General features: G+C 41.8%; 104 protein-coding genes and 2 pseudogenes (2 of these 106 only partly in view). 88 read left to right on the top strand and 18 right to left on the bottom strand.

The features are described from left to right. Positions 1-2201, bottom strand: the 5' portion of a protein-coding gene (katG, locus tag ACXAF2_RS16670) for a catalase/peroxidase HPI (protein ID WP_475140259.1). It extends 16 nt beyond the left edge of the window; 2201 of the gene's 2217 nt are visible here — the first part of the coding sequence; its start codon is at positions 2199-2201; its stop codon lies beyond the left edge, outside the window. Positions 2202-2540: 339 nt separating this feature from the next. Between katG and ACXAF2_RS16665 the strand changes: the two genes are divergently transcribed. From ACXAF2_RS16665 to ACXAF2_RS16650, 4 genes are all read left to right on the top strand, one after another. After that, positions 2541-3227, top strand: a complete 687-nt coding sequence (locus ACXAF2_RS16665) for a response regulator transcription factor (RefSeq protein ID WP_475140258.1) — start codon at positions 2541-2543, stop codon at positions 3225-3227. Between the two features lies 1 nt (position 3228). After that, positions 3229-4224, top strand: coding sequence for a sensor histidine kinase (locus tag ACXAF2_RS16660; protein WP_475140257.1), 996 nt, complete (start codon positions 3229-3231; stop codon positions 4222-4224). A gap of 121 nt (positions 4225-4345) precedes the next feature. Beyond that, positions 4346-5029, top strand: a complete 684-nt coding sequence (locus tag ACXAF2_RS16655) for an ABC transporter ATP-binding protein (RefSeq protein ID WP_475140255.1) — start codon at positions 4346-4348, stop codon at positions 5027-5029. Further along, complete coding sequence (locus ACXAF2_RS16650; protein WP_475140253.1) at positions 5026-7608, top strand: ABC transporter permease; 2583 nt, start codon at positions 5026-5028, stop codon at positions 7606-7608. Before ACXAF2_RS16655 ends, ACXAF2_RS16650 begins: the two co-directional genes overlap by 4 nt. Positions 7609-7662: 54 nt before the next feature. Here the strand turns inward: ACXAF2_RS16650 and ACXAF2_RS16645 are convergent, their stop codons facing one another. Further along, positions 7663-7887 (bottom strand): YczF family membrane protein, encoded by a 225-nt coding sequence (locus ACXAF2_RS16645; protein ID WP_475140252.1) that lies wholly within the window; start codon positions 7885-7887, stop codon positions 7663-7665. A gap of 131 nt (positions 7888-8018) precedes the next feature. On the opposite strand from ACXAF2_RS16645, the gene ACXAF2_RS16640 reads away from it, so the two are divergent. From ACXAF2_RS16640 to ACXAF2_RS16545, 20 genes are all read left to right on the top strand, one after another. Further along, a complete protein-coding gene (locus ACXAF2_RS16640) occupies positions 8019-9641 on the top strand; it encodes a spore germination protein (RefSeq protein ID WP_475140251.1) in 1623 nt (540 codons plus the stop codon). Continuing rightward, a complete protein-coding gene (locus ACXAF2_RS16635; protein ID WP_475140249.1) occupies positions 9631-10857 on the top strand; it encodes a Ger(x)C family spore germination protein in 1227 nt (408 codons plus the stop codon). The genes ACXAF2_RS16640 and ACXAF2_RS16635 overlap by 11 nt, the downstream gene beginning before the upstream one ends. Before the next feature lie 24 nt (positions 10858-10881). Then, on the top strand, positions 10882-11982 hold the full coding sequence (locus ACXAF2_RS16630) for a GerAB/ArcD/ProY family transporter (protein WP_475140247.1): 1101 nt from the start codon (positions 10882-10884) through the stop codon (positions 11980-11982). Between the two features lie 143 nt (positions 11983-12125). Next, positions 12126-12596: an SRPBCC family protein gene (locus tag ACXAF2_RS16625; RefSeq protein ID WP_475140245.1), complete on the top strand. Its 471-nt coding sequence runs from the start codon at positions 12126-12128 to the stop codon at positions 12594-12596. 198 nt (positions 12597-12794) lie between these two features. Continuing rightward, on the top strand, positions 12795-13682 hold the full coding sequence (locus tag ACXAF2_RS16620) for an EamA family transporter (protein WP_475140244.1): 888 nt from the start codon (positions 12795-12797) through the stop codon (positions 13680-13682). Positions 13683-14065: 383 nt separating this feature from the next. Next, the gene (locus tag ACXAF2_RS16615; protein ID WP_475140243.1) at positions 14066-15307 is read left to right on the top strand and encodes an MFS transporter; all 1242 of its coding nucleotides are present in this window, start codon (positions 14066-14068) and stop codon (positions 15305-15307) included. A gap of 159 nt (positions 15308-15466) precedes the next feature. Continuing rightward, positions 15467-15679 carry a helix-hairpin-helix domain-containing protein gene (locus ACXAF2_RS16610; protein WP_475140241.1) on the top strand — a complete coding sequence of 71 codons (213 nt, stop codon included), beginning with the start codon at positions 15467-15469 and terminating at the stop codon, positions 15677-15679. A gap of 65 nt (positions 15680-15744) precedes the next feature. Beyond that, entirely contained in the window at positions 15745-16452 is a 708-nt protein-coding gene (locus tag ACXAF2_RS16605) for a DNA alkylation repair protein (protein ID WP_475140240.1), read from the top strand. 400 nt (positions 16453-16852) lie between these two features. Beyond that, a complete protein-coding gene (locus ACXAF2_RS16600) occupies positions 16853-17692 on the top strand; it encodes a hypothetical protein (RefSeq protein ID WP_475140239.1) in 840 nt (279 codons plus the stop codon). Positions 17693-17781: 89 nt separating this feature from the next. Further along, positions 17782-18672 (top strand): GNAT family N-acetyltransferase, encoded by an 891-nt coding sequence (locus tag ACXAF2_RS16595; RefSeq protein ID WP_475140237.1) that lies wholly within the window; start codon positions 17782-17784, stop codon positions 18670-18672. Between the two features lie 240 nt (positions 18673-18912). Beyond that, entirely contained in the window at positions 18913-19125 is a 213-nt protein-coding gene (locus ACXAF2_RS16590; RefSeq protein WP_430313753.1) for a helix-turn-helix transcriptional regulator, read from the top strand. Further along, positions 19119-19544 carry a hypothetical protein gene (locus ACXAF2_RS16585; RefSeq protein ID WP_475140236.1) on the top strand — a complete coding sequence of 142 codons (426 nt, stop codon included), beginning with the start codon at positions 19119-19121 and terminating at the stop codon, positions 19542-19544. Before ACXAF2_RS16590 ends, ACXAF2_RS16585 begins: the two co-directional genes overlap by 7 nt. Positions 19545-19556: 12 nt before the next feature. Further along, a complete protein-coding gene (locus ACXAF2_RS16580) occupies positions 19557-21101 on the top strand; it encodes a CPBP family intramembrane glutamic endopeptidase (protein WP_475140235.1) in 1545 nt (514 codons plus the stop codon). A 247-nt stretch (positions 21102-21348) separates the two neighbouring features. Further along, positions 21349-22530, top strand: coding sequence for a permease (locus tag ACXAF2_RS16575; protein ID WP_475140233.1), 1182 nt, complete (start codon positions 21349-21351; stop codon positions 22528-22530). Between the two features lie 218 nt (positions 22531-22748). Beyond that, the gene (locus tag ACXAF2_RS16570; RefSeq protein ID WP_475140232.1) at positions 22749-23270 is read left to right on the top strand and encodes a DinB family protein; all 522 of its coding nucleotides are present in this window, start codon (positions 22749-22751) and stop codon (positions 23268-23270) included. A 46-nt stretch (positions 23271-23316) separates the two neighbouring features. Next, positions 23317-23736, top strand: coding sequence for a RidA family protein (locus ACXAF2_RS16565; protein WP_475140231.1), 420 nt, complete (start codon positions 23317-23319; stop codon positions 23734-23736). 86 nt (positions 23737-23822) lie between these two features. Next, a complete protein-coding gene (locus ACXAF2_RS16560; RefSeq protein WP_475140229.1) occupies positions 23823-24449 on the top strand; it encodes an FMN-binding negative transcriptional regulator in 627 nt (208 codons plus the stop codon). A gap of 226 nt (positions 24450-24675) precedes the next feature. Next, entirely contained in the window at positions 24676-26187 is a 1512-nt protein-coding gene (locus tag ACXAF2_RS16555) for a spore germination protein (RefSeq protein ID WP_475140432.1), read from the top strand. Positions 26188-26222: 35 nt separating this feature from the next. Continuing rightward, positions 26223-27314 carry a GerAB/ArcD/ProY family transporter gene (locus ACXAF2_RS16550; protein ID WP_475140228.1) on the top strand — a complete coding sequence of 364 codons (1092 nt, stop codon included), beginning with the start codon at positions 26223-26225 and terminating at the stop codon, positions 27312-27314. Beyond that, entirely contained in the window at positions 27311-28465 is a 1155-nt protein-coding gene (locus ACXAF2_RS16545; RefSeq protein WP_475140227.1) for a Ger(x)C family spore germination protein, read from the top strand. The genes ACXAF2_RS16550 and ACXAF2_RS16545 overlap by 4 nt, the downstream gene beginning before the upstream one ends. 118 nt (positions 28466-28583) lie before the next feature. Here the strand turns inward: ACXAF2_RS16545 and ACXAF2_RS16540 are convergent, their stop codons facing one another. Then, positions 28584-29417, bottom strand: a complete 834-nt coding sequence (locus tag ACXAF2_RS16540; protein ID WP_475140225.1) for a YitT family protein — start codon at positions 29415-29417, stop codon at positions 28584-28586. A 143-nt stretch (positions 29418-29560) separates the two neighbouring features. Between ACXAF2_RS16540 and ACXAF2_RS16535 the strand changes: the two genes are divergently transcribed. The 11 genes and pseudogenes from ACXAF2_RS16535 to ACXAF2_RS16485 all read left to right on the top strand — a co-directional run bounded on the left by ACXAF2_RS16535 (position 29561) and on the right by ACXAF2_RS16485 (position 39416). Then, positions 29561-30229 carry a GntR family transcriptional regulator gene (locus tag ACXAF2_RS16535; protein ID WP_475140224.1) on the top strand — a complete coding sequence of 223 codons (669 nt, stop codon included), beginning with the start codon at positions 29561-29563 and terminating at the stop codon, positions 30227-30229. A gap of 240 nt (positions 30230-30469) precedes the next feature. Next, positions 30470-30868, top strand: a complete 399-nt coding sequence (locus ACXAF2_RS16530) for a bleomycin resistance protein (protein WP_475140222.1) — start codon at positions 30470-30472, stop codon at positions 30866-30868. A 70-nt stretch (positions 30869-30938) separates the two neighbouring features. Next, positions 30939-31082 (top strand): annotated as a pseudogene (locus tag ACXAF2_RS16525) (VOC family protein); the annotation flags it as partial. A 355-nt stretch (positions 31083-31437) separates the two neighbouring features. Next, the gene (locus ACXAF2_RS16520) at positions 31438-33132 is read left to right on the top strand and encodes a sigma-54 interaction domain-containing protein (protein ID WP_475140220.1); all 1695 of its coding nucleotides are present in this window, start codon (positions 31438-31440) and stop codon (positions 33130-33132) included. A gap of 326 nt (positions 33133-33458) precedes the next feature. After that, on the top strand, positions 33459-34607 hold the full coding sequence (locus ACXAF2_RS16515; protein WP_475140219.1) for a M24 family metallopeptidase: 1149 nt from the start codon (positions 33459-33461) through the stop codon (positions 34605-34607). Further along, the gene (locus tag ACXAF2_RS16510) at positions 34561-35625 is read left to right on the top strand and encodes a M24 family metallopeptidase (protein WP_475140430.1); all 1065 of its coding nucleotides are present in this window, start codon (positions 34561-34563) and stop codon (positions 35623-35625) included. Before ACXAF2_RS16515 ends, ACXAF2_RS16510 begins: the two co-directional genes overlap by 47 nt. Positions 35626-35690: 65 nt before the next feature. Beyond that, on the top strand, positions 35691-36758 hold the full coding sequence (eutH, locus tag ACXAF2_RS16505; protein WP_475140218.1) for an ethanolamine utilization protein EutH: 1068 nt from the start codon (positions 35691-35693) through the stop codon (positions 36756-36758). Positions 36759-36791: 33 nt separating this feature from the next. Beyond that, positions 36792-36962, top strand: a complete 171-nt coding sequence (locus tag ACXAF2_RS16500; RefSeq protein WP_475140217.1) for an FbpB family small basic protein — start codon at positions 36792-36794, stop codon at positions 36960-36962. Between the two features lie 213 nt (positions 36963-37175). After that, on the top strand, positions 37176-37694 hold the full coding sequence (locus ACXAF2_RS16495; RefSeq protein ID WP_475140215.1) for a DinB family protein: 519 nt from the start codon (positions 37176-37178) through the stop codon (positions 37692-37694). A gap of 33 nt (positions 37695-37727) precedes the next feature. Next, a complete protein-coding gene (locus ACXAF2_RS16490) occupies positions 37728-38432 on the top strand; it encodes a helix-turn-helix transcriptional regulator (protein WP_475140214.1) in 705 nt (234 codons plus the stop codon). 81 nt (positions 38433-38513) lie between these two features. Next, positions 38514-39416 (top strand): DMT family transporter, encoded by a 903-nt coding sequence (locus ACXAF2_RS16485; protein ID WP_475140213.1) that lies wholly within the window; start codon positions 38514-38516, stop codon positions 39414-39416. Between the two features lie 107 nt (positions 39417-39523). On the opposite strand, the gene ACXAF2_RS16480 is transcribed toward ACXAF2_RS16485, so the two are convergent. Further along, positions 39524-40021 carry a DinB family protein gene (locus ACXAF2_RS16480; protein WP_475140211.1) on the bottom strand — a complete coding sequence of 166 codons (498 nt, stop codon included), beginning with the start codon at positions 40019-40021 and terminating at the stop codon, positions 39524-39526. Positions 40022-40256: 235 nt separating this feature from the next. Next, positions 40257-41018 carry a DeoR/GlpR family DNA-binding transcription regulator gene (locus ACXAF2_RS16475; RefSeq protein WP_475140210.1) on the bottom strand — a complete coding sequence of 254 codons (762 nt, stop codon included), beginning with the start codon at positions 41016-41018 and terminating at the stop codon, positions 40257-40259. Positions 41019-41239: 221 nt separating this feature from the next. Here ACXAF2_RS16475 and ACXAF2_RS16470 point away from each other — a divergent pair, with 221 nt between their 5' ends. Genes ACXAF2_RS16470 through pbfA form a run of 6 tightly spaced genes read left to right on the top strand, consistent with a single transcriptional unit; the run spans position 41240 to position 47930 of the window. Beyond that, a complete protein-coding gene (locus tag ACXAF2_RS16470) occupies positions 41240-41992 on the top strand; it encodes an ABC transporter ATP-binding protein (protein WP_475140209.1) in 753 nt (250 codons plus the stop codon). Continuing rightward, on the top strand, positions 41985-43673 hold the full coding sequence (locus tag ACXAF2_RS16465) for an ABC transporter permease subunit (RefSeq protein ID WP_475140208.1): 1689 nt from the start codon (positions 41985-41987) through the stop codon (positions 43671-43673). The genes ACXAF2_RS16470 and ACXAF2_RS16465 overlap by 8 nt, the downstream gene beginning before the upstream one ends. Positions 43674-43675: 2 nt before the next feature. Further along, on the top strand, positions 43676-44668 hold the full coding sequence (locus tag ACXAF2_RS16460) for an extracellular solute-binding protein (RefSeq protein WP_475140206.1): 993 nt from the start codon (positions 43676-43678) through the stop codon (positions 44666-44668). A 13-nt stretch (positions 44669-44681) separates the two neighbouring features. Continuing rightward, positions 44682-45776 (top strand): 2-aminoethylphosphonate--pyruvate transaminase, encoded by a 1095-nt coding sequence (gene phnW / locus ACXAF2_RS16455; protein WP_475140205.1) that lies wholly within the window; start codon positions 44682-44684, stop codon positions 45774-45776. Then, positions 45773-46603 (top strand): phosphonoacetaldehyde hydrolase, encoded by an 831-nt coding sequence (phnX, locus tag ACXAF2_RS16450; RefSeq protein WP_475140204.1) that lies wholly within the window; start codon positions 45773-45775, stop codon positions 46601-46603. Before phnW ends, phnX begins: the two co-directional genes overlap by 4 nt. Continuing rightward, complete coding sequence (pbfA, locus tag ACXAF2_RS16445) at positions 46578-47930, top strand: (R)-1-hydroxy-2-aminoethylphosphonate ammonia-lyase (protein ID WP_475140202.1); 1353 nt, start codon at positions 46578-46580, stop codon at positions 47928-47930. The genes phnX and pbfA overlap by 26 nt, the downstream gene beginning before the upstream one ends. Positions 47931-48694: 764 nt before the next feature. Here the strand turns inward: pbfA and ACXAF2_RS16440 are convergent. Further along, positions 48695-49300, bottom strand: coding sequence for a hypothetical protein (locus tag ACXAF2_RS16440; protein WP_475140201.1), 606 nt, complete (start codon positions 49298-49300; stop codon positions 48695-48697). Between the two features lie 378 nt (positions 49301-49678). Between ACXAF2_RS16440 and ACXAF2_RS16435 the strand changes: the two genes are divergently transcribed. Genes ACXAF2_RS16435 through ACXAF2_RS16420 form a run of 4 tightly spaced genes read left to right on the top strand, consistent with a single transcriptional unit; the run spans position 49679 to position 52853 of the window. Beyond that, positions 49679-50107: a YwqH-like family protein gene (locus ACXAF2_RS16435; RefSeq protein ID WP_475140200.1), complete on the top strand. Its 429-nt coding sequence runs from the start codon at positions 49679-49681 to the stop codon at positions 50105-50107. Continuing rightward, positions 50108-50407: a DUF5344 family protein gene (locus tag ACXAF2_RS16430; RefSeq protein WP_475140198.1), complete on the top strand. Its 300-nt coding sequence runs from the start codon at positions 50108-50110 to the stop codon at positions 50405-50407. A gap of 20 nt (positions 50408-50427) precedes the next feature. Next, positions 50428-52428 (top strand): ribonuclease YeeF family protein, encoded by a 2001-nt coding sequence (locus ACXAF2_RS16425; RefSeq protein WP_475140197.1) that lies wholly within the window; start codon positions 50428-50430, stop codon positions 52426-52428. Between the two features lie 17 nt (positions 52429-52445). Then, entirely contained in the window at positions 52446-52853 is a 408-nt protein-coding gene (locus ACXAF2_RS16420) for a hypothetical protein (RefSeq protein ID WP_475140196.1), read from the top strand. Positions 52854-53410: 557 nt separating this feature from the next. Here ACXAF2_RS16420 and ACXAF2_RS16415 read toward each other — a convergent pair. Further along, on the bottom strand, positions 53411-53824 hold the full coding sequence (locus ACXAF2_RS16415; RefSeq protein WP_475140195.1) for a MerR family transcriptional regulator: 414 nt from the start codon (positions 53822-53824) through the stop codon (positions 53411-53413). Between the two features lie 225 nt (positions 53825-54049). Between ACXAF2_RS16415 and ACXAF2_RS16410 the strand changes: the two genes are divergently transcribed. The 7 genes from ACXAF2_RS16410 (at position 54050) to ACXAF2_RS16380 (ending at position 60725) form a co-directional block, all read left to right on the top strand. Beyond that, a complete protein-coding gene (locus ACXAF2_RS16410; RefSeq protein WP_475140193.1) occupies positions 54050-55090 on the top strand; it encodes an NAD(P)-dependent alcohol dehydrogenase in 1041 nt (346 codons plus the stop codon). A 26-nt stretch (positions 55091-55116) separates the two neighbouring features. Beyond that, positions 55117-55689, top strand: a complete 573-nt coding sequence (locus tag ACXAF2_RS16405) for a sugar O-acetyltransferase (RefSeq protein WP_475140429.1) — start codon at positions 55117-55119, stop codon at positions 55687-55689. A 200-nt stretch (positions 55690-55889) separates the two neighbouring features. Next, a complete protein-coding gene (gene dhaK, locus ACXAF2_RS16400; protein WP_475140192.1) occupies positions 55890-57647 on the top strand; it encodes a dihydroxyacetone kinase subunit DhaK in 1758 nt (585 codons plus the stop codon). A 228-nt stretch (positions 57648-57875) separates the two neighbouring features. After that, a complete protein-coding gene (locus ACXAF2_RS16395; RefSeq protein ID WP_475140190.1) occupies positions 57876-58079 on the top strand; it encodes a DUF3949 domain-containing protein in 204 nt (67 codons plus the stop codon). Between the two features lie 52 nt (positions 58080-58131). Further along, the gene (locus tag ACXAF2_RS16390; RefSeq protein WP_299741998.1) at positions 58132-58404 is read left to right on the top strand and encodes a hypothetical protein; all 273 of its coding nucleotides are present in this window, start codon (positions 58132-58134) and stop codon (positions 58402-58404) included. A 204-nt stretch (positions 58405-58608) separates the two neighbouring features. Next, positions 58609-59454, top strand: coding sequence for a tyrosine-type recombinase/integrase (locus ACXAF2_RS16385; RefSeq protein ID WP_475140188.1), 846 nt, complete (start codon positions 58609-58611; stop codon positions 59452-59454). Positions 59455-59894: 440 nt separating this feature from the next. Further along, positions 59895-60725, top strand: coding sequence for a hypothetical protein (locus ACXAF2_RS16380; RefSeq protein ID WP_475140187.1), 831 nt, complete (start codon positions 59895-59897; stop codon positions 60723-60725). Positions 60726-60866: 141 nt separating this feature from the next. Here ACXAF2_RS16380 and ACXAF2_RS16375 read toward each other — a convergent pair whose 3' ends face one another. After that, the gene (locus tag ACXAF2_RS16375; protein WP_475140440.1) at positions 60867-61163 is read right to left on the bottom strand and encodes a hypothetical protein; all 297 of its coding nucleotides are present in this window, start codon (positions 61161-61163) and stop codon (positions 60867-60869) included. Here ACXAF2_RS16375 and ACXAF2_RS16370 point away from each other — a divergent pair. After that, positions 61102-61823 (top strand): annotated as a pseudogene (locus ACXAF2_RS16370) (TerC family protein). The gene ACXAF2_RS16375 and the pseudogene ACXAF2_RS16370 sit on opposite strands and share 62 nt — an antisense overlap. A 280-nt stretch (positions 61824-62103) precedes the next feature. Here the strand turns inward: ACXAF2_RS16370 and ACXAF2_RS16365 are convergent. Further along, complete coding sequence (locus tag ACXAF2_RS16365) at positions 62104-62604, bottom strand: fasciclin domain-containing protein (protein WP_475140185.1); 501 nt, start codon at positions 62602-62604, stop codon at positions 62104-62106. Positions 62605-62780: 176 nt separating this feature from the next. On the opposite strand from ACXAF2_RS16365, the gene ACXAF2_RS16360 reads away from it, so the two are divergent. The 6 genes from ACXAF2_RS16360 (at position 62781) to ACXAF2_RS16335 (ending at position 68755) form a co-directional block, all read left to right on the top strand. Beyond that, the gene (locus tag ACXAF2_RS16360; RefSeq protein ID WP_475140184.1) at positions 62781-63239 is read left to right on the top strand and encodes a VOC family protein; all 459 of its coding nucleotides are present in this window, start codon (positions 62781-62783) and stop codon (positions 63237-63239) included. Between the two features lie 260 nt (positions 63240-63499). Next, the gene (locus ACXAF2_RS16355) at positions 63500-63991 is read left to right on the top strand and encodes an LURP-one-related/scramblase family protein (RefSeq protein ID WP_475140182.1); all 492 of its coding nucleotides are present in this window, start codon (positions 63500-63502) and stop codon (positions 63989-63991) included. Between the two features lie 750 nt (positions 63992-64741). Then, positions 64742-65374 carry a VanZ family protein gene (locus ACXAF2_RS16350; protein ID WP_475140181.1) on the top strand — a complete coding sequence of 211 codons (633 nt, stop codon included), beginning with the start codon at positions 64742-64744 and terminating at the stop codon, positions 65372-65374. A gap of 63 nt (positions 65375-65437) precedes the next feature. Continuing rightward, positions 65438-66061 carry a putative bacteriocin export ABC transporter gene (locus tag ACXAF2_RS16345; RefSeq protein WP_475140180.1) on the top strand — a complete coding sequence of 208 codons (624 nt, stop codon included), beginning with the start codon at positions 65438-65440 and terminating at the stop codon, positions 66059-66061. 12 nt (positions 66062-66073) lie between these two features. Next, on the top strand, positions 66074-68227 hold the full coding sequence (locus ACXAF2_RS16340) for a DUF1430 domain-containing protein (protein WP_475140179.1): 2154 nt from the start codon (positions 66074-66076) through the stop codon (positions 68225-68227). 21 nt (positions 68228-68248) lie between these two features. After that, positions 68249-68755: a hypothetical protein gene (locus ACXAF2_RS16335; RefSeq protein ID WP_475140177.1), complete on the top strand. Its 507-nt coding sequence runs from the start codon at positions 68249-68251 to the stop codon at positions 68753-68755. Between the two features lie 48 nt (positions 68756-68803). On the opposite strand, the gene ACXAF2_RS16330 is transcribed toward ACXAF2_RS16335, so the two are convergent. After that, positions 68804-69313 carry an NUDIX hydrolase gene (locus ACXAF2_RS16330; protein WP_475140175.1) on the bottom strand — a complete coding sequence of 170 codons (510 nt, stop codon included), beginning with the start codon at positions 69311-69313 and terminating at the stop codon, positions 68804-68806. Positions 69314-69393: 80 nt separating this feature from the next. Then, a complete protein-coding gene (locus ACXAF2_RS16325) occupies positions 69394-70008 on the bottom strand; it encodes a hypothetical protein (protein ID WP_475140174.1) in 615 nt (204 codons plus the stop codon). A gap of 281 nt (positions 70009-70289) precedes the next feature. Between ACXAF2_RS16325 and ACXAF2_RS16320 the strand changes: the two genes are divergently transcribed. Then, positions 70290-70769, top strand: coding sequence for an LURP-one-related/scramblase family protein (locus ACXAF2_RS16320; protein WP_475140173.1), 480 nt, complete (start codon positions 70290-70292; stop codon positions 70767-70769). A 384-nt stretch (positions 70770-71153) separates the two neighbouring features. Here ACXAF2_RS16320 and ACXAF2_RS16315 read toward each other — a convergent pair whose 3' ends face one another. Further along, positions 71154-71417 carry a helix-turn-helix domain-containing protein gene (locus ACXAF2_RS16315; RefSeq protein WP_475140171.1) on the bottom strand — a complete coding sequence of 88 codons (264 nt, stop codon included), beginning with the start codon at positions 71415-71417 and terminating at the stop codon, positions 71154-71156. 260 nt (positions 71418-71677) lie between these two features. Here ACXAF2_RS16315 and ACXAF2_RS16310 point away from each other — a divergent pair, with 260 nt between their 5' ends. The 10 genes from ACXAF2_RS16310 (at position 71678) to dcm (ending at position 87277) form a co-directional block, all read left to right on the top strand. Then, positions 71678-72001 (top strand): nucleoside triphosphate pyrophosphohydrolase, encoded by a 324-nt coding sequence (locus ACXAF2_RS16310; RefSeq protein ID WP_475140170.1) that lies wholly within the window; start codon positions 71678-71680, stop codon positions 71999-72001. Positions 72002-72274: 273 nt separating this feature from the next. After that, positions 72275-75949 (top strand): UvrD-helicase domain-containing protein, encoded by a 3675-nt coding sequence (locus tag ACXAF2_RS16305; protein WP_475140169.1) that lies wholly within the window; start codon positions 72275-72277, stop codon positions 75947-75949. Next, complete coding sequence (locus ACXAF2_RS16300; protein ID WP_475140168.1) at positions 75939-78587, top strand: hypothetical protein; 2649 nt, start codon at positions 75939-75941, stop codon at positions 78585-78587. The genes ACXAF2_RS16305 and ACXAF2_RS16300 overlap by 11 nt, the downstream gene beginning before the upstream one ends. 1 nt (position 78588) lies before the next feature. Then, positions 78589-78780 (top strand): hypothetical protein, encoded by a 192-nt coding sequence (locus ACXAF2_RS16295; RefSeq protein WP_475140166.1) that lies wholly within the window; start codon positions 78589-78591, stop codon positions 78778-78780. Positions 78781-78818: 38 nt separating this feature from the next. Next, the gene (locus ACXAF2_RS16290; RefSeq protein WP_475140165.1) at positions 78819-80207 is read left to right on the top strand and encodes a UvrD-helicase domain-containing protein; all 1389 of its coding nucleotides are present in this window, start codon (positions 78819-78821) and stop codon (positions 80205-80207) included. Between the two features lie 292 nt (positions 80208-80499). Continuing rightward, positions 80500-82446 carry a hypothetical protein gene (locus ACXAF2_RS16285; RefSeq protein WP_475140164.1) on the top strand — a complete coding sequence of 649 codons (1947 nt, stop codon included), beginning with the start codon at positions 80500-80502 and terminating at the stop codon, positions 82444-82446. Next, on the top strand, positions 82436-83281 hold the full coding sequence (locus ACXAF2_RS16280) for a hypothetical protein (protein ID WP_475140163.1): 846 nt from the start codon (positions 82436-82438) through the stop codon (positions 83279-83281). The genes ACXAF2_RS16285 and ACXAF2_RS16280 overlap by 11 nt, the downstream gene beginning before the upstream one ends. Before the next feature lie 3 nt (positions 83282-83284). Further along, complete coding sequence (locus ACXAF2_RS16275) at positions 83285-84070, top strand: DUF6339 family protein (RefSeq protein ID WP_475140161.1); 786 nt, start codon at positions 83285-83287, stop codon at positions 84068-84070. A 259-nt stretch (positions 84071-84329) separates the two neighbouring features. After that, positions 84330-85802 carry a MutH/Sau3AI family endonuclease gene (locus tag ACXAF2_RS16270; RefSeq protein WP_475140160.1) on the top strand — a complete coding sequence of 491 codons (1473 nt, stop codon included), beginning with the start codon at positions 84330-84332 and terminating at the stop codon, positions 85800-85802. A 212-nt stretch (positions 85803-86014) separates the two neighbouring features. Beyond that, positions 86015-87277 (top strand): DNA (cytosine-5-)-methyltransferase, encoded by a 1263-nt coding sequence (gene dcm, locus ACXAF2_RS16265; protein ID WP_475140159.1) that lies wholly within the window; start codon positions 86015-86017, stop codon positions 87275-87277. 36 nt (positions 87278-87313) lie between these two features. On the opposite strand, the gene ACXAF2_RS16260 is transcribed toward dcm, so the two are convergent. Further along, complete coding sequence (locus tag ACXAF2_RS16260; protein WP_475140157.1) at positions 87314-87736, bottom strand: very short patch repair endonuclease; 423 nt, start codon at positions 87734-87736, stop codon at positions 87314-87316. A 203-nt stretch (positions 87737-87939) separates the two neighbouring features. On the opposite strand from ACXAF2_RS16260, the gene ACXAF2_RS16255 reads away from it, so the two are divergent. From ACXAF2_RS16255 to ACXAF2_RS16190, 14 genes are all read left to right on the top strand, one after another. Then, positions 87940-90249 carry a HelD family protein gene (locus ACXAF2_RS16255; protein ID WP_475140156.1) on the top strand — a complete coding sequence of 770 codons (2310 nt, stop codon included), beginning with the start codon at positions 87940-87942 and terminating at the stop codon, positions 90247-90249. A gap of 359 nt (positions 90250-90608) precedes the next feature. Then, positions 90609-92714, top strand: coding sequence for an AAA family ATPase (locus ACXAF2_RS16250; protein ID WP_475140154.1), 2106 nt, complete (start codon positions 90609-90611; stop codon positions 92712-92714). Beyond that, the gene (locus ACXAF2_RS16245; protein ID WP_475140153.1) at positions 92701-93747 is read left to right on the top strand and encodes a 5-methylcytosine restriction system specificity protein McrC; all 1047 of its coding nucleotides are present in this window, start codon (positions 92701-92703) and stop codon (positions 93745-93747) included. Before ACXAF2_RS16250 ends, ACXAF2_RS16245 begins: the two co-directional genes overlap by 14 nt. 130 nt (positions 93748-93877) lie before the next feature. Next, positions 93878-94144, top strand: coding sequence for a hypothetical protein (locus ACXAF2_RS16240; protein WP_324747007.1), 267 nt, complete (start codon positions 93878-93880; stop codon positions 94142-94144). A gap of 394 nt (positions 94145-94538) precedes the next feature. Then, on the top strand, positions 94539-95381 hold the full coding sequence (locus tag ACXAF2_RS16235; protein ID WP_475140152.1) for a hypothetical protein: 843 nt from the start codon (positions 94539-94541) through the stop codon (positions 95379-95381). Beyond that, complete coding sequence (locus tag ACXAF2_RS16230) at positions 95378-95692, top strand: hypothetical protein (protein ID WP_475140150.1); 315 nt, start codon at positions 95378-95380, stop codon at positions 95690-95692. Before ACXAF2_RS16235 ends, ACXAF2_RS16230 begins: the two co-directional genes overlap by 4 nt. Continuing rightward, positions 95643-96995: a replicative DNA helicase gene (locus ACXAF2_RS16225; RefSeq protein WP_475140427.1), complete on the top strand. Its 1353-nt coding sequence runs from the start codon at positions 95643-95645 to the stop codon at positions 96993-96995. The genes ACXAF2_RS16230 and ACXAF2_RS16225 overlap by 50 nt, the downstream gene beginning before the upstream one ends. A 62-nt stretch (positions 96996-97057) precedes the next feature. Then, positions 97058-97345: a hypothetical protein gene (locus ACXAF2_RS16220; protein WP_475140149.1), complete on the top strand. Its 288-nt coding sequence runs from the start codon at positions 97058-97060 to the stop codon at positions 97343-97345. A gap of 155 nt (positions 97346-97500) precedes the next feature. Continuing rightward, positions 97501-97722: a hypothetical protein gene (locus ACXAF2_RS16215; RefSeq protein WP_475140147.1), complete on the top strand. Its 222-nt coding sequence runs from the start codon at positions 97501-97503 to the stop codon at positions 97720-97722. A gap of 280 nt (positions 97723-98002) precedes the next feature. Next, entirely contained in the window at positions 98003-98254 is a 252-nt protein-coding gene (locus ACXAF2_RS16210) for a hypothetical protein (protein ID WP_225003952.1), read from the top strand. A 406-nt stretch (positions 98255-98660) separates the two neighbouring features. After that, on the top strand, positions 98661-100148 hold the full coding sequence (locus ACXAF2_RS16205; RefSeq protein WP_475140145.1) for a phytoene desaturase family protein: 1488 nt from the start codon (positions 98661-98663) through the stop codon (positions 100146-100148). A gap of 15 nt (positions 100149-100163) precedes the next feature. Beyond that, complete coding sequence (locus tag ACXAF2_RS16200) at positions 100164-100649, top strand: glycosyl-4,4'-diaponeurosporenoate acyltransferase CrtO family protein (RefSeq protein WP_475140144.1); 486 nt, start codon at positions 100164-100166, stop codon at positions 100647-100649. Positions 100650-100732: 83 nt separating this feature from the next. Continuing rightward, the gene (locus ACXAF2_RS16195) at positions 100733-101839 is read left to right on the top strand and encodes a glycosyltransferase family 2 protein (RefSeq protein WP_475140143.1); all 1107 of its coding nucleotides are present in this window, start codon (positions 100733-100735) and stop codon (positions 101837-101839) included. Between the two features lie 370 nt (positions 101840-102209). Beyond that, positions 102210-102617, top strand: a complete 408-nt coding sequence (locus ACXAF2_RS16190; protein ID WP_475140141.1) for a hypothetical protein — start codon at positions 102210-102212, stop codon at positions 102615-102617. Positions 102618-102828: 211 nt separating this feature from the next. Here the strand turns inward: ACXAF2_RS16190 and ACXAF2_RS16185 are convergent, their stop codons facing one another. Beyond that, a complete protein-coding gene (locus ACXAF2_RS16185) occupies positions 102829-104481 on the bottom strand; it encodes a M14 family metallopeptidase (RefSeq protein WP_475140139.1) in 1653 nt (550 codons plus the stop codon). 687 nt (positions 104482-105168) lie between these two features. After that, positions 105169-105429, bottom strand: a complete 261-nt coding sequence (locus ACXAF2_RS16180) for a hypothetical protein (RefSeq protein WP_475140138.1) — start codon at positions 105427-105429, stop codon at positions 105169-105171. Between the two features lie 267 nt (positions 105430-105696). On the opposite strand from ACXAF2_RS16180, the gene ACXAF2_RS16175 reads away from it, so the two are divergent. Next, positions 105697-106944, top strand: a complete 1248-nt coding sequence (locus ACXAF2_RS16175) for an MFS transporter (protein WP_475140137.1) — start codon at positions 105697-105699, stop codon at positions 106942-106944. Between the two features lie 494 nt (positions 106945-107438). Here ACXAF2_RS16175 and menC read toward each other — a convergent pair whose 3' ends face one another. From menC to ACXAF2_RS16160, 3 genes are read right to left on the bottom strand one after another with little or no spacing between them, the layout of a single operon-like run. Next, the gene (gene menC, locus ACXAF2_RS16170; RefSeq protein ID WP_475140136.1) at positions 107439-108584 is read right to left on the bottom strand and encodes an o-succinylbenzoate synthase; all 1146 of its coding nucleotides are present in this window, start codon (positions 108582-108584) and stop codon (positions 107439-107441) included. A gap of 2 nt (positions 108585-108586) precedes the next feature. Beyond that, positions 108587-109717, bottom strand: coding sequence for a M20 peptidase aminoacylase family protein (locus ACXAF2_RS16165; RefSeq protein WP_475140134.1), 1131 nt, complete (start codon positions 109715-109717; stop codon positions 108587-108589). 14 nt (positions 109718-109731) lie between these two features. Next, positions 109732-110529, bottom strand: coding sequence for a MurR/RpiR family transcriptional regulator (locus ACXAF2_RS16160; protein ID WP_282137353.1), 798 nt, complete (start codon positions 110527-110529; stop codon positions 109732-109734). Positions 110530-110648: 119 nt separating this feature from the next. Here ACXAF2_RS16160 and ACXAF2_RS16155 point away from each other — a divergent pair, with 119 nt between their 5' ends. From ACXAF2_RS16155 to ACXAF2_RS16145, 3 genes are all read left to right on the top strand, one after another. Further along, positions 110649-112067, top strand: a complete 1419-nt coding sequence (locus ACXAF2_RS16155; RefSeq protein ID WP_475140133.1) for a YfcC family protein — start codon at positions 110649-110651, stop codon at positions 112065-112067. A gap of 317 nt (positions 112068-112384) precedes the next feature. After that, positions 112385-114172, top strand: a complete 1788-nt coding sequence (locus ACXAF2_RS16150) for a sensor histidine kinase (protein ID WP_475140131.1) — start codon at positions 112385-112387, stop codon at positions 114170-114172. Beyond that, positions 114147-115343: the 5' portion of a response regulator transcription factor gene (locus tag ACXAF2_RS16145; RefSeq protein WP_475140130.1), read on the top strand. Its footprint extends 396 nt past the window's final position; 1197 of the gene's 1593 nt are visible here — the first part of the coding sequence; its start codon is at positions 114147-114149; the stop codon falls past the right edge of the window. The genes ACXAF2_RS16150 and ACXAF2_RS16145 overlap by 26 nt, the downstream gene beginning before the upstream one ends.

The raw sequence follows: 115343 nt of genomic DNA, 5'->3' as shown, positions 1-115343 counted from the left end.
CGGTCCGCATCCATCACTTTCACCCAAGCGGCAACAAAGTCACGGACAAATTTCTCTTGATTGTCATCCTGCGCATACACTTCTGCCAGAGCACGAAGGACAGAGTTCGAACCGAACACCAGGTCAAAGCGTGATGCCTTACGAACCACTTCACCCGTCTTGCGGTCACGTCCCTCATACTGATTGAAGCCTGCCGGTTTCCACTCGATGCCCATATCGAGCAGGTTCACGAAGAAGTCATTGGTCAATGCACCGACGCGATCTGTGAATACGCCATGATCCGTCCCATCGTGGTTGGCGCCAAGAGCACGCATACCACCAAGAAGGACGGTCATTTCCGGAGCAGTCAGTCCTAACAACTGTGATTTATCCACTAGCATTTCTTCCGGGCTGACAGCGTATTCCTGCTTCTGATAGTTACGGAATCCGTCTGACACCGGTTCTAATACATAGAAGTTCTCAGCGTCGGTCTGCTCAGGCGTTGCATCCCCGCGACCAGGAGAGAACGGAACGGTTACCTCGAAGCCGGCGTCCCTAGCGGCTTTCTCGATGGCTGCATTTCCTCCTAACACAATCAAATCAGCGAGGCTGACTTTTTTATCAAGCTTGCTCTGTAGGTCTTCGTAGACTCCGAGGACTTTCTCAAGCTGCTGTGGTTCGTTCACTTCCCAGTCTTTCTGAGGAGCGAGACGGATCCGTGCACCGTTCGCACCTCCACGCATATCGGAACCGCGGTATGTGCTTGCGGATGCCCAAGCGGTTTTCACAAGCTCGCTCACGGTTAAGCCTGTGTCCAGGATTTTTTCCTTCAACGAGGCCACTTCACTATCAGATAGATCATAATCCACCGCGGGAACCGGATCCTGCCAGATCAGGTCTTCTTGTGGAACCTCAGGACCCCAGTATCTTGCTTTCGGACCCATGTCGCGGTGAAGGAGTTTGAACCAGGCACGGGAGAAGGCATCGGCAAACTCTTCCGGGTTCTCGTGGAAGCGACGGGAAATCTTTTCATAATCCGGATCCATACGCAACGCCATATCAGCGGTTGTCATCATCGTCTTCACTTTGATCGATGGATCTTCGGCATCTGGTGCCATATGTTCTTCCGTCATGCCGACCGGTGCCCATTGGGAAGCGCCTGCCGCACTCTTCGTTTTCTCCCACTCATACCCGAATAGAAGGTCGAAGTAGCCGTTGTCCCATTTGGTCGGATTCGTCGTCCAGGCACCATCGACACCACTTGAAATCGTGTCGCGTCCTTTTCCGCTTCCATGTGAGCTGAGCCATCCGAATCCTTGAGTCTCAAGATCCGCCGCTTCCGGATCATCACCTACAAGGTCGGCGTCACCGGCTCCGTGGGCCTTCCCGAAGGTGTGACCGCCTGCCACAAGGGCAACAGTTTCATAGTCATTCATCCCCATGCGTCCGAATGTATCGCGGATATCACGGGCACTTCCCAGTGGATCCGGTTCTCCGTTCGGTCCTTCCGGGTTAACATAAATCAGCCCCATCTGTACGGCAGCGAGTGGATTTTCAAGCTCACGGTCGCCGGAATAGCGGTTGTCAGCAAGCCATTCCTTCTCATTACCCCAATATACATCTTCCTCAGGATGCCAAATGTCTTCGCGTCCTGCACCAAATCCGAATGTCTTCAAGCCCATGGATTCAAGTGCAACGTTACCTGTTAACACAAGCAGGTCAGCCCATGAAATTTTGTTTCCATACTTTTGCTTGATCGGCCACAACAGGCGGCGGGCTTTATCAAGGTTGACATTATCCGGCCAGCTGTTCAATGGGGCAAAGCGTTGTGAACCTGATGAACCGCCTCCGCGTCCGTCCGTTTCACGGTATGTACCTGCTGCGTGCCATGACATCCGGATGAAGAATGGACCGTAGTGACCGTAGTCGGCAGGCCACCAGTCCTGGCTGTCTGTCATCAGATTGTGAAGATCCTGCTTCAGGGCATCGTAATCAAGCTTCGAGAATTCTTCTTTATAATTGAAGTTTTCCCCCATTGGGTTTGATTTCGTGTCATGCTGGCGAAGGATGTTCAGGTTCAACATGTTCGGCCACCAGTCTTTATTCGTCGTACCTCCTGGAGCCGTGGTCGTCGTGATGGCACTATCCTTGTGGTGAGTGACAGGGCACTGTCCTGCAGCTGCTGAGTGATCCTTTTGGTCTGGGCGATTGTTGTTTTCCATTTACAATTCTCCTTTCAGATATGGGACACTGGGTCGAATAAACCATTACCATTTGCTAGAGGTGAAGAGTTAGATTATTATGATAATTCTTACTTACATTATAGTGGACGATGAGTCTGATTCAAAGTGAGAAGTGTTCAATCGACGGATTTTTATGGAAAATGTATCAAGTAGAAGGCTTCTTATAGAATAAGAGTAAGTCGAGGGGGAATAACATGAATGAAACAGATTTCGAATATGTCTTCTTAGATGAAGGGACGGCTCGTCGGAACCTGTCCATTGATTCTGTTTCCATGATAAAATATGTTGATAAATGACTGACGGTTAGGGTGTATGTATATGAAAGTGTTGTTGGTAGAAGATGATCGGACGATTGCGGCCGGGTTGGAGTATTCGCTGCGTCAGGAGGAATATGAGACGATTCTTTGTTATGATGCGGAGTCTGCCAAAGCGATCATTCATGGTCGGTTAGAAGAAATCGATTTATGTTTGTTTGATTTGTCTCTTCCTGATGGGAGCGGCTATGATTTGTGTGAGATGGTGAAGAAGCGGGACGATAAGCCGGTGATCTTTTTGACAGCGCTGGATGACGAAGTGAACGTCGTGATGGGGCTGGATATGGGTGCAGATGACTATATTACGAAGCCGTTCCGGGTCCGTGAGCTGCTATCGCGTATCCGGTCGGTGCTCCGTCGGTATCATAAGCAACCGGCACAGGCAAATGTGTGGATGGATATTGAGGATATCCGGATTAACACGTTAGAGGGCAAAGTGTATAAAAATGGTGACGAGGTAGTATTGACCGCTTTGGAATACCGGCTCCTACTTATCTTTGCCAATCACGTCGGACAAGTTCTGACGAGGGCCCAGCTCCTCGATCGGATATGGGACGTGGCCGGTGATTTTGTCAACGATAACACGCTGACTGTTTATATCAAGAGGCTGCGCGAGAAGTTAGAGGACCATCCGCAGCGGCCAACGATCATCAAGACCGTTCGCGGTATGGGATATAAGGCGGGGGATTGATATGTGGCGGAATCGGGAAGTTCAATGGTTTTTCATCAGCTTTTGGGCTATCAGTCTTGTGGCATTTATATTGGCAGGTTTTCTGTTTTCGATTCGGGTTGCGTTGTTTGTGCTGGTCACATCCGGCTTGCTCGCAGGATGCAGCTTTTTCTTTACAAGGTGGCGATACCGGGAAATTGAAAAGCTCTCGGGTTATTTGAGGAAAATCAGCAGCGGGGATGACAGCCTCGATGTCCGGGATAACCAAGAAGGGGAGCTCAGCATATTAAAGAATGACATCTATAAGGTAACCTTGATGCTGTCTGAGCATCGCTCATTTTTAGAGAAGGACAAACTCACCTTGACCAATGCCCTTTCTGACATCTCGCATCAGTTGAAGACACCTTTGACTTCGATGATGGTGATGGCCGATCTCTTAAGTGATAGCACATTGGAGGAATCCAAGCGTGCCGAATTCACTCAACATATCCGGGTGCAGTTGGAGAGGATCGAATGGCTTGTCTCTTCTCTTTTGACATTATCCAAGATCGATGCAGGGACCATCGCCTTTAAGAAAGACACGGTGGCCGTCCGGGACCTGATTCAGAGGGCGGTGCAGCCTGTCTTGATCCCAATGGAAATTAAAGAGCAGACATTGAAAGTGAGCGGGGTCGAATCGGTCACGTTCATCGGTGATCTTCGCTGGACGGCCGAGGCCCTCATCAATATCCTGAAAAATGCTGTGGAGCACACGGGAGAAGGAGGGATCATCTCCATTTCGTTTTTGGAGAATCCGCTCTACACTGAAATCACCATTGCCGATAATGGAGACGGGATTCCAAAAGAAGATCTTCCATACATATTCAGGCGTTTTTACAAAGGCAAGAATGCAAGCGACGAAAGTGTTGGAATCGGTCTGGCGATGGCTTACAGCATCATCACCAGTCAGCAGGGGGATCTTGAGGTCCGAAGTGAAAAAGGAAATGGGACCGTGTTTTCGATAAAATTTTATAAATAGGAGGGTGATTATGCTTGCTCCTCTTACCCACTAAAGTGAATAAATTGTCACTTTCATAGTCACTTTAAAGTCATATTGGACAGATATACTGGGGTCTACATCAACATTATGGAGGTACCAAATGAACATTTTACAAATTGAAAATCTGTCTAAGATATATGGCAAAGGGGAGACGGCGGTCAAGGCACTGGATGATGTCTCATTCTCTGTGAAAAAAGGGGAATTCGTTGCAATCATCGGTCCTTCTGGATCGGGGAAATCCACCTTGCTTCACCTGCTTGGAGGCGTCGATCGTCCGACAAGTGGGAAAGTGCTGATCGATCAAACCGATATTTATCAATTGGATGAAACACAGCTGGCTGTTTTCAGAAGAAGGCAGATCGGGTTGATCTATCAGTTCTATAATTTGATCCCGATTTTGACGGTGGAAGAGAACATCACCCTTCCCATGTTATTGGATCAGCATAAAGTGGATCAAAAGCAGTTGACGGATCTAGTATCGACATTGGGCCTTCATGAAAGGCTGAACCATCTGCCGAATCAATTATCCGGTGGACAACAGCAACGTGTATCCATCGGGAGAGCGCTGATCAGTAATCCGGCCATCATTCTCGCGGATGAGCCGACAGGGAATCTCGACAGCAAGAACTCTACGGAAATCATTGAACTGTTAAAGATGTTCAACAAAACCTATAACCAGACATTGATCATCATCACCCACGATGAACGGATTGCGCTGCAGGCCGATCGTGTGATCGAAATCGCAGATGGAAAGGTCGCAAAGGATGAGGTGATCCGTCCATGAATATCATCAACAAACTGACATTACGGCATCTGAAAGAAAACAAAAGAAGGACTCTTGTGACCATCACCGGGGTCATCATCTCGGTGTCGATGATCATGGCCGTTGCGACACTCGGCGTCTCATTCCTGGACATTATGAAAAGACAATCGATAGCCGACAATGGCGAGTGGCATGTTAAATATCAAAACGTCAGCCCCGAGCAAATCGAAGCAATAGCGAATGACGAGGATACGGGAAATTTGCTCCTATCCAATGAGTTGGGGTATGCAAAGCTCGATGGGGCCAAAATGGAAGATAAGCCCTACTTATTTATAAAAGAATATAATGAAGAAGGCTTGAAGCAGTTTCCGATCGAGTTGAGTAAAGGCCGCCTGCCTTCCGATGAACAGGAAGTGGTCATCTCCGAGGAAATCGCGAATGATGCCGGGGTTCAGTACAAGATCGGGGACCAGATCAAACTGGCTATCGGGAGCCGGATGATGGAGGGGCAAAGCGAGCCATTGGGACAGAATGACCCGCTCCAAAGGGATGGAGAAGGCATGAAGGAAAAGCTCGAAGTGAACTCCATGGAGACCTTCACGGTTACGGGCATCATCGAAAGCCCATCATGGGAACCGGCATGGTCTCCGGGCTATACGGTGCTCGGCTATATCGATAAGAGTTCCTTGAATAAGTCAGATATGGTGGATGCGGTTGTGGTGTTGGACAAAGTGAAGTCCTCCGTATTTGAGCATGCCGAGAAACTGGCAAAAGAGAATGGAATCGAGAAAGTAGCTTTCAATGATGAATTACTGCGCTACTACGGTGTGACAGACAATGACAATCTCCGCTTCACTTTGTTCTCCTTACTTGCGATTATCATGGCCGTCATCATCATCGGCTCGGTATCCCTTATTTATAATGCATTTGCCATCAGCGTATCTGAACGATCCAGACACTTAGGGATGCTTTCGAGTGTAGGTGCGACGAAGAAACAGAAGAGAAATTCCGTCTTTTTCGAAGGGATGGTCATCGGAGTCATCAGCATCCCCCTTGGTTTATTGGCAGGTGCCTTGGGGATCGGAGCTACCTTTTGGTTTATCAATACCTACATTGACGGGGCTTTGGGCATTTCCGAGAGACTTCAGGTTGTCGTCACGCCGTCAACGGTCCTGGTTTCCTGTCTGATTTCAAGCGCGACAATTTTTATTTCCACGTATCTGCCTGCACGAAAAGCATCGAAGATTTCAGCGATCGATGCGATCAGGCAGACGCAGGATATCAAATTGACCGGTAAGGCGGTCAAAACGTCCAAGCTCGTCCGGAAGCTGTTCGGGCTGGAAGCGGAAATCGGATTAAAGAATCTGAAACGGAATAAACGACGTTACCATGCGACGATCTTTTCCCTGGTAATCAGTATCGTTCTCTTCTTATCGGTGTCATTCTTTACAGATAACCTGAAGAAATCGGCAGTCATGTCCCAGGAGGGCACGAATTTCGATATTTCCGTATCGGCCAATACGGGGGATACAAAGCCATTGGAAGACTTGGTTCAACTGGAGGGTATCACAACATACAGCGTCCAAAAAAGTCTGAGCCCGACTGTCCTTATTGAGAAAGACAAGTTTCCTCAGGAATTGAAAGACATGATCGAACGGGATAATATTCCCCTTGATGATGGACGTTATCAATACTATGTGAACTTACATGGATTGGATGAACAGAGCTTTAGAGACTATGCCAAAAAAGCAGGCGCAGAACCCGGGATGTTCGACGATCCCAAGAAGCCAGCAGCCATCGTCATTGATCAGATTTCCTATCATGATCCGACGACGAACAAGTTCATTGAGGCCAAATCGATCGTAGCCGAACCGGGAGACGTCCTCGATTTGATCTTCACGAACTATGATACAGAGAAATCGAACCCTTTGGGATCGTTTACGATCGGCGCCATGACAGACCAAGTGCCGATGGGGGTTCGTACCGCAATGATGGGCGGATTGGATGTCATCGTACCGATGGAAACGATGGATGCCTTGATGGAAGACGAGATGAAAAAGCAAGTCCGCAGCCAGTTATATATGAACAGTACCGACCCGATGGAAACCCAGAAAGCCCTTGAAGAAGTGGTGCCATCGAATCTGTATATATACAATGTCTATCAAGACAGGCAGCAAGAAGAGCAGCTCATCCTGTTCCTGTCAGTCTTCACATATGGGTTCATCGCACTGATTTCAATGATATCCATCGCGAACATCTTCAATACGATTTCAACGAGCATTTCCTTGAGAAAACGGGAATTCGCCATGCTGAAATCCGTTGGGATGACGCCAAAAGGATTTAATAAAATGATCAACTATGAAAGCATCTTTTACGGCGTCAAGGCCTTGCTGTACGGGCTGCCGATCAGTATCGTAGTCATGTATCTGATCCACAGATCTGTCGGTGAGACCTTCGATTACGGGTTCGTGATGCCGTGGATCGATATCCTATCTGTCATCGCTGCGATTTTCATCATCGTCAGCTCGGCCATGCTTTATTCAATTGGAAAGGTGAAGAAGCAGAATATCATTGAAGGTTTGAAGCAAGAGAATATATAAAAAGAGAGAAGAGATGGGCTAATGGAGGCTCATCTCTTTTTTGCTTAAGGATAGTTACTTGTTTTCGTTTCTCTTCTTTATTAACACGTAGGCAGTTTCAACCAAAAAAATCGAAAGAAGAAAAAAGAGGACAAATATTTCTGTTAATTCCATTACCCGAAAAGGACGTACGGCATTGTACAATGCTTCTGAAACATCAAACCCTTGGAGAATATCAAGACTTAGAGAAAAAGCCATTAAACATCCCATCATTAAAAGGGCAATGCCCATGATTTTCATGCCGATCACACTCCTCCTACTAGGTTCTTCTCTTTGGACTTGTATCATTCAGTCAAACCTTTGTTAATAATTACATAAAAACCCCTCATTTGGTTAAAGTAATAAAAAATAAGAGGAGGGTGCCTGAATCTATGCCTTCGTTCTTTAAAGGTCGAAAACCAAAAAAGAACCACCAGTCGAATGCTGAAAGTCAAGCTGCTGAACACTCGGGGGAACATATACAAGATTCGTTGTCAGTCAACCTTGACATCATCAGACAGAAAACAGGAAACAGTTCAGACCTCGTCGTTCGTCATCTGAAAATGGGGAGAGATTCCGATATTAAAACGGCCATTGTCTATATCGAAGGAATAGTAGACAATCGGACGATTCAAGAGTTCTTATTGCAGACCATGATGAAAGATGATGATAAAGAACAATTGAATGAGCATGATGCGTTTGAACGGGTTTCTGAGGACATGATGACGGTTGGGAACGTGTTATCTCTCCATACCTGGGAAGACCTGTTTTCATCTTTAATGGCAGGTGACACCCTGATCCTGATAGATGGCATTTCAAAGGGTTTGAGTGCATGTACGAAAGGTGGAGAGAAACGCTCCATTTCGGAGACGAACACTCAAATGGTGGTCCGTGGTCCAAAAGGGGCGTTTACAGAGTCGATTGATACCAATACAGCCATGGTAAGGCGCATCATTAAGACCCCTGATTTATGGATGGAGTCCTTGAAGGTTGGCCGTGTAACCAAAACCGATGTGACGCTTATGTACATACATGGCATTGCCAATGAAAAGGTGATTGAAGAAGTTCGTCAGCGAATAAACAAGATCGACATTGATAGTATTTTAGAATCAGGCTATATCGAGCAACTAATTGAAGATCAAACACTGTCTCCTTTTCCCACTATTTTCAATACTGAGAGACCTGATGTAGTGGCGGGGAATCTGATTGAAGGACGTATTGCCATTTTTGTCGATGGAACCCCTTTTGTACTGATTGCACCCGCCGTGTTTATACAATTTTTCCAGTCGGCTGAGGATTATTACGCCCGTTTCGATATTGCGACATCGATTCGGCTTTTACGCATTTTGATGTTTATGATTTCGCTGATTGCACCAGCATCCTTTGTCGCTGTCACAACTTTCCACCAGGAAATGGTTCCGACAACGCTCATTGTGGCCATTGCAGCACAGAGGGAAGCCGTTCCTTTCCCTGCATTCGTGGAAGCTCTTCTGATGGAGATAACATTTGAAATCTTACGGGAAGCAGGAATTCGACTGCCGAAAGCGATTGGTTCGGCTGTATCCATTGTCGGTGCACTTGTTATCGGACAAGCAGCCGTTCAGGCGAGTATTGTGTCACCGGCCATGGTCATCATTGTATCGATCACAGCGATTGCCAGTTTTGCGACACCTTCTTTTGATATGGCCATTTCAGCCCGTTTACTCCGGTTTTTGTTTATGGTTGGTGCGGCAACATTTGGCTTCTATGGAATTATTTTGATCCTCTTGATGATGGTCGTGCATCTATGCAGTTTACGATCGTTCGGTGTGCCCTATATGGCCCCATTTGCCCCCTTTATACCTGTGGATAATGGAGATACATTTGTAAGATTGCCATGGTGGTCACTAAGACAAAGACCTCGCTTAATCAGTGCCAATACAGGACGGCAAGAAAAGAATCTACGTCCCGAGCCGCCTTCATCACGCGCGATGGTCAATCGGGATTTTAAAGAGGGTGACAACGATGAAGCATAAGTTGGTCTTCCTTTTATTATGGGTGTCAATGACCGTCTTGCTTTCGGGATGTTGGAGCAAAAAAGAGCTGACCGATCTTGCTATCGTGGCAGCCATGGGAGTAGATAAGACGGAAGATGGAAAATATGCCATCACCCTTCAAATCATTAATCCCGGGAACGTGGCTGGAGGCATGCGTGGGGGAGGTGGAGGGACTCAAAGCCCACCTGTTACCATCTATTCGGCTACTGGAAATAATTTAGTAGAAGCAAGCAGGCGTGCTTCAAGCAAAATTTCCAGAAGATTATATTATGCTCATACCAACCTGGTGGTGGTTGGGGAGAACCTTTCAAGAGAAGAAGGTGTAGCTACATTAATCGATGCAGTCGATCGAGATCATGAATTTAGGATCACTACAACCATGGTGATTGCCAATCAATCATCTGCAGAAGACCTCGTGAAAACATTAACACCCGTTGATAAAATTCCAGCGAATAAGGTGCTGAAAACGTTGGAATTCTCCCAAAGGGTATGGGGAGAGACGATCAAAACGTCGATTCAAGACGTGATGAAAGGACTTCAGTCCCCTGATGAAGCAACCGTGGTTTCAGGGTTTCGTCTTGTAGGAAACCCCAAGCATGCGAGCCAGTTAGAGAACATTCAAGAGAGTGCGCCGGAATCTACCCTTGAAGCCAGTGGGATCGGCATCATAAAAGAAGGGAAGTTAGTCGATTGGTACTATGGAAAAGCGGCAAGAGGAACCGTATGGATCAGAGATGACATTCAAGGAACAGACATCAACATTGATTGGGAAGGAAAAAAGGAAGCCATCGCCTATCAAACAGTCCGTCAAAAAACAACCGTATCTGCGAAAGTGAAGAATGGAAAGCCCCATGTCTCTATTCATACACGTGCGGAAGGAAGTATCGGGGAGATGAATGTACCTGTCGATATCACAGATGTAAAGGTTATTTCAAAGATGGAAGAAGAGTTGGAGAAAGAGGTTAAAACAGAAATTAAAAAAGCGATTGAACAGGCTCAAGCAAATAAAGCGGATATCTTTGAATTTGGCAAAGCCATTCGACGTTCCAGTCCGGGTGAGTGGAAGAAGCTTAAACCGATGTGGAACGATGTGTACTTTCCGGAATTAAAGGTGGATGTTACAGTGGAAGCCTATATCCGTCGTGCGGGATTACGAAACAAATCGTTTCTTTCAAGTTTAGATGAAGATCAATAGTGAGGGAAAGGGGGTACCGGTAGAGTGGAAAAAGCAAAAATTAGTGCCAGTCAGCTCTTTGTCTTAATGGTTCTATTTGAACTGGGGAGTGCTTTGCTCGTCCCACTTGCCATAGACGCAAAACAGGACGCCTGGTTGGCCATTCTGCTTGGAATGATCGTCAGTTTCGTTCTTTTATTAGTCTATCATAAACTCTATTGGTATTATCCCGATCTTTTGCCTACCGAGTATATGCAAAAGATTCTCGGTAAAGTATTGGGAACCGTGCTTGCCTTCCTTTATCTTTTTTTCTATATGTATGATGCTTCGAGGATTCTTCGTGACTTTGGGGAAATGCTGTTAACCTTTGCCTATCCGGATACCCCTTTATTCATCGCCAATGCACTGTTAATGCTTGTTATTATTTATACGGTCCATAAAGGAATAGAGGTCATCGCCCGATCTGGAGAACTGCTTTTTATGCTTATGTTTATTCTTTCGGTCGTTGGATTTATATTGATCGTGAGTTCCGGCCTAATCGACTTAACCAACTTACAACCAGTACTTGAAGAAGGGATTACACCTGTCCTAAAAGTGGTTTTTACTCAAACCTTGTATTTCCCGTTTACAGAAGCGATTGTATTTACGATGATACTGCCTTACATGAATAATCCCAAGAAGGTAAAGCTTACGATGATCTGTGCAACGGGGCTAAGTGGAATCAACCTCATACTTACGATGCTCATTAATATTAGTGTGCTTGGAGTGGGTCTGACTGCACGGTCACAATTTCCGCTTCTTAGTACGGTTCAGACCATCCAAGTAGCCGATTTTTTAGAACGGCTGGATGTGTTTTTTATGCTTGCCTTAGTGATCGGGATTTTCTTTAAGATAAGCGTGTTGTTTTATGCAGCGGTCATAGGCTCAGCCAGCTTATTTAAGATTAAATCTCCTTCACGACTGTCCTATCCATTGGGCCTGGTCGTTTTATTTATGTCGATGACGATTGCGAGCAATTTTCAAGAACATATCCAAGAAGGACTAAAGGTAGCCATGTTTATCTTACATATGCCACTCTTTGTGATGATTCCCATCCTCCTTCTTCTTATTGCGTTTCTGAAAAATAGAAAAAAGAATAAAGGGTAACAAGGGTGTTTGCATCATTCTTTCGGGGGTGAAGGGAGTTAAAGCAGCCAAGACTTATATAACCTTAATGATTAAAAGAAGGAAATGAGACAAAGGTGTCAAATCTATACAATAGCATGATAGAACTTAGGAGGTCATTCCATTTGAGCATCCCATTCGAAGTAAAAAGAAACTTACAGGTATCAAAAGAAGTAGCCTATAGAAGTTTAGTAGATCTTGACTCTGCCAATCACTGGATGCAAGGATTGGTGGGAATCGAGCGGATGGATGAAGGGCCGCTCCGGGAAGGCAGTCAGTGGAAGGAAACGAGAAAGATGTTCGGCAAAGAGGCTTCAGAGCATTTTGAAGTAGTGGAACTTAAAGAGCCAGATAAGATTGTGTTCCGCTGCGACGGCACGAAGGGAACAACGGGTAAAGGGGAATTTATATTTACCTATTTGCTTGCTTCGTCAGGTGATCAAACAGAAGTGACGTTACTTGGTGAAATCAGAGGACTGACCGGCCTGTCGAAACTATTCGGTAAACTGATGGCAGGCGTCTTTAAGAAGGCTTGCGCAAAGGATTTGGATTCCTTGCGAGATTATTTGGAAAAAAATAAAGTGGTGAACTCCTGACAGTGGCAATCGGAAATGGTATAATCTTTTAGTAGGAAAGTTAGCGTTAATAGCAGTTAGTTTTGATCTCTTACATTTTATTATAATGATAAAACCTTTTCAGGAAGTGGATTTTTATAGAGGCAGCTCTATTTTCGCCACACAATGTCAATTGACAATTGTGTGGTTTTTTTATGTGTAAAAAAGGGGGAGAAAAAAATGAAAACGTGGCAATATGCATTGATTGTTTTTTTAGGTGGATGCTGTTATGGGATCTTATCTACATTTGTCAAACTTGCTTATTCAGCAGGTTTTTCAGTAACAGAAGTAACAGGTGGCCAATATTTATTTGGCGCTTTGCTTACCTGGGTGCTGGTTCTGTTTACAAAGAAGAAAAGAATACCTTTCAAACAAGCTTTCAACCTATTAGTATCTGGAATTCCATTTGGACTGACAGGTGTGTTCTATTATCAGGCGCTGCAGACACTGAATGCTTCGCTTGCCATCATTTTTCTATTTCAGTTTGTTTGGATCGGCACGTTATTCGAGTGGATCTTATATAAAGAAAAGCCAACGAAAGGTAAAGTCATCTCGATTGGCATACTAATCATCGGCTCCATTCTAGCTGCTGGTGCAGTTGCAAAGAGTGAAGTTGTTCTAACCTTGCAAGGAACTGTCTGGGGATTACTTTCGGCTTTGACGTTTACCACGTTTATCACACTGAGCAGTTCTGTCGGAAAAGATTCTCCACCCGTCTTGAAAAGTGCTTTCCTTTCCACAGGTGGATTAATTGTCGTATTTTTCATTTTTCCACCCACGTTTTTAGTTGATTTACCTACCTTGACGGGGGTCGCAAAATATGGTTTATTGCTCGGCTTCTTTGGCGTTGCTTTACCACCTCTTTTATTTTCAATCGGCATGCCCCATGTTGGACCAGGACTTGGCACCATCTTAACGGCTTCTGAACTTCCAGTGGCTGTAACCATGTCCGCTCTACTATTAGCTGAAGTCGTCAGTTTATCCCAATGGATAGGAGTCGCGATCATACTATGTGGAATTGTGCTCGGTAATATAAAACTGAAAGGTAGAATGAAATCCATGACGTAATGTTACGCACATGTTTTTAACAAAATTTTCATGAAGTAATGAGAAGACGTAGGGTTTATTAAATAATCGTTTTGCTCCCAAAAAACGATTGCGCCAGCATGGGTCCTCTGCTATGATTATCTTACTTATAAAAGAAATGGAGGTTTTCCTGTTGACAGCATCAATCAGATTGCGTTTCCCGCTTTTCACTCGTTAATTGAATACGTTTGAAGGCTCTGCCTATGTTCAGAGCAATGGGATTGATCTGTCTATTTTTAAGAAAACCTGTATTTGTCGGTATTTTTAAAGAGGGGAGGAGTCTCCTCTCTTTTTTGTGTCTTAAAAATAACAAGTAGGCAAGGCTTATTTTTATATTAAATATAATAGAAATGAGTTGGTGGGAAATGAATGAAGTAAATCAACATCAGAAGGAAAATTGGTTAAGGAATATCATTCTCTTTCTAAGCAGTCAGACGATCTCGTTATTCGGGTCGTCCCTGGTACAATACGCGATCATGTGGCATATCACGTTAGAGACGGAGTCCGGGTTGATGATGACGTTGTTCATCATTTGCGGATTTATTCCGACCTTCCTCCTGTCCCCGGTTGCGGGTGTCTGGGCGGATCGCTATAACCGGAAGCTGCTGATTGTGTTATCGGATGGACTGATCGCGACTTCAACGCTGATTCTCGCGATTCTCTTCTTAATGGGATACGATTCGATCTGGCTGCTGTTTATCATGGCAGCGGTCCGGGCCCTTGGAACCGGGATTCAGACACCGGCTGTCGGCGCGATTTTGCCGCAGATTGTCCCAAAGGAGAAACTGACGAAGGTGAACGGGGCAAATGGAAGCATTCAAGCTGTCATTATGTTCGTGTCCCCCATGGTCAGTGCGGCATTACTCGGGATGGCATCGATTGAAATCATTTTCTTCATCGATGTCATTACAGCAGCCATTGCAATCATCACACTGCTTGCCTTTTTAAACATCTCGGTGCATGAGAAGGCAGCGGTCAAACAAACAACAAGCTACTTCAGTGACTTCAAGCAAGGCTTACAATATGTCAACAGCCATGGATTCCTGAAGAAGTTCTTCCTGTTCTTCTCCATTTTCTTTGTTCTGATGGCACCTGCGGCCTTTCTGACTCCGCTGCAGGTCGCCAGAAGTTTCGGGGACGATATTTGGAGACTGACAGCCATCGAAATTGCCTTTTCGATCGGGATGATGGCAGGTGGAGCCATCATTGCTTCCTGGGGAGGGTTTAAAAATAAGATTGCCACGATGACTTTCTCAAGTCTGATTATGGGATTCTGCACCTTTGCTCTAGGTATTGTTCCGGTCTTTTGGTTCTATCTCGTCTTCATGGCATTATTCGGAGTGGCCATGCCGATTTTCAATACACCGACAATGGTGCTGCTGCAGGAGAAAATCGAAGAGAATTATTTGGGAAGAGTCTTTGGGGTCATGGGGATGATCTCCACCTCGATGATGCCGATTGGCATGCTGATATTCGGACCCTTGGCCGATATCATCGCCATTGAATGGCTCCTCATCGGAACCGGGGTAATGACCATTCTCCTTTCCGTCATGCTGGGCCGCGACCAAGTGTTGATCGAAGCAGGGAAGCCTGCTCCTGCGCCCTGAGTGAATGTAGTCTTAAAAAGAGCTGTCCTTGTGGCAGCTCTTTTTTCTGTCATGAAATAAAGGAACAGCACTATTTAGGGAGAATACTTATACTAAACAGGAGCATTCTATTTAGTTGTATTGGATGCAAGACAGGTGAAAAGAGAGGGGGACAGGGACATGACCACTAACTCAACACCAGAAAGCGAATTGCCTAAGATGAGTAAGCCTGCGAACCGTGAGCTTCATAACGCCGGATTTTATCGCCTTGAGCAGTTTACCAAGGTGTCGGAATCCGATATTCTGAAGATTCATGGGGTAGGACCGAAAGCAGTGCGCATTCTGAATGAGGCTTTGAAAGAAAAAGGGCTGTCTTTTGCAAAAAAATCATAAACCGATTTGACTAAAGTGTGGCCGTGATAAGATGGCCAATTAATAAAATAAAGGAAGTGGATAGAATGGATTCACATACGGTCATGCAAGAGCTGGAAGCACTCGGCAAGGAACGATCGAAGAAAATGTACATATCCAATGGTGCTCATGAGCCGGTCTTTGGCGTCGCGACGGGTGCGATGAAGCCGATCGCCAGGAAAATCAAGAAGGATCAGGCGTTGGCTGAGGAGTTATATGCAACGGGGAATTACGATGCCATGTATTTTGCCGGTGTCATTGCCGATCCGAAAGCCATGACAGAGGCAGACTTTGACCGCTGGATCGACGGGGCATATTTTTATATGCTGTCCGATTACGTGGTGGCGGTCACTTTGGCTGAAGCCGATATCGCACAAGACGTGGCCGATAAATGGATTGCAAGCGGGGAAGAGCTGAAAATGTCCGCGGGATGGAGCTGCTACTGCTGGCTGCTCGGGAATCGCAAGGACGAAGAGTTTTCGGAAACGAAGCTCGCGGGAATGCTGGAACAAGTGAAAGAAACCATCCACCATGCACCTGAACGAACGAAATCGGCGATGAGTAATTTTGTCTCGACAGTCGGAGTCTCTTTCGTACCTCTTCATGAACTGGCTCTTCAGAGGGCAAATGAGATCGGACCGGTTGAAATGGTACGGGAAGGGAAAAAGAACAGCACGTTGAAGGCTGCCGATGATATTCTGAAGCAAGTGGAGAAAGGGAAGATTGGGTTTAAGCGGAAGTATGTGAGGTGTTAGGTAAATAGGAATAATAGAGACGATTCTGCTGCTTTGGTAGCGTGAGAAACGTCTCTTTTTTGTGTACTAAGCTGAAAGTATGAAGGAATACATCCTGATTTTCAGGAAAAAGAACTGAGAAAATGACTAAGATTATTGAATGATCAGTTTGGACTCGGTTTTCAATGGGACGGGTTATGCACCTGTCATTTTTTACTGGATTATTTAAAGAGCAACATACTTTTACGTACTTCGTCCATACCTCTCTAACTATACTAAATAGAATGATATAGTGGTGAATCCTAGGAAAAAATGATGATTGTGTCTGCCGCGAAATAATAGACTTTGTCAGATTTTTTGTAACTTTTTACCATCAAGTACGTATTACATATTATAAAAGTGTCGTAAGGGGAGAGATGAAATGAAGAATGTTGTAGACGCCAATCTAGAAGATATAATAGCAAAATACCAACAAACTGATTTTTTTTATCGCTATATACCAGAAAAGATTATGAAGCATATTAATGAAAAATTTGATTTGCCTTCTGATGAACGTGTAATGGCATTCTTAAGTTGTTTTCTTAAAAAGAATGGAGTGTGTTTCACGGAGAAGGGGATATATTGGAGGCTAATTGGTCAGGGAAAAGGTTGTTTCTCATGGGAGCAATTAAAAAACACGAAATCAATGAAGTTGAAAGATGGAGTACTTTATCTCGATGATAAAAAAACATTTGATATAACGGGTACTTCTTATCCACATGAACTCCTAATAGAAATGCTAGAAGAAATAAAGGCATTGCCGATTGAAAAAGATGGAAACGACATAAAAGCAAGTAGTGGTTGTGCTGTAAATATTGATAAGATAAAAACCGTTTGTAAGGCATTTAGTAATTATGAGGATTGTTCACTTTGTAAAACAATGAGCTTTAGTATAATGCTAGAGGAGCATATTCCAGAAATGCTAAAAATCTCATTAATGAAAAAAAATAAAATAGATAAACATGATACGTTATTGGCGTATTTAAATACTTATTTAGGTGTAGGAACGGATGGAATCGTCATAAGTGCAAATGGGGTTTTTTTCTCTGAAAGCTTTTTATCGCTATTTTATCCTTGGCACGTTTTCAAAAGATTACCCGTTGATTATAATAAAGAATCTCAAGAATTATCGATTGGTAAAGGTAATATTTTTCATTTGAATTGCTCAATAACAAAAAGTGAAGAAGTATTATGGTTTCTTAACCAATTACAAAGACAATAAAATTAAAAGTTCCACCCAAGGGGACAGGTACCTTGGCCCCTTGTACCAGGTAACCTGTACCTATGGCTCTTTAGGAGGTAGGAAAAACCATGCAAATAACCATTCAACCGCCTGTCAGTCTTGAAAAGCTCTCCCTGTTTATTGAAAAGAAGAACAATCAATCACAGCATCATATTGGATACTGCGGAGTGAAGGCAAGTGAAATACTTGACTCATTACAGACCGATTTTTCCGATTTGGATGTATCGAATTCCTTCCTGGTTGCCTATAGAGGTGAGCATATTATTGGCGCTCTAGGGTTTGATATCGACTTGGAGGACCAAACTGCAGAGGCTTGGGGACCTTTTGTAGACGAGGAGGAAGATTGGGGATATGTAGCCAATGAACTTTTGAGAAGGCTGCTTTCTTCTCTGGAAAACCCTTTAGAGAGAATCTATTTCTTTATTAATGTAAGAAATGAACAATCCAAGGAGTTCCTATCTGATATAAAAGCCGTAGAGAAGGGTGACCATCTCATTCTTAAAGTAAAGCGGGATCATTTTAATTTGGTAGATTCTTGTGAAGTTGAACCCTTTTCCCCTCATTTCAAGGAGGCATTCTCTGACCTTCATCATTCCGCCTTTCCGGGCGCGTATTACAGTGCTGATGACATTCTAGGTTTGCTTTCCGATCAACACAATCAACTCCTCATAATTAAGGATGAATGTCAGCAAATAAAAGGCTATTCCTATTTCGAGGCTAATCCTGAGCACGCAGAAGGAGATATTGAGTTTATTGCGGTCTCCCCTTTGGTTCGAAAACAGGGGATTGGGACCGAACTAGTCAAAACTTCTATCCAACAACTTTTTCATTACGATGAGCTTTCTGAGATCACCCTTTGTGTCAGCAAGCAGAATCACCAGGCGATAAACCTATATAGAGCTGCCGGGTTCGAAGTGGTTCATGGGGTGGTCAGCTATGAGTGGATGGCGAGAAGTTAGAGAAGAGAGGTGAGTCATGAATGAGTGACTCACCTCTCTTTTTCATTTATTAAGCATTGCTATGTCCATTCATCTTTTCCTTTCTCCAGATAAATCCCCCTTGTCAACTGAAAAACCAGTTATTAACAATTTCGCCACAATTAAATGTCCAATTAGCAAATAAAGTAAAACATCCTATACATAATGCAATGGATTCTTTACATTTAAGGTAATAAATCCATAAAAGGAGAAAAATGGTAGATGTTGAATAATTCTGTTCGAGAATTGCGCGCCAGGTTCCGGTTTACCCAGCAGGATCTGGCTGATCGTATCGGCGTTACCAGACAGACGATTGGATTGATCGAAAAAGGGGATTATGCACCGTCCATCACGCTGGCTCTGAAGATCGCACACGCATTTGATGTGCCGGTGGAAGAGATATTTCGCTTGGAAGAGGAGAGAGGTTCATGTTAAAGAAGATATTTCAGTCACCACTGTTCAATGCCGTTCTCATCATTGGCCTTGGGATCATTATGTTAGGAGATCATTATGCAGCCTACATCCCGGATTGGCTCGTGGTGGATTCGATGGTGCTTGGGATTCCGATCCTTATCATGATGGCGATCATTCCTGTTTATAACAGGCGGCATCCGGAAAATCGGATCAAGCCGAGCGTAATCCCGATGGAACTGCGGGAAGAAGATGAGGGGATGCAGTGGCTGACGTTCAAGGCGACGAGGAAGGTGTATATCTTCTTTGCCTTTGCGATTCCGGTGGGCATTGCCCTTACGGCTTATTTACATCACATTCCCTACATTCCTATCATTCTGTTAATCGGTATGGGCGTCGTTCAATACCTCATTTATTGGTTCCAGATGAAACGATTCAGTTAAAGGGGGAAACAGATGGATACTCAGTTGATCATTTCACTCATCATACTCGTTACCCTGGCGGAAGTCGGTGCCGTCATCCTGTTTGTGAAATACAGACGGGGGGATATGGACAGCAACCCGTTCATGACCATCCTGAAAAAAGAGTGGGTCATTCTTTTCTATGCCTTTTTTAGATGGAAGAGGAAGAAAGGCAGTGACAAAGGAGTCCAGAGCTATTTTTACCACAAAGGATCGAATTACTTCTGGCTGTTCATTGCGCTCCTTCATGAACAAGTGATAGAAGGGATTGTCTTTCACATTTACTTAAAGGAAATCGATCCCCTCAGGGCAAATATCCTGGTGGTGCTTCATGTCTACAGCATCCTCTACATGCTGGGAGATTACAATTTAGTCAGGAACTCGCCGATCATCCTGAAAGGGAACAAAGTCGTCATGAATATTGGAGCAAGAAGGTCATTGACCTTTCACATCAGGGATGTCGCCGTCATCCAACCGGCAAGGACGCAGTATAACAAGAGCGGGGGCATCATTCACGAGAAAGATGCCTATCATGTCAGCATGCTTCCAAGAGTGTTCACCCGTGTGTTTGGCATGATGGATGAACTGAAATATGAAATCATCTTCAAGGAGCCGATTTATGCAAGAGGCTATTTTGGCCAGAAGAAAGTAGTAAAGAAAGCATTGCTATCGATGGAAAACCCGGAACCGTTCATCATGGATCTTCAGGAAAAAGTGGAGAGTTATGTTGAAAGAGAAGATAGGGAAGATGATCGATTGGTCGCTGCCACTTATGAGGGGAAGAGACCAAGTATCATCAACTGGAAAGTCTATTTTATGCTACTTGTTCTAAACATCATGGGAGCTTTGGCTATTGCCCTCTATGCCATATCACGTGAGAATCTTCATGAAGTCATGGGACTGAGCGAGCTGTCCTTCACCCTGTTCTACGTCATTCAGGTTCTGTTGGAAGCGGGAATCCTGCTGTTCATCGCCTTATGGCTCGCTAAGAAGGTAAAGCTCAAGACTCCGATCATCGAAGCTTTTTTCAATAAAGACCAACCGCTTCATTCTTTTAGAAAACCCGTCATGAAATCCGCTCTCTATGGGGTGCTGGCAGGTGTGGCCATCAGCGTCTTCAGCCTGATCGTATCGGAGCCACTCGGAGTGGACAATTCTTCACACAAAGAACCAGCATGGTGGCTCGGGATATTGGGATCATTCGGAGCGGCCGTGAATGAAGAATCGATTTTCCGCTTGTTCCTGGTCACCATGCTCATTTGGCTGCAGGTGAAAATGTTGAAAGGAACGGCGACAAAAGCGAAGAAATGGACGGCCATCATCGTTGCTAGCTTCATCTTCGGCATCATGCATTATGGAGTGGCAGCGTCCAATTTTGATATGACTCTCGGAATCTTCATCAGTATGCTTGTCATCAATGGAATAGGTGGGCTCGTATTCGGGGCACTCTTTGTCTTCATGGGACTTGAATTCGCCATGATCGCTCATTTCACAGCGGATATTGTGATGCATGTGGTGGGTCCGCGGGTGGTGGAGTGAGGTGGGAGTCCATGGGGACAGGTCCCTTGGCCCATTTTGATGCCAGTCCCGTTGCGTTATTGGATGAACGCAACGGGACTGGCATTTTTTTATGAATTGAAGTGTTACATAAAACAGTTAGTGGTAATAGTACAACAACCGTGATGGGAATCAGATCCCCTTTTTGATGCAAGATGCAATGTTTCTGCATAAATAGTGGGTAACAATGAACTAAGCAGATATCGAGTACAGAAAAGGAGATGGTCATTTGTTTGAATTGATTGGCGAATCGGCGAAGACCTCACTGGGGTATTTCTGGAAATCCGGTTGGGCATTCGTACTTGGGTACTTAATCAGTTCCATGATTCAGGCCTTTGTACAGAAGGATAAAATGGTGAAGTGTATGGGGAATCCAAGCTTGAAGTCTGTTGGGTTATCCACACTGTTCGGGGCGATCAGTTCCTCCTGCTCCTTTGCAGCCCTGGCAGCAGGGCGGAACCTCTTCAAAAAAGGGGCCCATTTTATTCCGACCCTTGCCTTTCTTTTTGCTTCTACCAACCTGGTGATTGAATTGGGCATCCTTATTTATATCTTTCTAGGATGGCAGTTTGTGGCTGCAGAGATGATCGGGGGCATCGTTCTGATCTTTATTACCTGGATTCTTGTAAAAATCACTTATCCTAAGAAGCTGGTGGAGGAAGCAAAGGATCATGTGGAGGACGAAAAGGAAGGCGAAGAAGGATTCAACTGGAAAGAGAAAATCAAGTCCAAAGAGGGCTGGTATCAGGTCGGACATGAGTTTGTGATGAATTGGCAAATGGTGTGGAAAGAGATTACGATCGGATTCACCATTGCGGGGATCATGGCCACATTCATTTCGGAAGATACGTGGAAAATGTTCTTCCTCGCCGATCAACCGGACTCATTCTTAAAGGTACTGGAAAATGCACTGATCGGTCCGATCGTTGCCATGCTCACCTTTATCGGGTCCATGGGGAACATCCCCATTGCCACCATACTCGCATCCAGTGGAGTGGCCTTTGCAGGAATCATGGCTTTCATCTATTCTGATTTGGTCGTACCACCGATTGTTGCGGTCCACAAAAAGTATTATGGTTTAAAAACGGCATTATACATTGCAGGTATCTTCTATCTATCGATCATCCTGACTGCGTTAGGGATGCACTATGCGTTTACGGCCATTGGATTAATCCCGGAAAACGCAAAACAAGTGATGAATGAATCACCCTTTCAAATCAATTATACCTTCTGGTTAAACATCGTCTTTGCCATTGTCGCGATGGTGTCCATCTATTTGAATCGACTGTTCATGAAATCCGGAGATCACCACTCTATGATGAGCATGGAAGGTGACTCGAAAGTGAAGACGATTGTAACGTATATATGTATTGGATATTTAGTGGTTGGGATGTTTGTGCATTTTGTGTGATTTTGTTCAGTGGGGTTGCCCGTGACTAGCGGGCAGCCTGTTTTTTTTGTGTGCCGGGCATGTACCGAATATAACAAGGAATTCATTCCTCCACGTCGAACTTAACTTAAGAGATCAATAGAATTTACTCCTTCTCATGGGCACCTTGAAGAAGGGGGAGGGTGAGACAGCCAGTCGTCACATTTTCACTAAAGAAATCCATTTAAGGAGGAAAGCCTATGAACTTTAACTTAAATGAAGGAATCGAGGTCTTGGAGAGAACTCCGAAGACCCTTGAATGTTTCCTTACCGGTTTGTCCAAAGGATGGTTGGAGTGTGATGAAGGGGAAGGGACCTGGAATGCCATTGGAGTTGTGGAGCATTTAATCGAAGGGGAGAAACACAATTGGATTCCGAGATTGAAGATGATCTTCCAGGAGGGGGAAAGTACGGTGTTTCCAGTCTTTGATCGTTTTTCCCATTTAGAGGAGGCCACTTCCAAAAGTCTTGAGGAGAAGATCATGGAATTCGCTTCCCTCAGAGCAACGAATGTGAAGGAGTTAAAAGAGTTAGCGGCTCAGCATTCCCTTGATGCAACGGGTATGCATCCTGCTTTCGGAAGGGTCAGTGCCCGTGAACTCATCTCTACTTGGGTGGTCCATGATTTGACCCATCTTTCTCAGATTGTAAGGGTGTTTTCCAACCGTTATCTGGACGATGTGGGGCCCTGGAAAGAATATTTAGGAGTATTGAACACGTAAACATGAGTGAGTCTTCGGATTCGTCAAAACAAATGGAGGGAACAACATGAACAAAAACATTTCATTGATTCGATCAGCCCATTTAGCCGATGTTGATTATGCATACGCTGCAAGAGTACCTTCGGACAAGGATCTCCTGTTTTTGGCCGGAGCTTGTCCTCTTAACAAAGAGGGGGAAGTTCCCCATATCAATGATTACGAGCTTCAAGCCAAACTGTGTGTGGAGAATATGAAGGAAGTACTGAAAGAGAGTGGTGCCTCCTTGAAGGACGTCGTATATACACGGGTTCTGGTAGCGTCTCAACAGCAGGCAGATTTAGTGGCGGCTTGGAACGCGATAAGAGAAGAGTTTTGGGATCATGATGTCCCGAGTACGTTATCAGGAGTGACTGTACTGGGGTACACAGATCAATTGGTGGAAATTGAAGCGATTGCAGCAGTAGAGAAACGAACAAATGGTAAGTAGCAGGAAGTAGGGGGCAATGCTCCATCAGGGGACAAATCCAGATCACCTGACCAATGCCTAAAAACATCTTTGAAAGGAGGTTCATCATGTTTATTCCAAAAGATTTTAAGATCACGGATGAATCCGTGGCTTACGAAATCATGAAAGAACATAGTTTTGCGACTCTTTTTTCTCAACACGATGGATTGCCATGTGCCACTCATTTGCCGTTACTAGTGAACGGGAACTACTTATATGGACATTTTGCCCGTCCGAATCCTCAGTGGAAAGATATTGAAAATCAAACCGTCCTGGCTGTTTTCCATGGGCCTCATTGTTATATCTCCCCGTCCTGGTATGAGACGAATAGGGCAGTGCCGACCTGGAATTATGTGACCGTCCATGTGTATGGAGAAGTCGAGTTTCTGAGGGACGAAAAGGAGTTAATGGAATCATTCCATGATATGGTCATGAACTATGAATCTCCTGACAGTTCATACAGGTTAGAAGATGCAGGCGCAGAGTATCTTGCTGGTATGAGCAAGGGAGTTCAAGGTTTCAAAATAAAGATCAGTAAGATAGAAGGAAAAGCGAAGTTGAGCCAAAACCATTCAATGCAGCGACAAGAGCTGGTGATCCATCAACTTGAACAAATTCCACATTCAGATGAGCAACAGATTGCCGCATGGATGAAGGCTAATCTTGTGACATCATTGGATGATCCTCCGAAGTAATTCGGGGGATTTTTTTTGATTTACCTCCAATAGGACCTGGAAGCCGTTGAATACACTGATATCGTGTACCTTCGGAATAAATCCTTACTTTAAAGAGAAACTAGATGAGAGCAAGCTTATTTAGGAGGTTTGTTTAGTGGATGTTCTTCAAAAGGTCATCGGGTTCCTTCCTGATTTCAACATATACATATATGCCATCGTAACGTTGATCGTACCCATTATCATCATGAAAATAAAGACCTTCCTTACTGATGCAATGAATCAACCCGGCTCACCGAAACAGAAGGAATCAGCCCTTATGATGACAAGCGATCTATCTGAGAATCTATCGATGATCAATGAAGTGCTTGGAGAAAATAATGATATCATAACACGGGAATTTTTCATGAATGATTCAAGGGCTTCGATCATTTTCACGAGAGGGTTAGTGGATACAGCCATTATTAATAATAATATTTTGAAGCCCCTTATGTTCAACCCAATAGATGACGAGAAGATCCCTTATTCTCTTAAAGAAATGCTTCCTGTGAGTGAATGTCATGAAGAACAAGACCTAAGTGCAATCACCTCTTATATTTTAAGAGGGGAAACAGCGTTGCTTCATGAAAAATCGAATACAGCGATCATTTTAAAAACAAGTGACTCAAAAGATCGGAGTATTGAAGAACCGGTAACCGAGCAGGTGGTGAGAGGTCCGAGAACCGGTTTCAATGAAAACATTAATGATAATCAAGCGATTCTAAGAAAAGCTGGTGTAAATCAGGATCTAAGGTTCATTAGCTTCCAAGTTGGAGAACGATTCAAAAAGGAACTGGTCATCACCTACATAGAGGGCATTGCCAATGAAACCATCATACAGAACGTGAAGGAAAAGATTGAATCGATTCACATCGATAATGTACTGGAGTCTGGGTATATAGAAGAACTGATTGAAGAGAATGCTTTCTCCCTATTCCCGCAAATTCAAAGCACGGAGCGACCTGATCGAGTGATTGCTGCATTGTCAGAAGGGAGAGTCGGCATATTGCTGGACGGTACCCCATTTGTCTTGATTGCCCCAGTCACCATCAATATGTATCTGCAATCGCCAGAAGACTATTATGATCGATGGATTCCCGGCTCATTGATTCGGTTATTACGATATACGGCTGCTTTCATATCGGTCTTCACTCCCGCTTTATATATTTCCTTTGTCTCATTCCATCAGGGGCTGATTCCAACCAATCTGGCCATTTCCATTATGAGTTCTCGTGAAGGAGTCCCATTTCCTGTTCTTATTGAGGCTCTGTTAATGGAAGTTTCGATTGAAATCTTAAGGGAGGCAGGGTTACGTTTGCCAAAGCCCATCGGTCAAACCATTGGGATCGTCGGGGGTCTTGTGATTGGAGAAGCTGCGGTGCAAGCAGGTATCGTTAGTCCGGTTACCGTCATCGTTGTAGCCATTACGGCGATCTCTTCCTTTTCACTCCCACAATATACGTTAAGTATTTCATTAAGAATACTAAGATTTATCGCCATGTTTTTAGGTGCTACTCTGGGACTTTATGGTGTCATCGTCTTTTTCCTTTTTTTCTGTATTCACCTTGTCCGTTTGAAAAGCTTTGGAGTCCCTTTCCTCGGTCCTGCAGTACCGTACCAAATCAACGACTGGAAAGACTTTTTAATCAGGCTGCCCATCCAATCAATGAAAAGAAGACCCGATATTCTAAAGCCAGGCGACAAAATCAGAAAAGGGTAGTCATGGACTTCACTTAGTGAAAGGACTTGTCATGAATGAACGTGAATCAACAGGGACGAATCAGTCCCACTCAAGCGATCATCCTCATCATCAACTATATTCTTGGCGTCGGAATATTGACGCTGCCAAGGACAGCTGCTGCTGCAGTAGGGACGCCTGATATCTGGATCACCATCATTATCAGCAGTATTTTTCCCATCATAGCAGGGATGGTTATTTTAACCCTTAATAACAGATATCCTACCAAAACGTTCTTTCAGTATAGTAGAGACATTGTCGGGAGAATCATCAGTGTCCTCCTTGGATTGACGATGATTATGTACTTCATCACACTCACGAGCTTTGAAGTACGGGTGATGGCTGAAGTAACCGAAACCTATTTGCTCGAGGGCACTCCCATTCAAGTGTTAATCGTATTGTTTCTTTGGCTTGCCCTTTATCTAAATACGGACGGAATCAATTCCATTGCACGTGTGTTCCAAGTCATTTTTCCCCTTACCGTCATCATTTTCATCTTAATTGCCACCATGAGTTTAGGTTTATTTGAAATCAATAACCTGCGGCCTGTTATGGGAGATGGAATCCTCCCTGTGTTAAAGGGCGTGAAAACAACGTCTCTATCCTACATTGGGATTGAGTTAATGATTATTCTATCGGCCTATTTAACTGAACCCAAAAAAGGGAAAAAGATTGTCTTAATAGGAGTATTCCTACCGATGATTTTTTATCTGATAACCGTCATTATTGTCATAGGTGCATTATCCATAGATGGGGTGGGGAATCTTGCTTGGCCGACTATTTCTCTCATCAATTCCTTTGAATTTCCGGGCATCTTTTTTGAACGATTTGACTCGTTGTTTTTGATCGTATGGATTTTACAAATTTTCGCCACCATCTCCATCACTCTTTATATTGCTTCTCTAGGTATGTCACAGTTATTCAACAAGGATATGAAGGTGTTTCTCCTTCTCTTTCTGCCCGTCGTATTGATATCCTCCATGATCCCAGGTGATTTATACCAATTATTCGCAATGGGAGATTTACTTGGAAATGCCGCGATTCTTTTGTTTGGTGTACTGCCCATCCTTTTATTAGCCGTCTCTATCGTAAGGGGGAAATTCAATTGAAGCATGTTACCTATCTTTTCATCCTACTTACTGTACTCATGCTAACAGGGTGTTGGAGTTCTAAGGATATTGAAAAATTGGACCTTCTACTGGGGGTCGGGATAGATGAGGGGCAAAGGAATAGCGGTGAGCATTCAGAAGGGGATTTAATAAATGTGACCTACCAACTCGTGAATGTGGCAGGCAATCAATCTTCTAACATGTCTACAGGTAATAATGCAAAGCCTTTTGTTAATGTTCATGAAACAGGGGAATCCATACTTGAGACCGCACGGGACGTTTTACTGAAACGAAAAAACACTCTGAACGGTCAACATCAAAGATTGATTATATTGAGTAGTAAAGTAGCCGAAAAAAGAAACATCAGAGAATTATTGGATTTCTTCATTCGTGATCCCGAGGCAAGAATGAGCTGCTTGATCATGGTAACGAATGGACTCTCCAGGGACATTATGGATACGGAAACGACTGAAATTCCTTCGGTGCATATAAAAGAGGTATCAGATCATATTGATAAATCGAATAAGCTAATCGAACCCATGACTCTTTCAAAAATCAACGCAACGATGGAGGCAAAATCAAGTTTCTTGCTGCAGAATATTGAGAAGAGACATAATGAAGTCATCCTCACCGGTGCAGCTGTGGTGAAAGGGGACACTCTTACTCAAATCGGATTCCTAAATGAAGAAGAATTGGTCGGAATGAATTGGTTAACAGCTTTAACAGAGGGAGGAATCGTAAAGATCAAGGAAGAAGGCAGCAACAAACCGATTACATATGAGCTGGAAACCATCACTAGCAAAGTCAACCCTCTACTGGAGAATGGACGAATTTCCTTTCAAGTGGATACAAAAGTAAGCGGGCACATATCTGAACTGATTACAGAAACGGATGAACCTACAAAAAAAGAGAATATAAAGGATCTAGAAAGACAAATACAAGAAAAGATCAAAGAACAAATAAAAAATAGTTTAGAGAAAATTCAACAGGACTTGAAAGTAGACGTCTTAGCATTTCACGATTACGTTAGAATCCAACACCCGGACTATTGGAAAAGTCATAAAGAGGACTGGGACAATACTTTCAGTCAAGCAACCATCGATTATCAAGTAGATGTCGAAGTTTCTTCGTTGAATATGAATATAAGATAGAGGGGATCATCGGGGCTTGAGAGCTTTAAAAGGACTCACGCCAATCCTCATAATAGGGATGGTTTGGACCAAGTGAACGGGCCCGGGGCAATCGCTGCCACGGGCCAGACACTTTTTCTTATGTCTTCGGAAACGTAAATCCTTCCCCAAACACATCCCTCACATCATGGACCACCACAAACGCTTTCTCATCAATTTGCTGGATCATTTTTTTCAAAAGGAAGAGCTCTTGTTTATTGATCACGACATACAAGATATCCTTGGATTCTTTCGAATAGTGACCTCTTGCGTTGATGACAGTGACCCCGCGGTCCATTTCGGCGCTCACTTTTTCAGCGATGGCGTCGGTATGCGCGGAAATAATCGTGACGGCCTTTCTGGTATCGAAACCGTCAATCAAGTAATCGAGGATCTTCGTACTGATATAGATGGAAATTCCCGTGTACATCGTATTCTCCACCCCGATGACAAACGAAGAACCGAGAACGACGATAATATCGAACACGAACATCGACGTACTCACGGCCCAGCCGAAATGCTGGTTGAGCATGCGGGCAATGATGGTGGATCCTCCCGTCGTCCCCCCTGAACGCAGTACAATCCCAAGGCCGAGACCGATGAACACACCGGCGAAGACCGTCCCAAGCATGATGTCGACGGAGTTGCCCATATCTTCTGTCAGATGAATGAAGAGGGAGGAAAAGAAGATGGCGAGCATGGTGTACCACGTCACCCGTTTATTTAATACTTTATAACCGATCGCCAAGAGGACCCCGTTCATGACGAAGTTGGTGATACCCGGTGACCATCCCAAGACATAATAGAGGGTCATGGAGATACCGGTCACGCCGCCTTCCCCAAGCTCATTCGGGATGGCGAACAAGTTCACCCCGAGGGCAAAGAAAAGGGACCCTATCATAATAAGCGTTATTTCTTTCACAGTCGTATTCATTTCATCACTCCGTTCCAGTTGAATACTAGGATACTATAGCACAGTGTATATATTCGAACAAGATTGTTCTACAATATTATTCGGGAAACAGTCAGTCCTATGGTAAAATAGGAGAAAAGAACGTATAGGCGGGTTAATTGGAAATGAGAAAAGAAACGGTCGAGCAAAAAGTGTATCATCTAATAAAGAATGCCATCTTGAATAGGCAAATGGCGCCTGGAAACCAATTATTTGAGAGTGCCATTGCAGAGAAGGTCAAGGCAAGCAGGACTCCGATTCGAAGCGCCATCTCGAAGCTAGAAGCTGAAGGGCTTGTGAATGTCATTCCTAATAAGGGAGCGTTCATCGTTCAGCCGACAATCGAAGAAATGGTCCAGGCTTTTGAAATGAGGAAAAATCTTGAAGAGATGGCGATCCAAAACGGATTCTCACATCTTGGAACGAACGAAATCGATCAACTGAAACTATTTCTCGAAGAAATGAGAACGGCCTACAAGGAACGAGAAATCGTTTTGTATCAGGAAAAAAACAACGCCTTCCATCTTGTCCTCGCAAAGGCAAGCGGAAACCGATATCTCGTTGAATTCATGGAGGAAATCCTGAACCGGATTACCATCTATATGGTACTGTATGATGTCTTTACAGAAGACAATGAAGAACGGGATCTCCTGGAACATGAAGAAATGATCAAGCATATTGAAGGTGGGGATGAGGAAAAGCTCCAAACATTACTTCTACGACATCTTGATGATAGTTTGAATAAGCTCCAGCAGGATAAGGTGAATTATCAGTCGATTACTGCGCTGTTTTGAAAAGGGAATTGGGTTCCTTCATGAGGAACTTCAACCCTGATAATCCAGGTTTTTCTCTTTGAAAATGAAAGGGGAACTCCTGGATCTTCTTTTTACATACATCATATTGTCGAAAGGTAATTCTTTAGTGTTGTGCACTTTATAGGTCATATTCCAGATTAAATAAAGGGATTTCAACTTTCAAATCGAATTATGAACTAGTATGAATTTACGTTCGTATCTGAAAGGAGAATATCCTACATGAAAATGGTGAAATCCATTCCTGCGTTGCCAGTGAGGAATATGAAGCAAAGCATGGATTTTTATTGCGATAAGCTTGGCTTTACTCCAGTCCATCATGAAGACGGGTTTGCTGTCCTTATGTGTCATGAGGTTCGAATTCATCTTTGGGAAGCAAGTGATGAAGGTTGGCGTACGCGTGATCTTTCTTTACCAGTCTGTTCAGGTGCAGAATCCTTTATTGCAGGAACCGCCAGTTGCCGGATTGAAGTCGAGGGGATAGATGAACTATACAGACGTATACTGCCTTTGGATATTTTACATCCTAATGCACGAATAACTGATCAATGGTGGGGTGAACGTGACTTTGGAGTAATGGATCCTGACCATAACCTCATTGCTTTTTTTGAACCAATATAAGCAGTTGAAAAGAACTCTAAACCGTACCATTTGGCTGTAATCCACTGACATACTGTCGTCAGCATCAGACATGGGAGCGAAAGAGTACGAGCCACCTACAGAACGTGGTGAGGGATTCATTACGGCTTCTGTGGTGAATCCGTTTGGGAACATCCTGGGCATTATGTTCAATCAGCATTATTTGGAGGTCCTGGATTCCACCAGAAAAGATTGACACGCGCCGTCGGCATGCAGCTTAACACATATTTTCTTCGACTGACTGTCCTACATAGGGTTTCCACCTCCCTATATAGGACAGTTTTGCTTTTGTATTCATGTTGCCCATAAAATATACTGGACACAAGCAAACTTCAACACAAGTGGGTCATAAGCATGTTCCGGTTAGTAAACCATCTATTTACAAAGCCTGATATTGAGGATAAGCTAATCAGGAATCCATACTCATGGATCAGAGCGAGTACCGTATCTTTGAATAAATTCGCTATAAACATGATAGAAATAGCCATTCATATAATCTGCAACACACCAACACCCAATAATGAAAAGGATGTATCGACAGGAGAATCTCTATGGAATTACTGAATGCACACAAGCTAATCCGGACCGACTTTTGTTTTGAAGGTGATCCCCATTGGGAAGACAGCACCATCGTCTTTCATTCAACTATGGAAAATGAAACACGATACTTGAAGACAGATGAATACCTTTTTTATACACAGCAGAAAGAGATGGAGCTCTATTGGAAAAAAGGTTTCAAATGCTCCATAGAAGCGTTGGAAGATGCATGTGTTTTAAATGAGTGCTTCCTTTATGAACTAATCCTTATGACCGACACTAACAGGGAGATCATAGGATACGTTACCATGAACGATCTTGCCCGGGAATTGAATGATCGATTTCAGAAGTTGGAAGCCTATTTCCATACGATCATTGATACCATTGATAATTCTGTATCTGTTGTTGACAGAGAAGGAAGGACGATTGTCTGGACCAAGGGTGCGGAAAATATCTTTTCCATTCAGAAAGAAGATATATTGGGGAAGGATATGAAACATTTCTTCCCGAAAGAAATGTTATTGAATGAAGAATCCATGCTGACAGGGAAAACATACAGACATCATCTTCATAAACCGAGGGAAGATCTTTTTGTATTGATCAGCACCAATCCGGTCGTGTCCAATGGCGAGATCATTGGAGCGGTGGCTGCCGAAACAGATGTGACTAGTCATGTCATGATGAACAGGGAATTATTGAATGCTTCATCGAAAATTCAACAATTGCAGCACAAGGTAGCCAAACTTAACGACATGAGGGATCCCTTTCAAAGGATCAAAGGATCCAGCTCTGAAATAAAGAAGGCCATTTCTTTAGCGAAAAAGATGGCTAAAACAAAAGAAAATGTATTATTGCTTGGAGAGACCGGGGTAGGAAAAGAAGTATTTGCCAAGGCCATCCACGATGAAAGCCAAGGTGAAAAACCGTTTATCGCGTTGAATTGTGGTGCATTGTCCCCGGCACTATTTGAAAGTGAATTGTTTGGATATGAGAAAGGATCTTTTTCCGGGGGTGACCCTAACGGAAAGATCGGGAAAGTGGAACTTGCCGGTGAAGGGACGTTATTGCTGGACGAAGTAGGAGACTTGCCCATGGATCTGCAGGTTAAGTTGTTGAGGGTGCTTGAGAATAAGTCGTATTATTCTGTAGGAGGCTTGACGTTAAAATCTGTCCGGTGCAGAGTGATAGCGGCTACGAATAAGAACGTGGAAGCTATGGTGGAAACAGGCGAATTTCGGGAGGATCTATATTACCGGTTGAATACCTTAAGCATCGATATTCCCCCTTTGAGGAAGAGAAAACAAGATATTTTAGAGCTTTTTCATCTATTTATGTACGAATCATCTTTAAAGTATGACTGTGACATCCACTATATAGCTCCTCAAATTACGCAACTTCTCCTTGAATACGATTGGAAGGGGAATATCAGGGAGCTCAAAAATGTCGTCGACAGGATGGTGCTTTTATCAGAGGGCGGATATATCGTGCCAAGTCTGCTTCCTGAAAAGATAGCCGGCTTGCTTGAAACCACCTTTATTCCGTCATCAAGGGAATTAGAGGTTGATATGAATCAGTATGAAAAGCGAAAGATCCTGGAAGCGCTGGAAAATGAGAACGGGAACAAAACAGAAGCAGCAAAGAGATTAGGCATCACTCGGGCTACACTATACAATAAAATGAAAAAACTAAAGATTGACGGTTTTCGTTAGAAGACGAAACCTTGAATAAGTAAAACCCAAGAAGGCTGATTGACCAGCATTCTTGGGTTTTTGATTTGGTGCGTTTTTTGAGCCCGATTAAAGCATGATGTATAAATCGTTTTACAACCTAACGTGATATGTCTAAATAACTTGACACGTTGGACGGAAAGCCACGTTGTTGTTTTGGACTGGATGTTCACAATCCTGCACAACAAAAGGCCAAACGAATAGCTGTTGCGCATGACTTCATGATGGGAGTAGATCGAGAGATAGCAGTCGGTTCCCTTCACTTTGGCATGAAAGTTGCATGCCGTATAGATGAAGGGAGGAATACGATGAATTCAAGAATCAGTGCAGTAGAAGATTTTTTAAGAGACAACCAGTGGACAGGGGGCTTGATTACGTCGAGGTATAACATCCACTATTTAGCTGGTTTTGATTATGATCCACACGAGCGGTTTGTGGGGATCTTCCTTTTTGTTGAGCGAGGTCCCTTATTCGTATTACCCGAAATGGAAGTAAACATGCTTTTGGAAACGGGTTGGAACGATGATTATCTTGGCTATCAAGACACAGAAGATGTCTGGAGCAAATTGAAAACCCATTTAGGGGCACGTGCCAACGAAATCAGGGAGTTTGGTGTAGAAGAAAAAATGCTTACACTAAAAAACAGCAAAGAACTGCAAAACGTATTTCCGGGTATGACGTTTCAGCATTTGGATCAAAAGCTTTCTGACATGAGGCTGATCAAAAGACAGGAAGAAATCAGGCATTTAAAAATGGCAGCTCACTATGCGGATGAAGCCATCGCGATTGGAATCTCTGCTTTATATGAAGGTGTAACCGAATTAGAAGTGTTAGGGAAAATTGAATATGAATTAAAGAAAGTCAGAATTCGTGAGATGTCTTTCAGCCCGATGGTTCTCTTCGGAAGTAATGCCAGCAACCCCCACGGTGTTACAAGCAATCACCCGCTACAGCCGGGGGATACGGTCATTTTTGATTTGGGTGTCATCTACAACGGATACTGCTCAGATATAACCAGAACGGTTGTTTTCAAAGAACTGAAGGATGAAGTTCTGGAAATGTATGACCTGGTTCTGCGTGCAAACCTGGCTGCACTGGAAGAATGCCGACCTGGAAATCAATTGGCCAAAATAGACGATGCAGCAAGGCGAGTGATCAGAGAAGGGGGCTACGGTCGTCATTTTCCTCACAGAATCGGTCATGGCCTCGGCATGGAAGTCCATGAGGAACCGTCGATTCATTCCGCCAATCATCAATCTCTAAGAGAAGGCATGGTTCTGACCGTGGAACCTGGTATCTATGTAAGTGGGATCGGTGGTGTAAGAATTGAAGATGATGTCGTCATAACCGAAGATGGCTATGAGGTTTTAACCATGTTTCCAAAAGGCTTACACATAATAGGAGGAAATGATCATGAATCGAGTGCAAAAGGTCCAAAAGGAATTAGAAAAGCATGATGCTCAAGGAATTCTGATTACGAAAGATATCAATAGAAGGTATGTCTCGGGGTTTACAGGCAGTGCAGGGGTTGTTCTCGTCACCAGAAATGAAGCTGTCTTGATTACAGACTTTCGCTATGCTGAACAAGCAGCAAAAGAAGCGAAGGGACTCAGGATAGTCATTCATAAAGGGGATATCATCAAAGAAGTGAATGATTCCATTCAACAGATGGGGTTGAGCAGTGTATGGATTGAAGAAGGTGATATGAGCTTAAAAACGTATTTGGCTTTGAGCGAAGCAACGGCAGTGGAGCTTAAGAAATCCAATCAGCTGATTGAAAAGATCAGGGAAATCAAAGAACCTGTTGAAATCGATTTACTAACGAAGGCGGCAGCGATTGCAGATGAAGCTTTCTCAAAGATTATTTCCTTTATCAAGCCCGGTATGACTGAAATGGAGGTGAAGAACCGACTTGAGATGACAATGAGGGAATTAGGGGCTTCCTCCTCTTCATTCAATATGATCGTCGCATCAGGGGAAAGAGCCGCTTTCCCCCACGGAGTTGCCTCTTCTAAAAAGATTGAATCAGGAGATATGATCACGCTGGATTTTGGTGCGCTGTATGAGGGATATTGTTCCGATATTACGAGAACGGTGTCTGTCGGACAGCCAACGAATCGCTTCAAGGAAATATATGATAGTGTACACGAAGCGTTACGCAGGGGAACCAAGGAAGTGTCTCCAAGGACCCCGACCAATTATATCGATTACGTGGCGAGAAGTTTTATTGAGGAACAGGGTTATGGGGAGAATTTCGGCCACTCCACGGGTCATGGTCTTGGAATGGAAGTCCACGAACCACTGAGGCTATCAAAGGAAAGTGAAGAAGTATTACAAAAAGGAATGGTCATCACAATCGAACCCGGCATTTATATTCCAGGGTTTGGAGGGTGCCGTATAGAGGATGATCTCCTCGTTACGGAGCAGGGCTATGAATGGCTGACAAAATCATCAAGAGATTTGATCATTCTCTAGCAATCAATGAAAGATGAGAGCCGGGACGTGCTTCTGGCTCTCATCCATGAAGGTGGGACTTTTTTTTGAACGAATTCATTATCTATTTAATTGCCATTTTTGGAATAGCTGGTGGAGTCGATAGACTGATAGGAAACAAGTTAGGGTTGGGTAATGAATTTACGAAGGCTTTTCAAAGTATGGGTGCCCTTGGGTTATCTATGATTGGGATGATCTCTTTATCTCCCGTACTAGCCAATATGTTCATACCAATCATTACCCCAGTGTATTCCTTTTTGGGAGCGGATCCCTCTATGTTTGCCTCGACACTCTTTGCCTTGGATATGGGAGGATATAAGCTATCGATGGAAATGGCCAATGACCAGGCGGCTGCCGATTTTGCATGGGTATTTTTAGGGACGATGATGGGGCCGACCCTTGTATTTACCATACCTGTTGCCATCCATTTAATCCCTAAGGAAGATCAGCCGTTTTTTGCCAAAGGTATCCTGATCGGATTGGTCACAATCCCGATAGGCTGTATCGTGGGTGGTCTGATTTCCGGCTATGATGTCATATGGATGGTCAAGAACCTTATCCCGACACTCTTGCTATCGATTTTCATTATGTACTCACTCTCTACATTCCCTCAATTGACAACGAAGGCTTTCTTAGGATTTTCTAGATTCATTGAATGTGTGTTGATTTTCGGACTAGTGATGGTGATGTTTCAAACATTAACAGGTTTAGAGCTTATCAAGAATATGGTGCCAATACAAGAGAGCTTCAAAACCGTTGGGAACATTACGATTATACTGGCGGGTGCCTTCCCTTTCGTTTACTTTTTAAAAGTGGTGTTGAGAAAACCATTCATGAAATTAGGGGAGAAGCTTGATGTAAATGATCAGTCTCTCGTTGGTTTGTTGTCTTCCCTGGCACACCACGTGCCCATGTTTTCCAACTTCAAGGCTCTCGATGATAAGGGGAAAGTCGTGAATACAGCTTTTGCCGTTAGTGGGTCCTTTGTGATGGGGAGTCACCTTGGGTTTGTGGCGGCCATAGATAAGAGCTTTATAGTGCCGATGATTTTCGCTAAATTAACTGCCGGAGTACTGGCAGCCGTGGTGGCCTACGTAGTGATGAAGAAAGGATAGTAGTACTGATTGAATGTTGAAAGGAAGAACATGATGTTGAAGAAAAAAATGAGTTTCGAAGATTTGCTTCTCAAGAATAAAAGAGAAATAGTAGAGAATGAATCGTTACTGGATAGAATAGAAAGAGAGATTGAAGACAGGCAAATGAATGAATCAGTGGAAGAGGAAGTATACACTAATCTCCATTCAAAGAAAGAAGAGTGATGAGTGGGTTACGAGGGGAGTAACGTTTTATCATGAAGCAGCGGGATGGTAAACATGCTCCTTATTCCTTTGTACCATCCCCGGCGTACACTTAATCCCTACCTGCTTTGATAAGTAATTCTGCGTGTTTATGAAGAAATCCCTGTACTTCTAACACAAGATAGGACTAGAATACGATAAAAGGTAAAGGAATAAATGAGCGGAGGGATCTCATTGGAGAGAAGGACATTGAAGGTATCTCGATTACCAGGATATGAAGAAGAAATCGGACGATGGTTATGGTGTTTAGAAGATATTCGCCGTACTCTTCTGACACAATTAACGGGAATAAACCAACGTATACTCGATACAAAAGTGGATGAAAGACAAACGATTGGCTCGCTGTTATATCACATTGCATTGGTAGAAGCAGATTGGTTATATGTTGAAGTCATTGGCGGTGAATGGGATCCGGAAATACGGTCGTTGTTTCCCCTCGGAGTCAGCACTGAAGACGGCTCTTTGACCCATATTGAGGGACAAAGTCTGGAAGTGCATGTTCACCGCCTTAACAAGGTGCGTGAAGTATTTCTTTCCCACTTTCGATCAATGGACCTGACGGATTGGCGTAAACCAAGGGTACTTGAACAGTATGATGTTACACCTGAGTGGGTGGTTTATCATCTGATTGAACATGAATCCCATCATAGGGGGCAGATATTCCATTTGCTCAAGAAATTACAGCATCATTAAGGTGTCAATAATAGAAGAAAGGGGAGGGGTACGGTGGATCGAAGGAATCAGGTGATTTGTGATAAACGATCGTATTCCAGGGATATTCAATCTCATCAACATGATTTTGGCCAATTATTGTTTCCATTGCAGGGTTCCTTAGACATCAAGACGGACCTGCAGGAACTCAACCTCACTTCAGATTATTGCTTTTATCTCCCGCCTGCGTCCAGTCATGATTTTCACTCTACTGATCGAAATGAATTCCTCACGTTGGATATTCCTGATCATTTCTTACCGGGAGATACAGAAAGCATGTATGTCCGGTTGGATGAATCGTGGGCTTCAATTCGATTCTTACTGTTAGAAGAGGCTGAGAATAAGAGAGGATCTTCGGCCGCACTAACCGATTTAACCCGATACGTGACACATAAATTAAAAGCAACCCCTTTTGCTTCCATTGACTATATTCATCAACATTATAGGGAGTCCTTGAGCTTGGACACTTTAGCGGCCATCGAACATTATCATCCTGCTTATTATTCCTCCTGGTTTAAACGGAAAACAGGTAAAAGCCCCAAGCTGTATATCACGGAATTACGGCTGAAGGATGCGAAGCAATTGTTAATGACCACCTCATGGAGTATATCGGCTATAAGTGAAGAAATCGGCTTTGAGAACTCATCATCCTTTACCAGATGGTTTGTGAAGTGGGAAGGAACCACTCCCCAGTCGTACAGAATGATTAAAAAGGGATAAAAGGTCGCTTAAATCCGGTAAAGAGAAACGCTTCGTTTTCTTCTACAATAAGGGAAAGTTCTTTTTATTGGGGTGAATCGAATGCAAGAAAAGTTGGCTCCCTTTTGGGTTTTACTTGCCGCCATATTATGGGGGACCACCGGAACCGCTCAGGCACTCGCTCCAGAGGCTGCGCACCCCGTCGTGATTGGGGCTGTGCGTTTAGCTCTCGGTGGAATTCCTTTGCTCATGATCGTACTGTTACTGGGGAGGTTGAACCTTAGACATTGGCCCATCAAGGAAACGTTCCTTGCTTCTCTCTGTATGGCCTGTTATCAACCTCTCTTTTTCTCAGCCGTCACCATGACGGGAGTGGCGATTGGAACCGTGATCGCGATTGGCAGTGCGCCAATTTTATCAGGTTTGATTGAATGGATTTTTTTGAAAAAGAGTCCTGGGAGGGTATGGTGGTACTCTACGGTCCTCTCTGTGATGGGATGCTTCCTGATTTTTGCTAATAAAGAAGCCATGAATGTAGATCCATATGGAATCGTGATGGCTTTGGGGGCAGGATTATCCTTTGCTTGTTACACCTTTGTCAGTGGGAAATTAGTTGGGAGACATTCTCCCATCGTGATCGTGGCCGTCGTGTTTTCCATCAGTGCCATCATCTTATCACCGTTGTTATTCCTTTATGACATTTCGTGGATCACCGAGTGGAATGGATTCGCCGTCAGCCTCCATCTAGGAATCGTCGCAACAGGATTTGCTTATGTTCTGTTTGCAAACGGTCTTATCCACCTTCCTTCTTCCACGGCCGTCACCCTTTCATTAGGAGAACCCCTGACCGCTGCATGTCTGGGTGTATTCCTCATCGGTGAACATCTAACCCTCCCGTCTTGGGTAGGGATCGGCTTCTTGCTAATAGGGATTGGAATGTTGATTCTGAAATCGGAAGATAGGAGTATAGATGCTGACTTTTTTGTAAGTGAAAAAGATTGTTAAGGGAAAGAGCCACGGTCGGTCATGTCGTTCTTAGTGATCATGAAGGGTGACATGACTACATCCTTATCACAAAAAAACAGCCGACATACGCCGGCTGCCTTCACTCTTTAGCTTTTCTGAGCATTCATCGCTTCCCATTCTTCCTTACTAGGGCCATACACGCCAGGAACCTTCAAATCAGCCTGTCTCATAAGAGTCGTCAACTGTCCACGGTGATGCGCCTGGTGCTGAATAAGCAGGCGGAATACGGCTTGCACCGGCATGTCCATCCCGAATAGATTCACCACTTCGTTCATCTTTTCATCTGAAACCTGTTCAGAAACGGCTTCTGAAAGACGCATGCTTACGGTTTTATACGTTTCGCTGATTTCTGAGGCAGATGCTGGTGCCGCTTTTCGAATGTCTGGTACGTCAAATGTGATACCGAGCTGAGCCGGGAAGTAATAAGCGGATCCCGTGATATGCCAGGCGACGCTTCCAATGCTGTATAAGTCAGGTGCAACTTCATGTTTCAATGACTCATCCGTCATGGCATCCAGGACCTTTTGGGTGACGGCGGCTTCTTGTTTCCATTCTTGTACGAAACTACTTACGGTTGTGAACATGGTAATTCCCTCCTTTAAATATCAAACACTTTCTGTTTCATTGTAGCATGGGGAGTTGGTTTGAGGCTTCTATTAAGAACTTATAGTAGTGGAAAAAGATCGGGGAGCCACGGGGACAGGTACCGTGGTTCCTTTTATGAAGAAAAAGGACCAATGAACCTGTCCCTGTGGCCCCGAAACTCAAACAACCCGCGACGGCCCAGGCTGTCGCGGGTTTGTACGTTTGGAAACCAAATCACTCAGAAACGAGCAACTGCGTCTTACTCGTTTTAAATTCCCCAATCCAATGAGGACTAACATGCTGATCGGTGACAATATAATCGATCTTTTCAAGTGGGGCGATCCGGACGGTGACTTCCTTGCCGAATTTGGTGTGGTCTGCTGCCACGTAGACTTTCTTCGAGAGCTCGATGATTTTTTTCCTTGTGACGGCTTCTTCAAGGTTATAATCCGAAATGCCTCGCTCGGTGGTGATTCCGCTCGCGCAAATAAAGGCTTTGACAATGTTCAGCTCGTCGAAATTGAAAATGTAGTCGTAGGCGACGACGGAGCTTTCGTGTCTTCTGATTTTGCCCCCGATGATGATGAGTTCGACCTCACTGTTGATGAGCTCCGTAATGACAGGCAGAGAATTGGTCACGACGGTCAGGTTTTTTCTGTTCTTGATGGCTTTTGCCAATTGGTAGGTCGTGGAACCGCTGTCGATATATATGCAGTCTCCCTCTTGAATCTGTTCATTGCACAGTCGCGCGATGCTTTCCTTTTCTTCCAGGTGGCTCACCATTCGATCAGCCATCGCGGATTCCCCTGCGTCATCTTCAACTAATTTGATCCCACCATAAATCTTCTCGATCTCATTATTTTCAGAAAGGATGTTTAAGTCTCTCCTAAGTGTATCGATGGATATGCCTAACTCTTCCGTAAGTTCTGCGTGTTTTAGTACCTTCTTTTCTTTTAATAAGTCAATGATTCTTTGACGTCTTTCCAGTGGAAACATACCCTCACCCATTCTTTATTGTTACTTGTAGTGTAAGGGTACTGGCGGAAACTTTCAATGATGATTATGTAAAAATTTGAAAACATCTCTGTTAACGTATGCGTAAGTTAGTTAAGAGTTATGTATGATATGTGCAACTTTTACATAACATTTACACAAAACGTAACGTCTGTTTACAGAAAGTTTTTATACTGAGGGTGTGATTGAGGGAGGTGACGCGTTTGCTTACATTACATGGAGTTCGCAAACAATTCGATAAAAAAGTCGTGCTAGAGGATATCACGATCGATATTAACCAAGGGGAAATCGTTTCGCTTCTGGGACCGAGCGGAAGTGGGAAAACGACGCTGCTCAACATCATCCTGGGGCTGACAAACATGGATGATGGCCAAATCATCTTCAACGGGCAGGACGTGTCAAAGGTTTCGATGAAAAAGCGGGGATTCAACATCGTCTTTCAGGATTATGCGTTATTTCCGAATTTGAACGCCTATCAAAATATCGTCTATGGCCTCAAAAATCAGAAATCGAGGTTGTCAGAGGCAGAACTGCAGGAATACATTGACTTCCTCGAGCTTAAGCCTCATCTGGAAAAACGGATCGGGGAGTTATCAGGCGGTCAGAAACAGAGAGTCGCCCTTGCCCGGACATTGGTGACGAGGCCGAAAGTGCTGTTACTCGATGAGCCGCTCAGTGCACTTGATGGTGTGATCAAGGAGTCCATCAAGGATCGGATCAAGTCGATCGCGAAAGAGCTGGGGCTCACGACGATCATCGTCACCCATGATCCCGAGGAAGCACTGACGCTTTCCGATAAAATTCTCATTATTAATGAAGGAAAGGTCGCTCAGTATGGAACGCCTAAGGAGATTATCCAACAGCCAGAGGATGAGTTCGTCCGGGAGTTCATACTAAAGCAATTGCAAATTAAGCGAAACAATATTTATGCCCTGTTTGGTGATAGCTATGAATAAAGTAAAACCGGAAATGAGGATCATCTTTTACGCTGCAATTGGATTATTTCTACTTTTTTTGGCCCTGCCCCTCATGGTCTTACTGATGAAGTCTCTGGAAAGCGGTCAGGGGTTCACGTTCTCGACGTATCTCGATGCCTTATCCAATGAGGACATACTAACCGCGATCGGAAACAGCTTTAAAGTATCGGCGGTAACCGCTTTGATCACAACGATGCTGGCGTTTGTGATGGCCTACTCGATCGATGCAACGAGAATTCATCCAGCCTTCAAGGGTGTGATGAAAACGGGCATCCTCCTGCCCATGCTGCTTCCGACGATTACATACGGGTTCGCCATTATGTACTCCTTCGGTAATCAAGGGCTGTTCTCGAAGCTGTTTGGCTCGCCGCTCTTTGATATGTATGGCTTTAACGGGCTGCTCATCGGTTATGTGATCTACACATTGCCGCCGGCGTTTCTCGTCATTCATAATTCGTTTCAGTACATTGACAAGAAATTCATCATCGTCTCGAAGCTGATGGGGGACAGCACCCTCAGAAGCTTTATGAATACGATCATCCGCCCGCTATGGGGGACGCTCGGAGGGGCCTTTGTCCTTTCGTTCATCCTAAGCTTTACAGACTTCGGGATTCCCGCTTCCATCGGCGGAACGTATACGGTGGTTGCGACGCTCTTGTATCAGGTGATGCTCGGGTCGATCCCGGATTTCAATCAGGGGGCTGTCATCGCCGTACTGATGCTGCTGCCGGCTGTCCTGGGAATCTTGCTCCTTCGCTATTTGGAGAAATTGAATTTTCATTATGACAAGGTGACGGATACGGAGCTGATGGGGAACCGATGGAGGGACGCGGTCCTTGGATCACTGGCCTTTCTTATTTTATCCGCGATGGTCGCGACGTTTGCGATTATGTTCATCGCTCCGTTCCTGAAGCAATATCCGTTCAACAATACCTTTACCTGGGAGCATATCATCGATACGTTCACCTCCAGTGATTTAACGGGGGTGTATAAGAATTCTCTTTACGTTTCCGTAGTGACGGCAATATTCGGAACCATTGTCGCCTATGGATCGGCCCTGATCAATGAACGAACAGCCGTGAAAGGGAAATCCGTCATGGACGGGATTGCGATGGTGACGAATACGGTTCCCGGGATGGTGCTCGGGCTGTCGTATCTGCTTCTTTTCAATGGGACGAGCTTTAAAGGCACCTTTGCCATCTTGATCTTCTGTAATTTGATTCACTTTTTCACTACTCCGTATTTAATGGCAAAGCATTCCCTGTCGAAGATGAATCCAGGCTGGGAAACGACGGGGGAGCTTCTCGGGGACAGCTGGTTCAAAACCGTGCGCCGGGTGATCATTCCGAACTCGGCCACGACCATTCTTGAGATGGCGGGTTACTATTTCATCAACTCGATGGTCACCATTAGCGGAATCATCTTTCTAATTACGGCCGAAACGTCGTTAGTTTCGAGTAAAATCCAGCAGCTTCAGCACTTTGCGAAGTTTAACGAGATCTTTGTCCTGTCCCTGTTGATTTTCGGGACCAATCTGATCGTCAAGCTGCTTTTGGGCTTTTTGCAAAAAAAGCATCACTTCATACGTTTTGAAAGGTGGCGGCCCAACATAGTGGTCGCAAGCCTTGAAAATAAAAATTCAACTCAAAGGGAGACATGAACATGCTAAGCAAAATGAAAAAAGGGTTTCTACATTTAATGGTTGTATTATGTGTTGCAACACTGGCTGCATGCGGCAGTTCGGCATCAGGGGAGGAAGAAAAAGTCGTGATCTCAACAAATGGGGATGATGAAGCGGTAGAAGCGATGGAAACCGCATTGAAGGGCGCAGGCTATGAAGGAAAGTATGTCATTCAATCCCTCGGGACATCTGAATTAGGCGGAAAGCTTTTAGTAGAGGGAGAGAAAACGGATTCTGATTTGATTACGATGAGTTCCTACTATATTGAAAGTGCTCAGAACAAGTATGACATGTTTGCGGACTTAACGTTCGAACCGAAGGCACTGGATCAGAATCCTGCCTACTATACTCCGATTCTATCGAATACAGGTTCCATTTTCATCAACAGTGAAATCCTGAAGCAAAAAGGGCTAGAAATGCCAACGTCGATCAAGGATTTAGTGAAGCCGGAATACAAAGATCTCGTATCGATTCCGAACATTATGGACTCTTCTACAGGCTGGCTCCTCGTTCAATCGATCATGAGCGAGTACGGGGAAGAAGAGGGGAAAGAGATTCTGCAACAATTGATTGCGAATGTCGGGCCACATCTTGAAAGTTCAGGCTCCGGTCCAATTAAGAAGGTGCAGGCAGGTGAAGTCGCTGTCGGATTCGGACTGCGTCATCAGGCAGTGGCGGCTAAGGAAAATGGAGAGCCCATCGACTTTGTCGACCCGACAGAAGGAAATTTCTCGTTAACTGAATCGGTAGCGGTTGTGAAAAAGGATGAAGCGACCACGAAGCTTGCGCAGGAAATGGCGAAGGTCATCATTGAAGACGGCCGAGATGAATTAATAGAATCCTATCCTGTTGCGCTTTATGAAGGGGAAACCGTTTCTGAGAGCAATAAACCGGCTCATTCGAAGACATTCTCAGAGCCATTGACCGTCGATCTATTGAAAGAACATCAGGAATTCTTTAAATCTGCCAAATAAGGAGAGGGAACCTATGAACGCATATAAGTTGTTAACACCGGGGCCTTTAACGACATCGGGCACGGTCAAAGAGAAAATGCTTGTTGACCGCTGCACATGGGATCAAGACTATAAGACGATCACTCAAAAAATACGACAGCAGCTGCTTGAACTGGGCGGATGTTCAAACGAGGACTACACGGTTGTCCTCATGCAGGGAAGCGGCACATTTGCGGTGGAGTCCGTCATGATGACCGCCATCTCTAAAGAGGATAAGCCGCTCCTGATCACCAATGGTGCTTACGGGGAGCGAATTGTCAAAATGGCTGAGGCGATTGGCATACCATTCAACCAGTACAGTGTGGAGTATGATGAAGTCCCGAAGGAAGAAGAGATTAGAAGAATACTAGAGTCAGACCGGGACATTACCCATATCGTGATGGTGCATTGTGAAACGACTACGGGGATCCTGAACCCATTAGAGATGATCTCAAACGTATCGAGGGAATATGGGAAAACCCTCATCATTGATGCCATGAGCAGCTTCGGAGGGATTCCGATCAACGTACCGGAGCTTGAGATTGACTACTTAATCAGCTCGGCGAATAAATGCATCCAGGGCGTTCCCGGCTTCGGTTTCATCATTGCAAGACGGGATAAGCTGATGGCCTGCGAAGGAAACAGCAAAAGTCTGTCACTCGATTTATATGATCAATGGAAAGGGATGGATGAGGACGGCAAATGGAGATTCACGTCCCCGACCCACGTCGTTGCAGCCTTTTCACAAGCAATCGATGAACTGCTGGAGGAAGGCGGTGTTTCTGCGAGGTTCGATCGGTACCAAACGAATAATAGAGTTTTAAGAGAAAAACTAAACGGGATCGGCTTTGAATCCTATATTGCAGACGAGCTTCAGTCGCCGATCATCACATCGTTTGTATACCCGACGGACGCATTTGATTTCGAAGACTTCTACACGTACGTAAAAGAAAGAGGCTATGTGATTTATCCAGGTAAGCTGACGGAAGTAAATACCTTTAGAATCGGCAACATCGGTGAAATCTATGAAGACGATATAGAAAATCTTTGCGGCGTTATCGCAGGATACATGGGAGATGAGACGGAATGAATAGACTAGAAGCGGTCATTTTTGACTGGGCAGGAACGACTGTAGATTATGGATGTTTTGCCCCTGTAAAGGTATTCATGGATATTTTCAAACAGGCCGGCATCGAGGTGACCATGGAGGAAGCGCGTCGACCAATGGGAATGCTGAAGATCGATCATATCCGGGAGATGCTATCTATGCCGAGAATTTCCGGTCTGTGGGAGGAAGTGCACGGTCGATCATTCCAGGAAGAGGATGTAGAAGCTCTTCATTCAACCTTTGAAACGACGCTATTAACGAATCTGGCAGAATATACGGATCCGATTCCACATGTTATTGACACTGTGGAAAACCTCAGGGAGATGGGGCTGAAGATTGGTTCCACAACGGGTTATACAGGTTCGATGATGGAAATCGTCGCGCCACAGGCAGAAAAGAAAGGCTACCGCCCGGATTTCTATATCACGGCAGACGACACAAACTCCTTCGGCCGACCGTTCCCTTACATGATTTTCCGGAACATGGAGGCTCTTCAATTGACGGCACCTTGGAAGGTCGTCAAAGTCGGTGACACGGTATCTGATATGAAAGAAGGCGTCAATGCAGGAGTCTGGACCGTGGGTGTGATTGAAGGGAGTTCGGAAATGGGGCTGACTCAGGAGGAGTTTGATAGTCTTTCAGAGACGGAGAAGAATGGCGTACGGGCCAAAGTGGAACAAGTTTTCTACTCAAACGGCGCTGATTTTACCATCCGGACCATGAAAGAGCTACCGGAGTTGATTGAAATAATCAATGAAAAGATCCAACAAGGAAAGCGGCCGTATGAGCAAGAACGAATTGAAGCGTGAGGGGGATATAAATAGCAGTTTCCTGCGTTCCCAGTGGAATCAGCAATTATCCGGGCGAAGTACCGCATTCCTTCAGGAGGATGACCGGTCTTTTCTTAAGCAATCGATGTCGACTCCCTGCCTCGAGGCGGTTTCGGATGCTGACGGCTGCTATATCACGGATGTGAACGGGCGAAGGTATCTGGACTTTCATGGAAACAGCCTTCATCAGGTCGGCTACAAAAACCCGTATGTTGTGGAGGCAGTCAAGAAGCAAGTAGAGGAGCTGCCGTTCATTCCGAGGCGATTTACTGCGGACATTACGATTCGAGCGGCTCAGGCACTTGTGAACAAAACGACGTCAAAGGATTGTCGGGTCCTGTTTACGCCATCAGGCAGTGCCGCTGTTGGACTCGCTCTTAAAATCGCCCGCAAGGCAACCGGACGGCACAAGGTCATCTCCATGTGGGAATCGTTCCACGGGGCAGGACTTGATACGATTTCCGTCGGGGGCGAGTATGTGTTCAAGAAAGACATGGGTCCCCTCATGCCGGGAGTACTGAAAGGGATTCCGTATAATGGCTACCGGAATCTCATCAACAGTGAAGACCCTGAAGGGATCGCGTCCTTTTGCCTTCGGTATCTGGAATACATGATTGAAAACGAAGGGGACATCGGGGCGATCTTGCTGGAGCCGATCCGGGCCACCGATACGCATATCCCGCCTCGCAGCTATTTCGAAGGACTGCGGAGGATCTGTGATCACTATGGGATCCTTTTGATTTTTGATGAAATCCCGACCGGCCTTTACCGCAGTGGAACGTTTTACGTCCATCAGCAGTTTGGTGTGGAACCGGACCTACTTGTATTGGGGAAAGGGCTGGGAGGGGGAGTCATCCCGCAGGCTGCGGTCCTTGCGAAAACGGAGTACGATTGTGCCGGGGATGTTTCTCTCGGGCATTATACACATGAGAAGCCGGCACTCGGAAGCGCAGCGATCCTCGCTACGATTGACTATATCGACGATTATAATCTCGGGGAGCGGTGCCAGGCACTTTCATCGTTTGTGCGTGATGAGCTGAACAGGCTTGCTGAGCGTCATGAATGTATCGGGGACGTACGGATTGCAGGACTCATGATTTCGATTGAACTGGTGAAGGACCGGGGAACGAAGGAAAGACACCCGGATTTAGCTGAGCGTGTGTTGTATTACTGCCTGGAAAGAGGATTGTCGTTTAAGGTTTCGGGTGGGAATTGCATGACGTGGCATCCTCCGCTTGTTGTGACGGAGGAGGAGTTGGGGTTTGCTGTGGGGTTGGTTGATGAGGCGTTGGGTGAGTTGGTTTGAGCCGAGGGGACAGGTCCCTTGGCTCTTTTTTTGTGGAAGCAAGTGGACGGTTCTTTTGCTTTTTTTTAAGTGAAGAGGAGACAACTAAATCTATCTTCCCGGATAGTGATTGAAGTATGATGATTGGTAAGAGCGGCAATCAGAATTTGAGGGGAAGCGGATAAACTTTACACTACATGAAGCAATTGAAATATTGGAGAGAACCCCAGTTGCACTGGAAACGTTCTTGACTGGTTTGTCAAAAGGATGGCTGGAATGTCATGAAGGCGATGGGGCGGCCATGATGTGCCGAAATGACAATTGTAGTAGCATCATTGTTGGTATATTAACAAGTAGAACTCACCGAAGTGAATGTGGCGAGTTTCTTTATATAGAAATACAATTATGGATACGGCTCATCGTAATCTTTCAAATAAGATGTATTCCCCTTTATGGAAGAACCAGGGGAAGTGAAATAAGCGGAGTTTTTCCGGTTACATTCAGAATGGAACTTGTTTTGGGGGTACATAAGCGGAAGTTTTCCGCTTATGTATAGAGAAATTACCTATTTATGTGTTTTTTGATTAAATAGGTGGAATCTTTCCGTCTATTTCAGTCTTTTTCAATAGTCATTATAAATTAAGGGGAATTTTTCCGTCTATTTATCAGCTGTGGTGTTTGACCATATCTCTCAATTGATACGTGCGTCTTCTTTTGAACCTATAGGTGGGAAGCAAGGGGACGGTTTTTATGAAAAGGAAGCAGAAGGACCGTCCCTGTGCATCTTACTTCAACTTCAATTCAATCTCATATTCCTTCATCTCAGCCTCAAAATCATCCTCCGCTCCCTGATGCCCCGAGAACTCCATCTTGATCCACTCGATATCCTCCGCGTGGCCTCTTTCAAGGTACCAGATGATATTCCCTTCCTTGATGACCCCTTTGTCGATCTCTCCGCCGATGCTATCTGAGACCCACATATCGGGCATGTCAATTTGTTCCCCGGTGCTAGTGACGAGGACGGCCTGGTCCGGGTAAAACGTGAACTTGCCATCCGTTGTATTTTCCATTTTGAATTTCACTCCCACTGCTGATGTCTCTGCGGTTTCATCTTCCATCGTAGGAGCTTTATCCGTCACAACTGTTTTCTGAATTTCCATCTTCAATCCATTGTAATCGTCCGACCAGGTAGCGTCATTGTAATACGTCCAAATATCATCTTCTTGTGCTTTTTTCTCAGGTTTTTCTTCCTTAGCTGGTTCACTTGTCGTCTTGGCCTCGGCTTTTTCCGTATCATTTTTATCCAGTTCCTCCACAGCTGCATCCCCACCACAGCCTGCAAGCATGAGGGACATTGCACCAGCGAATAGTAACCACATAATCTTCTTCATAAAAAATTCCTCCTCTTGAAATTGAATGTAAAACATTTCCTGATATTTTTAGTGTAATGGGTGACCCTTTTGAATTTTTGGTAAGGGGAGGGTTCTATTTTAAAAATCATTTAATATATGGGAACTGGGGTGACATGGAATGCGTTAAAATGCATCTGTGGAAAAAGTGGTATTGGGACAAGAAAGCTCTCTCTTCGCTCTTGGAGTAGTTCTAAAGTCACATATAGTATTTTAATAGGTTTTGTTCATTGACAATCGTGGTATAAAAGAACGATGATAAAATTCCTTTTTTTGTCATCCTCCCATTTCTAAATAGAATGATGAAGATAAGGGTGGTACTATATCATTAGCGGAATAATCTGTAAGGGAGATGCCAGCATGGGACTCTACAATGACTTGAATGACATTCAAAGTGTGATCCATTCCCGAACGAGCGATATTCAGGAAAAGATTTCGCGATTGAGGGATGCAAAGAACGCCATACTGAATGAACAAAGTCAACTATTAAATGAAATCAAGCAAATCCAACAGCCGGAATTACATAAAAATTGGATGGGTCCGAGGTCGGAAGAGTATCATGCGGAACGGGATTCTGCCCTTCAGGCGATGAGGCAAATTGGACATGAAAATTATGACGAATACGTCAGTTCCATAGAATCAAAGATTCATTCCTTGGAAGCGCAGCAAGGGGTTATTAGCTTCTACGGAAATCTGGCCAATGACGCAGAATATTTACTTTCCAAAGGTGAAGATTTTTATGAGCAGGTCTCCCATAAACTCATTGACTTGAAAGGAAGGTTATTTTAGATGAATGTGAGCTCGGGATCTGGAGGCGGATCAACGCAGCAAATAAAGCTCAACCATAGTGAGGTCATGGCGAAACTGAATGAAGCGATCAACTCACTGGAACGGCTTCAGCTGAAGGCACCCGCACAGGGGCAGTTGGGACGGAACAAGCTGAATTATACGGATGCATGGATTCAGCGCGAACAGAACATTCAATTGTTATTGAAGGAATACATCGCCACAGTGGAAAAGAATATTGAAGATACCAAAGCAAATGTAGAAGCTTTAAAACAACAGGATGAAGCCATAACAAGATCCTGATAGAAAGGCAGACGCGACCATTGAACGTATATGAAGCCCCCACTTTACTCGACGCAATGTCATCACGTCGACATGAATACGAGACATTAAGAGATCAACTTGTCACACTTAAAAGCTCTTTTCAAGCCATTGTGGAACTTGACGATGAATTCCAGGGAAAGGGTGCCGATGCTATTAAAGGCTTTTACGGTGCTCAAATCGATGTCGTGGAGATTTGGATTCAACTTGCTGAAAGTAACATCGCTTTTTTCAATGGCATTCAGGGTGACGCAGAAGGGCGAAACCTTGGCAGGGAAACGGTGGAACTTCCATTCCTGGAGGAAGATCTTCATCAAAGTGAGCGACGTTCAGGTGAAATGATCGCTGCACAGCAGCAGGAACTCCAAAGAATCCTCAATCGCATAAGCGACATCCAACCGCTGAATGTCTTTTCAAGGGATCGATTCGATACCCATATGGAAGAGGCAAGGAGGCAGCGAGAAGATACACTTGACTCCGTCAATCGATTTGATGAAGAATTAAAAAGAGAATATCAACATTTAGAGGTCAGCGAACAGATACTCACAGGGCTGATGAGGGAATTAATGGAATCGTCCAGGCAAGGAAATCACACCTCACCGCTCTATTTCAACGCGGCAGCCTATTACTCCAGTGATGCCTATCAGCTGACAGACGACATCACAGCCCAGACCGACTCTTACTTGAAATTCAAAGAATCACAAGAACAGGCGAGAGAGCCCAAACCGATACCGGAAGAAGATGTCAACGAAAATCCCCTCACCGAATCCCTCAACAGTTTCAAAGAAATCGGACAGGATATCTGGGCCGGGATGGAGAAGAGAAATGAAGACAAATTTGACTCCGTCTATGATTTTGGAAACTATATTACAGCTGGGGCCCCGGATTTAGTCAAGGGCTTTGCGAGTGGTCTGAATGAACGAGCTGAAGTAGCAACCGACTCAGCCTCTGACTTTATCAACTACCTGACGATGGGTGGAATGGACCTCTTTAACGGAGCAGTCAATCCAGATGACACATACTCTAAAGAACACTGGTTGAACAGCTTCGGTTTGGCAGCACTCCTTGTCGGCGGGGCCAAACCTGGATTGAAAGTAAAAGGTGGCACGAATATATCAACTCCCGCACCTAAGACCGTTCCGAAAGTTTCATTGAACCATAGATGGGATCAGATCCGTTTGGGGATTGATGATCTTTATAACCGTCCTATGATGGTTGCGGATAATGGGATGTTGGTTGGTGGAGAGCCTGGGTGGAGTAGGTTTTCTGTGGAAAGGACCGTTAAGGAGAGAGAGATAGGTACTGGTGATGGGGTTGGTGCTAAGGGTACGGATGAAATTAGTCATCGTGCTGAAAATATAGTTGATGAAGTTGCATCTATAAATAGTTTCAAAAACCAAATAGAAGAAGTTTTAAGAGAACTTGATTTAAAGTTGAGTGACTTTCAAGAATTAAAACTAAAGCATGAATCAAATTTAACTAGTGATGAAGTTCTAATCATGAAAGAAATAAGAGATTCGGTACCTCCTATTAGAAAAGATACAATGTTACAAAAAACAATTCCTGCAAATGATATTGAAAAATATTTATCTGGTGAGTATGCAGAAATAGGAGGATATGTTGCTAAATATGATGATGTTGGTCATATTAAAAACCATGGTGACGTAGTTGAATCTTTCCGTCTTGATTACACTTCCTGGGATGGGAGCAGGCCTTTTCCTGATGACGGGAATGTGTATGGGAAAATTAAATTTACCACTAATAATGTAGATAATATTGAAATACCTTATGGAAAGTGCTTCGGAGGAATGAATACAGATGGTCCTCCATGTACACTAAATGGTTTTACAGGATCAAGAAATGGTGAACTAGTTCCTGAATGGCAGTTTGATAATAGATATCTTCCTAATAATGGTGCGGAGTTATATAAAGTTACGGACGGTATTGAAGAACTTGTAGCCATATTTGATAGTGATATAAAAATATTTGTACCAGTTAAATAATAAAGGAGGGAAAATATATGGAGAAGGGAACTTTCGCAAAATATAAAAATAAAATCTTTAGAGTTAGTGATATTGATGGAGATAAAATTAGATTAGTGAGTGAAGATCAAATGGATTTGAACAATGGGTTTAAAGAAAAAATCTATCCTAGCAACTATAAAGATATTGCTAACTTACCTAGGCTATATATAAATGAAATAAAAAAAGAAGAAATTGAAGAAATTTATGAAGTTGATTACAAAGCAAAGTACAAAGGAAATATATTTAATTTAAGCTTTAATAAAGCAGCTACACAATTTAGACTTGGGACTATTAATGCGGAACTTGCAAAGCAAAATGGATTTGAACGAACTGATAAATATTATTATGAGAAAGCAGTAAATGAGGATGAGATTGAAGTTTTAAAAATTACTAAAAATCTATAATCTACGAGGACGGTTCTCGTGCTTTTTTACATTTAGAGGAAGCATCAGAACCGACGAAAGGGCGAGCAAGATTACAAATTCACAAGAATCTATGCAGATGAAGAAGATACAATATATAATTTTATTGATAGATTAAGGGCTGATAAAATATTAAGGGAGTTATAAAGTTTTTACGCTTCAATGAAACTTACAAACTTTAACCCAAACTTTTTTCTTTGCTTTTAAAAAACTATTTCTATTTCATCTGTTTAATAAAGAAGTTAAAGATCTACTGATGGAACATGGAGAGGGAAATAATATTACCGATGAAGACATTAGTGTGTTTTTAGGTTAAATGGGGACGGTTCCTACTCTACTTTAGCAAGGAAATCGCCCAGGATCTTTGGGGCTGGATGGAGAAAGAAATGAAGGAAGTAAGGGGACTGTTCTCTTGCTTCTTTTAATTTGAGAGAACCGTCCCGGTGATACCGTGGCAAAATTGACAGAGCTCTGCCCCATTCCCCCATCAAAAAAACCATAGAACCCTTTCCAAAGATTCTATGCCAACGAGTGCAGCCTCATGGATTGACTATCTCAATCTTATTCCCCTTATGAACATCTTCCGTACCGGCTTCCAATGCGGTCTTATAGTAGCTGCATTTATGGTCGATGACTTCCATTGTTTGCTGGAGTTCTTTGATCTTTGCTTCCACGGTGGCTTTTCTTTCCAGAAACATATTGTATCGGTGTTGCAGGGTGGCATCGCCTTCTGCGCACCAATCGATGAAATGTTTGATCTCCTTGATCGGCATTCCGGTGGATTTCAGGCATTCGATGATGTGTAATGCGGCGATATCCGATTCTTTAAATCGTCTGGTGCCACTTTCTGTTCGTTCGACGAAAGGCATGAGGCCTTCCTTGTCGTAGTATCTCAGGGTATAGATTGAGAGGTTCAACTCTTTTGCCACTTCTCCAATTGAATAGGTCTTCATAATCGCGCTCCTTTTCCGGTCATCTAGACGTCGAGTTAACTCTATGTTTGTGGGAAATCGTAGCATGGTTATGTCCTGCTGTCAAAGCAAATCCAATGTGCAGATTGGATGAGGGATATCTCTTGACCTAGAGTTAACTAGAGGTATTACCATTGAATTAACAAGAGTTCATCAGGTATGTTCACCTGTCTCTTGAAAGCTACTATTACAGGAGGTTTTTTATTCATGGTACTTGCTAAAGCACGAGCTGTTGACGGTCCTGACAAATCTTTCAGAGCGGCTGAAATCGAGCGGCGGGATCTTGATGTGCATGATGTTCTGATTGAAATTAAATATGCGGGGATCTGTCACTCCGATATCCATACGGCACACGGGGAATGGGGAGAAGTGAAGTATCCGCTCGTACCCGGACACGAGATCGCGGGAATCGTTACGGAGGTTGGATCTGAAGTTACGAAGTACAAAGCCGGCGATAGGGTAGGGGTAGGCTGTATGGTTGATTCTTGCGGAGAATGTAAGAACTGCTGTGATGGGGAGGAGCAATACTGCCTTAAAGGAAACGTACCGACGTACGCAGGTGTGGACAAATACGGCGAGCTTACCCAAGGCGGTTATTCCACCCACATCGTCGTAACGGAAGATTTCGTCCTCCGCATTCCTGATAACATCGAGCTGGACGCTGCGGCACCTCTACTGTGTGCGGGGATTACGACGTATTCTCCATTGAACCATTGGAATGCAGGCCCAGGAAAGAAAGTGGCCGTTGTCGGAATGGGTGGACTCGGTCATATGGCGGTCAAGATTGCACACGCCATGGGAGCAGAAGTGACGGTTCTTTCACGTACGCTGAATAAGAAGGAAGATGGCCTGGAATTTGGGGCAGAAGCCTATTATGCCACCACCGAGCCGGAGACGTTTGAAAAACTTGCCGGTACATTTGATCTGATCATTAACACGGTAAGCGCCAAGATTGATATCAGTGCGTACCTTTCACTGTTGACGCTTGATGGCGCGATGGTCAATGTTGGAGCACCTGCTGAACCGCTGGAAGTCAATGTGTTCTCTCTCATCGGTCACCGTCGATCATTTGCCGGTTCCATGATCGGAGGCATCCGTGAGACACAGGAAATGCTTGATTTCTGTGGGGAACATGGAATTGTTCCGAAGATTGAAGTGATTTCGGCGGATTATATCGATGAGGCGTATGAGCGGGTATTGGGTTCTGATGTGAAGTATCGATTTGTGATTGATACGAGCACGATTTAAAAGGAAGGAAGCAGGTGACTAAGAGCATGAATATGGAAGAGTTCTTGACGTTTTGTAGAGAAGGCAACCCTATTTCGGGTGAGGATAAAGAATTGTATGGCCTGCTGACTCAATGCAGCTACGAAGCTCAAAGGATCACGATGGAATTGAATACTTCTTATCATTCCAAGGAAGAAATCGTCGAGATTTTCAGGGAACTGACCGGCACCGAAGTGGATTCGTCGTTCATGTGCTTCCCGCCATTCTATACGGACTTTGGAAAAAACATTACCATCGGGAAAAACGTGTTCTTCAATACAGGGTGTTCCTTCCAGGACAGAGGCGGCATTCACATTGGAGACGGTTCACTGATCGGCATGAATGTAACGATTGCAACACTGAATCATGGGTTACCGCTGGATACGAGAAACACCACATTCGCCTCCCCGGTTACGATCGGGAAGAACGTATGGATCGGATCCAATGCGACCATCCTGCCCGGCGTAACGATTGGCGACAATTCCGTCATTGCGGCAGGAGCCGTTGTCACGAAAGATGTTCCGGAAAATGTTGTGGCTGCAGGAGTACCGGCGAAAGTCATGAAAGGGATTCATGAGTGAAGAAGCAAGGAAGGTTCCCTTGCTTCTTTTTTTATTCTGACGTAGCTTAAGAACCGTCCATATGACCCCATGTTTTTAACCATCCATCAAACGGATATAGAATAGAGAAAGCAATCGCGAACGTTTTAAGATGATTTGCTTTCGTTTCAATCTGAATAGTGAGATCATTTATGAACGATAAACTGAAGGAGGAGTTATCAATGAAGAAAGTCATGAACAAACCTGAAGATCTGGTCGTGGAAATGTGCAATGGGATGGCCATGGCTCATCCAGAGCTCGAGTTTATGAAAAAGTATAAGGTCATGAAGAAAAAGGATTTGAATGAAAATAAGGTAACCTTGATCAGCGGCGGGGGAAGCGGACATGAGCCTGCACATGCGGGACTTGTGGGAAAGGGGATGCTTGATGCTGCTGTGTGCGGTGATGTGTTTGCGTCGCCTTCGCAGATCCAGGTCTATCAGGCGATTAAAGCGACAGCCGGTAAAAAAGGAGCCTTACTCGTCATTAAGAATTACAGCGGGGATATCATGAATTTTAAAAATGCGGCTCACTTGGCTTCAGAAGATGGCATCCCGGTGGAATATGTCAAAGTCGATGATGACATTGCCGTGGAAGACAGCCTTTATACAGTGGGACGCCGCGGTGTTGCGGGAACTGTGTTGGTACATAAAATAGCCGGAGCGGCTGCTGAAGAGGGCAGGGACTTGATGGAAGTCAAAGCGGTGGCGGAGAAGGCGGCTGAAAATGTCCGCAGCATTGGCTTCGCACTGACATCCTGTACCGTCCCAGCCAGCGGATCTCCAACGTTCAAATTGGATGATGATGAAATCGAATATGGCGTCGGGATTCACGGTGAGCCAGGGACAAGACGGGAAAAAATCGCGTCCGCTGATGAATTGGCACAGCGTATGGTGAACGACCTTCTGAAGGATCTGAAAATGGAAGAGGGGGATTCCTCCGAGATCGCGATCCTAGTAAATGGCTTTGGAGGCACGCCGTTGCAAGAACTCTACCTTTTCAACAATGCCGTTACCAGAATCTTATCGGATAAAAAGATTACGATTAACCGTGCGTTTGTCGGCAATTACATGACCAGCATCGATATGGCAGGCGTTTCCCTGACTGTAATGAAGCTGGACGAAGAGTTGAAAACATTGTTATCAAGCGAGAGTCAAGCGCCTGCGTTCAGAGTGGACGGACCGGTGCCGGGTGTGGAGTACATCGACCTCGAGGAAGATGAGGAGAAGAAACCAGTCTCCTTCGAAGTGGAAACATCGGAAGAACACGCTGTGATTAAAAACGATAGAGCAACACTCGGAAACATCATCTACCTCGTGGATAAAATGAGCGACATCATCATCAAGAATGAAGTACCATTCTGTGAATTGGATTCCCATGCAGGAGACGGGGATTTCGGAATGAGCGTTTCTAAAGGATTCAAACAGTTGAAACGGGAGTGGAAAGGCATCCTGGGTCAGGATAATCTGACAATCGGGAGCTTTCTGGATGGAAGCTCTATGGTCATCCTGGAATATTGCGGCGGTGCTTCCGGTCCGATCTGGGGATCTGCATTCCGTGCGGCAGGGAAATCGGCGCAAGATCGAAAGGAACTGACCGTGAAAGAATTTGCGGACATGCTGCAAGCGGCCGTAAAGGGAATCAAGGATACAGGCGAAAGATCCTTCGGCAGAGGAGCAGAGGTCGGCGACAAAACCCTCGTGGATGCACTCGTCCCTTGTGCGGACTCCTGGTCAGAAAGTGCCGCAAACGGTGAAGACTTCAAGACCGCGTTTGAAAAAGGAGCAGCGGCCGCTGTAGAGGGAGCAGAGAAAACCAAGGATATCGTTGCCCGGATGGGACGTGCCGGTACGGTAGGTGAACGAAGCCTCGGTCATCCCGATGCCGGTGCTTATGCGCTGGGGGTTATCTTTACGGAGCTTGCGGAGAGTTTGAAATAAGGAGTGGAGGAAGCAAGGGGACGGCTCTCTTGCTTCTTTATTTTGTGGGTTGGAAGCGAGAGAACCGTCCCTGTGCTTCCATTAACGAAACTTTCCAATTTAGCTAAACGTATACATATATAATGAATAAAAACAGTGGTGGACTCGAGGAGGCGGTCAGAAAGGAATTGCATATCTTTCTAGCCATTTTCGGTTTATAAGTGTTGATTTTCGCTATTGATCTAACCTATGCAATATCGCTTCTTGATCGCTTTAAAAGCTGAAGAGGAGAAGAACCGATTGAAAGGAAAGAAACAGGGAGATATGTATGATGCCATGAATGCTGGTGAACTGAGCCTTCATGGGAATATGCAGGGGAGCCCGTTATTCTTTTTGGCTAATCTTTTTGCTTCAATATTGTATAGGGTGAGGCATGGTGGGGATCGGAAGTAGGTAAAGGGATTCTTTTGCCCTGGCTTTCTTAACCTATCAAGGAGGTATTTCAATGAAAGGGAAAATGGAGAAAATAAGCATGGTAGAAAACCTAATAGGTAGTTTGTTATTATTTTGGGCAGGGTTTCAAGCCTTTTACTTCATAAAATATGGACATGAGACTGAATTCGCCTATTATGTGAATATTGCAGGCCCTGCCCTTCTAATCCTACTATTATTAACTCTAGCTATCAAAAAAATCACGGATAAAAAGATTATAATGTTTTCCTTATACGTAAGCCTTTCTATCGTTGTCGCTTATGTATCTTCTGCCTATTTTTTATAAAAGAAGAAGATTATATATACTACTAGATCGAAGCATGGGAACGATCCCCATGCTTCCTTATTAAATAAAGCAGGACTAGAAAAACATCTGTTTTCCGGACCTGCTTATAGAGATTGATCAGAGCCCATTTCCTTTGAAACAATTAAATCTGCCACAAGGATATAACGCTCAGGCGATGCCCCGATAAAATGAAAAGGATAGCATGTGGAAACAGTCAATGTTGCGTTAGGTTTTGGTACGGACGTAACGGCTTATAAAGAACATCTTAGAGGTAAAGGCCTCGCTACTGTAACAATTAATAAGAAACTGGTAGCATTAAAGCAATTCATCGACTTTTTAAACGATCGCTTTGAATTAGGATTAAACGTGAAGATCAAACAGGAGAAGCAGCAGAAACAGTATTCTCTTAATGATGAAGAGATCCTTACAGAAGAGGATTATCGCAAGCTGATCGCAGCCGTTCGTGAGAAGAACGATACTAGAACACTAGCTTTATTCGAGACAATGTACTATTCAGGGATGCGTGTGAGTGAAGTTCTTCAGCTAAGAATGGATCATGTAAATAATCGTGTTAACGTTGTCGAGGATATTAAAGGAAAAGGCGCTAAATACCGTAAAATCTTCGTGAAACATGAGTTATTCAGCACTTTAGACAAATACCTTGAAGTGAGAAAACAACCGTTCTCCAGCACCACCAAAGCGTTATTCGTGGGCGAACGTGGGCCTATGACAAGACAAACAGCCCATAACCTTATTAAAAAATATGCAAAGCTTGCTTGTATCGATAAAGAGAAGGCACATGTACACAACCTTAGACATCTATTTGGTCTTAATCTTGCTGAAAAGGGTGTTCCTATACAAGACATTGCTAAACTAATGGGGCATACCAGTATAGATATACTTAGAGAAGCCACAGTCACAGAAGCCACAGTCACATTACGTCGGATTAATCAATCAATTATAGGAGGGGTAAATATAATCATTGGTAATACAGTTTACGAACGAAGCACAGCTATGAGTGAAAAATGTTTTTTATTAATTAAAATATAAACCATATTATACTACTCTGATTTATTTATTATAGGATAAGATGAAGTTAATTAGTTTTAAGAAAGAAGGGAAAATTCATGTTTAAGTTTTTTAAAATTATTTTTGTGATACTACTCTATTTGTATATTGTTGTTTTTCAGGTTGATGGACAGTTAGAATTTTTATTTTATTTAGCTAGTTTTTTGTTCTTTTTGTCAGTAATTATAAGTTTGAGATACAAAAATAAGCATAGGGTAAACATTTTTTTAATTATAGCTTTAATGAATATTTCTATGATTTTCACATTGTATGTGCATTTTGTTAGTGGAATTTTAATGTTTTTTAGTATGGTAATGATACTATTTTTCTATTGTTTTTTATTTATTTCCACAAAAGTAAATTAATGTATGAAAATATAGACCGTAGATTTTAAATAGATAAATAGAAGGAGTTATTGTGAAATGAAAAAAATATCAATGTTATTCCTAAGTTTTATGTTGTTTTTTGGTAGTTTAGCATTCTCGACATCAACTAACACAGCTTCTGCTTCAACTTCACCAGTAGCATCTACTGGAAATGATTTAGGAATGATTATGGATACTGAAGATGGTTTACAAATGATTACGGATACTGAAGAAAAATCTGAATATATAATGACAGTAAATGGAGTACAAACTAGGTATATTGAGACAATCGAAACAGTTGATGAAAAGACAATGGAGATACATACGAGAGTATACAATGAAGAAACTAATGAATTATTACAGGATTTTACTACTACTCTTGTTAACGATGAGATAACAGATCAAGATGTACAATTATTTGAAGATTTACCAGAAAATACTGATGTTGAAAATAGCAATTTTGTACCCTTCCCGAAATTGCAGAATAAGAACATGATTGCTTTAGCGAGTTCTTTAGTAAAATCTAATAGATCATTAGTTAGTGTATTAGGTATTAATTATACAAAGAATTTTAATACTGGTAGAGGAACTGCTAATTATGCAGGATTAAAAACAAGATATGCTAGCCTGTCTAGTTCTTCAGCTTTTGATACACATGCATCAGCTGTAGATTCAATGAGAGGTGTAGAAACGGGAACTTTAGCTGGTTGGTTAATTTCAGGATTTTCTGGTGGTGGTCTAGTAGGAGGAAAAATAATTTCTTGGACTACAGCAAAAGTTATATTAAAGAATATTGCTGGACCAGTAGCTATCGTTTCTAATGCATGGGCACTTGGACAATGGTTTTACTACTATAATAAAATTGCAAATAATTACACAAAGATTTAATAAGCCAGAAAAGAGAATTGGATTAATCCAATTCTCTTTTTTTATTAGTTTAAGGCGTTGCGGTTTATAGCAGTAACCCTGTCACTAAGCCAAGATGACGGTCTATGTTAAACAGAGGGTACGAATTAAATTCGTACCCTTTTATTTTTGTTTCAAAGTTAGTTCGTACCCCAGGAGATCAGCGACCTTCTTCAGATCTCTAACTCGCATTGATTCATTATCTAAAGCCGATTGGAATGTGCTTTTAGCGATATCCAACTCCTTGGCCACGTTTTGAAATTGATCATACTCTGATTTCTCCATCATTAATCGTATTGAAGATTTAATTGTCATATCCATTAGATTAATTTCATTTGTCATCGTCCAATGGGTTTTGATGATTTTGATCGCTTTGGAGGGAATTCTTGCTGCGGATAATGCATTGGTCATTGCGACCATGGTCCGGCACTTACCGGAGGATAAACGGAAGAAAGCATTGTTCTACGGATTGGCGGGAGCGTTTGTGTTCCGGTTCCTTGTTCCTGATTTCGTATCTTGTCGACATCTGGCAGGTGCAAGCCATCGGTGCCGTGTACCTGCTTGGGATCGCTATCTACCATTTACTCAAGAAACATGTGATCAAGAAACAGATTGAAAAAGTGAAAGATATGGAAGAAACGAAGGGATCCGGTTTCTGGTGGACCGTCGTCAAAGTGGAATTGGGCGGATATCGCATTTGCGGTGGATGCCATCCTGGCAGCGGTTGCTCTTGCGGTGACGCTTCCCGAGACCAACCTTCCGGCCATCAGGGGACTTGACGGCGGGCACTTCATCGTCATCTTACTCGGGGGAATCATCGGCCTTGTCATCATGCGTTTTGCCGCATCGGCATTTGTCAGCCTTCTGGAAAAACGTCCCGGTCTTGAATCCGCTGCCTTCGTTGTCGTCGGCTGGGTCGGCGTCAAGCTTGCAGTCTACTCATTAGCCCATCCGTCCCTTGGGATCATCTCCTACGAGTTTGCAAAGGGCTCCGTTTGGAAAGGGATCTTCTGGACGGTATTGATCGGAATCGGAATCGTGGGTTGGGTCAAGTCGAAGCCGAAGGAAGCTGAAAATTGAGAGGTTAAAAGGTAAGAAGTTTCTCGTACTTCGAGAAGAGGAAGCATTAGAACCTTCCCAAAAGAAACAAGCAGATCAATCATTCCCTGCTTGTTTCTTTTTATTAAATAAAATCCTTAGAACGGTGCAGCCTCATGGATTGACTATCTCAATCTTATTATCCTTATGGACATCTTCCGTAGCGGCTTCCAATGCGGTCTTACCGTCCCCTTGCTTCCAATAAAAAGCCCGCCCAACAGTCACAATTGGACAGTTGGGCGGGCTTTCTGATAGATAGAACTTATTCCGGAAGCAACACTTCATCAATCACGTGGATGACACCGTTGGAAGCTTGAATATCCGCTTTCACTACATTCGCATTGTTAACACGGACAGGATCCAGTGAGATATCCACTGTTTTCTTAGCCAGTGTTTCCACTTTTGCACCGTCTTTCAGATCTGTAGACATCACCTTACCTGAAAGCACATGGTACAGGAGGATCTCCTTTAAGTCTTCTCGTGCAAGTAACTCTTCTGCCGTGATGCCTAATTTCTTCAGCAGCTTTTCAAACGCAGCATCAGTCGGCGCGAATACCGTATACGGGCCCTCACCTTTCAATGTCTCCACAAGTCCTGCTTTTTCTAAAGCGGCTGCCAGGGTTTTGAACTGACCGGCTTCCACTGCTGTGTCAACGATATCCTTCGTTGCCGGTGCCCCGCCTTCAGTGGCTGATACACCGTTTGAAAGGGTCATGAACGCCATGAATACAGCTAACATCAAAGCAAATGTTTTATTTTTCATTACTCTACCTCCTGATCTTTTTATGTAAACATGTGTTTACTCAGAGGTAGTATGTGCGTGTTTAGCAGGATTATCCATTTCTCTTTTTCAATCAAAAGTCTGAGGAAAAGGTCGAACGAATTCCGGAGCCACTTTTCTATGAGGAATACTAAAATGGAAAAAAAGGAGGTACCATCATGATTAAAGGATTATATGAAGCCCATTTACCTGTAAGGGATATGAGTCTTTCAATCGATTTCTATCAAAAGCTAGGATTGGAACTGGCGTATGAGAGCGAGAGGGTCTCCTTTGTCTGGATTGAGAAAGGAAAGAGCTGGCTTGGGTTGTGGGAGGCTGATCAAGTACACATTCCGTATCATCCCTCCATCAGGCATATCGCCTTTCAAGTAGAAGCAGAAGATATCATAAAGGCAAAAGGATGGTTAAAGGAAAGAGGCATCGAGGTAAGGGAAGCGTTCGGGTTTTCACCGGAACGACAGCCTCTTGTACTCCCCAACAATCCACAGGCACATGCTTGCCTTTATTTTCATGATCCCGATGGAAATTCTCTTGAATTCATTGCTCCTCTGAGGTTAGATCATGAGGAAGAGTTTGACATGATGACGCTTGAGGATTGGTATGGCCTTAAGAGCTGAATATGGAGGAACTTCCATGACCGAGGGCTTTTATTGAAGAATACTTGGTATGTAGAAATTTGAATCAGAGAAAGGAAGCACGGGGACAATCTCGCGCTTCTATTTTTTTATGAGACAGCATCAAATAGTTCCCGATGTTTCAGTTTAGTAAGATCAAACCGGGTGCAGATAACTGAGTGATGATGCGAATGCGGAATTTTGGAACCAATGTCGATCTGAAACGTAAATAATGTAAAGACTCAAGTGTGGGAGGCAACATCATGAATCAGCTTTATATCAAACAAAAAGTATTCAGTCTTAGCGGGAAATTCACGGTAAAGGATCAAGAGGAGAAGGATCGATATTATGTAGAGGGAAGCTTTATGAAGGTTCCGAAGACTTTCTCCATAATGAATACAAGCGGGGATGAAGTGGCCCTGATTACGAAAAAGACGTTCAGCTTTTTACCGAAGTTTTTTGTTGAGGTGAATGGGCAGGAGGTATTGACGATTAAGAAGGAGCTCTCATTCCTAAAAGCACGTTATACGATTGATGCGGCAGGCATTGAAGTGCAGGGGAATTGGTGGGATATGCAGTTTCAGGTATTACAGCATGGCAACGTTGTAGGCGAAGTGGGCAAGGAGTGGTTCACTTGGGGTGACAGCTACAGGGTGAACGTAATGAATGAAGAGATGGAAACGATGATGATTGCATTGGTTATTGCGATCGATTGTGTGAAGGCGGATGAAGCGGCTGCTTCTTCGGTTAACTGAGAGGGTGAAATGGAACAGCGTGGGGACGTATTCGATGCTTCATAAGATGAAGCATCGAATACGTCCCCATATAATTGATAGACTAATTTCACTAATCCCAGATAAATAGTAAGTGTTCTTTCAATAATAAAACCTTTTATAGGATATCAATTCATGTATAGAAAAAACCCTAATAATACAACTAGGTATAGTAGAGCATATACCATTCTGAATTTAATTTTATTAGAATAAAATAAATATATATAGATAACTGTTAAAACTATAAAAATTAATAGAATATATTATCCGACATACTCTCACCGCCGGTTATTAGATTTTTATTTATCTAGACTTACATATATTTCAAAGCCCAAGTCATATCAAGAATAACAAATGCGATTTCTTGGCTATTTAATTAATATTTATGCCCAGTCTTTGAAATTAGATTTCATAGACAGTTATCCCTTTTCTTAGACTTATTAATATTTAATAAGTCTATATTCTCCATACAATTTTTTCATTTCCCCCTATTATATTTTTTCAACGAGAATGATCTTAACATAATATACATTTTTTTCCTTTGTAATCAATCTTAAATAATTCTTAAATTTCATTCTTCCTTGTTTGAGGGTGGTTGTTGGTAAACTGGACGGAACAATTACAAAAATAGTAATTTTTAACTAAAATGTATAAAAATGTTGATAATTAAATGTTTTAGAAGGATAATAAGTTTGCTGTTTGCGCAAATGGTGAATTATATGTTTTAAGAAGATGGTTGAAAGAAAAAAGAAATTAACAAAGGTTTTCGGAGTGTTTTTGATTTCGAAGGGTTGGAATTTTAATATATTTAATGGATTATATCCTACTATAATAATCATTACTTTCTTTACTCTTTTTTTTGGTTACAAGTATTTAAAGGGGGATATATCCTTTCTCCATTTTTTTTATTGGTTCATTTTTTCTGTGTATGCTGCCAATCTAGTGGTTATAACATTATTTCCTTTTCCATATCAGAAAGAATTAATTGAAATCATGATAGAGGATCATCTGGGGGTAGAGCATAACGTTATGCCTTTTAAAGCAATAGCAGATGCGATGCACTTTGGTGATTCTCTCATTGCTTTGAAACAAATCGGAGGCAATATCGTATTGTTTATCCCCTTGGGAGTGGCGTTACCCATTCTTTTCTCTGCTATTAAAAAAGGTAAGGTTATACTCATAGGTTTTGTCATAAGTCTAAGTATTGAATTAATACAATTAATGGCTGGCTTTTTCCTAGGCTACAATTATAGAAGCTTTGATGTCGACGATTTAATGACCAATACGTTAGGTACTGTAATAGGATTGTTAGTATTTACTCTACTTTCTAACTTTCTTGGGAAATTCAACAAATATATTAAGTAAGCGGCGAAGGGGAATTATATTGTTTGAATATAATTCCCCTTCCCTATGAAAAGGAGAGTAGAAATGATCAAGATTGAGGGTATGAATAAGTCTTTTCAAAGAAAAACGTTATTCAAAGATTTTAACCTGGAAGTGGGATCAGGAGAATTTATCGGGATCATGGGGAAAAGCGGGCAAGGGAAAACAACGCTCTTAAATATGATGGGCACTCTCGAAAAACCGGATTCAGGGATGATTGAAATCATGGGGCATCGTTTGGATCATAAAAAGACGCAGAGATTCCTGTTACGACATCATATAGGTTTTATTTTCCAGAACTATGCGTTAATTGATAATGCAACTGTAAACGAAAATCTTGAAATCGCCCTTAAACATAAGAAAATGACGAAACAACAGAAACGAGAGGCCATGACAAATGCTTTAACGGAAGTCGGTCTTAAAGACTATGAGAAAGAAAAGATCCATACCTTAAGTGGCGGTGAACAACAAAGGGTGGCAATGGCTCGGTTACTTCTGAAGGACCCGGACATCATATTAGCGGATGAACCGACTGGATCTTTGGATGTGGAGAATCGAGATATGATCGTTTCTTTATTTCAACAACTACATAAACGTGGGAAAACCATCATCATGGTCACCCATGATGAGAATTTGTCCCAAGTGTTTTCAAGAAAGATACAGCTGTAAAGGGGGAGCACTATGAAACGATTACTCTACTTCCTCCTGACGATCACTTTTCTATTAATAAGCTTTCTATCTATGAAACAATTCGAGTTTCTGCAATTCCAGTCGTTCAATCAGCACCATACAAACGACGAAGCCTGGAATGTCATAATCAAAGAGGGTGATCCTCAGAAAGACAAAGATGAAAATTTCCAAATGCTTGAGGAGATCGCACTCAAATCAAAGGTGAATCTGCAAAGAGTTTCATACGAAAAGAATGAAAAAAACGAGGATAAAATAGTATACTACGTCTATCTTTATAATGAAGAAAAATACTTTGAATCCATTCCTTTAACAGAGGGAGATTATTTAACCAAAGACAGCAGTCCTGATGCATTTCTGTCCACCATACAGACCGGTGATCGAAACCAGATCGGTCAAATGGAAATCTTCCATAGTTTCGATCCGATTGAAATCAGGCCACTGGCGGCTATTAAGAAAGCCCGGAATCTAACCGGAACTTACACCATCATTGGAGACCAAAAAGCTCAAGAGTTTAAACGAATAGCTGGTGAATACGGATTAGCGGTCGAGATTTCCAAAGAACAAACGCAAGGTATTTTCACTGAATACCCCTATCAGAAGATGATGTATGTATGCGCTTTGGTTCTGTCCTTATTAATCATGCTTGCTCTGGTCTATGATGTGATGAATCATTTTAAAGCTGTGGCTGTGCGGCTTTTATTCGGAGATCACTTCTTCCATGTCGGAGTGTTCCTGGTAAGGAAATATAGCAAGATCTTTTTAGGTTCGTTGGTTTCCTCCATTTTAGGTTTTACACTCTTTTTATATTTTTACAATCAACTTCAACAATTTGTTTCCTTTTTATCTTTCTGGATGGAAAACGTATTAAAAATGGTGTTGATGTTGACTCTATTGTTCACGGGGACTTGGATAGGGACAAAATATATTAACATCTCGCACATGATAAAAAATAAAAAGCCAATAAAAATAGTTTTCTATATCAATATTCTTGTCAGGTTAGTAGTATCTGTCTTTCTTATTTTAGGACTACAGCAAGGATTGAGCACGTTTCTCGAGTTGAAAAGTACCAACGCATCACAACAAAAATGGTCTGTACTCAAAGATTACACCTATATGGGGGTAGTGGCGGATCCAGGTACGGAAGTCTTTAACTTTGAACAAGATAGTGAAAAAGGCAAGAAATTTCGTGCACTGTATAAAGAATTAGAATCTCAGGGAGCTTTTTATATTTCTCCTTCCAATTACTATCTGGACGACCTATCCGATCCCCCGTTAAATCCTAATCCATGGGGTATGGAAGGGGAAAAAGTAGAAATAAACAGAAACTATCTTGATGTTAATCCAATAAAGGATACGAACGGGAATCCTATTACAATCCCTTCTCCGACTAAGAATGAAATCCAGGTACTTGTGCCCGAAAAGTTTAAACCATATCAAAAGGATATTGAACTGTCTATCGAACAAGACTATCAAGGCGTATATAATCTGATAGATCCCGCACCTGTAGAAGCGAAAATCATCTATGTAAAGAATGAGCAATCCTACTTTACTTATTCTACGCAAATGGCATCCAACCATCATTATGAGATCGATGACCCGATTGCTGTCATCGTAAACGCCGATTTCGATCCAATGATATTGGCTAATACTGTGGCCCGGGGGTATGGATACTATACGAAAGTACAGGAACATGATGACCCGTTCAAAGGGACTCAAAACACGTTAAAGAAGTATGAGTTTCATGACATCCTTCAACCAGTATCTGTAGCCTATTCCACTGTAGAGTTAAAAATGGCGAAAATGACAGAGGAGATTCAACTAACATCCCTCTATTCTTTACTCCTAATACTCTTGGCTTTTGTTCTGTTGTTTTTTTCTTCTATTTATTATTTAGAAATAAACAAACAGACACTGGCGATCCAATGGATATTTGGATATTCCTTTTTTGAAAAGCATTATCTGGTCTATTTATCCATACTGGTGTTTTGGAATGTATCTCTTATGATTTCATTCTTTGCCGCTCATACACCTTCATTCATTACGGGAATCACGTGTACCCTTGCTTGTATAGATGTAGTGCTGATGACGATCGTCATCATGATAAAAGAAAGGAACGCAGCAAAGGATGTACTGATTGATCAATAACGAGAGAAAGGGAGAGACGAAATGGTGAATAGAAAATCGATGGTATTCATCTTAACGGCATCACTTTTATTCTTAGCTTCTGGAAGTGTGTACTACTACTTTACAATGGATCAGGAGGAACAGACGAGTGTGAAGGAGAGCCCACCGTCTCCGGTACATCAATCGGCTAATTCCAATCCGGTTCCTCCTGAAGATTCAAGTGTTCCTGTGCCTGTTCAGGAGAACAAGTATTATGTCATTTACATTCGTCAAGACAACGGTGCAGGCTCATCCTTTGTGCCTGAAACACTTAATCCTGATTTCTCCAACAGCTCTGACTTCAATGTCCGGATTTCGTTCGACGATGATGGAAACATCATAAACGACGGAAAAATAATCGAAATTGATCATTTTGAAATCTCAGATGAAAACAAAGAAACGATAAAAAAGATATCCGGGGAAGACCACTATGATGAAGCATTGAAGGAAATTGAGGAACGAGTGCTGGAAGCAAAGAAGGATCAAGAAGAGAGTAAGTCAAATGAATAGGAAGCACGGGGACGGTTCTCGTGCTTCTTTTTCCATCATTAACAAGAATCAGAACCGTCCCGGTACATCAGCGCTCTTGCATGCCTCATCAAGAATTTCCTGATAAAGCCCGTTCCAATCGTGGTAGTATCCTGCGACTTCACGTGGATTAATAAACACTCTTTCTATTGACTCATACTTACCCTGAAATTCATGTAATTGGTCAATGTCCATTCGGTAAAAAACTTGATATCCTATTTGAGGATAAGGACCATCTTGATCCCAAATTGGGTTTTCCCGATGGTCAACGATGATATGACCTAAAAGGGAGTGGCTTCCTGAAACGTACCCTTCTTCATAAGCCTCACGTTTCAGACATTCTTCAGGGGTCTCCTCTTTCTCGATATGACCTCCTGGAAAGTCCCACCCCCGATGATTTAAATGGACCAATAATAAATGATCATCCTTGAAACAAAATCCATGAACGCTGGTTATCCGTTCTCTTGGCGGGAGCTCTTTATCAGCACACCAGGTTAATTTTACTTTTGCTTCTCCCCAATTCACATATGTAGTCGTCAATCATTCTCTCTCCTCTGAACGAGTATGCTATCCAATGCATTTCTCTTTTCTCATTTAATCCTATTCTAATGAATTGCGGTTTACTCCAAACTCCGCGAATAATGATCCTTCACCCAATACGTCAACGTCCCATCCTGCTCGATACGATAACGCAGATCTGCTTTCTGCAATCCTTCAATCATCAGTGGACGTAGCTCACTCATCTTTCGATTACTTTCTTCTATATAAGTAGATAGTATTTCGGAATGATAGGTATTGGCATTTGCTGATGATGCGAGATAATCGACGGCTGCCTGTTTGATGACGTACAGTTCGATGGTTTGGTCGTGAAGCTCTTTGAAATCGATGGGAGGATCCAGAGCGATGAGTTTCTGATAATTTTGAGTCAGTATCATATCGGTTTCGTTGATGTCGAGTGTCAGGGATGAAAGGTTTCCGTTAGAAGCGTTGATCTTGGTCATCAGCTGTTTGAAGCTTTGGTCGCTGGAGCTGAAGTATTGCTCTCGCTCTTGAAGGTACCCCCGGATTTTCTGTTCCTGGTGGATGGTGATCTCGTTGTAGAGCTTCATTGGTAAGCCGCTGGCAAACAAGGCAAGAAGGATGAAGCCGATGACGCCCCATGACCATTTAGGAGCTTTCTTGTTCTTCGGCCGGTAACGATCATCATTCCAGTAGTCTCTTTCAGCTATGGGCATATGTCATTCCTCGTTTCATTCGATGCTAGTAAAATACTCCTTATGTGTTACCATAATATTACATAAATCCGCATGAAAAATCGAAGGGGATCTACGAAATCGATTTTGAGTATTTAATCGGGAGATTGAAACAGCTCATCGAACCACTTCCAATATAGTAAGGAGCTTCATAGCGGAGAACCGATGCCGATTGCTGAGTGATAAAATGAATACATGATTTTGGAACCAAATCCCACCTCAAACGTAAATAAAATAAAGACTCAATAGCGGGAGGCAAATTCATGAGGCAGCTTTATATAAAGCAAAAAGTATTCAGCCTTAGCGGGCAATTCACGGTAAAGGATCAAGAGGAGAAGGATCGATATTATGTGGAGGGAAGCTTTATGAAGGTTCCAAAGACATTCTCCATAATGAATACAAGAGGGGATGAAGTGGCCCTCATTACGAAGAAGACGTTGAGCTTTTTACCAATGTTTTTTGTTGAGGTGAATGGTCAAGAGGTCGTAACGATTAAGAGGGAGTGGTCCTTATTAAAAGCGCGTTATACGATGGATGCGGCAGGCATTGAAGTACAGGGGAATTGGTGGGGCATGGATTTTAAAGTGTTACAGCATGGCAGAGTCGTAGGCGAAGTGGGACAGGAATGGTTCACTTGGGGCGATAGTTATAAGGTTCAAGTATTAGATGAAGAAATGGAAACCATTATGATTGCTCTTGTTATTGCGATTGATTGTGCGAAGGCAGATCAAGCATCCGCTTGATCTGGAACTTCGGTTTAAAGGAAGTGCGGGGACGGTTCTCGTGCTTTTTTTGCATGAAAAGGAAGTGTAAGAACTGGTATAGGGAGAGAACAGTGGTGATGTAAAAAGGTTGAGCAAATGACTGTATGAACTCTACAAAGAGAATAAGAAAGCCGCAGCTTACTTCCGACGTAAACTGTGGCTTTCTCTCTTAGCTAACTTTATAACTTCCTTCACATCCGAACCCCTATATATAGAAGTCCTTCTATTATCATCTGTAAAATATATCTCCCCATAATCATGTTCACGGGTAAAGCCGACAATTGTAAAACTGTATGTCTGCTTATCTTTTAATAGAATCCATTCTTGTTTTTTGATGGTAATCCCCCCATTTAAACTACCAAGTCAATCCTCTTTGAGTTTCTTCTCTTTTTCTATTTTATCAATTTCCTGAAAAATTCGGTCAATACTAATTCCCGTTTTGTTATGTATGCTACTCAGTGTGAGTGCATTAGGGATTCTTTTTCCGCGCTCAATCATCCCGTAGCCTTCCTCTGACATGTGAATAGTCCAGGCAAACTCCGCCTGTGTCATTCCACGTTCATATCTTCCCCGTTTCAATAGTTGTCCCAGTGTCTTCGCAAAAGGCTTATTTTCTTCTTTTACCAAAGAATTCTCCCCTTTTTAAACCCATTATCAAATCGGGGGAAATCACACACCACGAACAGGTAGTTGGATTGTTGAAAAATATGTAAAAATCTCAATATTTATTTTACCCATTGTTCTTTTTCATAAGGAATCACATATGAAGGTGACTTGAAGGGGAATAAAAAAGGTAAGAAAAGGACTGGAGATACGACCTTTGCTCTATGGACTACCTAATAAAATGTTAAAATATAGATAATACAATCCATAGGAGGGTCACCAGCATGCCGACCTACAACAAGATAGTACGGGATAAAATCCCACAGATCATTGAAAGTAAAGGTATGGAGTTTTCAACCAAGATCCTCAACGATGAAGACTGCATAAAGTACTTAAAAGAAAAAGCTTATGAGGAACTTGATGAATACTGTGCGGCTGAAGCAGATGGAGAAGCTGTTGAAGAGCTTGCTGATCTGTTGGAGGTGATTAGGGCTTTGGCTAAGCAGCATGGGTCTACTATTGAAGAAGTAGAAGCAGTACGGAAAGAGAAGGCTGCGAAGCGCGGAGGATTTCATGAAAAGGTGTTTTTGATTGAGGTAGAGGATTGATTCATTTTATTTGTAACTTATCTAAAATATAGGAAAAATAAGTATCTATGGTTATAGGAAATACCTTATTATTCATGTGATTTCTCCTGAAAGTCAAGCTACAGTATAAATCAAGGAATATTGAAGTTAACAAGATTTTGGTAAAGAAAATAAAAAACGTGCATTCCTTGACAATATAGTTTTTTCTTAACCCCACAAACATACTAGTTACCTTTTATATTCCTTTTTAGTTTAGTATAATAATTATTATTGTAAATATATGGAGTGGTTGTTTTGAAATCAAATTTTTCCAATGACTTAAAAGTTGAATCGGAAGTTGCAAAATATGTAGATAAATTTTTATATCCTTATATAGGGGATTATTTTGAAAGAAAGAGCACGAAAGAACATCAGAAAAAAGGTATAGATCTAATTTTAAAAACTGAAGAAGAAGATATGCTTATAGACGATAAGTGTGCTATTTATTACGCGAATAAAAATCTTAGCACATTTACGTTTGAACTTTCGTATTTGTTGAATGATGGAAGTGTTCGTCAAGGTTGGTTAATTAACAGTGAGTTGTCGACCACTCATTACAATGTAATGTGGTTAAATACAAAAGATAAAAATATTAATACAAAAAGAATCAGTTTCAATGACATTGAAGATGTCGAAGCCATGTTAATTTCTAAACAAGTTCTTTTAACCTATTTAAATTCTTTAGGTTATGATTTCGATACTCTTTCAAATATTGATGAAGAATTTCGAATCTCCAATGCTTCTAGAAAGCGTTTAACACCTCATATCGAACTGCTAATATCTAATCATATTCCTGAAAAACCAGTCAACCTAAAAATTAACAAAACTGAGCTTTCTAAACTTAGTGAGATACACGTCAAGGCATCAGAAAACCACTTGGTGAATTTAAAGACTGATTCAGTCATTGAAACATCAAAAAAACAAAAGGTACTCCAGCCAGCTGGCCTTAAAGCAGAACTTGAGGTTTTTAAAGCAATAAAAAAATACTCCGCAGGTCATGATTGCTTCCCTTTTCTGCATTTTCCTCTGCATAAAAAAGGATTTCAAGGTAGAAATGAAATAGATATATTAGTTGTTGATAGAGTGAGTGGTATATCCGTTATTGAAGTAAAAGGAATTACGATTAATCAAATTGAATCCATTCAGGGGGGGGATTGGTATTACAATGATTATCATTATCCAAAGGGAAACCCCTTTAAGCAAGCAGAAACTCAATTGAATTTTTTATGTAAACAGGTTGAAGAAGAACCACTTTTATTCCGAAGGTTTTCAAAGCGGGCCGTCATTGCTTTGCCTTATATAACACGTTCACAGTGGGAGGAAAAAGGTTATCATCAACTTATAAATAGTCCACCAATATTGTTTAAGGATGATTTAAGTAGTTCTGAAAAAATCATACAATTTGAAAGTTATTACATTTATCAAGCTGATCAGCCACTAGATGATAATCAATGGGAACTGATGAAGAGAACTTTTTCAATAGATTCTAGTAATTCTCTAACTGCTTCTGATTTATTTTCAAAGCTATTTGTATTTCCATCTTATGAATTCTTTGAACGGAAAGAAAAAGATATAATAAGTCAACTTGAGAATGGGCTTAGAGTTACTATTCTTTGTTACTTTGAAATAGAAGAGCAGTGGAAGAAAAAGTTCATTGATTACGAAAAAAATAATCAATTACAATACTTTAATTGCAATAAAAATCCAGTAATAGATGAAACATTAGAGATAGAGGATGGAACGCATCAACTACCTGATTCAATACTAAATGACTTCAAAAAGTTTAATTATAAACAATATGAAGTAGTTCATGCTCCTTATGATGAGAATCTAATGGTAACAGCAGGGGCAGGAACAGGGAAGACGCACGTCATGATTGACAGAATTATGTACTTATTAACTAAGGGAATTTCTTTAGAGAGTATCATAATGATTACATTTACAAATGACTCTATGAATGAAATGAAAAAGCGTCTTCAAGAAAAGTTAACAAATCTATCAAAGCTGACTGGAAAGATAAAATATGGAATGTACGCAGAATCTGTTAAGGATATGCAGATAAGTACCATTCATTCATTCTCTAAAAATATTCTAACAAGCTTGGCACATGAGATGGGTTATGGGAAAAATGTTCAGGTACGTAGCTTTATACAACAAAAGAAACAGATTATTGATGGGCTAATTGATAAATATTACCGTGAAAATCCTCAATCTGCTTCCATACATTCTTTAAAACATTATGAGTTAGTAAATATAATACAAAAATTTTGGGATGAGATGGAGAAAAAGGGACTATCGAAACAGGAAATTAAAAATCTTAAGTGGGGAAAAGTAGAAGACGATTCTTATACTTATCTTCATGAACTGTTTAAATTTGTTTTTCAGCATTGTGAAGATCGACTAGATGAAGAAAAGAAGATTAAAAACGCAGTTTCTACGAATGATTTAATTAGAAAGATAAAAGACTTCACTCAAGATGAGGTCAAAATGAAACAACTACAAGAAAACAAATATTTATTTATAGATGAATTTCAGGATAGCGACAATGTTCAGATAGATTTAGTTGCAAGTCTTGCCAACTATTTAAATTATAAATTGTTTGTGGTAGGTGATGTAAAGCAGTCTATATATCGTTTCCGGGGAGCAGATTACAAATCATTTGATTTATTAGATAAAAAGGTGAAGAAGAATGAAATTGAAGACTCTGTATTTCACCACTTTTCCTTGAATCAAAACTACCGTACAGCTTCTACTCTATTAGATAAAATGGACAATTTATTCGTGAAATGGAGTGAGAAAGACTGGCTAGCCAATAATGAAAAGCTTGAAGGAATGAACAATCGTAAGGAAAGTCTTCATGAATTTCAATTTTATGGTGCGAGTTTTATTAAAACAAAGGAAGCGATGATAGAAGCTATTCGCCATTCTATGGTTCTTACAAAGAGTGTACCAGAAGATGAGAATCAAAAAATTGCATTGATTGTACGCACGAATGCACAGGCGAAAGAAGTAAGTAAATGGTGTAAGGAAGCTAAATTAAATACTGTCCAAAATTTAGATGGTACATTTTATACAAGTCAGGCAGTTCGTGATTTTAAGAGTTTACTTGATGGTTTACTCTTTCCTAGAGAAGCAAAATATGTTCTGAATACTCTTCAATCTCCTTATTTCCGATATGAAATACCCTATAAAGTGTTACTACCATTTCAAGGTAAAAGTAATTTAATATTGTCATTTATTGAAAGTAAGATTGGCAATGATTTCAATCAGTATGTTAATCAGTTGAAGGTCTATCCTGTAATGGCTGTTATTCAAAAAATAATATCTGAGAAAGCTTTATTTTTACATTTGAGAGAATTTTATCAGGATAAGTTCGAAAGTAAAGGAGACTTAGAAAACTTTATACTGAAATATAAAAAGAATTTGTTTCATCTATTAAATATTATTCAGCAGCAGTTCGATATGATGAGTACAACTCTATACAATATTTATCAATGGATTACTCTACAGATGCGAACGAATCGAACAGAAAATGAGCCTATTTTAGAAGCACCTAAGGATTCAGTGGAAGTTACTACAGTACATAGATCAAAGGGATTAGAGTACCATACGGTAATTATTCCGAAAACTACCAATACGTTTGATTTTAAGCGTACTACATTCTATATAGAAGAGGAAAAAAATGAACAACTGAAGGAACGCAGGGTAGCTTGGTTTATTAAAGAACTAGATGCCAATAGTAGCTATTTTGAAGCACTTGAACAAGTTGATTCTGAAGAAGTCTACAAAGAGGAAACTAGATTACTGTATGTTGCTATGACAAGGGTGGAAGAAAGATTAGTAGTTATAATGCCAGAGGTCACTAAAAAACAAACGTGGGCAGATATTATTGAACAAACAGGAGTGAAGGTGGTGCCATATGGCCGTTAAAGTTGAAACTTATTATCATCCAAAGGAATGGCATAAACATAAAGCCATTGAAGAGATAAAGGACGAAATTCATATATGTGCAACAAAAAACATTGCTGAAGGAATTACAGAGCGATATCGTGATGACAATGTTAATGAATTTCAATATATTTTTACAATCCATCAAGTTTTAAGTAACGTATTTCGTGATTGGCACTCACCGGAAAGAATGTTAGAGCAATATCTTTCAATATCAAAAATAATTAATACTGTTAAAGGTAAAAAGGAATTAAAAGATGCTTTTCGTAACAATACTACCGATTTATTAGAAACAATCCGATTTCTTGTTTTTTCTGGTGTATCTCCTAATAGTTTAAAAGGAATACCTCATTTAACGGAAAAAGAGAAGTTTTTTGCTGATATTTGGGATTTATTGGAAAATCAGGACTCTCTTTATACAGATTTTAGAAGGCTTTTAAGAGGTCAATGGAAAATAGACATAATTCAAAAGCGGATGAACGAAATTCTAGAAAGAAGGTATCAAAAAGAAGAAGATATTTTATTGGTTTTACCTTCAAATAAGAAAAAAATTGTGCTGCATGGTTTCTACTTTATAACACCTGAACAGCAGGTGTTTTTAAAATTACTAGAGCGAACTGGATTTGAATTGTTCTTTTTTCAGTTTTATGATGATCGATTTCCAAATACTTTTGATTTTTCGAGAGCTTTTATATCCCAACGATATGGCTGGACAGATAATTGGAGTATTCAAGTGAAAGAGAAAACTTTCGATACAGTTGCTGCAAAATTTTTACGGTCATTTGAAGAAGGTATCCAAAAAAAATGGGTTGAAAAGAAAGAAGTCTTAGCTTATGAATCCTTTTTTGATTTTCTTCATAGTGTTGTCATGGAACATTATCCAATTGGCGAGGAAAGCAAAGATAAGAAAAAAGATGTTGAAATTATTGCAACCAATGCGGATATATTAAATGGTCTTCTGGTACAGTATTACCCGGAAAGGTTTGCTGATCGTCGTAACTTTTTGAACTATCCTGTTGGTCAATTTATATTAAAAATTCACGAAATGAGACAAGGAAACAGATTTATATTAAACGAAGATATTCTAATGACTAGTTTTTCTTCTGGTTGGCTTACAGATAAGGACACTAATGAGAATGCACGACGGTATACTTACGAATTAAAGCAATTATTACCTTACTTTGTAGGCTGTGTAGATTTGGAAGACTGGCTGCTTAGAATTCAGGATTTGCTCAATCAATATTATAATATTCTTCCACTATTTGAAAGTGAAGGAGATAACCGTGTACTGGAAAGCATTCGTAGCCCCTTTTCTAAATTGAGCTATCTTTCATTAGATAAAAAAGATGTTACACAAGTCCAAAGTTTTTTACTATTGTTGAAAGACATGGCTAAAGATTTATTTGATATGTCCAATGATGAGACGTCAATCAATGAACATTTTAAAAGACTTTCTCACTTAATGAAAGAGCATAATCCTATTTCAAGTACAAATATACTTCAAAAAGCTGAAGAAAAACTTATTGAGAAGTTAAATTATAAGATTTCTACTATTGATGATAATCATCAATTTTTATACGAAGATATTGGAAAAGCGATTCAATTCTACTTAAGTGGGACTTTTTCCGATAATGAAGAGACAATAATAAAGCCGTTTATCGAGGTGGATGGAGAGGCTTTTAAAGAAAATAATCGAAAAGTATATTTAACTGGTCTTGATGAACAAGGTCTCCCTTTGGGGAAATTTAATATTCCTTGGCCTTTACAAGAAGGAACTTATTCTTTTTTAAGTGATAAACATTTAGAGTTAGAGCTGAATGAATTAAGAAATAAATCGGTGAAGGATATATCAAGGTATTTATTATTCTTTGCACTAGAATTTGTACCTATTGAAAATATAGAGCTATCATGGATGCGTAATTTCTTGGATAGGGAAAACCTTCAGCCGGCTGTTTATGTTCAATATCTAAACATGAAAATTAAAGACCGTGATTTTAAGTTTAATAATGATAGACAAGTCCCTTATAATCAATTTAATTTTAATTCTTATCAACCAAAAGAAGTTGATTTGCAGATTGCAGTAGAGGATTTGAAATATGAAGATATATTAGCCGATTTCTTATTATGTCCTCGTCGGTTTTATTTTGGGTATGTCTTAGATCGTTATTCAACTTTTTCAGATGCGTTCATTCATCAGTTTATCTTTTCAGAAATCATCATGTTAGTTAAAAGGTACACTAAGAAGGATGATGGCTACGTTATTGCGATGGTTAGTGAATTATTTCCCCAATGGACTTCATATCAAAAAGAGAATATGGCGACCACTAGTCTCCGTTATGTGGGAAGTGGAAATGATATTAAAAATCTTATAGAAGGAAATGTATCAGTAAGTGAAACTAGAAGGAATTTTCAATTTCCTGGATTAACAACAAAAAAACGAAAAGAATTATATGATTTGGTAAATATTAAAAAGGAAAATATTATGGAGTCTATTCTAGAGCCAGATGCAGATCTTTCAATAATAATGGATGCCAAATCAGGTTACCATTGCCGCTATTGTCCTTTTCTTGATCTTTGTCCAGAAGGAAATTATGCAATTGACGGGAAAGGGAAGGATTAATTTGGATTTAAAGTTATGGAAAACTGTTGCAACTAATTGGCGGACAGTTGATGTGACAGTAGAAAAATTGTCAATTGTCCAAAAAGCTACTAAAAAAGCATTGGAAGAAATTAAAGAAAATGGTGGACTTATCACTGCGAAAAATTTTTTGAGTGCTGCAGCGACGAGTGAGGAAGATGATGAATTGCCATAGTAATTGTAAAAACTATAATTATAAAAGGATGAAAAATTGTGAGTGGAATTGGACAGAAACTAACAAAACAGCAGGAAGAGATAGTTGAATATACGGGGCAGGAGATACTTGTACGCGGTATTGCTGGTAGTGGAAAAACACTAGTGATGTTAAGGAAGGCTAAATTGACCGCAGAGAAATATCCTGATCAACAAATAGCTGTATTTACATTTGGCCGTACATTGACCAATGCTTCAAAGTTATTAATGGAAGAGTTAAAAATAAAAAACTTACACATAAGTACCTTTCATAGTTGGGCAATGAGCTCATATTATAAAATAACAAAGAAAAGGTTTTACAAAGTCAATAATAATGATGATTTTTTAGGTGATGCCATCAAGGACCTTAAAAAAACGGAAAATCATCGATTTGTAAAAGAAGAAAATAAATACAAAGAATTCTTAAAGAACGAGATTTCGTGGATAAAAGGAAAAGGTATAAGTTCTTTAGAGGATTATATAGAAGCTAGTCGTCGTGGACGAGGTAGTGAAGTGCGTGTTACTTCTAAGGATCGTAAATTTATTTATAAAGTTCTTGAGACCTATAACAAAAAGAAAGATTATAGACTAGATTATGATGACTTTGGTCTTGCCCTTTCCAAGAAGTTAAATCAACTACCTGATTCAGTAAAGTTCGATCATGTCTTTATAGATGAAGCGCAAGACTTACAAGAATTACAACTTCGTATATTACGATCTATTGCTAGAAAATCCTTTTTTGTTGCTGCAGATAAAGGACAAAAAATCTATAAAACTTCGTTTGCATGGAGAGATATAGGCTTAAATATTACTGGGGGCCGTACAAAGATATTAAAGGACTCCTTTCGTTCGACTAAACAAATTGTTCAACTAGCTGCGAGCTTACAACAGAATGATTCAGTTATTAATGATGAAGAATATGTTCCTGTTGAACTACCAACTAGAACAGGTCCAATTCCAGCAGTTATTAGATGTGAATCTAGAGAAGATCAAGATAGAGAAGTGGCAAGGACAGTAAAACAAATTTTAAGCGAGAGCCCAAAAGCGACAATTGGTATATTAGCTCGTGAAAAAAGAAAGTTTTTTCGGTTGAGATATGCATTGAATGAATTTAACATTACTCCTGAATTTGTAAATCAAAATGACGGTAATCCTTATTCGCCAGGTGTTAAATTCTGTACTCAACACTCTTCTAAAGGTTTGGAGTTTGATTTTGTTATTGTAATAGATCTAGTGGAACCAGAACTGGACGAAGATACAGATACCGATGAGTATTGGGAGCTAGAACGTCGTTTATTATATGTTTCTATTACAAGAGCGGTAAATTATTTACAACTTTATTATTATGGTGAAGGTTCAAGGTTATTAAATGAATTGGACAAATCTTTATATGAAGGGATAGATAAATAAAATCTTGGAAATAAAAATGGTTTGAAAACTGGACTTTTACATTCTATATCATGGTTTCAACCTACTAGTATTACAATATTCAGGAGTGAAAATTTAAAATATAAACAGACACAATGAAAACAGTGGAGTTATAAATACTCTGCTGTTTTTATTTTTGAGTTCTCTTGAAATTCATAATATGAGAATAATGGATTACAATTTATTTGCAGTTTATTTAATTATATTTAATCTTTTAGTAGAATAGTATTATATATTGTTATTTGAAAATATTGTTAATAAATGGGGGTTCATCATGAACAAGTTTTGGAATTTTCCAGCCGCCACAGGTGGAATGATAAATTCCATCAATAATGCCGGGATGGAAACGTTCAGAGGAAATGCTTTGGATGCATTAACACGTGAAATTTGCCAGAATTCATTAGATGCAATAAAGAATCAAGAAGAACCGGTGGTTGTTGAATTCAGTAGTTTTTCAGCAAATATGGATGTCTTTCCGAATAGACAGGAAATGCTTGAAGTGTTCAAGCTATGTGAAGACACTTGGAGGGACCGGAACAGAAAGAGTGAGGATTTTATCCAAGATGCACTTCACATTTTGAATAGAGAAAAAATAAACATTCTGAGGATAAGTGATTTTAATACCAAAGGCCTGGAGGGGGCAGAAGAAGGAGAGCTGGGTTCGCCTTGGAGCTCACTAGTGAAGGAAGCGGGCTCTTCCAACAAGGGTGAAAGTTCCGGGGGAAGCTTCGGTATCGGGAAGTCGGCTCCGTTCTTAAACTCTAAGTTGAGAACATTGTTTTACTCTTCTTTAGATATGACAGGTTATGGATCACATATCGGTGTTGCAAACATCATGTCGTTCAAGAAGGATAACGAACAAATCACCCTGGGGAATGGATACTATACAAATAATGAAAAATCAAAAGCGATTCCTGGCCAACTCTTTTTAGAGGAACGATTTGTTAGGGAAGAGACGGGGACCGATATATATGTAACGGCTTTTGAACCAGGCCGGGAATGGGAAAGGGAAGTCATCAAGTCTATTCTGTTCAATTTCTTCATAACGGTTTATAACAAGAAACTTGTTGTAAGGATAAATGATTTTGAAATCAATAAAGACAATATCCAAGAACTTATCTTTGACCTGGATGATAATGAAGAGAACCGGATATTGAAGAATTATTTTAATCTATTGATATCCGAGAAAACAATTAAAATACAATATCCTGCTGAAAATTATAAAAAGGGGATAGAGTTCGAGGAAGGCGAAGCCACCCTTTATCTGTTGAATGGGGATGATTTGAACAGAAGGGTGCTGATGACAAGGAAGACCGGTATGAGGATATTTGAACAAAAGAATATCAGTGGAAGCATATCATTTACCGGTTTGCTCATGATAACGGGCAGTCATATGAATAACATATTCAAACAAATGGAAAACCCTGCTCATAACGAGTGGTCACCCGATCGCTATGAAAAGAATCCAAAGTTGGCAAATAAAATTTATACTGACTTAAGGAAGTTCATCAGGAAGTCCGTGAAAGACCACTTCCAGGAAAAAGTGACAGATAGCATGGATGCTGTGGGGCTAAGTGATTTCCTCCCAAATAAAAATTTGATTTCTGACACCGGAGTGAATAGAACGGAATCATTGAATACGAAAATCAAATCACTTGTTACGAAAGAAAAAAAGGAAGAGCCAAAACGTAAAACCACCCGCAAACGTAAGGGTTCGGAGGAACAGGATTTGGAAGAGCAACTCACGGGTGAATATGGAATCACTTCTACTGGTGATGAAGGTGGTAACGGTGATGGTGCCCGTGGAGATGGAGGAAATGCAGGTGGTGGTTCGACAAGCCCTGGTGGTCAAAATGAACTGAATCCTGATAGCGATGGTGAATCGGATAAGAAGAAAGAACGAAAGCCAAATAAAAAACCTATTTCCATTGAGCAGAATTATGTTCCCACAGATAGGAAGAATGGAAAATATAAATTTTTAATCTCTTCCAAAAAGCCGATGGAAAGCGGACGACTTGTCTTTAAGGTGATGGGGGAACAAAGCGATTATGATTTGCCAATCAAGGCCGCTTCTACAGATGATTCAGGCGCGACAGTGGAGAGAATCAATTCAAATTCTGTTTATATTAAATCCATCCCTGCAAATGCAGGATTCAAAGTGGATGTGGAGATAGATTACTATGATTATTGCGTGATGGAGGTCGAGCTTTATGAAAATTAATTCCTCTTATCCATATCCAGTTTTATATATGAATAATGGTGATTACACCGGTACTAACTTTAACGTAAAGTTAGGAGTCCAAGATTCTTTTGGTCAGGTTCGTATCACAGCTGATTTTATCCTTGATAACGAACCAATAAGAAGAATGATTTCAGACGAATCTTGTATTTACTTGATTCATGTTGAATGTCCTCAGACAAGCTACAGGAGGGTATTCAAAACCAAGAACGACAAAATGGAAATCTCAATCCCAGCGAATCAATTACGAGGTAAGATTGCCATTCATTCTTTTATCATCGCGAATGAGAAGATCGATAACTATACCAATAAGTACTTAAATGAGTGGTATCAAGAAGTTCCAATCAGTTTCGAAAAAGGGAATTTCATTGCAATCGGGGACGCTATTGAAACTACTCTATTTGAAGATGATACTGAATTATTGGACTTGCCTTCTATTGTCACAGTGACGAAATCACTGAAGAATGAATATATGGATGTAGATCTTCATTCCAACAACATTACAATCCTGCTTCCAGAAAAAGAATATAAGCTATATGCATCCAGTGCTCATTCCACTCTTAAAAGCACGATTCTTTCCACGGTGATCGTTCCAGCCTTGGTTTATGTGTTTTCTAAAGTAAGAGACCACAGTGGAGATTTGGAAGAGTATATCTGGTACCAAGTGTTGGAGAAAATCTTTGCAGAGAATAACCATAACCTTGAAGATGTCGGTTCCGATAAACTTTCTCCACTTAAAGCTGCCCAGATAATTTTAAGGAATCCATTAAAGACTAGCTTTGAAGAAATTGAAAGATTGAACAGGACGGAGGATTAGATCTTGAAATTAAAATTTATATCTGATGAATGCCTGATGGATTTACGCAGCAATTTCGATGCATATAAGTCGCATTACTACAATCAAAATCATCAATGGTTTGAAGGGTATTTCAGTGAAGAGGGAAGATTGATTGAATCTAGTATTCCTTTTGAGCAACCATCGATGAATTTGGATGAAGACTTTGCCATCAGTGATATGGAGAATGTGAAAGTAATATATGAATCGTTGAAACATCTCACCATCTCCCAAGCTACACAGGAAAGACTGTGGGCAGGCCTTTCACACCTGCAACTAAGGGACTTTTCATTTTACAGATTACAAAAAGACTTTGAAAATGAAAATGATAAGAGGATCAACACATCTTTATTTTTCAAGAATGGTAATAAGCGATCCTTATTTGTACATATCCTTGCACGGTTATGGTGGGTTGGATATATGACTTATGACGAATCCGATGAGAATAATCCATATAGATTGACAGAATTCTTCTGTGAAAAGGATTTCTCGGCAAGGTGTGTAGTTTTCTTTTCGAGCAATTTTACATCAAACGGGAATATTACTAGGGGTATTTTGAAATCATTGATTAAATTCAAAGAAAATGGAGTACCCATAAAAAGGGATCATTTTGTTCAGGCTACTAAGTATTTAAACGTTGTTGGTGGTGCGATGATACTGGATATGTTGTCTGTTGGAGAAGTAGAAGAGATGATAGACATTTATTTGAATAGGTTCTTTAAGTTGGATAATTTTATCCTGGAATCAGAGAGTGCTCAGAAAACATTTTAAATGTGATGGATTTTTTTCTGTTATCTTAACTGTTAGTTTTTCTTGATAGGTCAATACTTGAGCAATTAGAGTGTTTGCCTTATTTAATGAATTTTACCAAGTCAATTATGAGAAGAGTGTCTGTGGATAAGTGTTTTTTCCTTTTGGTGGATAAAACTTCTTTGATACCAAGTACATTGTGATGGAAGGAGACATATAACAAGGAGAACTAAATATACTTATACAAAAGAGCTTGTTTATCAATTAAGGGAGTGTTTTTTTGGCAGGACATGTTTTTACAAAAAAACAATTAGAAAATATATTTAATGGTGTTATTGGTAAAACATTAGGTGAAGTAGATAAAAAAGATATTTTTGATAGAGCAAAAACTAAACCGAAAATTACAGGTATTGCAGGAGATGTAATCGAGCAGTCTGTATTGGGTTACCCCTCGGATTCTCATCAGAGTCCCGATCTTTTAGTGGATGGAAAAGATGTAGAATTAAAAACAACGGGTATTAGAAAACCCAAAAAGAAAAGTATTCATCATTTTGAAGCAAAAGAGCCGATGTCCATAACTGCTGTTTCTCCAGAAAAAATAACAAGTGAGAGCTTCGAGACTTCAAAGTTTTGGCATAAATTAGAAAACATGTTATTAGTCTATTATCACTATGATTCAAATAAAACTGTGAAAGCTATAGATTATGCTAATTTTGTAATTAAAGGATATCAATTTCATGAGTTTTCTAAGAAAGATAAGGAAATTTTGAAAAATGATTGGTATTTAGTTAAGGGATTTCTAGAGAAATTAATAGATTTATACGAAGAACCAGAAAATGAGTACCACAGAATTTCATCTGAACTAAGAAAGAACTTAATGTTTATTGATATCGCGCCTAAATGGCCGAATAGACCTAGGTTCCGTTTGAAAAGAACAACAGTTTCAACCATTGTGGAAAAATATTTCGGTGAAGAATTCGAGGAATTAAAAGATAGTTATTCAACATTCAAAGAACTAGATCAAAAGTTGCGGTTTATAACAGAATCGTATAAAGGAAAAACTGTCAAACAACTTATGTTGGAGTTGGGGATTCCTATTTCTACAAATAAAAAAGGTGATGTGCATAAGTCTATTACTGAACAAATAGTTGTTAAAATGTTCGGTGGAAATTCAAAAAAAATAAGTAAAATTGAATTATTCAACAAGATTGGGATAATTCCAAAAACAGTCACCCATACAAGAAAGGGAACCAGGACTGAGGATACAAAATTATTCACAATAGATTTTACAGAATGGACAGATAAGTATATTGGCTTTGAAGATTCTTTTGTTTTCAACTACTTTAACAATCAGCAATTTTTGTGCATTCTCTTTGAAGAGCCCAATTCATCTTCAAAGCTGCTGGATAATAAATTTATAGGATTTAAAAGGTTAATGATTGAAGATAGCCTTATTGAAAAGGATATAAGAAAGGTTTGGGATGAAGTCAGAGAATTAATAAATATGAAAAAATTGAAGGAAACAATAGACCGAAATAAAGATGGTTCCCCAATAATAAATAAAAAAACAGGCACGTATAAGACTTCTGTTAACTTTCCTAAAGCTAAAGATAATGTTTTTTTTGTAAGAGGGACAGGTTCGGATTCTACAAAAAAACCGTTGGAAATTAATGGTGTAGAAATGTATCACCAAAATTTATGGATGAAAGGAAAAACTCTAGTGGAGCTATTAAGTGAAACAAAGTTTATCTGACATTATTAAATCTATTTAAACTGTAAAGTGAAAATTGATTTCCCTTTTCAATATCTACCTGTATAAATCCCACCAATAATTCTGTTATAATAAGTGTTTGAGACATATTAAAAGCTTACAAATAATTTTATATTTCTGCTATGAAAATAGTTAATATTTCAATCGAAATTTATTATAATGAAGCTAAGTAAAAACCGAAAGGATGTTCGGTCATGATAAATGTAATAGAATTATTTGCTGGAGTGGGTGGCTTCCGTATCGGACTGAAAGCGGCAGGTGGATTCAGTGTTGTATGGGGTAACCAATGGGAACCTTCAAAGAAGGCTCAGCATGCATTTGATTGCTATGCTCGTCGTTTTGAGAATCAAGGAATACATTCCAACGAAGATATCAGCAAGGTAAATGGAGATACTTTTAAGAATCTAAATATTGATATGATTGTAGGTGGATTCCCTTGCCAAGATTATTCCGTTGCAAGGAGTCTGAATGGAGAAAAAGGGCTTCAAGGTAAGAAAGGTGTCCTTTTTTGGGAAATTACTCGGTTGATGAGGGAGACGAGTCCTAGATATGTCTTGCTTGAAAATGTAGATCGATTACTGAAGTCACCATCAAAACAACGGGGCAGGGACTTTTCCATTATGTTGGCGAGTCTTAGGGACTTGGGATATTCAGTTGAATGGAGAGTCATCAACGCTGCTGAATATGGACAAGCGCAGAGAAGGAGGAGGGTCTTCATCTTTGCAACAAAGAATGAATCTCCTTATGTCATCAATAGGAGAGATTTCGATGAAAGTCAGATGATACACGATCAAGGATTTTTCGCAAAAGCATTCCCTGTGAAAGAAGGAATTTCAGAAAAGAAAAAACCTCAATCATTCATCATGAAAAAGGATTTAGTTGAAATTTCTGATGAATTTTCGATGAATTATTATAATGCTGGCATCTTGAGGGACGACTTAGTTTACACGGAAGAAGTCACTCCTGTAGAAGAGCCGCCAATCCCTTTGAAAGAAATACTTCAGCCCGATGTTGATGAGGGGTATTATTTATCTGAAACTGCCATTGAAAAGTTCAAGTATTTAAAAGGTGCTAAAAAGATTGAAAGAAAATCAGCCACAGGACATAAATATGTCTTTTCTGAAGGAGGCATGGCATTCCCTGAACCTCTAGACAAGCCTGGCAGAACGATGTTGACGAGTGAAGGTACTGTCAATCGGAGTTCCCATGTGGTGGAGGATCCACAGACGAAAAGGCTGCGTATCCTTACACCGGTCGAATGTGAACGCTTGAATGGATTCCCGGATGATTGGACGGAAGGTATGACGGACAGGATGAGATACTTCTGTATGGGGAATGCATTGGTCGTCGGCTTGATAGCGCGCATGGGTAAACGGATTGTGGAAATCGAGAAAGAAAACATGGATGGGAATCAGGTTGAACTTGATTTGGTGTTTTCTCAAACGGATAAACAGTGAGCAAAAGAACTCTCCTGATTTGATTAGGAGAGTTCTTTATTTTTTATCCATTCTCACTTCATCAATGAAGTCACCTATCTTTTGCATTGCGGTTTCGAATTCCCCACGTATTTCATGTTCCCAAAGGCGCAGAATGTTCCAGTCCTGTTCCTCGTAGTACTCAGTCACTTCTTTGTCTCGTACTTGGTTCCTTGTCAACTTTTCCGTCCAGAACTCGACGTGAGATTTAGGTATCTTACCATGAATGGGGCAAAAGTGCCAAAAGCAGGAGTCTATGAATATCACGAGTTTGTACTTCTTGATTGCAATGTCAGGAGTCCCCTTTAGTGATTTTACATTTCGCCTGAACCTGTAGCCTCGTTTCCATAGTTCTTGTGTCACTATGCTTTCCAATTTCGATACCGCTTTTATAGATCCCATAATCCTGCTTCTCTCTTCTGTTGTTTTAGGGTTCTTCATTTAAATAAACTCCTTATTATAGTATATGTTTATACTACCTAGCTGAGGGGATTTATAAACATATAAGTTCAATAGGATGTTCTTGGTGCAGAATTACTTCTTAATTTAACATGCATAAATTATAATCTTCTGACATTTATTGCTGAAGTATAGTATTATAGTAATGGGAATATTAACTAAATATCTTCAGGGGTGTAATGAAAGTGGACCAAAAGCATTTTCATCAAGAACAGAAAAATTTAGATACTACGATTAAAAGTATGGAGGACCATACTTTTTACATATGGGAATTGCTTGACCGAAAGAAACAGCAGTTTAAAGATCAGACAAGTTTTATAGGGGATAGTGTATCCTACAAGCTTGGAAAAAGTGATAAGGATAAGCTGGAGGAGGCGATCAATCAGCCGTATTTTGGAAGAATTGATATAGTCGAAGATGGAGTTAAAGAAACATTTTACATAGGGAAGCATGGTGTAAGGGACAAACATGAGCAAATTGTCGTACTCGACTGGCGCATGCCGATGGCTTCAACCTATTACAATTTCATGCCCGGTAGACCGCAACAAAAATATACAGTGATAGATAAAGACGGGCGGAAACATGTCAGTACCATAGAAGTGCAGCAGAAAAGGGATTTTACAATCAAAAATCGAAGAATCCTGAAAATCCTGCAACAGGTTGCAGAGAGCAAAAGTGATTTGAATATAACTATGACAGACAAGGGTGAGCAACTGACTGTAACTGATGATTTTTTGAGAGAAATATTAGAATCCAGTGAATCTACCGGCTATCTAAAAGAGATTATTGCCACAATACAAAAAGAACAGGATATAGCAATCAGGCAAACCATCGACGCAAATGTTGTGATTCAAGGGGTTGCCGGTTCCGGGAAATCATCCATTGCCCTGCATCGTCTATCGTATCTTTTATTCAATAATAAAAACTTGAATCCGGAAGAATTGCTTATTCTGGGACCTTCCAACTTATTTATCAGTTCTACAAAGGGAATGCTTCCTGACCTGGATTTAGATGGAATCCGTCAATCTACCTTTCAGGGGTTGGTCTTTCAACATTTAAAGCCCTTCCTTCCGAGTAAGGTGAATCTTGATTATCATTCTTATTTTGATCAAGTACTTTTCACACCTGGGTATACAAAGGAAAAGGACATTAATGAATTTAAAGGATCTATTGCTTTTATGAAGGTCCTGGATACTTTTGTGAATGAATTCCAACATGGATATGAAAATCGATTTAAGCCGATTAATATATTTGACGAGCAGTTGTCGTCATCGAAAATAGTTGAAATTTACGATGGCTATGCTTATTTGCCTTTTATAAAACGGGTAGAGAAATTTGTACAACACATCGAGAATCACTTTAAAAGAATGTTGGATATTAAAACTCAGGAAATTGAAGATCAGCATAGTATGATCAAAGATACTTTTATGAAGAACGGTGGTTTAAGTGAAGTTGGGTTAGATGCTTTAAAGAAACAAATCTGGTCCATCAAAGACTATAAGATAAAGAAACTTAAACAGGAGTACAAGAAAGAGATTGCTGCCTGGAAACAGACAATGGCTCTTCCGAATCCGTTCTCAATCTATCAACAAGTGCTTACTTATGAAGTACTGGACAATTTCAGGGGAGATATTGGGAAAGATATTCCTCAACTCTTTAAGGGTTATAAAGCAGATGAGGTTACTTACTTTGATTTAGCACCAATCTATTATATCTATCTTCTGATGTTCGATCCTCCTGAAAAGTTTGCACATATTGTAATTGATGAAGCCCAGGATTTAAGCTTTATTCATTTTGCCGTATTAAAGAAAATCACAAAAACTGTAACGATTCTCGGCGATAAGGAGCAATCAATCTTCCTGGGGTACGGGCAATACAGTTGGAACGATTTAATGAGAAATCTTTTCAATGATAAGAAATATATGCTGTTGTCACTGGACACCAGTTACCGTTCTACCAAACAAATCATAGATGTAGCAAACACGGTGTTGGGAAATCACTACGAAAAGAACAAGTTCTTCCCAATCACACCACTTAACCGTTCAGGTCCTGATGTAACATTAGAAAGAGTTCTTTCCGGCAGAGACCTGCTTGAAGGGATTGTTTCTACGATAACAAGCTGGAAGAAGAAATATAAGAGGATTGCTGTAATTCATAAAGACCAGAGAAAAGCTTTACAGCTGTCCGAGTATTTAAGTAACCAATTTGGACAGGAAGCGATTTATGTCGACCCGAATACGGAAGTCAAACAGGGATATGTATCAGTGCTGGCATCCTACTATAGTAAGGGAATGGAATTTGATGCTGTCCTGATCGTCAACGCAAATGAGGATAGTTTTCCAAATGACGAACTTCATGCACGGCTTTTATATGTCTTATTAACACGGGCCCAGCAGGAGGCTAAGGTCTTTTATCAGGATACACCATCCAGTCTTTTGGACGGTCTGGTACATGGCAGGCCTCTTGTGACATCGGAATTTGATGATATTCTTTAGGAGTCGCAAAAGGTAGTGATGAATTTTATACTCATATATCTGAAAGAAAGTTACGTGTTGAAAAAATAAAAGTATCCCACTAGAGTTGTAAAACTGCACTAGTGGGATTTTTATTTACTCTAATTTCTGAATTACATACTATTTATAGGCTGCAATAGTACTAGTCTATTTTTAAGAATCTTAAGAACCTACGTGGTATTGAGCCTATAATTACTCATGTATTAGATTATCATTAAATATTTCCCCTGCGTTTTCTGAATATCGACTAAAAGAAAGGTAATAGAAGGGTTTTAAATAAGTTAATGAATGCAGTAAAGTGTTATAATTCAAGGTAATAAATTCCTTTTTGGAGGTTTGCTATGAATAACGTTGTGAATAATCAAAAAGAAAAATATAAAAATTGGGTTACGGAAAATTTAGGTGAAAAGACAGGTATGTGGTACACGCCATATCTTGAAAAACTTGGATACCTGTTAGAAAAGTTTGGATTAGCTAGAGGCTATAAGGAGAATTTCTTTAATTATCAATCATATTTGGAATATAAAAAAATCTATAAACAAATAACGGAGCAAAGTGATGAAGATATCGAGAGGTTAGTAACAGGAAAAAGTACACCTCGATATCCAAAAGAGTTTGGTAAGACAAGAATTCAATTCAGAAAAAAATATGCGGAAGATGAATATAATCGCGGCGTAAGAAGTAAGCCTGATAATATAGGTGGAATACCTGATTGGGGTGTTTTAATGCGATCATATTTAATATTTTTATATTATGATGAAAATTCTACTTTAACTTATCCTAAAAAAGAGAAGAAAATTGCGAATCAAGAAGATGAAATTGATAACAGTATTAATTATTGGGTGATTTCACCAGGTGAATATTCGAGATTATGGGATCAGTTCCACACAGAAAATATAATTGCACTTGGTTGGGACAACTTAGGGGAATTAACAAACTATGATTCAAAGGAAGCGGTTGAACGAAAAATAGCTGAGCAAAGAGCGGATGGGGTGCGTCCTGTCAATGATACAAAGGCTGTGTGGGATTTTTATTGTGAAATTCAAACAGGTGACGTTGTATATGTGAAAGAGGGAATCAAGAAGGTTCTCGCACGCGGAGTTGTTACAGGAGATTACTACTTCGATGATGAAGCATCAGAGTATAAACATAGAAGAAAAGTAGATTGGGTTCAAGTTGGAAAGTGGGAACTTCATCAGTCTTTTCCTCAAAAAACGTTAACATGTCTAAATCCCTATCCAAATTTCATTAAAGAAATTGATCAAGTAATGAATGAAGATTTTTTTGATCCCAAAATTGCTGAAGTAAATGATTTTCGAACTTGGTTATCCAATCAAGTTACTGATACAGGAGTTAGCTTGAATGATAAAACAGTTACGCAAAAAGTAAGTGCATTAAAGGATATAGAGCACCATTTCGATGCTTCAGTTTTTGGTGAAACAGATATTGAGGAACTAAAAAGGCTGAAAGATGTCGTTGTATCAGATGAATCCTACAAAAAAAATAAAGGCGTTTCGGGAAGTTCAATTGACTACTTCATTCGTTTTATTGAATCTAAGCCTACTGTACAAGAAAATGAATCCTTTACAATGGATGATTTTCTTTCGGAAGTTTTTATCGAGAAGAAGGGACTTGTACGTCTAATTTCTCTACTTGAAAATAAAAAGAATCTTATTTTGAAAGGTGCACCGGGAGTAGGTAAAACATTTATTGCCAAACGTTTGGCGCATGTAATGATGGAAGAAAAAGATGAAACACGTATTCAAATGGTTCAGTTCCATCAAAGCTATAGTTATGAGGATTTCATTGAGGGGTTCCGTCCAAAAGCTGAAGGAGATGGGTTTGAATTAAAACAAGGACCGTTCGTGAAGTTTGCTAGAAAAGCAGCACGAGATCCAGAACGAGACTACTTCTTTATTGTTGATGAAATTAATCGTGGGAATATGAGTAAAATATTTGGGGAATTAATGATGCTTATCGAAGCGGATAAGAGAGGCGAGCAAATCAATCTCCTTTATTCTAATGATAAGTTTTCTGTGCCATCGAATTTATACATCATTGGAATGATGAATACTGCAGATAGAAGCTTAGCTTTATTAGACTACGCACTTAGACGAAGATTTTCATTTTTTGAAATCAAACCGGCGTTCCAAAATGAGACATTTAAGTCGTATGTAAACGGATTAAATAGTCCAGAAGCATTAAACCGTATCATTGATGAAATTAAAAGCTTAAATAATCAAATTGTTGAAGAGATAGGAACCGGCTTTCAAATAGGGCATAGTTACTTTGTAGGTGATGCTTTTAATGTGAATACTGCGAATCGAGTAGAGGAAGTAATCGAATATGAAATCATTCCACAGCTATTCGAGTATTGGTTTGATAATGAACAGAAGGCAAACGATTGGGCTGAACGACTAAGAGGCTGTTACGATGGAGCGAAATGATAATATTCCAATTCGTAATATATACTATATGCTTTCATATGCATACCAAACGTTGAATCTTTCCGAGTATAAACAAATCGGATCAGAAAAGTTTGCGAACGTCAAAGAGCTTTACGCAGAAATTTTATCGATTGGTATACCTGTTTTGATTCGCGGTGGGTTATGTAAGGATTATATAGGTGTTGAAGAGACTTCCAATGTTATTAAGGGGAAAATTGATATCAATACTACGATAAAGAAAAATGCATTGGTAAATAAGAAAGTTGCAGTGGTTTATGATGAGTTCTCTGAAAATATATTGTTGAATCAAATTATTAGAGCGACACTTGTGTACCTATCGCGCTCAAATAAAATAAGTCAAAAGATGCGTAGATTGTTTTACGGTTTGCTGCCTTATTTTACAGAGGTATCAGAGGTAGAGCTAGATTTAAAGCTTTGGAAAAACATTAGATATAATCGCCAGAACGTTCGCTACCAATTTATTGTAGACGTGTGTAGATATCTTTATGAGCAATTATTATTTGATGAAAGCTCTACATCTCAGATGATGAAAGAGGTTCAAGACGAACAAAGATTATCATCTTTATATGAAAAGTTCATCTACGCATTTTTTAAACGTGAAACGAAATATTATATATCCCACCCTCAAATCCAGTGGAGTGTTGATGATGAATTCACCGATGCATTACCGATTATGCAAACAGACCTTGTACTTCAAAAAGATAACAAAACATTGATTCTGGATACAAAGTTTTATACTGAGAATATGGTAGCAAGGTTTGAAGGTGGAGCTGCAAAACAAAAATCCGGTAACCTTTATCAAATATTTTCATATATAAATAATTGGAAAAAAGAGCCGGATGAAACGGTTGCTGGTATGCTGCTTTACGCGAAAACAACTGCGTTAAATCAGCCTAACCATATTTATCACATTAAAGGTAATAAAATTTTTATCGTATCTCTTGATTTACAACAAGATTTTATCGGCATAAAGGAAAGTTTATTAGCATATGCTAACCAATTTTTTACATAGTTTTATAAATTTTCTTTATTTATGCTCCCATTTAAAAGGAAAAGAAGCAAAAGGTAGGGAATAATTATATTGGAAAGCAAGTGGTTTATCAAGTAGGTTAAAACAATACTTGTCTTAAGGAGGTCTACAAATGAGTTTATCAATGAATGAAATGAGAGCTTTAGATGATCGCCAAATTGGTCAAAAAATTTATGATTCTTTATCTAAAGAAGACCAAAAACGCATAGAAATTAAGTTTAATTATCAAAGCCTTGATCAAATCCATTTGGAATTGGGTGAGTTGTACCGCGAGACGGCAGAAGAAGTGGAATTGGATGATGATGTGGGGCATGAGGATTTTCAAGTTTTTGCTGGATTTTTATTGGAGGATGAGGATGAATGGTTTTCACCTAATTAGAATAAGAGTGGAGATAAAATGTTCTAATTACGACTTGGAAGGACAAACAAGATGACTGGATGATTCGGGTGGATGAGATCCCTAAGTGATTGGGAAGATAAGTTCATCGAGCATGGTGATGAAGTTTTTTCTCATCGGACCTTCGAAGCTTGAGTTTTTTTGACTTCTTGCAGGACTTCTTCGTCTGTGAAGTTCTCTTCTTTCAGATTCCACACTGTTGATAGCTTTACGTTCTCTACTAATTTTTTGAAAAAAGAATACTATAAATTCCCAAAAAAAACATTCGGACCCCACCCGAATGTTTTTTTTATAAAAAAATTTCCCTAAGGGTGTCCTTTCCCACCACATCCCCCTATATAAGAGGTGAATACAAACTGAAACAGGAGTGATTCAAATGAGTGGATGGAGAAAACTAGAAAAAGTCATGGTGGATACGGAAATTTTTCATCACCCGGAGGATATCAGATTGTATGTATGGATTCTGTTACATGCAACTCATACAGGCGGGGTTCAGGTTGGGGATGTGGTTCTTGGGGAGAGGCAGTATATCAGGTCGATCGGGAAGCTGCAGGAGGATCTGTGGTTTTACAATGGGAAGAAGAAGGATGCGTATACGGCGTCGAGGATCCAGCGTTCGATTAAGCGGTTGGAGAAATACGACTGGTTGAAGGCGGAGAAGTTTCAGCATGGGTTTATCTTTACGGTTCGACCTGTGAAGGATCCGTTGTGTGGGGAGTATTTGAAGTGGATGGGATTCCCTATGGAAGGAAAAGGGGATGATGAATCCGCTGGTGACCAGCCTGATGAGGGGGCTGGTACCCTTTTGTCCTCTGCACGTGAATCAGATATGAAGGAGGAGCGAATGAGTTGTGAAAACAGACTTAAGAACTTAGAGAAAGAAGAGATCTTAGAGAACAACAACAAAGGCGCTGCTGATGAGGAAAGGCTTCGGGCACTGATCGGACATTTCGTCGGCAGGAGGGGGAGAGGGTTCTTCTTGACACCGATGGACCAGACGGCGATGGAGCGGATCAGCTTGAACGAGATGTCGACAGCCGAGTTGATTAGGTTTATGGACGAGAAGTTTGACAAGCAGGAGAGCATCAACCCGAAGCTGACGATCAACAGCCCCAGGTATTTGGAGAAGGCCCTTGAGTCGTATCTGCCCCCTGAGGTTTCGATGCGGAATCTGGACAAGATGCTGGACGGGCTGGAGGAGAGTGTGACGGGAGCATGACGTTCGGGGAGTTCAGGGAGCTGGTCAAGATGATCCAGGGGGCTTACCCTCACAGACAGCTCACCCAGGACACGGCGGCGATCTGGTTCCAGCACCTGCAGAATTGTGATTATCACGGGGTGAAGAGGCGGATCAAGGCCCATATCAAAGTGAGCCACTATATGCCGACGATTGCCGAGCTGTATGAACAGCCGGTGGAAGAAACGACGATACTACAAACCATTCACATTTGGGAAAAAGAAGGAGCGGAACGCATTGAGGATGAACGACGAAATCAAAGGAAACGACCTGCACCACCCTGGGCACGATGAACAGCTGCTTCGCGAGCTGCATGAAGCGGAAAGCATGATCATTGGAGCGGTTCTTATGGAGCCTGGTGTCTTGGATGAACTGACCCTGGAGGAGAAGCATTTTAGTTTGGTGAAGAACCGCCTTATTTTTAAAGGGATGAAGGGGCTGCAGAAGAAGAGGCTCGAGATCAATCTGGTCATGGTGGTGGAGGAGCTTGGGGATGATATTGAAAATGTCGGAGGGGTCCAGTTTCTCCTGGCCCTTGCCAACTACTGCCCGACGACGGTGAACATCGACCAGTATGAACAGATCGTCCTTAAGTATTACGAACTGAGCCTCATCAAGAATTCGGCCCATCACTTCCTGAACGCCTACACCCCGGAATCCGCACAGGGCCTCTACAAAGCACTCATCGACATGCATACCAACACGATCACCGACGAAGAAACGAAGGACGAGATCATCATGGATCTCTATGAATCTCTTTATATGGAGAGGGACGGACTTCCCGGTGTCTCGACGGGATTCGAAAGCCTGAATGCGCTGACGGGAGGGTGGAAGGAAGGGGAGCTCATCATCCTGGCGGCGAGACCTTCCATGGGGAAGACGGCTTTTGCCATCCAGCTTGCTTGGGAATGTACGAGGGAGAAAGGGGTGAGCATGGTGTTTTCCTTAGAGATGAGTTCGAGGCAAATCATGCAGCGACTTCTTTCAAGTTTGACGGATATTAACATGATGAAATGGCAGAATCCCTATAAGTATATGACGAAGGACGAGATGCCGAGGATGCATGGGGCGATGAACGCTGTGTACAAAGCGAAGCTCGAACTCTCGCAAAATGGGATGATTACCCTGCCGGAGATCAGACAGCGGATCATGAATCTGAAACGGGAGTACCCGACGGAGCCGTTTCTCGTGGTGATTGATTACCTGCAGCTGATCAATGTGAAAGAGCGGTTTGACCGGCATGATCTTGCCATTGGGCATATTACGAAGCAGCTGAAGGGGATGTCGAAGGAGTTTGGGATTCCGATTATACTTTTGTCCCAGCTATCGAGGGGCGTGGAATCCAGGGATGACAAGCGGCCGAGGCTGTCGGATCTGCGTGACTCGGGGAATATCGAGCAGGATGCGGATGTGGTGTTGTTCCTGTACCGGGATGATTACTACTATCCTGATTCGAAGAACGGGCAGGAAGTGGAAGTGAAGATTGCGAAGAACCGAAATGGACCGGTGGGGACGGTGAAGCTGGAGTTTGTGAGGGAGTTTGGAAGGTTTCGGGGTGGATGGACGCAGGAGGAGGGTTCTGTTGGTTCGGTTTGAGTGAGCCGGGGGGGACAGGTCCCTTGGAACAGGAGTAATAGATAAAAAGGGGAGGAATTGGGATGTTGGTGACGGAGTATGCGATGAACGTGTCAGAGTTTCAGATTGATAGTTTGAAGGTGTATGGGGTGGTGATGGGGTTGTTGGGTGATGACCGGGTAAGGCGTGAAGATGGATATGCGTTTGTTAGTTATAGGGAGATGTGGGAGGGGTGTCAGGAAGCTGGGGTTTTGTCGGGGTATGAAGTGCCGTTTGCGGTGATGATGGATATGTTGGGTGTGGTGGAGGCTGGGGGATTGATTGGGAGGGAGAGGGTTAGTGGGGGGAGTTGGGTGAGTTGTTTGGGCTGATTGGTTTCTGGTAGATGAGAAAAGGAAGCATGAAAACCGTCCCTGTGCTCCCACTTGAACCCTTTGGTTATTTTACTGAATTTTCTAAAAAAAACATGTAGATTATACGAATTATGGTATAATAGAATGACAATCAAACGAAAGCGATCTGAGCTATGTTATTAAATGCAGCTACAAACAGTCCAGTTGATTATTATTTTCGAGAAGTGGGAAAAGAAGAGGTAAAGGATAATAGGTACCTTCCTGATTATGGTTGGGAATTTAATTGGCTTTATCCGATATCGCATGGTTTTAAGGTTTTCGGATTAGTTACTGACCATAATCCAGATATAGTAGAGGGTCTTATTGCCTTGAAAGAAAATCCAGATGAAGTGTAGATGTAGATATTATTGAATCTTCACCACAAAATAAGAAGTTTATAAAAGGTGTACTTAACAATGAGCGCTCATATATAAATGTTGGAAGAGTTCTCATAGCGTTTACTTGTTGGTACAGTATTGAAAAAGGGTATGACGGGTATGTTGGTCTCACATCTAAAAGCAGCAAATATCCCTTATACGAGAGTCTGGGAGCTCGACTGACATTTGGGCAGCATTTCATGTTTGATGACATTGCAGCTGAAAGGCTTGTGAAAATATATTTTCCGGGAGGTGTCGTATGGTGGCAGGAACCAAGTTAAAATCAAGATATTTTAAAAAAACTCCAGGAGGGCATACTATAACCAGGAGTGATAGAATGCATAAAGATATCGAGAAATTTGATCATGATTTTCCTGATGGGGTATTTGCATTCCCAGCATCCGCCGAATCCCCGAAAGTGAAAATAAGGGCATTGGACAAATACTGTAAAGAACACGGTGTTCAGCCAAAAGATTTAACAGATGAAGAAATGCGACAGTTTCTTATTTAATAGCTAAACAAACTAAACGGGGACGTATCTTACTTTGCTAAAGGCTAAAGGTGGGATACGTCCCTTTGTTTATGTTTTCAGCCATTTAGAAGGATGTGTTTTACGGACTGAAGATCAATCATTATAAATGGACGATGGGAATCGATGAAGAACAAGATTTTACTGTGGCTCAAGCCCCTCCATATCGAACCATGACCCAAACACATTCAAGTTTTTTCTTAGAGGCAGTTAGGGTATAAGATGAGTGTTGAAGATACAGACTTGATGTATTGGAAAAAGCAGGCCAAACCGGGTCTGGTTCCAAGGGTCAAAAGGAGCTTAGGACAAGGCCAGGCAGATGTAGAATGTGCTTTAGATACACATATATACACCAAACAAGATTTCCGAACAGGAGGAACAATAACCATTGGAAAATAAAACGGTACTTATCATTGGAGGCGGACTCGGCGGGGTGTCAGCTGCCATTACACTCGCACAGGCCGGATACGATGTTTCCTTATATGAAAAAAACGATCACATTGGAGGAAAGTTGAACCGGCTCGAGCAAGACGGCTTTGGTTTTGATCTCGGCCCGTCTATTTTGACGATGCCGCAGATCTTTGAGAAATTGTTTGCGGCCAGTGGAAAATCCATGAAGGATTATGTCCAGATAGAGAGGCTGGATCATCAATGGCGTTCCTTCTTCCCTGATGGAAATGTCATCGACTTGTATGAAGATATGAACGATATGCGAGAGAAGAATGCCTCTCTCAGTGATAAGGACATTCGTGAATATCAACGTCTGCTGGAGCATTCGAAGACCCATTACGATATGACGGATAAAACCTTATTTAAAGGTGCGGATACGGCAAGAGGAATCGTCAAGCAGGCGGGACTGTTCAGTGTCTTGAAGAACATTGACCTGATGTCCACAGTGCATAAATCCCTTGATAAGCGGATCAGTCATGAGCAGTTTCGCGATATGCTCTCTTATTTTATCAAATATGTGGGTTCGTCCCCTTACGATGCGCCGGCTGTGATGAATATGATGATTTACATGCAGCATGATCAGGGAGCATGGTATGTTCCTGGCGGATTGCACAAGCTCGCGGACGCTCTTGTGAAGCTGGCGAAAGAAGTGGGGGTGACCTTCCACCTTGGACGACAGATCGTCAAGCTAGACAAGAAGGATGGCGACATTACCGGAGCCGTATTGGATGACGGAACACGGGTGACGGCCGATCATTATGTGTCCAATATGGAAGTCATACCGGTGTACGAGCGATTACTGGAGGAAGACAGCGATTATATTGAAAAATTAAAAACGAAATTCGAACCGGCGAGTTCCGGTCTCGTCATGCATCTCGGTGTGAAGAAGAGCTATCCGCAGCTTCGCCATCATAATTTCTTTTTCGCCGAAAATATGAAGGAGCAAATGGAATCGATCTTCCACCGCCATGAACTGCCGGATGATCCGGTCATTTATCTTGTCAATGTGAATAAGACCGATCCGACACAGGCGCCTCCAGGCCATGAAAATATCAAGGTGCTGCCGCATATTCCGTTTATCCGGGATGAGAATCCGTATACGCAAGAGGACTATGAACAATTCGCTGAGCGGGTCCTGATCAAATTGGAGAAGATGGGCCTTGATGGCTTGCGTGAGAACATTGTCACGAAGGATATGTGGACACCGGAAGATATCAGGCGCACGTATGGCTCCGACCGCGGGGCGATTTATGGGACGGTGTCAGACAGTAAGAAGAATAAAGGCTTGAAGCATCCGAAACAGAGTGAACGCTACGACAACCTCTACTTTGTCGGGGGGACAGTGAACCCGGGAGGCGGAATGCCGATGGTTACGTTAAGCGGCCAGCTTGTAGGCGAGAAAATTATGGAGAGGGATTCTGGTTAATAAAGGGGTGATGTCATGATTGTCTCACTGCCTGACCATTGGATCATACTCATCGATGTGATTGCCTGGACGTTCTTTCATCTCGCCATCTCGGCCATTTGCTTGAAGCTGCCTTTGACGTGTTTTCTGAAAGACCATTTCTGGTTTCGGACGTTCCCTTTTGAACAGTCCGGAGCATTGTGGCAGCGTTTGTTCCGGGTGAAATCGTGGAAGGGTTTGATTCTTGATGGCACGATTTTTTTCAAAAAGGGATACAGTAAAAAGGGGTTGCATGGGACGAAGTCGAGGGATTTGATCGTATTTGCCGCAGAAACGAAACGTGCGGAATTGACCCATTGGCTCTCCATTCTTCCTGCTCCGCTGTTTTTTATATGGAACCCAGTATGGGCTGGATGGGCGATGGTTCTGTATGCCGTAGTCTTCAACCTTCCGATTATCGTTGTTCAACGGTACAATCGCGGGCGTATATCGGCTATTACGTCAGGCCTTGGGAAGAAATGAAGAAGACTATTGTAAGTGCAGTTACATAGAGGTTGAATGTGGGTTGTCACGTTGGTGAGTTCAAGGGGAAGGAGGCAGGTTACATGACATCTTCAGAAGTGATCAATCTCATCCTGGGTTTCTTGGGGATTATCTTTGGCATGATTATGTTTTGGTCCTTGCCGGTTCCAGGTTTCATCTCAAGAAGTACGGCGGGATTGCCGTTTCTGTCTATCATTATCCCTGCCAGGAATGAAGAAGGCAGGCTCTCCCCGTTATTGCAGTCGTTGCAGGAGCAGCGATTCAAGTCATTTGAAATTCTATTAGTGGATGACGATTCATCGGATCGAACCGTTGATGTCGCAGAAAGCTACGGTGTCACGGTCCTGCAGAATAAAGGGGCAGGAAAATCATCTGCCTGCTGGCGCGGTGCCAAGGAGGCAAAGGGGAACTGGTTACTCTTCCTGGATGCCGATACAAGATTCACCAGTGTGGATGGATTACGTAATCTTCTGCATTACTATCAGGGAAAAGGCGCAAGGGGTATCCTCGCCTTGCAGCCCTATCACACCGTGGAGCGTTTGTATGAGCATCTCTCCATTGTCTTTAACATCATCGTGGTTGTGGGCATGAATCTATTTACGGTCTGGGGATCACGGTTTAAAGCGGCCGGCTCGTTTGGTCCTTGTATTCTATGTAATCGAGACGATTATTTTTTATCCGGCGGACATGAAAAAATCGAGGGGGCCATCATGGATGATCTGGCACTGGGAGAGGCCTTTCTTGATCAGGACCTCCCGGTTCGCTGTCTAGGTGGCAGAGGGATCATTTCGTTTCGCATGTATCCTGAAGGAGTTGGGAGCCTGATCGAAGGCTGGTGCAAAAGCTTTGCCGTTGGTTCCAAGTCCACTCATCCCGTCGTCATGTTGATGGTCATCCTCTGGATTACCGGAAGTTTAACCAGCGCGTCTTCATTGATCTCTTCAATTATGGAGGAAAGAACCACCGCTGTGATCGTCAATGGGGCATTGTATATCCTCTATTCCGTTCAAACAGCATGGTTTGCCCGCAGGGTCGGGGATTTCAGATGGGTGTATTTCCCTTTTTATCCGTTGCTGTTTTTGTTCTTTGCGGTGATTTTCCTTTATTCTTTCGTTCGGGTGAATGTTTTTCATTCTGTGAAGTGGAAGGGGCGTAAGATAAAGGTGTGAAGGGCTAATAAAGGGGTCAGACCCCCGTCGTGCTAAAGCTTTAGCATGGTGGGGGTCTGACCCTTTTTTCTTCATTCAGAGAGCCTATATTTTCTTTAGTATCTAGTAATCTGCTGGAGCAATTTTGGGGCACAATAAATATTACATTGGAAAATTAGTAAAAAAAGAAATTTAAAGAAAATGAAATGATCCAAATTTCATTTTCTTTCGTTAGAGTTAAAAGTAAAATCATGTGGTTTTTGAAACATTTTTCATCTCAAATGTCAGTCTGATTACAACCATTTTAAACAGAAAAAAGCTCCGTTTATCTTCCTCCACACGTGGAATTTATAGGAGTGTAAGACGATAAAAACAAAAGGAGAGATGAAACATGTTAAAGAAAATCACAAGCACAGGATTGGCAATCGGACTAGCGTTTGGTGCAGGGGGCGCAGCATTTGCTTCAAGTGGAGAAGAAGTAAATGCAGATTTAACCACTACACTCAATGCACAGCTTGAAGACGGTGAATTGATGTCAAGCCAGGAACTTGAAGCAATGGCCACACAACATGATTGGCATGCGGAAGATCTCCAAATGTGGGCAGAATCCCAAGACATGACAGAAGCGGAAATGCAGGAATGGGCAGAGCATTCTGGATGGAGTGAAGAAGATCGTGCTCAATTAAACCTGGATGTGAATGCGGATATAGAGCTGGATAACCTTCTCGATTCCTCCGATGACGAGTATGATGAAGAGGAAGATGGAGTATTGGGTGATTTATTGAACGATTTATTGTAAATGTAAAGAATGCGAAATGACCGGAATGTAGATAATGAAAAGGCCGTCGAGAATATATCGACGGCCTTTCTTGTGTCCAGGGCATGTCCGTAATAAGAAGAAGTAAGTATTACGATTCATGAAAGGGAAGCATGGGGACGATTATGCTGCTTCGACTTGACGAAAAGGAAGCACGAGAACCGTCCCCGTGCTTCCCACAAGCGGCCGGAAATTACCTATTCATAAACTTCTTCATTTCCGATTTCTTCGGATCAATCGTAAACCTGTAAATCGGCAATTCCTGTCCAACTTCAGAAGGGACATAGTTAAAGCTTACATAACTGTCGACTGATTCTGGCTCAAGTGATAAGGATAATAGATTTGTCTGAGGCTGTGCCGTCAAGAATACATAGCTGCCTTTCGGAAAAGTCACTTTCTCTTTTGTTACCTTTGTTTCCACGTCAACAAGCTGTCTGTCTTCGTATTCTCCAATATTGTCCTTTTTCGTGACGGTAAAGGATTCGGCAGGCAGTTTTACATCCTTAGGCAACGTAAAGCCTTTTAACCCCTGGTTTTTGAGTTTTTCAGCTATTTCCTGCTGATCTGGCGTGAGCAGGTAAGCAGTCGGTCTTTCTCTTACTAATGTTGGTTCTGCATCAGTCGCGCTGAAGTAGTTGACCGGAATGTCCTGAACCGTACCTGAGGCGATGTCGACCATTTCAAGGGTTTGATCGGCAAGTTCTTTGTTTTCACTATCGATGATGATAGGATCATTGTCATTTGGAAGCAGACCTTTTTTTACTAGATTCAGTCTTTCGGATGCCACCAGGTGTTTGATTTGTCTTGCATGGTCAGCAGTTTGCGTAAGTATTTTCTCATGTGTAGCAATTTGTGCATTCACTCGTCGGGCAAAGTCTTCCCGGCCAATCCCGATTCCGCGGCTTTCTACAAGAAAGGAGAAAGATGGAGCAAGCCCAAACGAATTGCGTCCTATCCTTGGTTCGGTTGAGCCTTCGACGATTTCGATTTCACCCTGATCATCTAAACCAGCCGTATAATAGGTTTCTCCTGAAATTCCTTTAGATTCCAAGTCTGCTAGAACAGGGTCTTGAAATAGGCGATTCGACATGGTTCGAATTCTTTCAGGAATATTCAAGTTGCGTCCGGATTGGATGAGGATATCATGATACTTCAGAGCGCCTTCCTCGCCTACTTGACGAAAGGCACTGCTGTACACTGAATACTCATGGGCATCAATGACGACTTCTGGGGAGTACTTGTTGAATTCTTTATGAACCGCCTGTACCTCTGGTGTTTCGAGTTTAATATGATCGCGGTTTCCATCCAGCCCATTGGCAAGCTGTCTAATAAAGGCGTAGGAGCCGTCTGGATTAATTCTTGGAATGACGATCACATTGATGTCATCGAGGACTTCTTCCCCTAGTTCACCCGTCAGACGATTCGCTATTGCAAGGATGGCTTCACCACTGGCAGGCTCGTTGCCATGAATCTGGCTTTGGACCCACACAATCGGCTTCCTTGATAGGAGACCTGTATTGATTTGTTTATCTTTGGTGAAATAAAGGGCTGGGATGTCTCGTCCTTCCTGGGATGTGCCAATTGATTTGACGGTCAGATAAGGACTCTTGCCTTTAAGCTGTTGTATGTAGGAGAGCATTTCTTCCTGAGAAGTAAAAGCTTCGCCCTCTCTAGAAAAGGCAGGTGTGTTATCCGTTATTGGCAGTTCTGGATAGAGGTGCCTTACTTGATCAGGCTGACTGTATGTCTTTCCGTAGTAAGGGGTTTCCGCCTGTACAGAAGGCGCAACTAAAAAAGTGGCGGCTATCAGAACCGGTAAAGAACGTTTGGTCAACGATTTTTTCATAGTGGTATTCCTCCTTTTCTATTTAATTAAATGATAGAGTAGAACGACAAAATAAGTCAAAAAATTCTGAATAGTAGTTTAGGAGTGGTTCATTTCTTTTTCTATTAAGGAATTTGTAAGCTAGGTTGTACGATCTACTTTTCTTCGGTTTCCGAAACATTTCTAATAGGCTTGTAGAAGAATTTTCCTAAAATGTTAGAGATATCTTCTGGAAAAAACAGTTCTTTTGTTGGATATGGAGGGGGACGGTTCTGTGGCTTTGTTTTGAGCCAGCTTTTGATGAGGGAGTATGTGAAGGGGGAAGAGTTTCAGAGTATATGGGGTTGTTGGGTTGCGATCTAATCAGGTGGCGTAAGAATGGGGGTGCGTTATTTTTTGAGGGTGTCAGGAAGCAGGGATTGATCGGGATATTAAGTAAGGTTTGCGGTGATGTTGGACATGGTGAGTGGGGTGGATTGATTGGTAGGGAGTGGGGGAGAGGTGAGTGAAGCATGTTGGAGATTATGCTGCTTCGTCTTGACGTAAAGGAAGCACGGGAACCGTCCCCGTGCTTCCCTTTGCTTTTATTGGCTTATGATGGGAAGTCTAACAAATGAAAAATCGAAGAAATGGAGTGTGGATCATGGTGAGAGGGAACGAAGAGTAGGTAAAAGGTAATCGTCATAACGTTGTATCGAGGAATGACGATTACCCTTCCGATCGATTCTCAAGGGTGAAAACCCGTTTATCAATATCTGTTAATCTTGTGTTCAGATAATCAAAGTCTGTTTCAGAACGTTGGTTGCCTACTTTTAACAAAGCAATGACATCTTCTGTTTGTGATACTTCGATTCTATTGACCGTTTCCTTTATCTCTTTTAAATCACTTCCGAATTCCTTTAGGTTACGGTCGAATTCCTTCATGTTCTGTTGAATATCGGATAACATGTTCACGATTTGCTTGTCCATTTTTCTCACCTCCTTCCTACTATTATAGTGGAAATGAGTTGATGATACTACCCTGATATTGTTGAGAACTGACAAGCGGAGAGGACAGGTGCCTGAGTCCAGATATAGACGGAAGCAGGAGAACCGTCCCCGTACTTCTTTGTTTTTACTTGTTATTCATAAGGGCAGGTTTCAAATCTTCAGCCAAAGAACTCTTAGTAAATAATGTTACTACATTATAAAGTCTTCCATATATATAGGAATAAAAGCAAACAGGGGTAGATAGCAATGGACATACACACTAACAGATTCAGATGGGTTATCTTTGCTTCCGTATTGTTTACTTACTTAATCATATCGAGTCAGCGAACGGCTCCGGGTTTGATTACAGACAAATTAATGGATGATTTTAGTGTGAAGGCTTCCACGATCGGATTGGTGGCAAGTATTCAGTTTTTTATATACACTGGCTTACAAATTCCAATGGGTATTTTGGTTGATCGATATGGACCGAATCTTTTTCTTATTTCCGGTGCGGCACTTACTGGTATAGGTACAATCCTTTATAGTTTGGGCACACATGCCTTTATCCTGTTTTTTGCCCGAATCCTAACGGGAATCGGGGATGCGACCATCTGGGTAAGTATGGTGTTAATACTGAGTCTGTGGTTTGGCAAGGGGGAATTCCCACGATTAATTGGTTTGGCCGGGATGACAGGAAGCCTGGGCTTCCTATTGGCGACCGTTCCTTTCTCTGCAGTGATCGTCTCGTTTGGATGGAGGGGATCATTTCTATCAACGGGGATTCTTTTGTGTGTATGGAGTTTTTTTCTTTTTTTGATACTTGTCAAAAAACCAAAACAGCCGTTACTTGTGAAAAGTACATTACAACATGAAAAAATACCAGTGTTACTGCGAAGAATATTGTTAAATCGACAGGCCTGGGCATTATTCTTGTGTCACTTTGGGATTGTAGGAGGATATATAGGGTTTATCGGTTCATGGGCGGTTCCCTATGCAATGGATGTATATGGAATGACACGTATAGAAGCAAGTCAGGTCATTATGATCAGTCTAATTGGAGCACTAGTGGGAGCACCGCTTATAGGATGGGTTTCAAGCTATTTAGGAAAAATTAAACAGCCCTACGTTGTTTTTCATATCACGGTTTTCATGTGTTGGGCTGCCTTTCTTGTATTTAAGGGGCATCCGCCACTTTTCCTGGTAATCATCCTTTTCTTTATCATAGGATTTGGATTCGGGGCAAATTCATTGACGTTTGCCGCTGTTCGTAAATCTTTTCCTGTAACGGAATCCGGCAGCGTTTCAGGGTTTGCGAATACGGGTGGATTTCTAAGTGCCGTATTGCTGCCCGGCGTTTTGGGCTATATATTGGAAAGTGTTCAGTCGACATCGGGCAGTATCAGCAATGGATACTTCTACGGTTTCTTCACCCCGATGATTTTCTCAATGGTTGGCTTGATCGGTGTGATGTTTTTAAACGAAGAGCAGGGTGCAATTGGTAAGCAGGGGTAGGGCAGGGGTCTTGTCCGCCTCCCCGGCATTATTTCCTGAGACAGAGTACTGTCTCTATGGAATAATAAGCTCCTCGTCAAAGCCACGTTATTCATTAGTGCTAAAAATGGTGATTAAACCACCATTAAGTATCTTTGTTGATTTTAGAAACCAAGGTCGGGTCGAGGCTGGGACAAAACTAAAAAACTACGAAGAAATAAAGGCGAACAATAGAAGTGTAGGTTCTTCATACCGCTAATTATTTCCGTGCAAGACTACGCTTTCCGCGGGTAGCCCGTGAGCCTCATCGGCAAGCCTGCGGGGTCTCACATAAGCTACTTTTCCCGCATGAGTCTTCGTCTTGCACTCCAATCAACCGCTGGAAACAGCTAAAATCAAATGTACCGAAAATAAATAATAAACCCGAACAAATCTGCTTACTAGCAAGCAGATTTGTTCGAGTTTTACTTAGACTAATCACTTTTTCCCAGCCTCGTCCTTATTCCCTTTACATTCTAGCTTGGTATCGGGTGCACCGAATAATCACTGACTATAGATTCAGAGCGGATCAGTCTTTCTTGCAGGGCAGCTCTGCTTATCTCTGCACCTATCCCGGTTCCTGATGGTACCTGAATATAGCCGTTCTCCATGACGATATCTTCCGTTATGATGTCTTCTTTCCAGTAGTGGGAAGAAGGGGCGGTGTCACCAGGAATGGTAAAGTTAGAAAGGGTTGTCATGTGAAGGTTATGGGACCTCCCGATACCTGTTTCAAGCATACCGCCGCACCATACGGGGATGTTGTGGTGTTTGCATAAGTCATGAATTCGAATTGATTCCTGCAATCCTCCTACGCGTCCAATTTTAATATTGATGATTTTACAGCTGCCCAGTTCAATGGCCTTTCGCGCGTCTTCATAGCTGTGGATGCTTTCATCAAGGCAGATCGGGGTGGACATTTCTCCCTGAAGAGCACTATGATCAATGATGTCATCATGGGCGAGGGGTTGTTCGATCATAAGTAGATTATATTGATCTAGTTGCTTCAAGTGCTCTATGTCTTCAAGTGAATAGGCTGAATTGGCATCAGCCATTAAATTGATGTCAGGAAATGCTTCTCTGATTTTCCTGATATACTCTATGTCTGCACCGGGTGCGATTTTTATTTTGATCTTTTGAAAGCCTTCATGCACGTATTGAGAGACTTTAGAGACAAGTTCTTCAGGGGAATTCTGTATTCCAATGCTTTTTCCAACAGCCACCTTTTTCTGGTGTCCCCCGAGGACTTCACATAAAGGTTTATGGTTCTTTTTACTAAAGACGTCCCAAATGGCCGTTTCAATTGCAGCTTTAGCAATTTGATGCCTCCTTACGAAGGAAAGCATTTGGTGGACTTCCTTCGGATGGCTGATTTCTTTCTTAATCAATTTTGGAATAAGGAAGTCTTTTAGAATATATAACGCCGTTTGGGTCGTTTCTTCATTGTAGTAAGGCTCGTCGCTTGTGACGGTTTCTCCCCATCCAGATAAACCAGATTCATCAATTACTTCTACTAGGCAGACCTCTTTTGTTTGAATAGTTCCGAAACTTGTAGTGAAAGGAGATTTCAGAGAAACGTTAATCGTGTGAAGAATCACTTCTTTAATGAAAATTGGTTTCATTCTTACCCATCCTTCCTGGAATGGAGTTTCACAATTTCTGTCAAAATCTCGATGCCATTAAACAAGGAGTCCTTTTCAAAAGCCATATCAGGATGATGGAGGCCGGGTTTTAAATCACAGCCAAGGCCAACCATAGTGGCTTTAAGGTGAGGCTTTTTAATGGTGTAAAAGTGGAAATCATCCCCGCCGGGTGTCACAAGTGGAGGGTTCACTTTCTCTTCTCCCAACACATTCACGATTGCTCTGTGTGCATATTCTTGTGCTTCTTCACTCACTTCTGACGCAGCTATACCGTAATCTTTCGTCACTTCTATCGGTACTCCATACAATTCACTTGTTGTATGAAGAATTTCGTTTACTCTTTCATGCAATTCTTTCATGAGTTCATTGGTTTGGGAACGGAGGTCAAGACCGATAGCTGCACTGCCTGGAATAATGTTAAGGCTCTTTCCTCCAGCTTGAAATTTAGTTACTTTGATAGAATGGGCAATGCTTGGATTTAAATGAATCGTATTTAATGCATTAAGGATATGATTCCCAATTTCAATGGCATTGTGAGTCAAGTGGGGACGGGCTCCGTGGGCATCGTCCCCTTTTATCTCAAATGCTAATGAGCCTGTCGCTCCGTGAAGAATCGAAGGTGAGGCGAAGCCATTCGCCGTCTCCTGAATGGGACGTAGATGAATACCATATAGATAGTCGATTTCATCCACAACGCCCTTTTCGACCATCTTTAATGCACCCGCCCCGACTTCCTCTGCAGGTTGAAAGATAAAGCGAATACCAATATTGTCTTTTAGTTGCTCATCCTCCTGAATTTTCCACATAACCCCAAGGACCATGGTCATATGAGCATCATGACCACAGGAATGATTAGCCTGTAGCTCCCCGTCGACCTTCTGCCATAGTGCATCGATATCTGCCCGTATTCCAATTATCGGAACATCTCCACTGAAGTTCCCATAATCGCCAATTACCCCAGTACAGTCTTCGAACGTTTGTACATGACAACCGGCTTGTTTCAGCGTGTTTTCGATATAGGTGGTGGTGTTCTTTTCCTCCCAGCTTATTTCAGGGGTGGCATGGAGGAAATCAAAGGTATTCCGTATCTTCTCTTTAAAGGGTGCGTTCATTATAAGTTCTCCTCTCACTTTATATAATAGGTGTTGGCCGGATTAACAAAGTCCATTTTTCCCGTTTTCTGAGCAACGTGCAGTAGCAAAGCGTTTAACACTGAAAACGTTATGGGTCCTTTTTCAAGTATCGATTTCTTTGCTGAGTGAATGGTAAGAACGTAATCACCATATTCAGCAATGGGGGAGAGCTGGGAATCCGTGATGATTACAATCGTGTTCCCGTTTTCTTTAGCCTCCTTTGCAAGTCGGATGCCCTCTAAGGCATAACGGTAGTAGGAAAAGATGATAACCGTATGATCGCTTCCTTTTTTCGTGAAACCGATATCCGTTTCTGGTCGATAAAGGGAGGTGTTATCAATTAAATGATGCAACAGGAAATAAAACCAGTGAGCATAGGAAAACGAGTGATAATATCCGACTATGTTGGTGGATTCGGATTGAACGAGACAATCAACGATTTGTTTGGCAATTTCCCAATCAATGTTGAGGGATGCCTGATGAATGTTCTCTTCGTCAGATTGCATGATTCGTTCGAAAGAATTCACTTGTTCGTGATCGTTATCCCTTTTGGGAGGCTTTAAGGATAGTAGACTTTGTTGAACATCCTTTTGTAATTCTCCATAGCCTGCATATCCGATTGCTTTGCAAAAGCGTATAACCATTGTCTCACTGACATCAATGATTTCAGCAGTCTTTTTCGCAGGGTGTGTTGCGAACAGAACAGGATTTGCACGTAAGGATTCTGCCACCTTTTTAAGACCTTTTGTTAAGTGATGATAGTTTTGCTGAGTGTTTTCTAAATAAGCCATAATCAAATCCCCATTGAAATAAAGTTTTTAATTTATTGTTGTTAAATTAAATTGTATGATTTAATATGGTGTTAGTCAACAGAATATTCAGAAGATTAAGAAGGAGGAGGATGAAAACGATGGAAGTTCAAACAGTCACGTCAAAAGAAAAGAAGCGGAAGTGGGGTATACCCGATGCTTATGTCATCTTATTTGGGATACTCGTATTAATTGCTATCATGACATACATAATCCCTGCTGGAGAGTTTTCGAGAGAAGAAGTGGATGGCATTACAATGGTCGTTCCAGACAGCTATCAGAATGTGGAGTCATCTCCTGCTACCTTAATGGATGTGTTCTTGGCAATTCAAGAAGGAATGATCAGTTCTGCACCACTGATTTTCTTAGTGTTGATGATTGGAGGAGCATTTGCAGTCATTGAATCGACGGGAGCAATAGATGCACTAATCTTCAAAACAATTGAAAAGACTAGGAATAAAGAATTGCTATTGATTGCAGGTGTCAGTATTTTATTCTCAGTTTTTGGAGCGCTAGGTATCATTGTCAATGCCGTCATTGCTTTTATACCCATTGGTATCATCCTTGCTCGCTCCATGAAGCTCGATGCCATCGTCGGAGTAGCCATTATCTATTTAGGCGCATATGCAGGTTTTAATACTGCATTCTTAGATCCTCTGACTACAGGAACTGCTCAGCAAATCGCACAACTTCCATTGTTTTCTGGAATCGGATATCGAATTATTATTTATCTCGCGGTATTGATTTCAACTATTACTTATGTGGCTTATTATGCTAAGAAAATTAAGAATGATCCTTCCAAAAGTGTACTGGGAAAAACTCCGTTTCCAAAAGTTGAACAAAAGGAAGAAGTTTCGGGGAAACAGGAAATAACAGGACTGCACAAGCTTGTCCTGGCATGGTTGGTTGTAGGAATTGGTATTTATGTTTTCGGTGTATTTCAATATAAATGGTCATTGAATGAAATGGCCGCTATCTTCTTGATCATCGCTGCAGGTACAGCCAGTATTGTGAGAATGAGTCCGAATAAACTCGTATCCGAATTCTTTGAAGGGGCGAAAGGATTAGTATACGGTGCATTAATTATCGGTATGGCCCGCTCCATCGTTGTCATTCTAGAAGATGGTAGGATTCTCGATACTGTTGTCGAAGGGATGGCCACCATGATGACCCCTTTCACCAGCGTGGTAGGTGCATTGGTTATGTTCGTAGCCAATTTAATCTTCAATATTCTTGTTTCCTCAGGGAGTGGACAAGCTGTGATAGTTATGCCTATTATGACACCTCTTGCAGACTTAATGGAAATTCCTCGTCAAGTGGCTGTTCAAGCATACAAAATGGGCGATGGGTTTACGAATACCATAACTCCAACATCTGGGATACTTATGGCAAATTTGGCGATAGCCGGGATCTCCTGGACTAAGTGGATTCGTTTTATGTTGCCTTTATTGTTGATCTGGATTGTGCTTGGTTCTATCTTTCTTACAATCGGGGTTTTGATGAACTGGGGGCCATTTTAAGGTCCATTACGATGTAATAGTTTTGGGACGTGTGTAGAAATGAGTAAGAGAAAATTCAATTAATCTAAAAAAGGTTTGATAGAATGCCAGTGGGCAAAATCTATCAAACCTTTTATTAACATTTAATATTTCAGATACTCACCCTTATTTCTCCTTTAACGATTTAGGTGTCTTCGCAAAAGCGGGCACCCTCTAAATACCTATAATCATATTCCAACCTCCCCATACCTTGTCTTTTTCCCACCCTTATTCTATGGTAAATTTAAAAGAATAATAGTTTTACTTTTCAAATAATAAGCATCGACCTTGGAGGCACTATGTTTTTCTCACTTCGCAATCGATTATTTATGATTTTCACCTTGCTACTGACCTTTCCTTTTCTAGTTCTATCCATCCTCATTCCCAACTGGTTTACGTCCATCATGGAAGAACGTACGACGAGTTCGACGATTGAAATGATGGAGCAGTATTCCCTGTATATTGATTCGATCACATCACAGGCAGAGGATTTAGGAAAACAGGTACTGGTGAACCCTACGACTCAGGAATGGATCAAGTCCGAGGAGAAAGATAGGGAGGTGTCCGATGCGGAACGTCTTCTGATGAAGAACCAGTTAAAGGCGGAGTTATCTTCGATGATGATCAACAATTCCAAGTCGATGTCCGTATCTGTTTACCTGAGCGATGGAACTGGAACAGCCGGGAATCTTCCTCCTCTGGAGAAAACAAATTGGTTCGATGATTTCTATAAAGACGATCAACGTTGGCTTCGGTCTCATAATGACCTGATGGCCGATCAGGTGAACAGTTATCTTCTGCCACTCTTTGATATCAATACCCTTGATTTATCCGGGGTCATCAAGGTGAACTTTCCATCGTCCCTTCTTGAGAATGCCCTGAGCAAGATCAAGCTGGGTGAGAACGGAAGAGTCTATCTCCTGGACAGCAGCGGCAGAAATGTGCTGTCGGGCAGCGTTGATACACCGGAGAATGTAGTAAAGGAAAGCCTGAAGACCATTAAGAGGGAGCCTGAAAGCTCAGGATTAATAGAGGTCCCTTTCGAGAAAGAAGAGTATATGATTTTCTATCAGAAGGCAAAGGTAGGGGAATGGGTGCTGGTCAGTGAAATTACCAAGTCCGAACTGTTCTTTCAGATTAATGAGCTCCAGAGGAATCTCCTTTTGACGAGTGGATGGATATTCTTATTGACGATCATGGCGTCTTATCTCTTTTCTTCTACTATTGTAAAGCCTTTAGGGAAATTGACCGGTGCCATGAAGCTTGTTGAAAAGGGAGAATTTAAGAAAGCAAAGGAATTGATTCCTTCCATTAAGACAGCGAATGATGAGATTGGCTATGTGGTGGATGTGTTCGGCCAAACGACCAACCGTCTCGACACCCTGATTGAAACGGAATATGAAGCCAATATCCGCAGAAGGGATGCGGAATACAAGGCGCTGCTCCTGCAAATCAATCCCCATTTCTTCAATAATACGCTGGAAACCATCGGTGGTCTCGCAGCTCAAGGGAAGAACAAAGAAGTAATCGATGTCACGATTCATTTAGGGAGGATCATGGGATATTCCCTCAATACGGAATCGGACATGGTGACCATTGGGGAAGAAATGACGTATATACGGAGGTTTTTGGAAATTCTGAAGCTTCGCTATGAAGAATCTCTCTCCGTTTCCATTGAGGAAGATCCTGAAGCCTCTACGCTTCCGATCATTAAGTTTGTCATCCAGCCCCTTGTGGAGAATTCTGTGAAATATAGCTTCAGAGAGAAGACGGAGGCCGTTCTTCGCATTTCCACGAAGAAAGTGGATGACTGGGTGGAGATTGTGATTGAGGATAATGGAATCGGGATTCCTGAGTCTATTGTGGAAGAGTTGGAGCGTGACCTGGATCGTCATGAATCCAGTCAAGTACTGGAAAGCAAAGGGCGAAGCATCGGACTTAAAAATGTCCTGGGACGTTTGAAGCTGTATTACGGAGAACATTTCACCTATCACATTACATCAAAAGAGAATCTAGGCACAACCATTGTCTTACGCATAAAAAGTGGAGAGGGGGATCTTCATGCTAAAAGTGATTCTGGTCGATGATGAGATTCAAATCCGAAGAGGGTTGAAGTGGAAAGTGGACTGGCAAGAAGAAGGCTTTGTTATTGCCGGTGAAGCCTCGAATGGCAAGGAAGCGTTACAGGTCATTGAAGAGGTGATGCCTGATCTTGTCCTGACCGATGTCAGGATGCCGATCTTGGATGGAATGCAGCTTGTGAAAGCGTTATCGGGTAAGTATCCGGATATCAAGGTGATCGTCCTGTCGGGTTACGCGGATTTCGAGTATGTACGTTCCTCTTTGGTCGAAGGAGTGAAGGATTATCTGCTTAAGCCGGTCGATCCAGAGGAATTGACGGCTGCCCTCAGGAAAAGCAAGGGCGAGATTGAAGCGGAGAAGAAGAGAAGGATGGAAACGGATAGAATGAATCAATTCCACGCCGAGGAAATGAGGGAGCAGTACCTGCTTCATTTGGTGAAGGATGAATGGGCGGGGATGAATATTTCCGGGGAGAGACTGAGTCAGTTGAAGCTCGATGTACTGGCAGGTGAGGACGCTGTTGTACAGTTCATTACCGTAGAGATCCGAAGCAGGGAACATGAGCAGGTCAGGGAATTGTTTCTTCCATTCAAGATGCTTTGCAGGGAATTATCTTATAAACATAAAGGAATCATGTCCTTCTATGACGCAAGTTACCCGAATATGATTCATTTCTTATGTCATCATCACTCAGGGGGAGATCAAGTCCCTCACTTTGTTCAGGAGCTGCAAAAGAATGTCAGCGCCTATCTCGATCTTGAAACGGTCATCGGACTGGGGAAAGTGGTCAGGGGCTTATCACAATTAAAGAACGGATATATTTCAGCCCTTCTCTCCTGGAGCCAAAGTTCAGCCGATGTCATGTCCCAGCTTATCGACGGGACAACGAGTAAACAGACCGCAGAGTTCACTGAGGATGCAGAGTGGAAGCTGTCAAACAGTATGGAGCATGGGGATTTCGAGACCTTCAAAAAACATCTTCTGGCAACTCTTGCTGAATGCGACCGGCAATCAGTGATGTCGTTTTCCTTTGCAGCTAGCCGGGTGCTCTTCATGCTTGGATCCATGGCAAGAAAATATGATATGTATACAGATGATTTGAAGAAGAAGATGTGGAATTGTCAACTGGGAATATGGGAACTGACTTCCCGGGACCGTGTTAAAGGAGAACTGCTG

The organism is Rossellomorea sp. ABR4_004, from assembly GCF_056159585.1.
The sequence above is the reverse complement of the archived record's forward strand: the minus strand, read 5'-3'. Positions and strand labels throughout refer to the sequence as shown.

Excerpts from the sequence above, each read along its gene's own strand:
- ACXAF2_RS16340 (WP_475140179.1), top strand. The coding sequence starts at position 66,074 with ATGAAACGATTACTCTACTTCCTCCTGACGATCACTTTTCTATTAATA.
- ACXAF2_RS16175 (WP_475140137.1), top strand. The coding sequence starts at position 105,697 with ATGGACATACACACTAACAGATTCAGATGGGTTATCTTTGCTTCCGTA.
- ACXAF2_RS16215 (WP_475140147.1), top strand. The coding sequence starts at position 97,501 with ATGTTATTAAATGCAGCTACAAACAGTCCAGTTGATTATTATTTTCGA.
- ACXAF2_RS16245 (WP_475140153.1), top strand. The coding sequence starts at position 92,701 with ATGGAGCGAAATGATAATATTCCAATTCGTAATATATACTATATGCTT.
- ACXAF2_RS16195 (WP_475140143.1), top strand. The coding sequence starts at position 100,733 with ATGACATCTTCAGAAGTGATCAATCTCATCCTGGGTTTCTTGGGGATT.
- ACXAF2_RS16220 (WP_475140149.1), top strand. The coding sequence starts at position 97,058 with ATGTTGGTGACGGAGTATGCGATGAACGTGTCAGAGTTTCAGATTGAT.
- ACXAF2_RS16610 (WP_475140241.1), top strand. The coding sequence starts at position 15,467 with ATGACCACTAACTCAACACCAGAAAGCGAATTGCCTAAGATGAGTAAG.
- pbfA (WP_475140202.1), top strand. The coding sequence starts at position 46,578 with ATGAGCAAGAACGAATTGAAGCGTGAGGGGGATATAAATAGCAGTTTC.
- ACXAF2_RS16335 (WP_475140177.1), top strand. The coding sequence starts at position 68,249 with ATGGTGAATAGAAAATCGATGGTATTCATCTTAACGGCATCACTTTTA.
- ACXAF2_RS16355 (WP_475140182.1), top strand. The coding sequence starts at position 63,500 with ATGAATCAGCTTTATATCAAACAAAAAGTATTCAGTCTTAGCGGGAAA.
- ACXAF2_RS16240 (WP_324747007.1), top strand. The coding sequence starts at position 93,878 with ATGAGTTTATCAATGAATGAAATGAGAGCTTTAGATGATCGCCAAATT.
- ACXAF2_RS16600 (WP_475140239.1), top strand. The coding sequence starts at position 16,853 with ATGAAGAATGTTGTAGACGCCAATCTAGAAGATATAATAGCAAAATAC.
- ACXAF2_RS16590 (WP_430313753.1), top strand. The coding sequence starts at position 18,913 with ATGTTGAATAATTCTGTTCGAGAATTGCGCGCCAGGTTCCGGTTTACC.
- ACXAF2_RS16460 (WP_475140206.1), top strand. The coding sequence starts at position 43,676 with ATGCTAAGCAAAATGAAAAAAGGGTTTCTACATTTAATGGTTGTATTA.
- ACXAF2_RS16500 (WP_475140217.1), top strand. The coding sequence starts at position 36,792 with ATGTTGAAGAAAAAAATGAGTTTCGAAGATTTGCTTCTCAAGAATAAA.
- ACXAF2_RS16380 (WP_475140187.1), top strand. The coding sequence starts at position 59,895 with ATGAAAAAAATATCAATGTTATTCCTAAGTTTTATGTTGTTTTTTGGT.
- dcm (WP_475140159.1), top strand. The coding sequence starts at position 86,015 with ATGATAAATGTAATAGAATTATTTGCTGGAGTGGGTGGCTTCCGTATC.
- ACXAF2_RS16180 (WP_475140138.1), bottom strand. The coding sequence starts at position 105,429 with ATGGACAAGCAAATCGTGAACATGTTATCCGATATTCAACAGAACATG.
- ACXAF2_RS16535 (WP_475140224.1), top strand. The coding sequence starts at position 29,561 with ATGAGAAAAGAAACGGTCGAGCAAAAAGTGTATCATCTAATAAAGAAT.
- ACXAF2_RS16645 (WP_475140252.1), bottom strand. The coding sequence starts at position 7,887 with ATGAAAATCATGGGCATTGCCCTTTTAATGATGGGATGTTTAATGGCT.
- ACXAF2_RS16640 (WP_475140251.1), top strand. The coding sequence starts at position 8,019 with ATGCCTTCGTTCTTTAAAGGTCGAAAACCAAAAAAGAACCACCAGTCG.
- ACXAF2_RS16570 (WP_475140232.1), top strand. The coding sequence starts at position 22,749 with ATGAACTTTAACTTAAATGAAGGAATCGAGGTCTTGGAGAGAACTCCG.
- ACXAF2_RS16300 (WP_475140168.1), top strand. The coding sequence starts at position 75,939 with ATGGCCGTTAAAGTTGAAACTTATTATCATCCAAAGGAATGGCATAAA.
- ACXAF2_RS16485 (WP_475140213.1), top strand. The coding sequence starts at position 38,514 with ATGCAAGAAAAGTTGGCTCCCTTTTGGGTTTTACTTGCCGCCATATTA.
- ACXAF2_RS16615 (WP_475140243.1), top strand. The coding sequence starts at position 14,066 with ATGAATGAAGTAAATCAACATCAGAAGGAAAATTGGTTAAGGAATATC.
- ACXAF2_RS16655 (WP_475140255.1), top strand. The coding sequence starts at position 4,346 with ATGAACATTTTACAAATTGAAAATCTGTCTAAGATATATGGCAAAGGG.
- ACXAF2_RS16415 (WP_475140195.1), bottom strand. The coding sequence starts at position 53,824 with ATGAAGACCTATTCAATTGGAGAAGTGGCAAAAGAGTTGAACCTCTCA.
- ACXAF2_RS16280 (WP_475140163.1), top strand. The coding sequence starts at position 82,436 with ATGAAAATTAATTCCTCTTATCCATATCCAGTTTTATATATGAATAAT.
- ACXAF2_RS16210 (WP_225003952.1), top strand. The coding sequence starts at position 98,003 with ATGGTGGCAGGAACCAAGTTAAAATCAAGATATTTTAAAAAAACTCCA.
- ACXAF2_RS16515 (WP_475140219.1), top strand. The coding sequence starts at position 33,459 with ATGAATTCAAGAATCAGTGCAGTAGAAGATTTTTTAAGAGACAACCAG.
- ACXAF2_RS16365 (WP_475140185.1), bottom strand. The coding sequence starts at position 62,604 with ATGAAAAATAAAACATTTGCTTTGATGTTAGCTGTATTCATGGCGTTC.
- ACXAF2_RS16405 (WP_475140429.1), top strand. The coding sequence starts at position 55,117 with ATGAATATGGAAGAGTTCTTGACGTTTTGTAGAGAAGGCAACCCTATT.
- ACXAF2_RS16565 (WP_475140231.1), top strand. The coding sequence starts at position 23,317 with ATGAACAAAAACATTTCATTGATTCGATCAGCCCATTTAGCCGATGTT.
- ACXAF2_RS16185 (WP_475140139.1), bottom strand. The coding sequence starts at position 104,481 with ATGAAAAAATCGTTGACCAAACGTTCTTTACCGGTTCTGATAGCCGCC.
- ACXAF2_RS16435 (WP_475140200.1), top strand. The coding sequence starts at position 49,679 with ATGGGACTCTACAATGACTTGAATGACATTCAAAGTGTGATCCATTCC.
- ACXAF2_RS16410 (WP_475140193.1), top strand. The coding sequence starts at position 54,050 with ATGGTACTTGCTAAAGCACGAGCTGTTGACGGTCCTGACAAATCTTTC.
- ACXAF2_RS16150 (WP_475140131.1), top strand. The coding sequence starts at position 112,385 with ATGTTTTTCTCACTTCGCAATCGATTATTTATGATTTTCACCTTGCTA.
- ACXAF2_RS16225 (WP_475140427.1), top strand. The coding sequence starts at position 95,643 with ATGAACGACGAAATCAAAGGAAACGACCTGCACCACCCTGGGCACGAT.
- phnW (WP_475140205.1), top strand. The coding sequence starts at position 44,682 with ATGAACGCATATAAGTTGTTAACACCGGGGCCTTTAACGACATCGGGC.
- ACXAF2_RS16310 (WP_475140170.1), top strand. The coding sequence starts at position 71,678 with ATGCCGACCTACAACAAGATAGTACGGGATAAAATCCCACAGATCATT.
- ACXAF2_RS16200 (WP_475140144.1), top strand. The coding sequence starts at position 100,164 with ATGATTGTCTCACTGCCTGACCATTGGATCATACTCATCGATGTGATT.
- ACXAF2_RS16520 (WP_475140220.1), top strand. The coding sequence starts at position 31,438 with ATGGAATTACTGAATGCACACAAGCTAATCCGGACCGACTTTTGTTTT.
- ACXAF2_RS16350 (WP_475140181.1), top strand. The coding sequence starts at position 64,742 with ATGGTTGAAAGAAAAAAGAAATTAACAAAGGTTTTCGGAGTGTTTTTG.
- ACXAF2_RS16550 (WP_475140228.1), top strand. The coding sequence starts at position 26,223 with ATGAACGTGAATCAACAGGGACGAATCAGTCCCACTCAAGCGATCATC.
- ACXAF2_RS16235 (WP_475140152.1), top strand. The coding sequence starts at position 94,539 with ATGAGTGGATGGAGAAAACTAGAAAAAGTCATGGTGGATACGGAAATT.
- ACXAF2_RS16480 (WP_475140211.1), bottom strand. The coding sequence starts at position 40,021 with ATGTTCACAACCGTAAGTAGTTTCGTACAAGAATGGAAACAAGAAGCC.
- ACXAF2_RS16595 (WP_475140237.1), top strand. The coding sequence starts at position 17,782 with ATGCAAATAACCATTCAACCGCCTGTCAGTCTTGAAAAGCTCTCCCTG.
- ACXAF2_RS16420 (WP_475140196.1), top strand. The coding sequence starts at position 52,446 with ATGGAGAAGGGAACTTTCGCAAAATATAAAAATAAAATCTTTAGAGTT.
- ACXAF2_RS16430 (WP_475140198.1), top strand. The coding sequence starts at position 50,108 with ATGAATGTGAGCTCGGGATCTGGAGGCGGATCAACGCAGCAAATAAAG.
- ACXAF2_RS16375 (WP_475140440.1), bottom strand. The coding sequence starts at position 61,163 with ATGGTCGCAATGACCAATGCATTATCCGCAGCAAGAATTCCCTCCAAA.
- ACXAF2_RS16360 (WP_475140184.1), top strand. The coding sequence starts at position 62,781 with ATGATTAAAGGATTATATGAAGCCCATTTACCTGTAAGGGATATGAGT.
- ACXAF2_RS16395 (WP_475140190.1), top strand. The coding sequence starts at position 57,876 with ATGCAATATCGCTTCTTGATCGCTTTAAAAGCTGAAGAGGAGAAGAAC.
- dhaK (WP_475140192.1), top strand. The coding sequence starts at position 55,890 with ATGAAGAAAGTCATGAACAAACCTGAAGATCTGGTCGTGGAAATGTGC.
- ACXAF2_RS16555 (WP_475140432.1), top strand. The coding sequence starts at position 24,676 with ATGAAAATAAAGACCTTCCTTACTGATGCAATGAATCAACCCGGCTCA.
- ACXAF2_RS16620 (WP_475140244.1), top strand. The coding sequence starts at position 12,795 with ATGAAAACGTGGCAATATGCATTGATTGTTTTTTTAGGTGGATGCTGT.
- ACXAF2_RS16635 (WP_475140249.1), top strand. The coding sequence starts at position 9,631 with ATGAAGCATAAGTTGGTCTTCCTTTTATTATGGGTGTCAATGACCGTC.
- ACXAF2_RS16160 (WP_282137353.1), bottom strand. The coding sequence starts at position 110,529 with ATGGCTTATTTAGAAAACACTCAGCAAAACTATCATCACTTAACAAAA.
- ACXAF2_RS16250 (WP_475140154.1), top strand. The coding sequence starts at position 90,609 with ATGAATAACGTTGTGAATAATCAAAAAGAAAAATATAAAAATTGGGTT.
- menC (WP_475140136.1), bottom strand. The coding sequence starts at position 108,584 with ATGAAACCAATTTTCATTAAAGAAGTGATTCTTCACACGATTAACGTT.
- ACXAF2_RS16465 (WP_475140208.1), top strand. The coding sequence starts at position 41,985 with ATGAATAAAGTAAAACCGGAAATGAGGATCATCTTTTACGCTGCAATT.
- ACXAF2_RS16585 (WP_475140236.1), top strand. The coding sequence starts at position 19,119 with ATGTTAAAGAAGATATTTCAGTCACCACTGTTCAATGCCGTTCTCATC.
- ACXAF2_RS16390 (WP_299741998.1), top strand. The coding sequence starts at position 58,132 with ATGAAAGGGAAAATGGAGAAAATAAGCATGGTAGAAAACCTAATAGGT.
- phnX (WP_475140204.1), top strand. The coding sequence starts at position 45,773 with ATGAATAGACTAGAAGCGGTCATTTTTGACTGGGCAGGAACGACTGTA.
- ACXAF2_RS16660 (WP_475140257.1), top strand. The coding sequence starts at position 3,229 with ATGTGGCGGAATCGGGAAGTTCAATGGTTTTTCATCAGCTTTTGGGCT.
- ACXAF2_RS16665 (WP_475140258.1), top strand. The coding sequence starts at position 2,541 with ATGAAAGTGTTGTTGGTAGAAGATGATCGGACGATTGCGGCCGGGTTG.
- ACXAF2_RS16155 (WP_475140133.1), top strand. The coding sequence starts at position 110,649 with ATGGAAGTTCAAACAGTCACGTCAAAAGAAAAGAAGCGGAAGTGGGGT.
- ACXAF2_RS16540 (WP_475140225.1), bottom strand. The coding sequence starts at position 29,417 with ATGAATACGACTGTGAAAGAAATAACGCTTATTATGATAGGGTCCCTT.
- ACXAF2_RS16580 (WP_475140235.1), top strand. The coding sequence starts at position 19,557 with ATGGATACTCAGTTGATCATTTCACTCATCATACTCGTTACCCTGGCG.
- ACXAF2_RS16325 (WP_475140174.1), bottom strand. The coding sequence starts at position 70,008 with ATGCCCATAGCTGAAAGAGACTACTGGAATGATGATCGTTACCGGCCG.
- ACXAF2_RS16165 (WP_475140134.1), bottom strand. The coding sequence starts at position 109,717 with ATGAACGCACCCTTTAAAGAGAAGATACGGAATACCTTTGATTTCCTC.
- ACXAF2_RS16345 (WP_475140180.1), top strand. The coding sequence starts at position 65,438 with ATGATCAAGATTGAGGGTATGAATAAGTCTTTTCAAAGAAAAACGTTA.
- ACXAF2_RS16260 (WP_475140157.1), bottom strand. The coding sequence starts at position 87,736 with ATGAAGAACCCTAAAACAACAGAAGAGAGAAGCAGGATTATGGGATCT.
- ACXAF2_RS16475 (WP_475140210.1), bottom strand. The coding sequence starts at position 41,018 with ATGTTTCCACTGGAAAGACGTCAAAGAATCATTGACTTATTAAAAGAA.
- ACXAF2_RS16440 (WP_475140201.1), bottom strand. The coding sequence starts at position 49,300 with ATGAAGAAGATTATGTGGTTACTATTCGCTGGTGCAATGTCCCTCATG.
- ACXAF2_RS16650 (WP_475140253.1), top strand. The coding sequence starts at position 5,026 with ATGAATATCATCAACAAACTGACATTACGGCATCTGAAAGAAAACAAA.
- ACXAF2_RS16605 (WP_475140240.1), top strand. The coding sequence starts at position 15,745 with ATGGATTCACATACGGTCATGCAAGAGCTGGAAGCACTCGGCAAGGAA.
- ACXAF2_RS16190 (WP_475140141.1), top strand. The coding sequence starts at position 102,210 with ATGTTAAAGAAAATCACAAGCACAGGATTGGCAATCGGACTAGCGTTT.
- ACXAF2_RS16285 (WP_475140164.1), top strand. The coding sequence starts at position 80,500 with ATGAACAAGTTTTGGAATTTTCCAGCCGCCACAGGTGGAATGATAAAT.
- ACXAF2_RS16560 (WP_475140229.1), top strand. The coding sequence starts at position 23,823 with ATGTTTATTCCAAAAGATTTTAAGATCACGGATGAATCCGTGGCTTAC.
- ACXAF2_RS16320 (WP_475140173.1), top strand. The coding sequence starts at position 70,290 with ATGAGGCAGCTTTATATAAAGCAAAAAGTATTCAGCCTTAGCGGGCAA.
- ACXAF2_RS16230 (WP_475140150.1), top strand. The coding sequence starts at position 95,378 with ATGACGTTCGGGGAGTTCAGGGAGCTGGTCAAGATGATCCAGGGGGCT.
- ACXAF2_RS16530 (WP_475140222.1), top strand. The coding sequence starts at position 30,470 with ATGAAAATGGTGAAATCCATTCCTGCGTTGCCAGTGAGGAATATGAAG.